General features: G+C 72.4%; 107 protein-coding genes and 2 pseudogenes (1 of these 109 cut by a window edge). 54 read left to right on the top strand and 55 right to left on the bottom strand.

Going from position 1 to position 111694, the window contains the following annotated elements; all coding sequences use genetic code 11:
- A protein-coding gene (locus IE311_RS18735) for a L,D-transpeptidase family protein (RefSeq protein WP_189832861.1) crosses the window boundary here: on the bottom strand, positions 1 to 98 show its 5' portion. 775 nt of this gene lie to the left of the window's left edge; 98 of the gene's 873 nt are visible here — the first part of the coding sequence; its start codon is at positions 96 to 98; its stop codon lies beyond the left edge, outside the window.
- A 217-nt stretch (positions 99 to 315) separates the two neighbouring features.
- Here IE311_RS18735 and IE311_RS18730 point away from each other — a divergent pair, with 217 nt between their 5' ends.
- From IE311_RS18730 to IE311_RS18720, 3 genes are read left to right on the top strand one after another with little or no spacing between them, the layout of a single operon-like run.
- The gene (locus IE311_RS18730) at positions 316 to 1896 is read left to right on the top strand and encodes an acyl-CoA mutase large subunit family protein (protein ID WP_189832860.1); all 1581 of its coding nucleotides are present in this window, start codon (positions 316 to 318) and stop codon (positions 1894 to 1896) included.
- 59 nt (positions 1897 to 1955) lie between these two features.
- Positions 1956 to 2618, top strand: coding sequence for a leucine efflux protein LeuE (leuE, locus tag IE311_RS18725; protein WP_189832859.1), 663 nt, complete (start codon positions 1956 to 1958; stop codon positions 2616 to 2618).
- A 37-nt stretch (positions 2619 to 2655) separates the two neighbouring features.
- Positions 2656 to 3477 (top strand): MerR family transcriptional regulator, encoded by an 822-nt coding sequence (locus tag IE311_RS18720; protein WP_189832858.1) that lies wholly within the window; start codon positions 2656 to 2658, stop codon positions 3475 to 3477.
- Positions 3478 to 3485: 8 nt separating this feature from the next.
- Here IE311_RS18720 and IE311_RS18715 read toward each other — a convergent pair whose 3' ends face one another.
- Together IE311_RS18715 and IE311_RS18710 are read right to left on the bottom strand one after the other, a co-directional pair.
- Positions 3486 to 4835: an alpha-2,8-polysialyltransferase family protein gene (locus IE311_RS18715; RefSeq protein ID WP_189832857.1), complete on the bottom strand. Its 1350-nt coding sequence runs from the start codon at positions 4833 to 4835 to the stop codon at positions 3486 to 3488.
- Entirely contained in the window at positions 4832 to 5887 is a 1056-nt protein-coding gene (locus IE311_RS18710; protein WP_189832856.1) for a glycosyltransferase family 2 protein, read from the bottom strand. The genes IE311_RS18715 and IE311_RS18710 overlap by 4 nt, the downstream gene beginning before the upstream one ends.
- 219 nt (positions 5888 to 6106) lie before the next feature.
- On the opposite strand from IE311_RS18710, the gene IE311_RS18705 reads away from it, so the two are divergent.
- From IE311_RS18705 to IE311_RS18655, 11 genes are all read left to right on the top strand, one after another.
- Positions 6107 to 7396, top strand: coding sequence for a DUF6716 putative glycosyltransferase (locus tag IE311_RS18705; protein WP_189832855.1), 1290 nt, complete (start codon positions 6107 to 6109; stop codon positions 7394 to 7396).
- A complete protein-coding gene (locus tag IE311_RS18700; RefSeq protein WP_189832854.1) occupies positions 7396 to 8580 on the top strand; it encodes an acylneuraminate cytidylyltransferase in 1185 nt (394 codons plus the stop codon). The genes IE311_RS18705 and IE311_RS18700 overlap by 1 nt, the downstream gene beginning before the upstream one ends.
- Positions 8581 to 8591: 11 nt before the next feature.
- Positions 8592 to 9485, top strand: coding sequence for an N-acetylneuraminate synthase family protein (locus IE311_RS18695; RefSeq protein ID WP_189832853.1), 894 nt, complete (start codon positions 8592 to 8594; stop codon positions 9483 to 9485).
- On the top strand, positions 9482 to 10654 hold the full coding sequence (locus IE311_RS18690) for a hypothetical protein (protein WP_189832852.1): 1173 nt from the start codon (positions 9482 to 9484) through the stop codon (positions 10652 to 10654). The genes IE311_RS18695 and IE311_RS18690 overlap by 4 nt, the downstream gene beginning before the upstream one ends.
- Positions 10655 to 10770: 116 nt before the next feature.
- Complete coding sequence (locus IE311_RS18685) at positions 10771 to 11991, top strand: amidohydrolase (protein WP_189832851.1); 1221 nt, start codon at positions 10771 to 10773, stop codon at positions 11989 to 11991.
- A gap of 374 nt (positions 11992 to 12365) precedes the next feature.
- Positions 12366 to 13424, top strand: coding sequence for a BMP family lipoprotein (locus IE311_RS18680; RefSeq protein WP_189832850.1), 1059 nt, complete (start codon positions 12366 to 12368; stop codon positions 13422 to 13424).
- Between the two features lie 223 nt (positions 13425 to 13647).
- On the top strand, positions 13648 to 15255 hold the full coding sequence (locus IE311_RS18675; RefSeq protein ID WP_189832939.1) for an ABC transporter ATP-binding protein: 1608 nt from the start codon (positions 13648 to 13650) through the stop codon (positions 15253 to 15255).
- Complete coding sequence (locus IE311_RS18670; RefSeq protein ID WP_189832849.1) at positions 15252 to 16370, top strand: ABC transporter permease; 1119 nt, start codon at positions 15252 to 15254, stop codon at positions 16368 to 16370. The genes IE311_RS18675 and IE311_RS18670 overlap by 4 nt, the downstream gene beginning before the upstream one ends.
- Positions 16367 to 17629 carry an ABC transporter permease gene (locus IE311_RS18665; protein ID WP_189832848.1) on the top strand — a complete coding sequence of 421 codons (1263 nt, stop codon included), beginning with the start codon at positions 16367 to 16369 and terminating at the stop codon, positions 17627 to 17629. The genes IE311_RS18670 and IE311_RS18665 overlap by 4 nt, the downstream gene beginning before the upstream one ends.
- Entirely contained in the window at positions 17626 to 18030 is a 405-nt protein-coding gene (locus tag IE311_RS18660) for a cytidine deaminase (RefSeq protein ID WP_189832847.1), read from the top strand. Before IE311_RS18665 ends, IE311_RS18660 begins: the two co-directional genes overlap by 4 nt.
- An 80-nt stretch (positions 18031 to 18110) precedes the next feature.
- Positions 18111 to 19388 (top strand): thymidine phosphorylase, encoded by a 1278-nt coding sequence (locus IE311_RS18655; protein ID WP_189832846.1) that lies wholly within the window; start codon positions 18111 to 18113, stop codon positions 19386 to 19388.
- Between the two features lie 74 nt (positions 19389 to 19462).
- Here the strand turns inward: IE311_RS18655 and IE311_RS18650 are convergent, their stop codons facing one another.
- Positions 19463 to 20122: an HAD family hydrolase gene (locus IE311_RS18650; protein WP_189832845.1), complete on the bottom strand. Its 660-nt coding sequence runs from the start codon at positions 20120 to 20122 to the stop codon at positions 19463 to 19465.
- A 65-nt stretch (positions 20123 to 20187) separates the two neighbouring features.
- Here IE311_RS18650 and IE311_RS18645 point away from each other — a divergent pair, with 65 nt between their 5' ends.
- On the top strand, positions 20188 to 20463 hold the full coding sequence (locus tag IE311_RS18645; protein WP_189832844.1) for an STAS domain-containing protein: 276 nt from the start codon (positions 20188 to 20190) through the stop codon (positions 20461 to 20463).
- Positions 20464 to 20527: 64 nt separating this feature from the next.
- Here IE311_RS18645 and IE311_RS18640 read toward each other — a convergent pair whose 3' ends face one another.
- From IE311_RS18640 to IE311_RS18630, 3 genes are all read right to left on the bottom strand, one after another.
- Positions 20528 to 21499, bottom strand: coding sequence for a sigma-70 family RNA polymerase sigma factor (locus IE311_RS18640; RefSeq protein WP_189832843.1), 972 nt, complete (start codon positions 21497 to 21499; stop codon positions 20528 to 20530).
- Positions 21500 to 21582: 83 nt separating this feature from the next.
- Complete coding sequence (locus tag IE311_RS18635) at positions 21583 to 22290, bottom strand: L,D-transpeptidase family protein (RefSeq protein WP_189832842.1); 708 nt, start codon at positions 22288 to 22290, stop codon at positions 21583 to 21585.
- 77 nt (positions 22291 to 22367) lie between these two features.
- Positions 22368 to 23651, bottom strand: a complete 1284-nt coding sequence (locus IE311_RS18630) for an MFS transporter (RefSeq protein WP_189832841.1) — start codon at positions 23649 to 23651, stop codon at positions 22368 to 22370.
- A gap of 62 nt (positions 23652 to 23713) precedes the next feature.
- Here IE311_RS18630 and IE311_RS18625 point away from each other — a divergent pair, with 62 nt between their 5' ends.
- Positions 23714 to 24685 carry a LysR family transcriptional regulator gene (locus tag IE311_RS18625; RefSeq protein ID WP_189832840.1) on the top strand — a complete coding sequence of 324 codons (972 nt, stop codon included), beginning with the start codon at positions 23714 to 23716 and terminating at the stop codon, positions 24683 to 24685.
- A gap of 76 nt (positions 24686 to 24761) precedes the next feature.
- On the opposite strand, the gene IE311_RS18620 is transcribed toward IE311_RS18625, so the two are convergent.
- The 3 genes from IE311_RS18620 to IE311_RS18610 all read right to left on the bottom strand — a co-directional run bounded on the left by IE311_RS18620 (position 24762) and on the right by IE311_RS18610 (position 27451).
- Positions 24762 to 25538 (bottom strand): alpha/beta hydrolase, encoded by a 777-nt coding sequence (locus IE311_RS18620; protein WP_189832839.1) that lies wholly within the window; start codon positions 25536 to 25538, stop codon positions 24762 to 24764.
- Between the two features lie 93 nt (positions 25539 to 25631).
- Entirely contained in the window at positions 25632 to 26675 is a 1044-nt protein-coding gene (locus IE311_RS18615) for a S66 family peptidase (RefSeq protein ID WP_189832838.1), read from the bottom strand.
- A gap of 5 nt (positions 26676 to 26680) precedes the next feature.
- On the bottom strand, positions 26681 to 27451 hold the full coding sequence (locus IE311_RS18610; protein WP_189832837.1) for a GNAT family N-acetyltransferase: 771 nt from the start codon (positions 27449 to 27451) through the stop codon (positions 26681 to 26683).
- A gap of 105 nt (positions 27452 to 27556) precedes the next feature.
- Between IE311_RS18610 and IE311_RS18605 the strand changes: the two genes are divergently transcribed.
- Complete coding sequence (locus IE311_RS18605) at positions 27557 to 28711, top strand: adenosine deaminase (RefSeq protein ID WP_189832836.1); 1155 nt, start codon at positions 27557 to 27559, stop codon at positions 28709 to 28711.
- A gap of 172 nt (positions 28712 to 28883) precedes the next feature.
- Positions 28884 to 29249 carry a hypothetical protein gene (locus tag IE311_RS18600; RefSeq protein ID WP_189832835.1) on the top strand — a complete coding sequence of 122 codons (366 nt, stop codon included), beginning with the start codon at positions 28884 to 28886 and terminating at the stop codon, positions 29247 to 29249.
- Positions 29250 to 29342: 93 nt separating this feature from the next.
- Here IE311_RS18600 and IE311_RS18595 read toward each other — a convergent pair whose 3' ends face one another.
- The 5 genes from IE311_RS18595 to afsQ1 all read right to left on the bottom strand — a co-directional run bounded on the left by IE311_RS18595 (position 29343) and on the right by afsQ1 (position 33147).
- The gene (locus tag IE311_RS18595) at positions 29343 to 29543 is read right to left on the bottom strand and encodes a PspC domain-containing protein (RefSeq protein ID WP_189832834.1); all 201 of its coding nucleotides are present in this window, start codon (positions 29541 to 29543) and stop codon (positions 29343 to 29345) included.
- Positions 29544 to 29633: 90 nt separating this feature from the next.
- The gene (locus IE311_RS18590; protein ID WP_189832833.1) at positions 29634 to 30215 is read right to left on the bottom strand and encodes a VanZ family protein; all 582 of its coding nucleotides are present in this window, start codon (positions 30213 to 30215) and stop codon (positions 29634 to 29636) included.
- A 93-nt stretch (positions 30216 to 30308) separates the two neighbouring features.
- Positions 30309 to 30947 (bottom strand): hypothetical protein, encoded by a 639-nt coding sequence (locus IE311_RS18585; RefSeq protein ID WP_189832832.1) that lies wholly within the window; start codon positions 30945 to 30947, stop codon positions 30309 to 30311.
- The gene (locus tag IE311_RS18580; RefSeq protein WP_189832831.1) at positions 30944 to 32473 is read right to left on the bottom strand and encodes a sensor histidine kinase; all 1530 of its coding nucleotides are present in this window, start codon (positions 32471 to 32473) and stop codon (positions 30944 to 30946) included. Before IE311_RS18580 ends, IE311_RS18585 begins: the two co-directional genes overlap by 4 nt.
- Entirely contained in the window at positions 32470 to 33147 is a 678-nt protein-coding gene (gene afsQ1 / locus IE311_RS18575; protein WP_017239746.1) for a two-component system response regulator AfsQ1, read from the bottom strand. The genes IE311_RS18580 and afsQ1 overlap by 4 nt, the downstream gene beginning before the upstream one ends.
- A gap of 170 nt (positions 33148 to 33317) precedes the next feature.
- Here afsQ1 and IE311_RS18570 point away from each other — a divergent pair, with 170 nt between their 5' ends.
- Entirely contained in the window at positions 33318 to 34037 is a 720-nt protein-coding gene (locus tag IE311_RS18570) for a SigE family RNA polymerase sigma factor (protein WP_030318346.1), read from the top strand.
- 147 nt (positions 34038 to 34184) lie between these two features.
- Here IE311_RS18570 and IE311_RS18565 read toward each other — a convergent pair whose 3' ends face one another.
- Positions 34185 to 34880 carry a uridine kinase family protein gene (locus IE311_RS18565; RefSeq protein ID WP_189832830.1) on the bottom strand — a complete coding sequence of 232 codons (696 nt, stop codon included), beginning with the start codon at positions 34878 to 34880 and terminating at the stop codon, positions 34185 to 34187.
- Between the two features lie 61 nt (positions 34881 to 34941).
- Here IE311_RS18565 and IE311_RS18560 point away from each other — a divergent pair, with 61 nt between their 5' ends.
- Positions 34942 to 35340 carry a hypothetical protein gene (locus IE311_RS18560; RefSeq protein WP_189832829.1) on the top strand — a complete coding sequence of 133 codons (399 nt, stop codon included), beginning with the start codon at positions 34942 to 34944 and terminating at the stop codon, positions 35338 to 35340.
- Here IE311_RS18560 and IE311_RS18555 read toward each other — a convergent pair.
- Together IE311_RS18555 and IE311_RS18550 are read right to left on the bottom strand one after the other, a co-directional pair.
- Positions 35273 to 36805: an MDR family MFS transporter gene (locus tag IE311_RS18555; protein WP_229902007.1), complete on the bottom strand. Its 1533-nt coding sequence runs from the start codon at positions 36803 to 36805 to the stop codon at positions 35273 to 35275. The genes IE311_RS18560 and IE311_RS18555 overlap by 68 nt on opposite strands.
- A 3-nt stretch (positions 36806 to 36808) precedes the next feature.
- Positions 36809 to 37399: an NADPH-dependent FMN reductase gene (locus IE311_RS18550; RefSeq protein WP_189832828.1), complete on the bottom strand. Its 591-nt coding sequence runs from the start codon at positions 37397 to 37399 to the stop codon at positions 36809 to 36811.
- 114 nt (positions 37400 to 37513) lie between these two features.
- Between IE311_RS18550 and IE311_RS18545 the strand changes: the two genes are divergently transcribed.
- Positions 37514 to 38248 carry a TetR/AcrR family transcriptional regulator gene (locus IE311_RS18545; RefSeq protein WP_189832827.1) on the top strand — a complete coding sequence of 245 codons (735 nt, stop codon included), beginning with the start codon at positions 37514 to 37516 and terminating at the stop codon, positions 38246 to 38248.
- Positions 38249 to 38289: 41 nt separating this feature from the next.
- On the opposite strand, the gene IE311_RS18540 is transcribed toward IE311_RS18545, so the two are convergent.
- Genes IE311_RS18540 through deoC form a run of 3 tightly spaced genes read right to left on the bottom strand, consistent with a single transcriptional unit; the run spans position 38290 to position 41580 of the window.
- Positions 38290 to 39186, bottom strand: a complete 897-nt coding sequence (locus tag IE311_RS18540; RefSeq protein WP_189832826.1) for an aldehyde dehydrogenase family protein — start codon at positions 39184 to 39186, stop codon at positions 38290 to 38292.
- The gene (locus IE311_RS18535) at positions 39179 to 40615 is read right to left on the bottom strand and encodes an aldehyde dehydrogenase family protein (RefSeq protein WP_189832825.1); all 1437 of its coding nucleotides are present in this window, start codon (positions 40613 to 40615) and stop codon (positions 39179 to 39181) included. Before IE311_RS18535 ends, IE311_RS18540 begins: the two co-directional genes overlap by 8 nt.
- A gap of 5 nt (positions 40616 to 40620) precedes the next feature.
- Positions 40621 to 41580: a deoxyribose-phosphate aldolase gene (gene deoC / locus IE311_RS18530; protein WP_189832824.1), complete on the bottom strand. Its 960-nt coding sequence runs from the start codon at positions 41578 to 41580 to the stop codon at positions 40621 to 40623.
- Between the two features lie 459 nt (positions 41581 to 42039).
- On the opposite strand from deoC, the gene IE311_RS18525 reads away from it, so the two are divergent.
- Together IE311_RS18525 and IE311_RS18520 are read left to right on the top strand one after the other, a co-directional pair.
- Positions 42040 to 42687, top strand: coding sequence for a class F sortase (locus tag IE311_RS18525; RefSeq protein WP_189832823.1), 648 nt, complete (start codon positions 42040 to 42042; stop codon positions 42685 to 42687).
- A 34-nt stretch (positions 42688 to 42721) separates the two neighbouring features.
- Positions 42722 to 43408 (top strand): PH domain-containing protein, encoded by a 687-nt coding sequence (locus IE311_RS18520; RefSeq protein WP_189832822.1) that lies wholly within the window; start codon positions 42722 to 42724, stop codon positions 43406 to 43408.
- 62 nt (positions 43409 to 43470) lie between these two features.
- Here the strand turns inward: IE311_RS18520 and IE311_RS18515 are convergent, their stop codons facing one another.
- The 3 genes from IE311_RS18515 to IE311_RS18505 all read right to left on the bottom strand — a co-directional run bounded on the left by IE311_RS18515 (position 43471) and on the right by IE311_RS18505 (position 47281).
- Complete coding sequence (locus tag IE311_RS18515) at positions 43471 to 45123, bottom strand: phospho-sugar mutase (protein ID WP_189832821.1); 1653 nt, start codon at positions 45121 to 45123, stop codon at positions 43471 to 43473.
- A gap of 714 nt (positions 45124 to 45837) precedes the next feature.
- Complete coding sequence (locus tag IE311_RS18510; RefSeq protein ID WP_189832820.1) at positions 45838 to 46641, bottom strand: purine-nucleoside phosphorylase; 804 nt, start codon at positions 46639 to 46641, stop codon at positions 45838 to 45840.
- Between the two features lie 202 nt (positions 46642 to 46843).
- Positions 46844 to 47281: a gamma-glutamylcyclotransferase gene (locus IE311_RS18505; protein ID WP_189832819.1), complete on the bottom strand. Its 438-nt coding sequence runs from the start codon at positions 47279 to 47281 to the stop codon at positions 46844 to 46846.
- Between the two features lie 238 nt (positions 47282 to 47519).
- Here IE311_RS18505 and IE311_RS18500 point away from each other — a divergent pair, with 238 nt between their 5' ends.
- Both IE311_RS18500 and IE311_RS18495 read left to right on the top strand, forming a co-directional pair.
- Positions 47520 to 48959, top strand: coding sequence for an NAD(P)H-quinone dehydrogenase (locus tag IE311_RS18500; protein ID WP_189832818.1), 1440 nt, complete (start codon positions 47520 to 47522; stop codon positions 48957 to 48959).
- A gap of 237 nt (positions 48960 to 49196) precedes the next feature.
- Positions 49197 to 50123, top strand: coding sequence for a DeoR/GlpR family DNA-binding transcription regulator (locus IE311_RS18495; protein WP_189832937.1), 927 nt, complete (start codon positions 49197 to 49199; stop codon positions 50121 to 50123).
- A 270-nt stretch (positions 50124 to 50393) separates the two neighbouring features.
- Here the strand turns inward: IE311_RS18495 and IE311_RS18490 are convergent, their stop codons facing one another.
- Entirely contained in the window at positions 50394 to 50939 is a 546-nt protein-coding gene (locus IE311_RS18490) for a TetR/AcrR family transcriptional regulator (RefSeq protein WP_189832817.1), read from the bottom strand.
- An 80-nt stretch (positions 50940 to 51019) separates the two neighbouring features.
- Complete coding sequence (locus IE311_RS18485; RefSeq protein WP_189832816.1) at positions 51020 to 52774, bottom strand: acetyl/propionyl/methylcrotonyl-CoA carboxylase subunit alpha; 1755 nt, start codon at positions 52772 to 52774, stop codon at positions 51020 to 51022.
- A 355-nt stretch (positions 52775 to 53129) separates the two neighbouring features.
- Here IE311_RS18485 and IE311_RS18480 point away from each other — a divergent pair, with 355 nt between their 5' ends.
- Positions 53130 to 53585, top strand: coding sequence for a hypothetical protein (locus IE311_RS18480; RefSeq protein ID WP_189832815.1), 456 nt, complete (start codon positions 53130 to 53132; stop codon positions 53583 to 53585).
- 88 nt (positions 53586 to 53673) lie between these two features.
- Here the strand turns inward: IE311_RS18480 and IE311_RS18475 are convergent, their stop codons facing one another.
- From IE311_RS18475 to IE311_RS18470, 3 genes are all read right to left on the bottom strand, one after another.
- Positions 53674 to 54279: a nucleoside triphosphate pyrophosphatase gene (locus IE311_RS18475; RefSeq protein WP_189832814.1), complete on the bottom strand. Its 606-nt coding sequence runs from the start codon at positions 54277 to 54279 to the stop codon at positions 53674 to 53676.
- A gap of 89 nt (positions 54280 to 54368) precedes the next feature.
- Positions 54369 to 54497, bottom strand: coding sequence for a morphogenic membrane protein MmpB (gene mmpB, locus IE311_RS37095; RefSeq protein ID WP_268257194.1), 129 nt, complete (start codon positions 54495 to 54497; stop codon positions 54369 to 54371).
- Positions 54498 to 54601: 104 nt separating this feature from the next.
- Positions 54602 to 55270: a TetR/AcrR family transcriptional regulator gene (locus IE311_RS18470; protein ID WP_189832813.1), complete on the bottom strand. Its 669-nt coding sequence runs from the start codon at positions 55268 to 55270 to the stop codon at positions 54602 to 54604.
- Between the two features lie 37 nt (positions 55271 to 55307).
- On the opposite strand from IE311_RS18470, the gene IE311_RS18465 reads away from it, so the two are divergent.
- Positions 55308 to 56747 carry an MFS transporter gene (locus IE311_RS18465; RefSeq protein ID WP_457853425.1) on the top strand — a complete coding sequence of 480 codons (1440 nt, stop codon included), beginning with the start codon at positions 55308 to 55310 and terminating at the stop codon, positions 56745 to 56747.
- Positions 56748 to 56831: 84 nt separating this feature from the next.
- On the opposite strand, the gene IE311_RS18460 is transcribed toward IE311_RS18465, so the two are convergent.
- On the bottom strand, positions 56832 to 57041 hold the full coding sequence (locus tag IE311_RS18460) for an acyl-CoA carboxylase subunit epsilon (protein ID WP_189832812.1): 210 nt from the start codon (positions 57039 to 57041) through the stop codon (positions 56832 to 56834).
- 33 nt (positions 57042 to 57074) lie between these two features.
- Positions 57075 to 58667: an acyl-CoA carboxylase subunit beta gene (locus IE311_RS18455; protein WP_189832811.1), complete on the bottom strand. Its 1593-nt coding sequence runs from the start codon at positions 58665 to 58667 to the stop codon at positions 57075 to 57077.
- A gap of 134 nt (positions 58668 to 58801) precedes the next feature.
- Between IE311_RS18455 and IE311_RS18450 the strand changes: the two genes are divergently transcribed.
- From IE311_RS18450 to IE311_RS18435, 4 genes are all read left to right on the top strand, one after another.
- Positions 58802 to 59653 (top strand): biotin--[acetyl-CoA-carboxylase] ligase, encoded by an 852-nt coding sequence (locus IE311_RS18450; protein WP_189832810.1) that lies wholly within the window; start codon positions 58802 to 58804, stop codon positions 59651 to 59653.
- A 215-nt stretch (positions 59654 to 59868) separates the two neighbouring features.
- Positions 59869 to 61011: an adenylate/guanylate cyclase domain-containing protein gene (locus IE311_RS18445; protein WP_189832809.1), complete on the top strand. Its 1143-nt coding sequence runs from the start codon at positions 59869 to 59871 to the stop codon at positions 61009 to 61011.
- A gap of 257 nt (positions 61012 to 61268) precedes the next feature.
- A complete protein-coding gene (locus IE311_RS18440) occupies positions 61269 to 62057 on the top strand; it encodes an enoyl-CoA hydratase/isomerase family protein (RefSeq protein WP_189832808.1) in 789 nt (262 codons plus the stop codon).
- A gap of 81 nt (positions 62058 to 62138) precedes the next feature.
- Positions 62139 to 63326, top strand: a complete 1188-nt coding sequence (locus IE311_RS18435; RefSeq protein ID WP_229902005.1) for a GGDEF domain-containing protein — start codon at positions 62139 to 62141, stop codon at positions 63324 to 63326.
- 1044 nt (positions 63327 to 64370) lie between these two features.
- On the opposite strand, the gene IE311_RS18430 is transcribed toward IE311_RS18435, so the two are convergent.
- On the bottom strand, positions 64371 to 65612 hold the full coding sequence (locus IE311_RS18430; protein WP_189832807.1) for a hypothetical protein: 1242 nt from the start codon (positions 65610 to 65612) through the stop codon (positions 64371 to 64373).
- A gap of 229 nt (positions 65613 to 65841) precedes the next feature.
- Between IE311_RS18430 and IE311_RS18425 the strand changes: the two genes are divergently transcribed.
- The gene (locus tag IE311_RS18425) at positions 65842 to 66375 is read left to right on the top strand and encodes an AAA family ATPase (RefSeq protein ID WP_189832806.1); all 534 of its coding nucleotides are present in this window, start codon (positions 65842 to 65844) and stop codon (positions 66373 to 66375) included.
- 30 nt (positions 66376 to 66405) lie between these two features.
- Here the strand turns inward: IE311_RS18425 and IE311_RS18420 are convergent, their stop codons facing one another.
- Positions 66406 to 66615 (bottom strand): hypothetical protein, encoded by a 210-nt coding sequence (locus tag IE311_RS18420; RefSeq protein ID WP_189832805.1) that lies wholly within the window; start codon positions 66613 to 66615, stop codon positions 66406 to 66408.
- A 20-nt stretch (positions 66616 to 66635) separates the two neighbouring features.
- Complete coding sequence (locus IE311_RS18415) at positions 66636 to 66875, bottom strand: hypothetical protein (RefSeq protein ID WP_189832804.1); 240 nt, start codon at positions 66873 to 66875, stop codon at positions 66636 to 66638.
- A gap of 110 nt (positions 66876 to 66985) precedes the next feature.
- Between IE311_RS18415 and IE311_RS18410 the strand changes: the two genes are divergently transcribed.
- Together IE311_RS18410 and IE311_RS18405 are read left to right on the top strand one after the other, a co-directional pair.
- Positions 66986 to 67807 (top strand): helix-turn-helix domain-containing protein, encoded by an 822-nt coding sequence (locus IE311_RS18410; protein WP_189832803.1) that lies wholly within the window; start codon positions 66986 to 66988, stop codon positions 67805 to 67807.
- Positions 67800 to 67994: a DUF397 domain-containing protein gene (locus IE311_RS18405; protein WP_189832802.1), complete on the top strand. Its 195-nt coding sequence runs from the start codon at positions 67800 to 67802 to the stop codon at positions 67992 to 67994. The genes IE311_RS18410 and IE311_RS18405 overlap by 8 nt, the downstream gene beginning before the upstream one ends.
- 1 nt (position 67995) lies before the next feature.
- On the opposite strand, the gene IE311_RS18400 is transcribed toward IE311_RS18405, so the two are convergent.
- Entirely contained in the window at positions 67996 to 69018 is a 1023-nt protein-coding gene (locus IE311_RS18400) for a hypothetical protein (protein ID WP_189832801.1), read from the bottom strand.
- An 87-nt stretch (positions 69019 to 69105) separates the two neighbouring features.
- Here IE311_RS18400 and IE311_RS18395 point away from each other — a divergent pair, with 87 nt between their 5' ends.
- Positions 69106 to 69387, top strand: coding sequence for a hypothetical protein (locus IE311_RS18395; RefSeq protein ID WP_189832800.1), 282 nt, complete (start codon positions 69106 to 69108; stop codon positions 69385 to 69387).
- Between the two features lie 181 nt (positions 69388 to 69568).
- Positions 69569 to 71110 carry a histidine ammonia-lyase gene (gene hutH, locus IE311_RS18390; protein WP_189832935.1) on the top strand — a complete coding sequence of 514 codons (1542 nt, stop codon included), beginning with the start codon at positions 69569 to 69571 and terminating at the stop codon, positions 71108 to 71110.
- A gap of 80 nt (positions 71111 to 71190) precedes the next feature.
- Here hutH and IE311_RS18385 read toward each other — a convergent pair whose 3' ends face one another.
- Complete coding sequence (locus IE311_RS18385) at positions 71191 to 71460, bottom strand: hypothetical protein (RefSeq protein ID WP_189832799.1); 270 nt, start codon at positions 71458 to 71460, stop codon at positions 71191 to 71193.
- Between the two features lie 111 nt (positions 71461 to 71571).
- On the opposite strand from IE311_RS18385, the gene IE311_RS18380 reads away from it, so the two are divergent.
- Together IE311_RS18380 and IE311_RS18375 are read left to right on the top strand one after the other, a co-directional pair.
- Positions 71572 to 71913, top strand: coding sequence for a hypothetical protein (locus IE311_RS18380; protein ID WP_189832798.1), 342 nt, complete (start codon positions 71572 to 71574; stop codon positions 71911 to 71913).
- A 206-nt stretch (positions 71914 to 72119) separates the two neighbouring features.
- Complete coding sequence (locus IE311_RS18375; RefSeq protein WP_189832797.1) at positions 72120 to 73391, top strand: L,D-transpeptidase; 1272 nt, start codon at positions 72120 to 72122, stop codon at positions 73389 to 73391.
- Positions 73392 to 73453: 62 nt separating this feature from the next.
- Here IE311_RS18375 and IE311_RS18370 read toward each other — a convergent pair whose 3' ends face one another.
- On the bottom strand, positions 73454 to 74314 hold the full coding sequence (locus IE311_RS18370) for a helix-turn-helix transcriptional regulator (RefSeq protein ID WP_189832796.1): 861 nt from the start codon (positions 74312 to 74314) through the stop codon (positions 73454 to 73456).
- A gap of 128 nt (positions 74315 to 74442) precedes the next feature.
- On the opposite strand from IE311_RS18370, the gene IE311_RS18365 reads away from it, so the two are divergent.
- The 3 genes and pseudogenes from IE311_RS18365 (at position 74443) to IE311_RS18355 (ending at position 78386) form a co-directional block, all read left to right on the top strand.
- Positions 74443 to 75495 carry an NAD(P)-dependent alcohol dehydrogenase gene (locus tag IE311_RS18365; RefSeq protein WP_189832795.1) on the top strand — a complete coding sequence of 351 codons (1053 nt, stop codon included), beginning with the start codon at positions 74443 to 74445 and terminating at the stop codon, positions 75493 to 75495.
- Positions 75496 to 75569: 74 nt separating this feature from the next.
- Positions 75570 to 75794 (top strand): annotated as a pseudogene (locus IE311_RS37220) (DUF1330 domain-containing protein); the annotation flags it as partial.
- Between the two features lie 273 nt (positions 75795 to 76067).
- Entirely contained in the window at positions 76068 to 78386 is a 2319-nt protein-coding gene (locus IE311_RS18355; protein ID WP_189832794.1) for an FG-GAP repeat domain-containing protein, read from the top strand.
- 34 nt (positions 78387 to 78420) lie between these two features.
- Here IE311_RS18355 and IE311_RS18350 read toward each other — a convergent pair whose 3' ends face one another.
- The 3 genes from IE311_RS18350 to IE311_RS18340 all read right to left on the bottom strand — a co-directional run bounded on the left by IE311_RS18350 (position 78421) and on the right by IE311_RS18340 (position 81161).
- A complete protein-coding gene (locus IE311_RS18350) occupies positions 78421 to 79122 on the bottom strand; it encodes a hypothetical protein (protein ID WP_189832793.1) in 702 nt (233 codons plus the stop codon).
- 69 nt (positions 79123 to 79191) lie between these two features.
- Positions 79192 to 79854 (bottom strand): peptide-methionine (S)-S-oxide reductase MsrA, encoded by a 663-nt coding sequence (gene msrA, locus IE311_RS18345; RefSeq protein WP_189832792.1) that lies wholly within the window; start codon positions 79852 to 79854, stop codon positions 79192 to 79194.
- Between the two features lie 200 nt (positions 79855 to 80054).
- Positions 80055 to 81161 carry a hypothetical protein gene (locus IE311_RS18340; RefSeq protein WP_189832791.1) on the bottom strand — a complete coding sequence of 369 codons (1107 nt, stop codon included), beginning with the start codon at positions 81159 to 81161 and terminating at the stop codon, positions 80055 to 80057.
- A gap of 71 nt (positions 81162 to 81232) precedes the next feature.
- Between IE311_RS18340 and IE311_RS18335 the strand changes: the two genes are divergently transcribed.
- Positions 81233 to 82387, top strand: coding sequence for a cystathionine gamma-synthase (locus tag IE311_RS18335; RefSeq protein ID WP_189832790.1), 1155 nt, complete (start codon positions 81233 to 81235; stop codon positions 82385 to 82387).
- Between the two features lie 70 nt (positions 82388 to 82457).
- Here IE311_RS18335 and IE311_RS18330 read toward each other — a convergent pair whose 3' ends face one another.
- The 4 genes from IE311_RS18330 to IE311_RS18315 all read right to left on the bottom strand — a co-directional run bounded on the left by IE311_RS18330 (position 82458) and on the right by IE311_RS18315 (position 84054).
- The gene (locus IE311_RS18330) at positions 82458 to 82649 is read right to left on the bottom strand and encodes a DUF1059 domain-containing protein (RefSeq protein ID WP_189832789.1); all 192 of its coding nucleotides are present in this window, start codon (positions 82647 to 82649) and stop codon (positions 82458 to 82460) included.
- A gap of 100 nt (positions 82650 to 82749) precedes the next feature.
- A complete protein-coding gene (locus IE311_RS18325; RefSeq protein WP_189832788.1) occupies positions 82750 to 83001 on the bottom strand; it encodes a hypothetical protein in 252 nt (83 codons plus the stop codon).
- A complete protein-coding gene (locus tag IE311_RS18320; RefSeq protein WP_189832787.1) occupies positions 82998 to 83477 on the bottom strand; it encodes a sigma factor-like helix-turn-helix DNA-binding protein in 480 nt (159 codons plus the stop codon). The genes IE311_RS18325 and IE311_RS18320 overlap by 4 nt, the downstream gene beginning before the upstream one ends.
- A gap of 31 nt (positions 83478 to 83508) precedes the next feature.
- Positions 83509 to 84054, bottom strand: coding sequence for a MarR family winged helix-turn-helix transcriptional regulator (locus IE311_RS18315; protein WP_189832786.1), 546 nt, complete (start codon positions 84052 to 84054; stop codon positions 83509 to 83511).
- Positions 84055 to 84203: 149 nt separating this feature from the next.
- Here IE311_RS18315 and ilvA point away from each other — a divergent pair, with 149 nt between their 5' ends.
- Positions 84204 to 85433 carry a threonine ammonia-lyase gene (ilvA, locus tag IE311_RS18310; protein WP_189832785.1) on the top strand — a complete coding sequence of 410 codons (1230 nt, stop codon included), beginning with the start codon at positions 84204 to 84206 and terminating at the stop codon, positions 85431 to 85433.
- An 81-nt stretch (positions 85434 to 85514) separates the two neighbouring features.
- On the opposite strand, the gene IE311_RS18305 is transcribed toward ilvA, so the two are convergent.
- On the bottom strand, positions 85515 to 86084 hold the full coding sequence (locus tag IE311_RS18305; protein ID WP_189832784.1) for a helix-turn-helix domain-containing protein: 570 nt from the start codon (positions 86082 to 86084) through the stop codon (positions 85515 to 85517).
- 254 nt (positions 86085 to 86338) lie between these two features.
- On the opposite strand from IE311_RS18305, the gene IE311_RS18300 reads away from it, so the two are divergent.
- Together IE311_RS18300 and IE311_RS18295 are read left to right on the top strand one after the other, a co-directional pair.
- The gene (locus tag IE311_RS18300) at positions 86339 to 87370 is read left to right on the top strand and encodes an ATP-binding cassette domain-containing protein (protein ID WP_189832783.1); all 1032 of its coding nucleotides are present in this window, start codon (positions 86339 to 86341) and stop codon (positions 87368 to 87370) included.
- Positions 87367 to 88173, top strand: coding sequence for an ABC transporter permease (locus IE311_RS18295; RefSeq protein WP_189832782.1), 807 nt, complete (start codon positions 87367 to 87369; stop codon positions 88171 to 88173). The genes IE311_RS18300 and IE311_RS18295 overlap by 4 nt, the downstream gene beginning before the upstream one ends.
- A 25-nt stretch (positions 88174 to 88198) precedes the next feature.
- Here the strand turns inward: IE311_RS18295 and IE311_RS18290 are convergent, their stop codons facing one another.
- The 4 genes from IE311_RS18290 to IE311_RS18275 all read right to left on the bottom strand — a co-directional run bounded on the left by IE311_RS18290 (position 88199) and on the right by IE311_RS18275 (position 94258).
- Complete coding sequence (locus IE311_RS18290) at positions 88199 to 90526, bottom strand: protein kinase domain-containing protein (RefSeq protein ID WP_189832781.1); 2328 nt, start codon at positions 90524 to 90526, stop codon at positions 88199 to 88201.
- A 4-nt stretch (positions 90527 to 90530) separates the two neighbouring features.
- Positions 90531 to 93056 carry a protein kinase domain-containing protein gene (locus IE311_RS18285; protein WP_229902004.1) on the bottom strand — a complete coding sequence of 842 codons (2526 nt, stop codon included), beginning with the start codon at positions 93054 to 93056 and terminating at the stop codon, positions 90531 to 90533.
- Positions 93057 to 93168: 112 nt separating this feature from the next.
- The gene (greA, locus tag IE311_RS18280) at positions 93169 to 93666 is read right to left on the bottom strand and encodes a transcription elongation factor GreA (RefSeq protein WP_189832780.1); all 498 of its coding nucleotides are present in this window, start codon (positions 93664 to 93666) and stop codon (positions 93169 to 93171) included.
- A 190-nt stretch (positions 93667 to 93856) separates the two neighbouring features.
- Positions 93857 to 94258: a DUF4307 domain-containing protein gene (locus tag IE311_RS18275; protein ID WP_189832779.1), complete on the bottom strand. Its 402-nt coding sequence runs from the start codon at positions 94256 to 94258 to the stop codon at positions 93857 to 93859.
- A 98-nt stretch (positions 94259 to 94356) separates the two neighbouring features.
- Here IE311_RS18275 and mca point away from each other — a divergent pair, with 98 nt between their 5' ends.
- Positions 94357 to 95238: a mycothiol conjugate amidase Mca gene (gene mca / locus IE311_RS18270; protein ID WP_189832778.1), complete on the top strand. Its 882-nt coding sequence runs from the start codon at positions 94357 to 94359 to the stop codon at positions 95236 to 95238.
- Positions 95231 to 95476 (top strand): hypothetical protein, encoded by a 246-nt coding sequence (locus tag IE311_RS18265; RefSeq protein WP_189832777.1) that lies wholly within the window; start codon positions 95231 to 95233, stop codon positions 95474 to 95476. The genes mca and IE311_RS18265 overlap by 8 nt, the downstream gene beginning before the upstream one ends.
- 100 nt (positions 95477 to 95576) lie before the next feature.
- On the opposite strand, the gene IE311_RS37090 is transcribed toward IE311_RS18265, so the two are convergent.
- The gene (locus IE311_RS37090; protein ID WP_189832776.1) at positions 95577 to 99017 is read right to left on the bottom strand and encodes a tetratricopeptide repeat protein; all 3441 of its coding nucleotides are present in this window, start codon (positions 99015 to 99017) and stop codon (positions 95577 to 95579) included.
- 325 nt (positions 99018 to 99342) lie between these two features.
- On the opposite strand from IE311_RS37090, the gene IE311_RS18255 reads away from it, so the two are divergent.
- The 3 genes from IE311_RS18255 to IE311_RS18245 all read left to right on the top strand — a co-directional run bounded on the left by IE311_RS18255 (position 99343) and on the right by IE311_RS18245 (position 103623).
- Positions 99343 to 99975, top strand: a complete 633-nt coding sequence (locus IE311_RS18255; protein ID WP_189832775.1) for an ABC transporter ATP-binding protein — start codon at positions 99343 to 99345, stop codon at positions 99973 to 99975.
- Positions 99972 to 101519 (top strand): hypothetical protein, encoded by a 1548-nt coding sequence (locus tag IE311_RS18250; RefSeq protein WP_189832774.1) that lies wholly within the window; start codon positions 99972 to 99974, stop codon positions 101517 to 101519. The genes IE311_RS18255 and IE311_RS18250 overlap by 4 nt, the downstream gene beginning before the upstream one ends.
- Before the next feature lie 82 nt (positions 101520 to 101601).
- On the top strand, positions 101602 to 103623 hold the full coding sequence (locus IE311_RS18245; protein ID WP_189832773.1) for a thioredoxin domain-containing protein: 2022 nt from the start codon (positions 101602 to 101604) through the stop codon (positions 103621 to 103623).
- A 76-nt stretch (positions 103624 to 103699) separates the two neighbouring features.
- On the opposite strand, the gene IE311_RS18240 is transcribed toward IE311_RS18245, so the two are convergent.
- Together IE311_RS18240 and IE311_RS18235 are read right to left on the bottom strand one after the other, a co-directional pair.
- Positions 103700 to 104107, bottom strand: a complete 408-nt coding sequence (locus tag IE311_RS18240; RefSeq protein WP_056551757.1) for a rodlin — start codon at positions 104105 to 104107, stop codon at positions 103700 to 103702.
- A 94-nt stretch (positions 104108 to 104201) separates the two neighbouring features.
- A complete protein-coding gene (locus IE311_RS18235; protein ID WP_189832772.1) occupies positions 104202 to 105242 on the bottom strand; it encodes an LCP family protein in 1041 nt (346 codons plus the stop codon).
- 118 nt (positions 105243 to 105360) lie between these two features.
- Here IE311_RS18235 and IE311_RS18230 point away from each other — a divergent pair, with 118 nt between their 5' ends.
- Complete coding sequence (locus IE311_RS18230) at positions 105361 to 105567, top strand: hypothetical protein (RefSeq protein ID WP_189832771.1); 207 nt, start codon at positions 105361 to 105363, stop codon at positions 105565 to 105567.
- 65 nt (positions 105568 to 105632) lie between these two features.
- Here the strand turns inward: IE311_RS18230 and IE311_RS18225 are convergent, their stop codons facing one another.
- Positions 105633 to 106043, bottom strand: coding sequence for a rodlin (locus tag IE311_RS18225; RefSeq protein WP_189832770.1), 411 nt, complete (start codon positions 106041 to 106043; stop codon positions 105633 to 105635).
- A 218-nt stretch (positions 106044 to 106261) separates the two neighbouring features.
- On the opposite strand from IE311_RS18225, the gene IE311_RS18220 reads away from it, so the two are divergent.
- Together IE311_RS18220 and IE311_RS18215 are read left to right on the top strand one after the other, a co-directional pair.
- Positions 106262 to 106675, top strand: a complete 414-nt coding sequence (locus tag IE311_RS18220; RefSeq protein WP_268257193.1) for a rodlin — start codon at positions 106262 to 106264, stop codon at positions 106673 to 106675.
- 171 nt (positions 106676 to 106846) lie between these two features.
- Positions 106847 to 107080 carry a chaplin gene (locus tag IE311_RS18215; protein ID WP_189832769.1) on the top strand — a complete coding sequence of 78 codons (234 nt, stop codon included), beginning with the start codon at positions 106847 to 106849 and terminating at the stop codon, positions 107078 to 107080.
- An 81-nt stretch (positions 107081 to 107161) separates the two neighbouring features.
- Here IE311_RS18215 and IE311_RS18210 read toward each other — a convergent pair whose 3' ends face one another.
- Both IE311_RS18210 and IE311_RS18205 read right to left on the bottom strand, forming a co-directional pair.
- Positions 107162 to 108418: an FAD-dependent oxidoreductase gene (locus tag IE311_RS18210; protein ID WP_189832932.1), complete on the bottom strand. Its 1257-nt coding sequence runs from the start codon at positions 108416 to 108418 to the stop codon at positions 107162 to 107164.
- A gap of 26 nt (positions 108419 to 108444) precedes the next feature.
- Positions 108445 to 109770, bottom strand: a complete 1326-nt coding sequence (locus tag IE311_RS18205; RefSeq protein ID WP_189832768.1) for a carboxylate--amine ligase — start codon at positions 109768 to 109770, stop codon at positions 108445 to 108447.
- A gap of 161 nt (positions 109771 to 109931) precedes the next feature.
- Between IE311_RS18205 and IE311_RS18200 the strand changes: the two are divergent.
- Positions 109932 to 111104: pseudogene (locus tag IE311_RS18200) on the top strand (glycosyl hydrolase); the annotation flags it as partial.
- Positions 111105 to 111694: the final 590 nt, after the last annotated feature.

Genomic DNA, 111694 nt, shown 5'->3' with positions numbered 1-111694 from the left:
CCGGGGCCACCGGCCGCCTGGGCCGTACAGCCGGTGGCGAGGGCCACCGAGGCCGCTGCCAGTACCGCTCTGCGTATGACGGAAGAAGACCGCTTCATCGTTGCCCCCCGGGACGTGTCGTGTGTACGTAGGGATGCTCCCCGCGCGTGTGCGGTTGCGCGCGAAGGTCACGATCCGCGCATGCTGTGAGGAAGGTCCCAGCGTGCTGCTCTCCATCGTCAGGACACCCGCCGCTACAGTCCGTCGCGAGGGCCGGTACCGGCGAGTAACGAAGGGCCGGTACCGCTGGGAAAGAGCTATCGGGAGGCACAACCAATGGCGCGCGAGTCGGAGTCGGGGCTGCCCATCGAGCCGGTCTACGGACCGGACGCCCTGGACGGGTGGGACCCCGCCGAGAAGCTGGGCGAGCCGGGTGCGTACCCCTTCACCCGTGGCGTGTACCCGTCGATGTACACCGGCCGGCCCTGGACCATGCGCCAGTACGCGGGCTTCGGCACCGCCGTCGAGTCCAACGCCCGTTACAAGCAGCTCATCGCCAACGGCACCATGGGCCTCTCCGTCGCCTTCGACCTGCCCACGCAGATGGGCCACGACTCGGACGCGCCGATCTCCTCGGGCGAGGTCGGCAAGGTCGGCGTCGCCATCGACTCGATCGACGACATGCGGATCCTCTTCGACGGCATTCCGCTGGACAAGGTCTCCACGTCGATGACCATCAACGCCCCCGGCGCCCTGCTGCTCCTGCTCTACCAGCTCGTCGGCGAGGAGCAGGGCGTCCCGGCCGACAAGCTGACCGGCACGATCCAGAACGACGTGCTGAAGGAGTACATCGCCCGCGGCACGTACATCTTCCCGCCCAAGCCCTCGCTGCGGCTGATCGCGGACATCTTCAAGTACTGCCGGGCCGAGATCCCGAAGTGGAACACCATCTCGATCTCCGGCTACCACATGGCCGAGGCGGGTGCCTCGCCCGCGCAGGAGATCGCGTTCACCCTCGCCGACGGCATCGAGTACGTGCGGACCGCCGTCGCCGCCGGCATGGACGTGGACGACTTCGCGCCCCGGCTCTCCTTCTTCTTCGTGGCCCGGACGACGATCCTGGAGGAGGTCGCCAAGTTCCGGGCGGCCCGCCGGATCTGGGCGCGGGTCATGAAGGAGGAGTTCGGCGCGAAGAACCCCAAGTCGCTGATGCTCCGCTTCCACACCCAGACCGCGGGGGTGCAGCTCACCGCCCAGCAGCCCGAGGTCAACCTGGTCCGCGTCGCCGTCCAGGGCCTCGCCGCCGTCCTCGGCGGCACGCAGTCGCTGCACACCAACTCCTTCGACGAGGCCATCGCCCTGCCGACGGACAAGTCCGCCCGCCTCGCCCTGCGCACCCAGCAGGTCCTCGCCTACGAGACCGACGTCACCGCCACCGTCGACCCCTTCGCCGGCTCCTACGTCGTCGAGCGGATGACCGACGACGTCGAGGCCGCCGCCCTGGAGCTGATGAGCCGCGTCGAGGACATGGGCGGCGCGGTCAGCGCGATCGAGAGCGGCTTCCAGAAGGGCGAGATCGAGCGCTCCGCCTACCGGATCGCCCAGGAGACCGACAGCGGCGAGCGGGTCGTCGTCGGCGTCAACCGCTACACGATCGACGTCGAGGAGCCCTACGAGCCGCTGCGCGTCGACCCGGCGATCGAGGCCCAGCAGGCCGAACGCCTGGCGAAGCTGAGGGCCGAGCGCGACCGGCCGGCGGTCGACGCGGCGCTGGCCGCGCTGAAGAAGGCCGCGGAGGGCACGGACAACGTCCTGTACCCCATGAAGGACGCGCTCAAGGCCCGGGCCACGGTCGGCGAGGTCTGCGACGCGCTCCGGGAGGTCTGGGGCACGTACGTCCCGACCGACGCGTTCTGATCTTCCGCGATACGAAACACGCAGGCGGAGTGTCGTACTGACATGCGACACTCCGCTTCATGCTGGGTGTCACCGATCTTCCGACCTACCTCGTGGGCCTCGTCCTCATCATCCTCCTGCCGGGGCCGAACTCGCTGTACGTCCTGTCCGTCGCCGCCCGCAAGGGCACCCGGACCGGCTACAAGGCCGCCGCCGGCGTCTTCACCGGCGACGCGGTCCTGATGACGCTGGCCGCGCTCGGCGCGGCCTCGCTGCTCCAGACCACCCCCCTGCTCTTCATGATCGTGAAGTACGCGGGCGCGGGCTATCTGGCCTGGATGGCGTACGGGATGCTGCGCTCGGCCTGGGCGATGTGGCGCTCACGCGGAGAGACGGCGGCCGAGCCGGCCGACGAGGCCGCACAGGCTCCGGCCGCGGGGGAGCACCCCTACCGCCGGGCGCTGATCATCAGCCTGTTCAACCCCAAGGCGATCCTCTTCCTCATCTCGTTCTTCGTGCAGTTCGTGGACCCCACGTACGCGTACCCGGCCCTCTCCTTCCTGGTGCTCGGCACGCTCCTGGAGATCGGCAGCTTCCTCTACCTCACGATGCTGATATTCGGCGGCACCCGCCTCGCCGCCGCCTTCCGGCGCCGCAGGCGGCTCTCGGCGGGGGCGACCTCCGCCGCGGGCGCGCTCTTCCTCGGCTTCGCCGCGAAGCTCTCCCTCAGCAGCGCCGCTTGACCCTCACACCGTGTGAGGCCGTTCCGTAGGGGTCGTCATGTTCAACATCGGAGACTTCGCCCGGCACGGGCGGGTGTCGGTCCGGATGCTGCGCCACTACGACGCCATCGGACTGCTGCGCCCGGCCCGGGTCGACCCGCACTCGGGCTACCGCTTCTACACGGCGGACCAGCTCGCCCTGCTCAACCGTGTCATCGCGCTCAAGGACCTCGGCTTCACCCTCGAACAGGTGGGGGCGATCCTCGACGAGAAGTTCGACGCGGACGAGCTGCGGGGCATGCTGCGTCTGCGCCAGGCCGAGCTGGAAGCGGCCCTGGCGGAGGCGCGGGCCCGGCTCGCCCAGGTCGGCGCGCGGCTCCGAGCCATCGAGAGCGAGGGACGCATGTCCACCCAGGACGTCGTCGTCAAGAAGATCCCCGCCGTCCGGATCGCCGAGCTGAGCGCGGTCGCCGCGAGCTTCGGCCCGCAGGACATCGGCCCGGTCATCGGGCCCCTGTACGACGAGCTGTGCGGCCGGCTGGAGGCCGCCGGGGTCACCGGGTTCGGCCCGGGCATCGCCTACTACGAGGACGCGGGCAGCGGCGACGGCTCGGTCCTCGTGCACGCCGCCATGACCATCCCCGAGGGGACGGCCGTGGAAGGCGTCGAGGTGCACGTGCTGCCCGGCATCGAGGAGGCGGCGACCGTCGTCCACCGGGGCTCGATGGACACCATCCTGCCGACCGCGCAGACCCTGGCCCACTGGATCGAGGCCAACGGCTACGTGGCGCAGCGGTACGCCCGCGAGCTCTACCTGGAGTGCCCGGAGGACCGCTCGCAGTGGGTCACCGAGATCCAGGAGGCGATCACCCGCGCCTGACCCCGCCGCTATCTCCGCAGTGCCTTGCGCAGCCGCAGCGCGCGGCGCGCCAGGCGGCGGACCCCGGGGTGCCGGGGGAGCGGGATACCGCCGGGCAGGTTCAGGACGGTGAGGCGGCGGCGGGTGAAGTGGTGCCGGGTGCGCCCGGCGAGCGGGCCCGACAGATGCCGTACGGCAGGCTCCCGCAGCTCGGGCCGGATCTTCGGCTGCATCGCGAAGCCGACCGCCGCCACCAGGTCGTTCAGCTCCACCGTGCCGATCGTCCCGCCATTCTCCTCCCCGTCGCCCTCCGTACCGTCCTCGGCGCCGGTCTCCAGGGGCGGGACCACCGCGTCGACGACCGTGAGGGGGATGCGGTTGCTGTTCGGGAAGGGCGTGAGCCGTTCGAGCAGGGCGCGCGTGCCGACCCGGGCGACCGGCAGTCCGTAGAAGGTCCGCGCGGTGAGCAGCGCCGTCGAGAAGCAGCCGACGACGAGGGCGGGCCGGAGCTCGCGGTAGAGCACCTCCGCGAGGACCGGCCGGTCCTCGACGGTCAGTTCCGCGCCGAGCGCCTCGGCGGCCCGCACCAGCGTCCTCGACCAGGCGTCGGGGGCCGTCGGATGCGGCTTGAAGACGAGCCGTCGGTGGCCCCGGGCCACCGCGCCCCGGACCATCCGCAGATGCAGCTCCTCCTCCTCGGCGACGGTCAGCAGGTCGAGCGCCGCCAGGTACTGGCCGAGGAGCAGCGCCGGTCCTTCCTCCGTGCCGGCGGTGGCGGCCGGACCGGCCAGCGCGTCCACGCACCGCGTGAACGCCTCGGTCGGCACGGCCTCCGCCACCGCCCCGAACTCGGCGAGCAGCAGCGGCGCGAGTCCGGGGACGAGGTCCAGGTGGAGCAGTCGGCCGACGCGTCCGCCGATCAGCGGGTCGATCTTGTTACGGGTCGGCCCGTAGCTCATCAGACCGTCCGCGTACACGGTGATCGGTGCGTCGGGCAGCAGCTGGGCGATCGCGAGCGCGGGCGTGACCTGGAGCGATTCCAGGGCGAGCTCGACCCGGTCGTCGCCGAGGTTCCAGAGTTTGCGCAGATGGCGCTGGAGGAGCGGCAGATCGCCGGGCCGGGGGGTCCAGCCGCCGGGGTGGAGCGGGGAGATCGTCTCGTTCCACGACAGGACGGAGTCGAAGCGGTCGCGCAGCCGGGCGAAGCCCTCGGCCTCGTCCAGCGGCGGGGTCGTCTCCGGCACGGCGGCGTTGTTGGTGACGAGGAGGATCCGGCGGTCGGCGGGGCCGAAGGCGCCGCTGTCGAGGGCGGCGGCGATGGTCACCGCCCCGTAGGGGGTGGAGGCGCAGAAGATCTGGGTGGTGCGGCGGGGGCTCATGCGGCCACCTCCGCCGCGGCCCGGCCGGTGGTCCCGGCGCCCGGACCCGCCCCGGGGCCCGCGCCCGGACCCGAGCCCGGCGTCGGGGGTGGTGCCGGGCGGCGGCGCCGGAGTCTGCGGAGCGTCGCCGCCCGGTCCCCGCCCATCGCGGCGAGCGCCTCGTCGAGGACGTCCTGCGGCATCCGCCGCAACGCGCCCGCGCTCATCGCCTTCAACCGGCGGGCCACCTCGGGTTCGAAGCGTTCGATCGAACCGATGTGATGGGAAATCACCGCGCAATAGGTGCGGACGGCCTTCGGAAGAAGCAGTTCCGCGTCCGCGTCCTTACCCGTCTCCTCGATCACCTGGTCGAATGCGCGAATGAAATCCAATTGCCGTACATCGCCGATCTGCGTCAGTGAGGTCGCCACTCCGCGCCGGTAGAAGACACCGAGTTCACCGATCGCGGCGAACGATTCCGCCTCACGGTGGAGTTTCCAGATCCACGGCCGGTCCTCGGCCGTCCGCAGCCCGTGCGGGAAATGCAGCAGGCCGCGGTCCAGGAGCCGGCGGTGATAGATCCCCGCCCATGCGTAGGGGTAGTCGACCGAGGTCGTCCGGTGCGCCGGCAGGATCGCCTCGCGCGGGTCGAGCACCTCGCCGCGCAGGGGGACCGGCGCGCGGCGGACGGCGCGGTTCCTGCCGGTGACGGAGACGTGGTCGGTGCGCAGGAAGTCGCAGCCGAGGTCCTCGGCCGCGGCGACCAGACGCGCGTAGTAGCCGGGGGCGAGCCAGTCGTCCCCGTCGAGGAAGGTGAGGTACTCGCCGCGGGCGGCGTCGAGCCCGGTGTTCCGGGCCGTGGCGAGGCCCTCGTTGTGCTCGTGCCTGATCAGGACGGCACCCGGGATCTCGCGCGCGGCCCGTTCGAGGAGCTCGGGAGTCCCGTCGGAGGAGCAGTCGTCGACAAGGAGGAACTCGAAGTCCTCGCGGGCGTTGGCCCGCAGGCTCGTGAGGGTGTCGGGGGCGTATGTCTGCACGTTGAAGAACGGCACGACGACGGAGAGCTTGACCACCCGGCCGACGGTAGGCGCCGCCCCGGCATTCCCACCGACCGGTGGGCAGCGGTCCGGTGAACACCAGGCGGCGGGCCGATTAACCGCCTTTACCCGCAGGGGAAATCCACCCCGGCGCGCCCGTTTCGCGCCCCGCTTCAGCGGTCGGAGAGGCTCTGTTCACCGTTTGTTGTGACCCAGTTGGGCCGAAAAGCGGAATGCCCTTCTAGCGTCCTCGGCGTGCCAGCAAGCAGCAGAGAAGCGGTACGGGTCGCCGTACTCGCGGACTCCGACACCCGGTGGAAATGGGGCGCCCTCACGGCGCGCCGCATCACCACGGCGACCGCCGAACCCGCCGGATTCGTCCTGCGGGGACGGGCCACGCCCACCGAACGCCAGCTCGCCGAGACCGGGGTGTCCACGACCACCCCGCGCGAGGTGACCGGTGCGGAGTTCCTGCGCGCGGTACGGGACGCGGAGACGCGCGGCGAGGGATACGACGTCCTCGTGCTCGCCCTCGTCGGCGGCACCGTCCGGGCCGTCCTCCAGGGCCTCGCCGACCTGGGCCTCGAACGGCGCCCCGTGGTCGTCACCGGCTATGTCGGCGTCGTCTACGAGAAGCTGACCGACGGACTGCTGCTGCGCCACGGCGCCGATGTCGTCCTCGCCAACTCCCGCCACGACGCGGAGCGGTTCCGCGCCGTGTACGAGGGAGTGGGCGCCGGAGCCGACTCGGTCGTCGAGGCCGCGCTGCCCTTCCTCGGCGGCGCCCCGTACGCCCCCGAGGCCGGCCGCGACACCCTGGTCTTCGCCGCCCAGCCGTCCGTGCCCGTCACCCGGGCCGAACGCGCCTATGTGCTGCGGCGGCTCGTCGGGCACGCCCGCCTCCACCCCGGCCGCGAGGTGCTCCTCAAGCTCCGCTCCAAGCCGGGCGAACACACCACGCACCTGGAGGAGTTCCCCTTCCAGAAGCTGGTCCGCGAGCTCGACCCGCCGGCCAACTTCCGGCTCGTGTACGGGCACATGGGCGAGGTGCTCGACCGGACCGACCTGCTGGTCACCGTCTCCTCCACGGCCGCCCTCGAAGCCCTCCACCGGCGGATCCCCACCGCGATCCTCACCGACCTCGGGGTCCGCGAGGCGCTCGGCAACCACCACTTCGTCGGCTCCGGCCTGCTGGCCTCCTTCGACCGACTCGACAAGGGGCTCGCCCCGACGCCGGACGAGACCTGGCTGGCCCGGCAGGGCGTCGCCTCCGACAGCCCGTACGAGGCCGCCTTCGACACGGCCCGCGACCGGGTCGCCGCACTCCTGGCGCTTCCCGCGCCGCCCCCGATCACCCCCTACTACACCGCGGAGACGGCCCCCGGCTACCTGCCCGGGATCCTCGCCCGCCACCGCCTGGACGTCACCGCGCCGGAGCCCCGCGAGAGCGGGCTGCGCCGCGTCGTCCGGGAGGCGGCACGGGGCGCGTACCGCCACGGCGTGCAACGCGTCGCGCCCGTCATCCGCCGCCTGGGAGAACTCTGATGACCACCACCGTGCTCGCCGTGATCCCCGCGAGGGGCGGCTCCAGGGGCGTCCCCGCCAAGAACCTCGCCCCGGTGGCCGGAGTCCCCCTGGTGGCCCGCGCCGTCCACGCCTGCCTCGGCGCCCGCCCGGTGACCCACGTCGTGGTCTCCACCGACGACGAGCGCATCGCGGCGGCCGCCCGGACGGCCGGAGCCGAGGCCGTGCGGCGCCCCGCCGGGATCGCGGGCGACACCGCCACCAGCGAGTCGGCGGTCCTGCACGCCATGGACGCCTTCGAGGCCACCCACGGCCGCCCGGCCGACGTGGTCCTCCTCGTCCAGTGCACGAGCCCCTTCCTCACCTCCGCCGAGATCGCCGAGACGGCCCTCCGCGTCACCTCCGGCGCCGCGGACACGGCCTTCACCGCGGCCCCCACGCACGGCTTCCTCTGGCGCGACACGGCCGAGGACGGGGCCACCGGCGTCAACCACGACAAGGCCCACCGCCCCCGCCGCCAGGACCGCGAGCCCGAGTACCTGGAGACCGGCGCCGTCTACGCCATGGACGCGGCCGGCTTCCGCACCCACGAGCACCGCTTCTTCGGCCGCACCGCGCTCGTCGTCACCGACCCGGCACGGGTCCTGGAGATCGACGACCCGCACGACCTGGCCCGCGCCCGCGCCCTGGCGCCGCTCCTCGACACCCCGGCCACCCCCGGCTTCGCGGACATCGACGCCGTCGTCCTCGACTTCGACGGCACCCAGACCGACGACCGGGTCCACCTCGACGCCGAGGGACGCGAGTTCGTCTCCGCGCACCGCGGCGACGGCCTCGGCATCGCCGCCCTGCGCCGCGCCGGACTCCCGGTCCTCATCCTCTCCACCGAGCAGAACGCCGTCGTCGCCGCCCGCGCCCGCAAGCTCAAGATCCCCGTCCTGCACGGCATCGACCGCAAGGACCGGGCCCTCAAGGAGTGGTGCGAGGCCGAGGGCATCGACCCCCAGCGCGTGCTCTACGCCGGAAACGACGTCAACGACCTGCCCTGCTTCCACCTCGTCGGCTGGCCCGTCGCGGTGAGCAGCGCCCACGACTCCGTACGGGCCGCGGCCCGCGCGGTCACCGTCACCCCGGGTGGCTCCGGAGCGATCCGCGAGATCGCCGCCTGGCTCCTCGGACCCGAGCTCGACACCCCCGACTCCTAAGGAACAGCACCATGAACACGCGACTTCGCACCCTCGGCGACAAGACCGCGGGCCCGGGCCGGTCCGTCTACATCACCGGCGAGATCGGCATCAACCACAACGGCGACCTCGACAACGCCCTCGCCCTCATCGACGTGGCCGCCGAGGCCGGCTGTGACGCCGTCAAGTTCCAGAAGCGCACCCCCGAGATCTGCACCCCCCGCGACCAGTGGGACATCGAGCGCGACACCCCCTGGGGCCGGATGACGTACATCGACTACCGCCACCGCGTCGAGTTCGACGAGGCCCAGTACCGCGCCATCGACGAGCACTGCAAGGAGCGCGGCATCGACTGGTTCGCCTCCCCGTGGGACACCGAGGCCGTCGCCTTCCTGGAGAAGTTCGACGTCCCCGCCCACAAGGTCGCCTCCGCCTCCCTCACCGACGACGAGCTGCTGCGCGAGCTGCGCGCCACCGGCCGTACGGTCATCCTCTCCACCGGCATGTCGACGCCGAAGCAGATCCGGCACGCCGTCGAGGTCCTCGGCAGCGAGAACATCCTGCTCTGCCACGCCACCTCGACCTACCCGGCCAAGGCCGAGGAGCTCAACCTGCGCGTCATCCAGACGCTCCAGGAGGAGTACCCGAACGTCCCGATCGGCTACTCCGGCCACGAGACCGGCCTCCAGACCACCCTGGCCGCCGTCGCCCTCGGCGCCACCTTCGTCGAGCGCCACATCACCCTCGACCGCGCCATGTGGGGCTCCGACCAGGCCGCCTCCGTCGAGCCGCAGGGCCTGCAGCGGCTGGTCCGCGACATCCGCGCCATCGAGGCCGCCCTCGGTGACGGCGTCAAGAAGGTCTACGAGTCGGAGCTCGGCCCGATGAAGAAGCTCCGCCGGGTCCAGGGGCTCGTCGCCGCATGACCGGGCAGCTGGCGTTCGTCGAGAGCCCGGTCCAGCTCCTCAACGTCCTGGAATGGGCGCACACCCGGGCCACGGCCCCGGAAGCTCCCTCCGCCGCGCCCCCGGGCGCGTCCGGCCCCGCGGACGCCGGCGCGTCCGCGAGGGCGCTGTCCTCGACGGACGCCACCCCGGGTGCGGCACCCGCCGCGCCCGACCTGACGGTCGTCGTCCTCTCGCCGACCGACCCCATGTCGCGCGGCCAGCTGCGCCGGATGGCCCAGCTGGCCCGCGACGAGGGCTTCACCGTCCGCTGGCAGGAGGCCCGCCGCGGCCGGGGCGCGCTCGTCCGCACCCTGCGGGAGCTGGCCCGGCCGCTGCGGTCGGCGGAGCGGGTGATCATCGGGGATCCGTTCTCCCGGTACGTCCAGCTGCTCCTGACCCTCTTCGGCCCCCGGCACCTCACCGTCGTCGACGACGGCACCGCGACGATGGAGTTCGCCGCCCAGCTCGGCCGGGGCGAACGTCTGGTGCGATGGCACCGCAAGGGCAGCCTGGGTCCGCGCGAGCTGGTCCTCGCCCCGGTGACCTCCCTCGCCAAGCGGCGGCTCGCCCCGGCCCGTGGCCGAACGGTCGAGATCTTCACCTCGCTGCCCGTGCAGGCCCCCGAGGGCGTCACGGTCACCGAGAACTCCTTCGCCTGGACCCGGACCCGCTTCGGCCCGCCGCTGCTCACGGGCGGCGCGGACCTGGTCGGCACCTCGCTGGTCGAGACGGGGGTGGTCGACGCCGCGCACTACGACCGGGTGGTGGGCGAACTCGCCAGGACCCACGGCGCGACCCGCTACTTCGCGCACCGCAGGGAGAGTGCGGAGAAGCTGCACCGGATCGCGGTCGAGACGGGCCTCCAGGTGGTCCGGCCCGAGCTGCCCCTGGAGCTGATCGCCCGGCGCGGCCCCATCGGCCGTACGGTCGTCAGCTTCCCTTCCACGGTGGTGCACACCCTGCCGCTGGCCCTCGCCGGGACCGGGGTGAAGGTCGCGGTCTGCGAGATCGCGCCGGAGTGGCTGCGGGCGAGCGCCTCACCGCGTGCGCAGGGCTTCCTGTCCGGGGTGGCGGGTACGGCGGCCCACGAGGTCGACCGGCTCACCGCTCGGGTGACGAATCCGACGGACCGGCTCGAATTCGGCTGAGCGTACCCACATGGAGTGGCCTTCATGCCTGCCAAACCGAGATTCTTTCCCCTAACGGGCTGAACTTTTTGTGATCAACGGGCAGTTGACCTCTCCGGAGGCCTACCCTTCAAAGGGTGAACCAGTTGAAGTCCCGTGAGCCAGGCTCCGTCACCCTGCCCGGAACGCTGTCCGAACCCCTGCGCGTCGAACTGATCGCCTTCCGCAGGGACTTGCACATGCACCCGGAGCTGGGGAACCAGGAGTTCCGTACGACCGCCGCGCTCAAGGCCCGCCTTGAGGCGGCCGGCCTCGCGCCGAAGGTCCTGCCGGGCGGCACCGGACTCATCTGTGACATCGGCACCCGGGACGGCGGAAGGCCCATGCTCGCCCTCCGCGCCGACCTCGACGCGCTCCCCATCCCCGACGTCAAGACCGTCACCTACCGCTCCACCGTGGCCAACCGCGCCCACGCCTGCGGACACGACGTCCACACCACCACCGTCCTCGGCGCCGGACTCGTCCTCGCCGAGCTCGACCGGCAGGGTCTCCTCCCGAACGCCGTGCGGCTGATCTTCCAGCCCGCCGAGGAAGTCCTTCCCGGCGGCGCCGCCGACGCCGTCGAGGCCGGCGTCCTGGACGGCGTCGGCCGGATCATCGCCGTCCACTGCGACCCCCGGGTGGACGCGGGGAAGATCGGGCTCCGCACCGGCCCCATCACCTCCGCCTGCGACCGGCTCGAAGTCACCCTGGACGGACCCGGCGGCCACACCGCCCGCCCGCACCTCACCACCGACCTCGTCACCGCCGCCGCCCGGGTCGCCACCGACGTCCCCGCCGTCCTCGCCCGCCGTGTCGACGCCCGTTCCGGGCTCTCGGTCACCTGGGGCCGTATCGAGTCCGGCCACGCCTGCAACGTCATCCCGCAGCACGCCGAGCTCTCCGGCACCGTCCGCTGCCTCGACCTGCCCACCTGGCGCGACGCGCCCGACCTGGTGCACGCCGCCATCGACGAGATCGCGACCCTGCACCGTGCCAAGTCGACGGTCACCTACGTCCGGGGCGTCCCCCCGGTCGTCAACGACCCCGCCGTCACCGAGCTGCTCCAGGCCGCGATGACCGCCCGCCGCGGACCGTACGCGATCGAGGACACCGAGCAGAGCCTCGGCGGCGAGGACTTCTCCTGGTACCTGGAGCACGTCCCCGGCGCGATGGCCCGCCTCGGCGTCCGTACCCCCGGCGACACCCGGGTCCGCGACCTGCACGCCGGCGACTTCGACGTGGACGAGCGCTGCATCGAGGCCGGGGTGGAGCTCTTCACGGCCGCGGCCCTGCTCGACGCGACGCCGCAGAACTGACCTCTTACGTGGTGGCGGCGCCGGTCCGTCCGAGGCCGCGCCCCTGATCCACACCGTGCCGCGGCGCCGATCCACCCGGCGCCGCGGCACCGGTTCCCGGCCGGACGGAGCCCTCATCCGTCCGGCCGACGACTGTCCCCCGATCGGCCCAGCGCCCGGCGTGGCGCGCGCCCGCCCCCTGTCCCGCCGCCCTTTCCCGGCGATATAACCGGCGGTACCGGGCCGAACGCCCCCGGTCGCCTCGGCTGGCCGGTTCGCGACGATCCGATAACGACTCATGAACGGGTCTTTAACTGACATCTACGCGCGTTACGATCGCCGCGAAACCAGCGCCGGAAGAGGCGCTTTCGGTCAGTCTTGAAGGGACCCTCCTCTTGCGCCGGATCACCAGGATCACGACCGTGGGCATCGCCTCCGCGGCGCTCGCCCTCTCCGCCACCGCGTGTGGCAAGTCTTCGACGGACTCCGGCTCCAGCCCGAGCTCGAGCGCGAAGGCCACGAAGGCCGCCATCGCGTACGACATCGGCGGCCGCGGCGACCAGTCGTTCAACGACGCCGCCTACGCGGGCCTCAAGAAGGCCGAGGACGAGCTCGGCGTCAAGGGCGCCGAGGCCGAGCCCTCCGAGGGTGAGGGCGACGCCGACAAGGTGCAGCGCCTGACCGCTCTCGCCCGCGCCGGGAACAACCCGGTCATCGGCGTCGGCTTCGCCTACGCCCCGGCCATCGAGAAGGTCGCCAAGGCCTACCCGAAGACCACCTTCGGCCTCATCGACGACACGTCGAAGACCGGCCCGAACATCGCCAACCTCGTCTTCAACGAGGAGCAGGGCTCCTACCTGGCCGGCGTCGCCGCCGCCAAGACGTCCAAGACCGGCACGGTCGGCTTCATCGGCGGTGTCGAGGTTCCGCTGATCAAGAAGTTCGAGGCGGGCTTCGCGCAGGGCGTCAAGGACACCAACCCCAAGGCGAAGGTGCTCGTCCAGTACCTGACCCAGCCGCCGAACTTCGACGGCTTCTCGAAGCCCGACCTCGGCAAGGCCGCCGCGGAGGGCCAGATCGCCAACGGTGCCGACGTGATCTACGCCGCCGCCGGTCTCGCCGGCTCCGGCGCGATCGAGGCTGCCGCGAGCGCCGGCAAGTGGGCGATCGGTGTCGACTCCGACCAGTACAACCAGGCGGGTCTGGCCTCGTACAAGGACCACATCCTGACCTCGGTCACCAAGGACGTCTCGGACTCCGTCTTCAACGTGATCAAGTCGGTCCAGGACGGCAAGCCGCAGTCCGGCGAGATCCGCTACGGCCTCGCCACGGACGGTGTCGGCCTGGCCGACTCCAACCCGGCGTACGTCAAGATGACCGAAGTCACCGCCGCTGTGGCGAAGGCGAAGCAGGACATCATCGACGGCAAGATCACGGTCAAGACCGCTCCGTAAGGACAAGCAGGTCATGACCTGAGCCCGCGGGCCCGGAGCGGTGGCACCCGCCATCGCACCGGGCCCCGGGCCCATTCCCGTACGGGTTTTCATTTTTCGGCAGCGCTACGCGTGTAGATGTCTCCCTGGCACGATAACTTCGCCCCGCCCTGCCCTCCCCGCTCCCACTCCTTCCGGCCAAGGAGAGTGCGTCATCAACGCGTCCAGCCCCCCTGCCGTAGAACTGCACGGCATCACCAAGCGATTCCCCGGCGTCGTCGCCAACAAGGACATCGCCATCACGGTCCGCAAGGGCACCGTGCACGCCCTCATCGGCGAGAACGGTGCCGGCAAGTCGACCCTCATGAAGATCCTCTACGGCATGCAGAAGCCGGACGAGGGCACCATCGCCGTCGACGGCGAGCAGGTCACCTTCTCCAGCCCCGGTGACGCCATCGCGCGCGGCATCGGCATGGTGCACCAGCACTTCATGCTCGCCGACAACCTCACCGTCCTGGAGAACGTCGTCCTCGGCGGCGAGAAGCTCTACGGCATCGGCGCCAAGGCGCGGAAGAAGATCCTGGAGATCTCCGACGCGTACGGCCTCGGCGTCCGACCCGACGCTCTGGTCGAGGACCTCGGCGTCGCCGACCGTCAGCGGGTGGAGATCCTCAAGGTCCTCTTCCGCGGTGCCAAGATCCTCATCCTCGACGAGCCGACCGCCGTGCTCGTCCCGCAGGAGGTCGACGCGCTCTTCGACAACCTGCGCGAGCTCAAGGCCGAGGGCCTGACCGTCATCTTCATCTCCCACAAGCTGGGCGAGGTCCTGAAGGTCGCGGACGACATCACGGTCATCCGCCGGGGCACCACGGTCGGCACCGCCGACCCGAAGACCGCCACCACCAAGCAGCTCGCCGAGCTGATGGTCGGCAGCGAGCTGCCCTCCCCGGAGACCCGCGAGTCCACGGTCACCGAGGTCCCGATGCTGACGGTCGAGAACCTGACGCTGAGCGAGAGCGGAGTCGCGGCCGCGCCGCTGACCACCGCCGCCCCGGCCGACCCGTCGAGCGCGGCGACCGTCCACGAGGAGGCCGCCGCCGGCCGCAAGCTCCTCGACGACATCTCCCTCACGATCCACAAGGGCGAGATCCTCGGGATCGCCGGTGTCGAGGGCAACGGCCAGACCGAGCTCATCGAGGCCCTGATGGGCATGTCCACCCCCGACGCGGGCGTGATCTCGCTCGACGGCGAGGACATCTCCAAGGTCTCCGTACGCAAGCGCCGCGAGGGCGGCATCGGCTACATCCCCGAGGACCGGCACCGCCACGGCCTGCTCCTGGAGGCCCCGCTCTGGGAGAACCGCATCCTCGGTCACGTCACCGAGGCGCCCAACTCCAAGCGCGGCGTCCTCGACCCGAAGGCGGCCCGCAAGGACACCGAGCGGATCGTGCGCGAGTACGACGTGCGCACCCCCGGCATCGACGTCACCGCGGCCTCCCTCTCCGGCGGCAACCAGCAGAAGCTGATCGTCGGCCGCGAGATGAGCCACAGCCCCAAGTTCCTGATCGCCGCCCACCCCACCCGCGGTGTGGACGTCGGCGCGCAGGCGCAGATCTGGGACGCGATCCGCGACGCCCGTCGTGAGGGCCTGGCGGTGCTGCTGATCTCCGCCGACCTCGACGAGCTGATCGGTCTCTCCGACACCCTCCGGGTCATGTACCGCGGCAAGCTCGTCGCGGACGCCGACCCCGCCACCATCACGCCCGAGCAGCTGGGCTCCGCCATGACCGGCGCGGCCGGCAGCCAGCTCGACGGCGACGCAGAGCAGCCCGAAGACGGTGACGCCCGATGATGAAGTTCGACAAGGACAAGCTGATCCTGGGCGCGGCGGGACCCGTGCTCGCCCTGGTCACCTCGTTCGTGCTCACCGTGCTGGTGCTGCTCGCGACGGGCCTCGACCCGATCGAGCCGATCCGGCTGATGATCGACAACGCCGGCTTCGCCGACATCCAGGTCCTGATCGTCAACCAGACCGGGATCTACTACCTGGCAGCCCTGGCCGTCGCCATCGGCTTCCGGATGAACCTGTTCAACATCGGTGTCGACGGCCAGTACCGGCTCGCGGCGATGGTCTCGGCCCTCGTCGGTGCCTCGATCGAGCTGCCCGGCCCGCTGCACATCCTGGTGATCGTGGTCGTCGCGATGCTCACCGGTGCCTTCTGGGCCGGCATCGCCGGCATCCTGAAGACCACCCGTGGTGTCTCCGAGGTCGTCTCGACGATCATGCTGAACGCCATCGCGACCTCGCTGGTGGCCTGGCTGATCCTGCCGAAGAACTTCGGCGTCCAGCCCGAGGGCTCGAACAACCTCACCACCGGTGAGATCTCCGAGTCCGGCTGGTTCCCGGGCATCGACATGGGCGAGGGCAACGGAGTCATCTACGGCTTCACCTTCGTCGCGCTCGCCCTCGGCGTCGTCTACTGGTTCGTCCTCAACCGCACCCGGTTCGGCTTCGACCTGCGCGCCACCGGCGCCAGCGAGTCCGCCGCCCAGGCCAGCGGCGTCGACGCCAAGAAGATGGTCCTCACCGCGATGCTGCTCTCGGGCGCGCTGGCCGGTCTCGCCGGCATGCCGACGCTGCTCGGCGAGTCCCACACGTACAGCCTCGACTTCCCCGTCGGTGTCGGCTTCACCGCCATCACCATCGCCCTGCTCGGCCGGAACCACCCGGTCGGCATCCTCTTCGCGTCCCTGCTCTTCGCGTTCCTGGACAAGGCGTCCAGCAACCTCGACGTGTACGGGTACCCGAAGGAGATCACCAAGATCATGCAGGGCATCATCGTGATCGCGGTCGTCGTCTCGTACGAGCTCGTCCGCCGTTACGGCCTCCGCCGCCAGCAGCAGAAGGTCGGCGAGGAACTCGCCGCCGGCGGCGCCATCAAGACCGACAAGGAGGTGGCGGCGTGACCACCAGCACCGTTTCCAAGCCGAGCGCCGCGCCCAAGGGCGGCGGACGCCGCAAGCTCACCTGGCCGTGGATCATGCTGATCGTCGCGGCCGGTCTCCTGCTCTTCTCCCTCGTCCGGGCCGTCTCCGGGGCCGACGACCTCACCTCCGTGGGTCAGGTCTCGGGTGCGCTCCAGCTCGCCGTGCCGATCGGCCTCGCCGGTCTCGGCGGTCTGTGGGCCGAGCGTGCGGGCGTCGTCAACATCGGCCTCGAAGGCATGATGGTGCTCGGCACCTGGTTCGGCGCCTGGGCCGGATACCAGTGGGGCCCCTGGGTGGGTGTCCTCTTCGGTCTCCTCGGCGGCGCGCTCGGCGGTCTGCTGCACGCGATCATCACCGTCACGTTCAACGTGAACCACATCGTCTCCGGTGTGGCGATCAACATCCTCGCGGTCGGCTTCACCCAGTACCTGTCGAACTTCACGTTCGCCGAGGCCGAGGGCGGCTCCTCCAAGCAGTCCCCGCGCATCGACGCGATCACCAGGATCACGATTCCAGGGTTGTCCGACTGGCTGGCGGACCTCCAGGCCAAGCACTGGTTCTTCATCTCGGACCTGGCGGGCATCCTCGGCGGCCTGGTCACGAACCTGTCGCTGCTGACGCTCGTCGCCGTGCTGCTGATCCCGGCCACCTGGTGGGTGCTGTGGCGTACGGCCTTCGGCCTGCGGCTGCGCTCCTGCGGTGAGAACCCGGTCGCGGCCGAGTCCCTCGGCGTGAACGTCTACAAGTACAAGTACATCGCCGTCACCGTCTCCGGCGCCCTCGCGGGCCTCGGCGGCGCGTTCCTCGCGATCGTCGCCACCGGCATCTACCAGGAGGGCCAGACCGGCGGCCGCGGCTACATCGGTCTCGCCGCGATGATCTTCGGCAACTGGATGCCCGGCGGCATGGCGCTCGGCGCCGGCCTCTTCGGCTTCACCGACAGCCTCAAGCTCCGCGGCGGCGCCGAGAACGTCCACGCGCTGCTGCTGCTCGTCGCCCTGCTCCTCGTGGTCGCCGCCCTGTGGCAGCTGTACAAGAAGAAGTACGTGCCCGGAGTGATCTCCGCGGCCTTCGCCGTCGGCTTCTTCCTCTGGTACGTGCTCACCGACGAGGTCCCGAGCCAGTTCGTCGACGCTGCCCCGTACATCACCACCCTGCTCGTGCTGGCCCTGTCGGCACAGCGCCTGCGGATGCCGAAGGCCGACGGTCTGCCGTACCGGAAGGGCCAGGGCAAGTGACGACGGCCCCGACCGAGGCCGAGTGGGAGGCCCTGCGGGTCACGGCGCGCGAGGCGATGTCCCACGCGTACGCCCCGTACTCGGGCTACCCGGTCGGCGCGGCGGCCCTCGTCGACGACGGGCGGGTGGTCTCCGGCTGCAACGTGGAGAACGCCTCGTTCGGCCTCGGCCTCTGCGCCGAGTGCGGCCTCGTCTCGGAGCTCCAGGCGACCGGCGGCGGCCGGCTGACCCACTTCGTCTGCGTGGACGGCCGGGGCGAGTGCCTGGTGCCCTGCGGCCGGTGCCGGCAGCTGCTGTACGAGTTCGGCGGCCCCGAGCTCGTCCTGGAGACGCCCGCCGGCTTCCTGACCCTGGCCGAGATGCTGCCGCAGGCATTCGGCCCGGACCACCTGTCGAAGTAGTACTTCGGAGCGGCCCTTCCGGCACGATGGGAGGGCCGCTCCTCCTTTCCCCCTCTATGCGCGTAGAAAGAGGCACCACCATGGACGTCATCTCCGTCATCCGCACGAAGCGGGACAAGGGCGAGCTGAGCCCGGAGCAGATCGACTGGGTCATCGACGCCTACACCCGCGGTGCGGTCGCCGACGAGCAGATGTCCGCCCTGGCCATGGCCATCCTGCTCAACGGCATGAACCGCACGGAGATCGCCCGCTGGACGGCGGCCATGATCGCCTCCGGCGAGCGCATGAACTTCGACTCGCTCTCCCGCCCCACCGCCGACAAGCACTCCACCGGCGGCGTCGGCGACAAGATCACCCTCCCGCTCGCCCCGCTCGTCGCGGCCTGCGGCGCGGCCGTGCCGCAGCTCTCCGGCCGGGGCCTCGGCCACACCGGCGGCACGCTCGACAAGCTGGAGTCCATCCCCGGCTGGCGGGCGCTGCTCTCCAACGAGGAGATGCTGCACGTCCTCGACACCACCGGCGCGGTCATCTGCGCGGCCGGCGACGGCCTGGCCCCCGCCGACAAGAAGCTGTACGCCCTCCGGGACGTCACCGGCACCGTCGAGGCCATCCCGCTGATCGCCTCCTCGATCATGTCGAAGAAGATCGCCGAGGGTACCGGCTCCCTGGTCCTCGACGTGAAGGTCGGCACCGGCGCCTTCATGAAGAACATCGAGGACGCCCGCGAGCTCGCCTCGACGATGGTCGGCCTCGGCACCGACAGCGGCGTGCGGACGGTGGCCCTGCTCACCGACATGTCCACCCCGCTCGGCCTCACCGCGGGCAACGCCCTGGAGGTCCGCGAGTCGGTCGAGGTCCTCGCGGGCGGCGGCCCGGCGGACGTCGTCGAGCTGACGATCGCGCTGGCCCGCGAGATGCTCGAAGCGGCCGGCATCAAGGACGCGGACCCGGCGAAGGCACTGGCCGACGGTTCGGCGATGGACCACTGGCGCCGGATGATCGCGGCCCAGGGCGGCGACCCGGACGCGGCCCTCCCGGTCGCCCGCGAGCAGCACGTCGTCACGGCCCCCTCCTCCGGTGTCCTGACCCGTCTGGACGCCTACGACATCGGCATCGCCGCCTGGCGCCTGGGCGCGGGCCGTGCCCGCAAGGAGGACCCGGTGCAGGCGGGCGCCGGCGTGGAGCTCCACGCCAAGCCGGGTGACACGGTGACGGCGGGCCAGCCCCTGGTCACCCTCCACACGGACACCCCGGAGAAGTTCGACTACGCGCTGCAGTCCCTGGGCTCGGCCTGGGACATCGCGGCGCCGGGCACGGAGTTCACCCCGAACCCGATCGTCCTGGACCGCATCGCCTGAGGTCGGCCCCTGGGCGTATGCCCATGACACCTTCGGGTGAACGGGACCGGTGGCCCCCCGCCGGTCCCGTTCGGTCAGCCGATCGCCGCTCCCAGCAGCCCCGGCAGCGTCCGCATGTCCTCGAAGACCACCGTTCCCGGGCACGCCAGCCGTTCCGCCCTCGTCAGCCCTCCGCTGTAGCCGAAGGCGCGCATGCCGGCCGCGCGGGCCGCCCGGACGCCGTACGGGCTGTCCTCGACGACCGCGCAGCGCTCCGGCGGGACACCCATCGTGGCCGCCGCGTGCAGGAAGAGGTCCGGGGCGGGCTTGCCCCGGGCGACGTCGCGGGCGCTGAACATCCGGCCCTCGAAGCGGTCGAGCAGCCCCGTGCGGCCGAGGTTCTTCCGGATGGAGGCATGGCTGCCGTTGGAGGCGAGGCAGTACGGGACGGCCAGCGCGTCCAGGAGGTCCGTGACGCCCTCCACGGCCGTCAGTTCCGCGTCCAGGGCGTCCTCGTACCGCTGCTTGAAGGGCGCCTGCCAGTCGGGCCCCAGCGGGCGGCCCCGGCGCTCCTCCACGATCGCGGTGAGCACGTCGTGCGAGGAGCCGACGAAGTACTCGACCACCTCCGCCTCGGTGAACTCCGCTCCGAGGGACGCGAACACCTCCCGGTCCACCCGGCAGTAGATCCGCTCGCTGTCCACCAGGACACCGTCGCAGTCGAAGATCACCAGTTCGGCGGGCTCAAGAGTCATGGTCCCGACCCTAAGGGCGAAGTGATCACCGATGAGTTCCGGTCCGAGGGCCGGTCTCAAGCCGTGTGGACACCAGCCGACCGCTCGTCGTGATCCTGACCGCCCGCCCCTCCGGGGACGAGGTGGCGCGTCTCTGTGCCGAGCTCGCCGCCGCCCCGCCCGGCGAGGTCGTCTGTGAGGTCGGCGCCCTCGCGTGCGCCGACCTCGCCGCCGTCGACGCCCTCGCCCGGCTGAAACTGGCCGCCGGCCGGCGGGGGCATCGGATCCGGTTCCACGGGGCGGGGCCCGACCTGCGGGCCCTGCTCCTGCTCACCGGCCTCGACGGGACGCTGCCGATCTAGCTGCCGCCCTTGCTGCCGATCTGGCCGGCGACTTGGCTGCCGACCTGGGCGGTGCCGCGGCCGGTCAGCCCTCCAGCCGGGCCGGCAGGTCGAAGAGCGGGAACCAGCGCTCGGTGTCCAGGAAGAAGTCCATCCCGGCGACCTTGCCCTCGCGGAGCTCCAGGACGATGAGCGCCCACGGGCTGAAGCCGCCCGCCGGGTCCGGGTGGTACTGGGCGAAGGCGGGGGAGCCGTTCGCCACGGTCGGCACCAGCTTCGAGCCGGCGCACACCTCGCCGACACCCAGCATCCAGCCGACGATGTCGTCGTGACCCTGGAGCCAGAGGTCGTACGGGGGCATGGACATGGTCGCGTCCTCGTGGAGGAGCGCGGTGAGCGCCTTCATGTCGTAGCCCTCGAAGGCGGCGACATAGCGCTCCAGGAGCGCCTTCTGCTCCTCGTCGAGCGGGTTCGCCGTGTCGGAGGCGGCCGGCGCCTGCTCGGCCAGGGTCGCGCGGGCCCGCTGGAGGGCGCTGTTGACCGAGGCGACGGAGGTGTCGAGGAGTTCGGCGACCTCGCTCGCCTTCCAGGCGAGGACCTCGCGGAGGATGAGGACCGCCCGCTGCTTGGGCGGCAGGTGCTGGAGCGCGGCCACGAAGGCGAGCCGTACGGTCTCCCGGGAGACGGCCGTCTCCGCCGGGTCGGCGACCGAGGGCAGGACCCGCCCGTCGGGGATCGGCTCCAGCCAGGTGATCTCGGGCTGCTTGACGAGCTGTGCCCGGGCCACGGGCGTGGCTGAGGTCAGGTCCATGGGCCGTGCCCTCCGGTTGCCCGCGTTCAGCGCGTCCAGGCAGACGTTGGTGGCGATGCGGTAGAGCCAGGACCGCAGTGAGGAGCGGCCCTCGAAGGAGTCGATGGCCTTCCAGGCCCTGACCATCGTGTCCTGCACCGCGTCCTCGGCCTCGAAGGAGGATCCGAGCATCCGGTAGCAGTAACCGGTCAGCTCCCTGCGGTACTTGTCGAGTTCCTCGGTCGTCGCGGCCGCGGCGTCGCTCATCGGGTCCACACCCCACTCACCCTCACCGGCACCCGTTCGGTGCCGGTGAGAGGGAAGCTACCGCAGCCGACTGACAGCCGGGGTCAGGTTCCCGGCTTGCGCCCGTAGATGAAGACGTCGTCGCCGTTCCGGAGCAGACCCCAGTACGCCTTCGCGTCCTTCGACGTCATGTTGACGCAGCCGCCCGAGCCCGGCGGGTTCCACATGGACTTGGTGGTCGAGTGGAAGGCCTGGCCGCCGTCGAAGAACTGCGAGTACGGCATGGAGACGTGGTAGAGCGTCGACCAGTGGTTGATGTTCCGCCAGTAGATCTTCTTCGCGCCCGTACGGGTCTCGGTGCCGTCCTTGCCCGTGCGCACCGGCACGGGGCCGTACTTGAGACGGGCGCCGTCCTGGATCCAGGTCAGCTGACGGGTCAGGTCCACGCAGGCGATCCGGCCCTTGTTGGTCGGACACCTGCGGTCCTTGTTGGGGTTGGACCCCGCCGCCTTCTGCTGGAGCATCGTGTTCATCGTGCGCCAGGTGATCGTCCCGGCGTACCCCGCGGACGGGGTGATGCCGTGCTTCTTCTGGAAGGCCTGGATGGCCTTGCAGTCGGCGGACGACTGGCGTCCGTCGACCGGCCGCCCGAGGAACTTCTCCACCTGCTTCTGGTACGGGCCCGTCGTCACGTTGCAGGACGCGGCCTGCGCCGGGGCCGCCCCCAGCGCGATCGTCATCGGTACGAGCAGTGAGGTGAGGCCGGCCGTGATGCCCGCTCTTCTGCCTATGCGACCCGCGATTCTCGTCATGATCGTCAACTCCCCCTTGAGTCCTATGAATCAGGACGTCCGGGGGAGCGACTCAGTTGCAGCGGATTCGGGCCGAATCAGCAGGACGCGGCGAGCTGGATCCGCCGTGCCTCGGTGCGGGCGCTGTGGCTGCCGTACAGGGTGACCGAGACGACGCCGAGGACCGCGACGAGTCCGATCAGGACCGTGCCCGCCCAGCCGCCGGCGTGGAAGGCGATCGCGCCGAGCGTGCCGCCCGCGCTGCTGCCCAGGTAGTAGGCGGACTGGTAGAGCGCCGAGGCCTGCGCGCGGCCCGTCTTCGCCGTGCGGCTGACCGAGGAGGAGGCGACCGCGTGGCCGGCGAAGAAGCCGGCGGTGATCAGGACGAGCCCGGCGAGGACCGCCGGCAGCGCGTCGGAGAGCGAGAGCAGCAGGCCCGCGGCGGTGGTGGAGACCGCCAGGTAGAGCGCCCCGCGCCGGCCGAGCCGGCCGACGAGCCGGCCCGCGGCGGCGGAGGAGACCGTACCGACCAGGTAGATGAGGAAGATCGAGCCGATCACGCCCTGCGGCAGCGAGAACGGGGCCTCGACCAGGCGGTAGCCGATCACGGTGTACACCGCGCCGAACACCGTCATGAACAGGGCGCCGATCGCGTAGAGCCGCATCAGCAGCGGGTCCGCGAGGTGGGTCCGCACGGTCCGGGCGAGCGCCTTCGGGTTGAGCGTGCCGGGCGTGAAGTGCCGTGCCTTCGGCAGCAGCGCCCGGAAGGCCAGCGCGCACAGCAGGGAGGTCAGACCGACGGCGGCCAGACCCGCGCGCCAGCCCCACATCTGGGCCACCCAGCCGGTCACCAGGCGGCCGCTCATGCCGCCGACGGAGTTGCCCGCCACGAACAGGCCGATCGCGGCGACCAGCGCCTTGGGCCGGACCTCCTCGGCGAGGAACGCCATCGCGGAGGCCGGGAGCCCGGCGAGCGCCGCGCCCTGGATCGCGCGGAGGGCGATCAGGGTCTCCAGGTTCGGGGCGAGCGGCACGAGGAGCGCGATGCCGACCGCGACCGACAGGGAGGTGATCATCATCGTGCGCCGGCCGAAGCGCTCCGAGAGGGCGCTGAGCGGCAGGACACACAGGGCGAGGGCGGCGGTCGCGGCCGAGACCGTCCAGGAGGCGGCGGAGGCGGTGGCGCCGAACTCGGCCGAGATGGCCGGGAGGAGGGCCTGTGTGGAGTAGAGGAGGGCGAAGGCGGCGAGGCCGGCGGCGAAGAGCGCGAGGCTCGTGCGGCGGTAGCCGGGGACGCCGGGGGCGAGGCGGGTGTCGGCAGGGGCGGGGCGGGTGTCGGCGGACGCGTGGGTGGCGACCGCCTCGGTACTGGCGGGAGGCATGTCTCGAACGTAGGACGCTCCGGTTCATGCGTCCAATGCACGGAACTGCTGTAATCGTTCCCATGGTGCATGAGTACAGGTCACAGCCTCGGCTGTCACCGAACAGTAACGAAGAAGACATGGGACCGCTGCTCGCGCCGCGGCTCGCCTACTTCGCGGCGGTCGCCCGCCACGAGCATGTGACCAGGGCCGCGGCCGAGATGGGCGTTCCGCAGTCCACGCTCTCCCGGGCGATGGTCCGGCTCGAACAGGACCTGGGTGTCACCCTCTTCGCCCGCCGCGGTCGCACGGTCTCCCTCACCCCGGCCGGGCGGCGTTTCCTCACCGCGGCCGAGCGGGCGCTCGCCGAGGTGGAACGGGCCGCCGACACCGTACGCGCCGACGCCGACGCCACCGCGGGCCGCGTCGCCTTCGGCTTCCTCCACACCATGGGTTCCGAGACCGTCCCCGGTCTCATCCGGGCCTTCCGTGTCGACCATCCCCGGATCCGCTTCACCCTCGTCCAGAACTACGGCGAGGCGATGATCGAGCGGCTGCGGGCGGGCGACCTCGACCTCTGTCTGACCTCCCCGGTGCCCGACGCCCCCGACCTGGTCGCCCGGCGCCTCGACGAGCAGCGGCTCCGGCTGGTCGTCCCCGACGACCACCGGCTCGCGGGCCGCAAGCGCGTCCGCCTCGCCGAGGCCGCGGAGGAGACCTTCGTGACCCTGGAGCCGGGGTACGGGCTCCGCCGCATCACCGACGACCTGTGCGCGGAGGCCGGCTTCAGACCCAGGATCGCCTTCGAGGGCGAGGAGGCCGAGACCCTGCGCGGCCTGGTCGCGGCCGGTCTCGGCGTCGCCCTGCTGCCCCCGCCGGCCGTCCCGCGCCCCGGCGTCGTCGAACTCACCGTCACCGCACCGCGCGCGGTCCGCGAGATCGGTGTCGCCTGGCTGGACGGCCACCCGGACACGGCACCGGTGGCCGCCTTCAAGAAGTTCCTGCTGAGCCGCAGGGGCCACCTGCTGCCGAAGGACCCCTCACCGGCCCCGTGATCCCCGCGGGCCGTGCCCGCCCCGGCGGACCTCCGCGGGCCGTGCCCGCCCGGCTCCCCGTGGTGACCCCGGACCGTCACCGGCGGGACGAGCTCCCGAAGCCCGCCGCGAGCGGCATCCGCAGGCCCAGCGGCGGGGGAGCGGCCATCGCGTCGGTCACGGGGCGCGCGACCGGGCGGGCGAAGAGCGCGCCGAGGACGAAGTCGGCGGCGAGGGCCTGGACCTCGTCCGCGTACTGGCGCAGCGCGTGGCCGTCCGAGTGGACCTCGAAACGGCAGGTGTCCCGGTTGGCCTTCTTGGCCCGCTCGGCGAACCGGAACGACAGTTCGGGGTCCGTCCGGGCGTCGTTCGTCCCGTGGACGAGCAGCACCCGGCGCCCCACCAGCTGCCGTACGGCCTCCGGCTCCGCCGCCATGTCGTGCTCGGGCAGCCAGGGGGCGAGCGCCAGGACGGCGCTCACCGCGCCGTGCCCGGCCGCCCGCAGCGCCGCCCGGCCGCCGAGCCCGTGGCCGACGAGACAGACGGGGACGTCGCCGTAGCGGCGTACGGCCTCGGCGATCGCCCAGGAGGCGTCCTCGGCGAGGTTGGCGTCGGCCCCGTTCCAGCCGCGCCCCCGGTAGCGCACCACATGGGTGACGAGGCCGTCGGACCGTCCGGCCCTGGCGAGGGAGCGCCCGAGCGGCAGCATCGCGGCGTGGGCCCGCGCGGAGGCGCGCCGCCCCGACACCGGCTCGCCGTCCGGGAGGAGCAGCACCACGCCGCCCACCGTCACCGATGTGCGTGAACCTCCAACGGGCCGACCGAGCCGGGGTCTCCGGGCGTCGGCGGGCCCCACGAGTGCGAAGTGCGCCATGACAGAACAGTCTCAGAATCGGAGGTGTACGCCAGTCGTACGCGCGGTCTCTGTTACGTATCGCCCGGCGTGGCACGGCCGTTCGGCCGGATCTCAGTAGGTGACGGTGATGCGGCGGGCGGGGCCGTCGACCCGGATCGGGCCGCCGCAGGGGAGCACCTGCTGCGGGTCGGTGTGCCCGAAGTCGACGTCGAAGACCGCCAGGGACTGGGGCGCGTACTCGCTCAACGCCTTGAGCACCGCCTCGCGTTGGTCCTTCCGGTACGCGGCCCTGGCCGGTCCCTCCAGCGGCTGTCCGAAGCTCCAGCTCTTGGCCCGGGCCATCAGAACGGCCGGGAACTGCCGCAGCAGCCCGCGCTCCCCCATGTTCCGCAGGATCCGGTACACCTCGTCGGCGCTCGGCATCTCCTCGGAGGTCTCCAGGAAGAGCACCTGCCCGGCGTACTCCTCGACCGGCCGGATCTCCCGGTCGGCCATCAGCATCCAGGCCAGGATCTCCAGGCAGCCGCCCCAGCCGGTGCCGGTGACGACCCGGTCGGCGTTGTGCCAGAACCAGCCGTCGGCCGGCTCCGTCTCCGGTTCGCGCGCGAAGGTCTCCGGCGCGTCCCACGGCCCGTTGACGTCGCCGACGTCCGCCGACGGCGTGAGTTCGTACGGGCCGGAGCCGAGCAGCGCGGCCCGCAGCGAGCGGGCCGTCAGCGGGTGGAGCGCCCCGGGCCTGCCGAGTTCCACCATCACCGAGCCGCCGTGATAGCTCACGACACCGAGGTTGAGCAGGAGGAGCAGGAGGTTGGTGTTGTCGCTGTACCCGAAGAACGGCTTCGGGTGGGCACGGATCAACTCCCGGTCCAGATGGGGCAGCACGGTGATCTGGTCCTCGCCGCCGATGGTCGCGAGGACGGCCTTGATCTCCGGGTCGGCGAACGCGGCGTTCAGGTCGGCCGCGCGCTCCCGGGGCGTGGAGCCCCACGCGCGGGTGGTCGGGTACTCGACCGGGATCAGACCGAACTCCTCGCGCAGCCGGGCGAGCCCCAGTTCGTAGGGCCGCGGGAAGAGACCGGGCAGGCCGCCCGAGGGGGAGACGATCGCGACCTTGTCGCCGGGCCGGGGCTTGGGCGGGTGCACGGGGTGGGGCATTTGGCTCACACCTTCTCGTAGCAGTGGACGGTGTCGACGACGGCGAAGCCCTTCCGCCCGTACCAGCGGTGCGGCCAGTTCGCCCTTTTCGCGCTGAGGAAGCGGAGATCGCAGCCGGCCTCGGCCGCCAGGTGCAGCGCCGTGTCGAGGACCCGCCCGGCATGGCCCCGCCCGAGGTGCTTCTCGGCGGTGACCAGGTCCTCGACGCGGGCGACCCCGGTCGACGGGTCGAGGTACAGATCGACCCACGACGCCACCTCGCCGTCCTCGGTGCGGGCGGCGAGGAACCGCACCTCCTCGGCGGCCCGGAGCCGGGCCGCGCGCCGTTCCACCAGGTGGTGCACCTCCTCGTCGCTCACCCCGGGCGCGAACCGGCGCCAGGCCTCCGCGGCCGGCGCCCGCAGCTCCTCCATGTCCACCGGCCGGGCCCCGCCGTGCGCCGGCACCGGGCCGGTGTGCCGCATGAGGTCGATGGCCGTGTGGACGTATCCGGCCCGTTCCAGCGGGCCCCGGCAGGCGGCCGCGACCTCGTCGACGACGAACAGGAGCCGGTACGGGAGATGCCCGAGCAGCTCCTCGGCCCGCGCGGGCAGTGCCTCGGGGTCGGTCTCGCCGTCGACCAGCAGGTGGTTGTTGCCCCGGGAATGCGTGTACAGGTCGTCGAGCGCGGCGAATCCGCCGGGGAAGTCGACGGTCCGGCCCGCCTGGCGACGGTGGAAGGCGGACAGGGACGTACGGATACGCCGCAGCCCGGCGTCGGTCGGGGTGGAAGTCATGGGCCCACGCTAGGTGTTCGGGATTCCGGACCGCACCTGAAAAAGGCCGTGACGGACACCGTGCCACAAGGCGCGCTCTACGCGCGTAGGGGCTAGAGTGCGGAGATGACGAGCCAGACCCCCAGCGTCCCCACCGCGGATCAGATCCGCCGTGCCCCGAAGGTGCTGCTCCACGACCACCTCGACGGCGGACTGCGCCCCGGCACGATCATCGAACTCGCCCGGGAGCAGGGCTATCGGCAGCTCCCCGAGGCGGAGCCCGACAAGCTCGGCATCTGGTTCCGCGAAGCCGCCGACTCCGGGTCCCTGGAGCGCTATCTGGAGACCTTCGCGCACACCTGCGCCGTCATGCAGACCCGCGACGCCCTCTTCCGCGTCGCCGCCGAGTGCGCCGTCGACCTCGCCGAGGACGGCGTCGTCTACGCGGAGGTGCGCTACGCCCCCGAGCAGCACCTGGAGAGCGGCCTCACCCTCGAAGAAGTGGTGGAGGCCGTCAACGAGGGCTTCCGGGAGGGCGAGCGCCAGGCCAGGGCGAACGGCCACCGCATCCGGGTCGGCGCCCTGCTCACCGCCATGCGGCACGCGGCCCGCGCCCTGGAGATCGCCGAACTCGCCAACCGCTACCGCGACTCCGGCGTCGTCGGCTTCGACATCGCGGGCGCCGAGGCCGGCTACCCGCCCACCCGCCACCTCGACGCCTTCGAGTACCTCAAGCGGGAGAACAACCACTTCACGATCCACGCGGGCGAGGCCTTCGGGCTGCCCTCCATCTGGCAGGCGCTCCAGTGGTGCGGCGCCGACCGGCTGGGGCACGGCGTCCGGATCATCGACGACATCGAGGTCGCCGACGACGGTTCGGTGACCCTCGGCCGGCTCGCCGCCTACGTCCGCGACAAGCGGATCCCGCTGGAGATGTGTCCCTCCTCCAACCTCCAGACCGGCGCGGCGCCCTCGTTCGCCGAGCACCCCATCGGTCTGCTCCGCACGCTGCACTTCCGGGCCACGGTCAACACCGACAACCGGCTCATGAGCGGCACGAGCATGAGCCGGGAATTCGAGCTCCTGACCGAGGCATTCGATTACACGCTCGACGACATGCAGTGGTTCACGGTCAATGCGATGAAATCAGCGTTCATTCCTTTCGATGAACGCCTGGCCATGATCAATGAGGTCATCAAGCCCGGATACGCCGAACTGAAGTCCGAATGGCTGTTCCAGCAGACCGCCACGACCAGCGAGTCTTCCCGCACGGCGGGCTGAACAGCACCCCGTCACGGGGAACGGAGCGGCCGGGAAAGCGCGACACCCGGCCGCTTTCCGGTGTTTGCGGAGGGATCGTTCACTGGTTAGGTTGCAGAGCCGCTCTGCATTCCCAGGATTTCCCCTCCCGGCTTTCCCGGAAGCCCCCGGATTCCCCAAGGAAGATTTTCAGATGAAGCAGTCTGCCGCCAAGAAGCTCGGTGTCGCCGCTCTCGGTGCCGCTTTCGCCGCTGCCGCCGCCGGCACGGCCTCCGCCGCCCCGGTCGTGCCCGCCACCCCCGACGCGCTCGGCCTGGTCACCCAGACCGTGCCGGTGGGTGACGACCTCACCAAGCTCCCCGACGGCGCCGCCGAGTCCCTCGGTGCCGGCCAGGGCGCCCTCGGCCAGGGCCTCGACCAGGGTGTGAAGACCCTCCCGGCCGCCGCCGGCCAGGCCACCCAGAGCCTCCCGCTCGACGCCGCCGCCGGCGGCCTCGGCGCCACCCCGCTCGGCGGCCTCCTCGGCGGCCTGCCGCTGCAGGGCCTGCCGCTCGGCTGAACCGTGCCGTAGGGCTCGACGTATCGACGCCGAAGGGGCGCGCACCCGGTCTCCCGGGTACGCGCCCCTTCGGCGCACGTCGATCCTCCGCGGCTACCAGGCCGTGGTGCTCTTCCGCTCGTCCGGCAGGAAGATCCACAGGCCGAGGTAGATCAGGAACTGCGGGCCGGGCAGCAGACACGAGACCAGGAAGATCAGGCGCATCGTGTTGGAGGAGATGCCGAAGCGCCGGGCCAGGCCCGCGCACACTCCGCCGATCACGCGTCCGTCACGGGGGCGGGTCAGTGCGGCCATGGTGGGCTCCTTCGGAGTCGGTCCGGGAGCCGCTCCGTCGGGCTCCCGATGACTCCATACTGCCGCCGGAAGGGGGTCCGGGGCGTCGGTCTACCGGGCGATCGGGACCCTGGTAATCCTCGGGGTCGCACCCTGAGAGCCCTCGTTCCGCAGCAGGGGGGAACCCCGGCCCGGCCCGGTACCCACGGAGGAGTCCGCGCTTCCCGCGTCCGACCTGCGGCGCAGCCAGGTCCGTCCGGCAGGGACGAGGAGGAGATGCGCGAGCGCCACCCCGGCGGTGTTCAGGAGGACCGAGTCCACGTCCACCACCTGACCGGGTACGGCGGTCTGCAGAAGTTCCACCGCGAGCGACACGAGGGCACCGGCGGCGGTCGTCCGGGTCAGCGAGGCCCACCCGGACACCCGGAGCCGCCCGTCGGCCATCGGCAGCAGCACCCCGAGCGGGGCGAGGAGCAGCAGCCCCTCGCCGATCAGCCGGGCGGCCTCGGCGGTGCCGAGGGCGAGGTCGGCGCGGAGGCCGTCGAGGGGGACGATGTTCGGCGCGGTCACCCAGGCCACGTCCCGTGGGCGCAGGCTGATCCAGGCGACGAGCAGCAGATGCGCGAGGACGAGGACGAACCCCGCCACGCGGACGACCACGGCGGCACTGCCGCCCGAACCTTGACGCTGCACGCCCCCCAAGACGCCCGGAACGGCGGAATCGGTTCCGCCGGGTCGGCCCCGGGCTCGCGAGGACACCGCCCCGACCTCCCCGAGGGGGTCCGGTCAGCCCGTGGCGGTGACCGACGGGGCCGGTGCGGGCGCCGTCGGCGGAGCGGACTCCGGGCGCTCGCGCAGCTCCGTCGTACAGCGGTAGCGCTTCGGGGCGTACGCGCCGGGGCCGCCGAGCAGCACCGTGCGGTCGCCCGCGCCCGCCGAGCTCGCCGCGAAGGTGCAGACCAGCTGCGACAGGGCCGTCGGGGCCAGGTCCTCGGGCTGGCGGCTCAGCCGCAGCGTGCCCGCCGGGTCGATCCGGCGGCCGCCGCTCACCACCAGCGGGCCGAGCACCGCCGTCGTGAACCCGGCCTTCTTCTCGCTCTCCGAGGGCTCGGCGAGCAGCTGCGCGAGCAGCTCGTTCGCCGTGAGCACCGGGTCGCCGCCGGCCTTCTCCTCCGGCAGCGGCGACCGCCGGTCCACCGCCTCCAGCTGGGACCCGCAGACCAGGTACACCCGGACCGGGACGCCCTGCACCGCCGCCCCCGTCGTCCCCTCCTCGGTGACGCTGCACGGGACCCGGGACGGCGCCGCGCCCGCGTCGACCGGGACCGAGGTGGTCCTGATCCCGCAGCCGGTGACCAGCGCGGTGAGCGCGGCGGCCACCAGGGCTCCCGTACCGGCCGTACGCCCGAAGGTGCGGCGCCTCACGCTTCCTCCACCTCGCCCTGGCTGCTGCGGGTCTGCACCTCGCGCGTGATCCCCGACGCGTCCAGCGGCAGCCGCAGCACGAACACCGCGCCGTCCACCGCCCCGTCCTCGCCGACCGAGTTGGACGCGGTGATCGAACCGCCGTGGATCAGCGCGTTCTCCATGGCGATCGACAGACCGAGCCCGCTGCCCTCGGACCGCGGCCGTGACGCGCTCGCCTTGTAGAAGCGGTCGAAGACGTGCGGCAGCACCTCTTCGGGGATGCCGGGGCCGTGGTCCCGCACCGCGATGACCAGTTCGTCCTCCTCGGTGCGCACCGAGACCCGGACCGGCGAACCGCCGTGCTTCAGCGCGTTCCCGATCAGGTTCGCGAGGATGACGTCGAGCCGGCGCGGGTCGAGCGGCGCCACGATCCCGCGCTCGGCGTCCAGGTCGACGGCGTCCAGCCAGGCCCGCGCGTCGATGCACGCGGTGATCTGGTCGGCGATGTCCACCTCGTCGAGGACGAGCCGTGCGGTGCCCGCGTCGAAGCGGGTCACCTCCATCAGGTTCTCCACCAGGTCGTTGAGTCGCCGGGTCTCGCTGACCACCAGCGCCACCGCGGGGGCGATCATCGGGTCGAGGGAGTCCTGCTCGTCCTCCAGGACCTCGGTGACGGCGGTGAGCGCGGTCAGCGGGGTGCGCAGCTCGTGCGACATGTCGGCCACGAAACGCCGGGAGGACTCCTCCCGGGCGCTCATGTCGGCGACCTTCTTCTGCAGGGACTCGGCCGCGCTGTTGAACGTGCGGGTGAGATCGGCCAGTTCGTCGGCGCCGGTGACCCGGAGCCGGGTGTCGAGCTTGCCCTCGCCGAGCTGCTTGGCCGCCTCGCCGAGCCGGTGCACCGGACGCAGCACGGTCGTCGCCGCGACCTGCGCCAGCAGCACGGATCCGGCCACCGCGAGCGCGGTGGCGATCCCCAGCGACCAGGCGAGCGAGTTCAGGTCGGCCTTCTCCGCGGCCAGCGACTTGAACATGTAGCCGGCGGGCCCGCCGCCGTCGATCCGCGTCCCGCCGACCAGGTACGGCGTCCCGTTCCGCTCCGTACGCTGCCAGAACAGGTGGTACGGGTACGGGTTCCCCTCCGTCACCGGCCGTTCCGTGTCCACCGCGACCATCAGCGAGCGCGGCACGTCGGCCAGGGTGAAGTCGTCCGGGTCGGAGGCGCCGACGATCGGCTTCCCCGCCGCCCGCTCACCCAGCAGCAGCACCTGGTAGTTGGCGCTGCCGGTCGCCATCTGCTCGGCGGTCCGCCGCAGATCGTCCTGGGTGGGACGCAGGGGCAGCGTCGCCGCCCGGTTCTGCATCTCCTGCCGGAAGTCGTTGAGCGCCCCGTCCTGGGTGCGCGTCAGCACCGCCTCGCGGTTCAGCCAGTAGGCGATGCCGGAGGCGGAGACGGCCGCGGTGAGCGCGACGAGGGCGAAGACGACGACAAGACGCAGCCGCAGGCTCGAGAGGCGCAGCCGCGTGAGGATCCCTTTGCTCACGCAGGGACGTCCAGCCGGTAGCCGACCCCGCGCACGGTACGGATGAGCGTCGGCGAGGACGGCACGTCCTCCACCTTGGCGCGCAGCCGTTGCACACAGGCGTCGACGAGCCGCGAGTCGCCCAGGTAGTCGTGCTCCCACACGAGTCGCAGCAACTGCTGCCGGGAGAGCGCCTGTCCGGGCCGGCGGCTCAGCTCCAGGAGCAGCCGCAGCTCGGTGGGGGTGAGCTGGAGGTCCTCGCCGTTCTTGGTGACGGTCATCGCGGAACGGTCGATCACGAGGGAGCCGTAGGTCGCCGAGTCCGTCGACTCCCGCTCGCCGCGCCGCAGTACGGCCCGGATCCGGGCGTCGAGGACGCGGCCCTGGACCGGCTTGACGACATAGTCGTCCGCTCCGGACTCCAGGCCCACGACCACGTCGATGTCGTCGCTGCGCGCGGTCAGCAGGATGATCGGCAACTGGTCCGTGCGGCGGATGCGCCGGCAGACCTCGAAGCCGTCGATGCCGGGCAGCATGACGTCGAGCACGACCAGGTCCGGCCGCTGCTCGCGCAGCAGCTGGAGGCCGTCCTCTCCGGTCGCGGCGGTGGCCACCCGGTGGCCCTGCCGTGACAGGGAGAGTTCGAGGGCCGTGCGGATGGCGTCGTCGTCCTCGATCAGCAACAGAAAAGGCACGGGCAACATTCTGTCGCATTCGGCCGTCCGAGTTCGACCGCTGGGAGGCTCGCTTCTGAAGGGGGGCCTGTGACACGCCTGTGACAGTCGGCGGACAACGCCATGAAGTCCGATGGGCAAGCTTCTTGGCACACGGACCGAAACACACTCCAACCGACGGGGGGCGCGAGATGAACGCACTGCACAGCACCACCTCAAGCGCAGTAGTCACGCGTCTCCACGACGTCGTACGGAGCACGGAGAAGTCCGGCGCGGTGAACGGGCGGGGGTGCGTTCGCAGCGTCGGGCGTCAGCGCAAGGCGCCGTACATGGTCGCCATTGCTGACGGGGGAGCGGCGTACGGGGAGGTCACGGGGGAGCGCAACTGCTCGGAGGCCGAGTTCACGGCCTACGTCCAGGAGCGTCGTGCCTCCCTGTACGCCACCGCCTACCACCTCACCGGTGACCGTTTCGAGGCCGAGGACCTCCTCCAGAGCGCGCTGTTCTCCACGTACCGCGCCTGGGAGCGGATCAGTGACAAGGCCGCGGTCGGCGGATACCTCCGCCGCACCATGACCAACCTGCACATCAGCGCCTGGCGCCGGCGCAAGCTCAACGAGTACCCGACCGAGGAGCTCCCGGAGACGGTGGGCGAGACGGACGCGATGCGCGGCACGGAGCTGCGCGCGGTGCTGTGGCAGGCCCTCGCCCGGCTGCCCGAGCTCCAGCGGACGATGCTGGTGCTGCGCTACTACGAGGGCCGGACCGATCCGGAGATCGCGGAGATCCTGGACATCAGTGTCGGCACGGTGAAGTCGAGCATCTGGCGGTCGCTGCGGCGGCTGCGCGAGGACGAGGTGCTCAGCTTCGGCCGTGACGAGGAGGAGTCCTTCGGCGAGCTGGTGGCCTGAAGGCGGGGGGAAAGGCCCACGAGGACCCACGGGGGAAACGGGGTCCGCGGGGGAGCACGGGGGAAATCGGGGGGACCGTACGGGGGTACGGGGGAAAACGGCGCGGGTCGCACAAGCCGGGGGGCTTGTACGACCCGCGTCGTGTTTTCAGTTCGTGGCCGGAGTGCGGTGCCGGCCCGCGGCCGCGGCGGCCAGGCGGCCCAGGGCCTCCGGCTTCGCGCAGGGATGGGCGCCCAGTTCGGTCTGCCGGGCCACGATCGCCCGCTCGGCGCGCATCAGCCGCCAGCCGCGGCGCAGCAGGAACGGCACCGACTTGCGGCCCTCGCGGAGGTCGCGGGCGAGACGGCGGCGGAACGTCGTCGAGGGACGGCCCCGCAGACAGATCGCGTCGGCGAGGACGTCCAGCTCACGGCAGCGGTTCACGATCTCCGCCGCGAAGATCCCCTCCGCCACGAAGAGCGGCGTCCGCCCGATGTCGAGCCGCTCACGGTCGACCCGGGAGCTGGTGGCGAGGTCGTACACGGGGATGTCGGTCCGTCCCGTACGGCACAGCTCGGCGACGGCGGCGACGGCGGCGTCCGCGTCCCAGGACAGCGGGGAGTCCCAGTCGATGTCCGCACTGCCCTCCACCAGGGGGAGGGACGGATCGCCGGCCTCCTTGTAGAAGTCGTCGAGGCGCAGGACCGGCAGGCCGGCGACGGCGGCGAGGGACGACTTGCCGGAGCCGGAGGGGCCCGCGAGCAGGACGACACGGGTCGGAATCGGTTGGGAACTCACGGGACACCAGTGTGAACCATTCCCCCGTGCAGGGGACCCCCGAGGAAGGCCGTTGGTATCGAGCATCACACCTCAACTACTGTCGGTGTCCGATCGATTACCTCGTGAAAAGCTCGGAAGGACCACCATGGCGCGTCACGCAGAACCCCGGAACCCCCGCCGCAGCGCCCTGCTCAAGGCCGGGCTCACCGTCACGGCGGCGGGTGTGGCGGTACTCGGCGCGGGCGCCGCGGCCCAGGCCGCCGCCCCGGTGCCGCTGCCCGTCGACTCGCTGAGCCGGACGGACGCCGCCGCGGCCGGGGCGGGCGCGCTGAGCGGCGTCACCCACGGTCTGGGGCCGCTGACCCGGCTCCAGCTGGACCCGCTGGCCAATACCGGCGTCGACCCGCTGGACAACGGCCTCGGCACCCAGGTCGCCGACTTCAAGCCGGTGGGCACCGGCCTGGTGACCGACCACCTCACGAAGGGCGGGGCAGTGGCCGATCTGCCGGTGGCCGGTCCGCTGACGCAGGGGCTGCTTCCGTGACGGAGCCGGGTCCGGTCCGCAGCGGGGTGTCCCGTACGAGCCAGGCCACGGCGAAGCCCAGGGCGGCGAGCAGTGCCGTGCCGAGCAGCACCCCGTGCACCCCGTGGGTCACCGCCGCCGCCAGGTCCTCCCGCGCCCGCTCCGGCAGCCGCAGGGCCTGCGCCGGGGTCAGGTGGGTGTCGGCCCCGTCGAGGCGTGCGGTGAACACCGCGCCGAGGACGGCCACGCCGAGCGAGCCGCCGAGCGTCCGCACGAGGGTGACGGTGCCACTGGCCGCGCCCATGTCGCGCGGCTCGGCGCCGTACATCGTGACGAGCAGGGTGGCCTGCATGAGGAAGCCCATGCCCGCGCCGACGATCACGGTGAGCCCGGAGGCGACGGCGACGGGGGTGTCCACGTCGAGCAGCAGCAGCACGAGCGCGCCCGCCGTCATCAGCGCACCGCCGAGGATCGGGTACATCCGGTAGCGGCCGGTACGGGCGATGATCCGGCCCGAGGCCAGCTGCGCGGCGACCATGGCGAGCATCAGCGGGAGCAGCAGCAGTCCGCCGGCCGTGGACGACTGTCCGCGGGCGAACTGCAGGTACTGCGGCAGGTAGTTCAGGGCGGCGATCATGGCCGCGCCGACCAGGAGACTCAGGATCTGCGCCAGGGTGAAGTTGCGGGTGCGGAAGAGCCGCGGCGGGATCACGGGTTCCTCCGCCCGCCGCTCGACCCGGACGAACCAGGCGAGGGCCACGGCCGCGATCGCGCCCAGGGCCAGGATCCGGGGTGAGGTCCAGGCGTGGGCGGTGCCGGCCCAGCCGGCGAGCAGGGTGAGTGCGAGGACTCCGGTGGTCAGCAGCAGGGCTCCCGCCCAGTCGACGCGGGCCCGGACGCGCGGGGTCCGGACGCGCAGGGCGAGCGAGACGATCAGCAGGGCGGCGAGGCCGACGGGCAGGTTGACGTAGAAGGCCCAGCGCCAGTTCAGGTGGTCGGTGAGGAGGCCGCCGACGAGTGGGCCGCCGGCGAAGGCCACCGGCAGCATCGTCCCGGTGACCGCCTGGACCCTGGCGCTGTCCTTCGGTGCCACGAGGGTGCCGATGAGCGCGAAGGCGCCGACCATCAGGCCGCCGGCTCCGATGCCCTGGAGGGCGCGGAAGGCGATGAGCTGCCCCATGCTCTGCGCGAGGCCGGAGAGGACCGATCCGGCGAGGAAGACTCCGACGGCGGAGAGGTAGCCGCCCTTGCGGCCGTAGAGGTCGCCCAGTTTGCCCCAGAGCGGGGTGGCGACGGCGGCGGTGAGGAGATAGGCGGTGACGACCCAGGAGAGCCGGTCGAGGCCGCCGAGTTCGCCCGCGATGGTGGGGAGGGCGGTGCCGACGATCGTGCCGTCGAGGGTCGCGAGGACGATGCCGAGCATGAGGCCGGTGACGCCCAGGTAGGGAATGCGGGTGTCCGGTGGATCCGTCTGGCCGGTCGTCATGGCTCAGACCTCGTAGGGCGTGCGGGCGCGGGCGGCTCGAAGTGCTTCGCCCCACCAGGTGAGTCGGTCGAGCATCGTCTTGGCGGCGGCGTCGATCGAGGGGTCGACGGCCTCGCCGTGCTCGTCGAACCGGCCCCGGACGCCCTGGAGTCCGACCGCGTCGCGCACGGTGACGGCGTGCAGCTCGGCGAAGACGCCCCGGAGGTGCTCGACGGCGCGCAGGCCGGCGGAGAAGCCGCCGTAGGAGACGAAGCCGACGGGCTTGGCGTGCCATTCCCTGTGGTGCCAGTCGATCGCGTTCTTCAGGGAGGCCGGGTAGCTGTGGTTGTACTCGGGGGTCACCACGACGAAGGCGTCGGCGGCGGCCAGCCGCGGTGAGACGGCGGCGAGCAGGGCGCGGTCCTCGGCGCGCTCGGGGGCCTGGCCGAGCTGCGGGAAGACGGTCGGCAGCGGGGTCTCGGCGAGGTCGACGAGGTCGGTGGTCAGCTCCGGGCGGGCGGCGGCGTGGGTGAGCAGCCAGTTCGCGACGGTGGGGCCGAGGCGGCCGTCGCGGGTCGAGCCCTGGATCACGGCGAGGTGGAGCGGAGCGGTCATGGGTTCCCCCTGGAGCGTCGATGTGTACGTCGTATACCCAGCGGTGTACAACGTACACGCAGGTGTGTACGACGTCCACACGGCATACGCTGTACGCGAGAGAAGGAGGCCTCAGTGGCGAAGAAGGAAGAGACGGACGACGTCTCGCTGTGGGAGCGCCTGGAGCGGCCCGCTGCCGCACCGCGGGCGTCCCTCACCCCGGGGCGGATCGCCGAGGTCGCGACCGGCATCGCGGACCGCGAGGGCTTCGCCGCCGTGACGATGCGGAAGGTCGCCACCGAACTGGGCGTCGCGCCCATGGCCGCCTATCGGCACGTCAACGGCAAGGACGAGCTGTGGGCGCTCATGATCGACCGGGTGTCCGGCGAGCTGGCGCCGGTGGACGAGATCTCCGGCTGGAGGGAGACGCTCCGCGCGTACGCCCTGCGCACCCGGGAGATGATGCTGCGCCACCCCTGGCTGGCCCATATGCCGGCGCCGCTCTTCGCCCTCACACCCCACCGGATGGCGGCCGCCGAACGTCAGCTGGCCTCGCTCGACGGGCTCGGGCTCGACGTCGACACGATGATGGCCGCGTTCCGGGCGGTCAACGCGTACGTCCACGGGGCCACCCAGTCGGAGGCCGCGCTGCGCCAGTACATGCAGGACCAGGGCTGGCAGAGCGCCGACGAGACCCGACGGGGGCTCGCCCCGCAGATGTCGTACCTGATGGAGACCGGGCGCTACCCGACCTACCGGCGCTACACCCACGGCGCGGCCCGCAAGGACGACGCGACCTGGCAGTTCGAGACGGGCCTCGACTGCGTCCTCGACGGGGTGGCGGGGATGGTCGAGCGCGGGCACGCATGAGAACGGGCCCCCGGGATCACCCGGGGGCCCGTCTCGGCGGATCAGTACGAGGAGCCCGAGGCGCCCAGCGAACCCGTCGGGTGCCAGACCGTCTTCGTCTCCAGGAAGGCGGTCATGCGGTGCGTGCCCGGGGACTCCGCGAAGTCCTCGGCGTGCGGGCGCAGGACGCGCTTCAGGTTGTCCGCCGCCGCGATCTCCAGGTCGCGGGCGAGGTCGCCCTCGGTCGCGCCCGTCAGGTCGATCGCGTTGACGTCCTGGTGGGCCGCCAGGTGCGGGCCCATCTCGGAGGCCTTGCCCGAGAGGATGTTCACGACACCGCCCGGCAGGTCGGAGGTCGCGAGCACCTCGCCCAGGGAGAGGGCGGGGAGCGGGGACTTCTCCGAGGCGATCACGACCGCCGTGTTGCCCGTCGCGATGACCGGGGCGATCACGGAGATCAGCCCGAGGAAGGACGAGTCCTGCGGGGCCACGACCGTGACGACACCGGTCGGCTCGGGCGTGGAGAGGTTGAAGTACGGGCCCGCCACCGGGTTGGCACCGCCCACGACCTGGGCGATCTTGTCCGTCCAGCCCGCGTACCAGACCCAGCGGTCGATCGCCGCGTCGACGACGGCGGCAGCCTTCGACTTCGACAGGCCCTCCGACTCGGCGACCTCGCGGACGAACTGGTCCCGGCGGCCCTCCAGCATCTCGGCCACACGGTAGAGGACCTGGCCGCGGTTGTACGCGGTGGCGCCGGCCCAGCCGCCGAAGGCCTTGCGGGCGGCGACGACCGCGTCACGGGCATCCTTGCGGGAGGACAGCGGTACGTTCGCCAGCCACTTGCCCTTGGAGTCCGTCACCTCGTACACCCGGCCGCTCTCGGAGCGGGGGAACTTGCCCCCGACGTACAGCTTGTAGGTCTTGAAGACGCTCAGCCGCGTCGCCGACTCAGACATCGAGGTAGGCCTCCAGACCGTGACGGCCGCCCTCGCGGCCGAAGCCCGACTCCTTGTATCCGCCGAACGGCGAGGTCGGGTCGAACTTGTTGAACGTGTTGGCCCAGACGACACCCGCGCGGAGCTTGTTGGCGACCGCGAGGATGCGGGAACCCTTCTCCGACCAGATGCCGGCGGACAGGCCGTACTGGCTGTTGTTGGCCTTCGCGACCGCCTCGTCGGGCGTACGGAAGGTCAGCACCGACAGGACCGGGCCGAAGATCTCGTCGCGGGCGACCGTGTGCGCCTGAGTGACGTTCGTGAAGAGCGTCGGGGCGAACCAGTAGCCGGCCTCGGGGATGTCGCAGGCGGCGGTCCAGCGCTCGGCGCCCTCCGCCTCGCCCTGCTCCACCAGCGAGGTGATCCGCGCCAGCTGCTCCGAGGAGTTGATGGCGCCGATGTCGGTGTTCTTGTCCAGCGGGTCGCCGAGGCGCAGGGTGCTCAGACGGCGCTTGAGCGAGTCGAGCAGCTCGTCCTGGATCGACTCCTGGACGAGGAGGCGCGAGCCCGCGCAGCAGACCTGGCCCTGGTTGAAGAAGATGCCGTTGACGATGCCCTCGACGGCCTGGTCGATGGGGGCGTCGTCGAAGACGATGTTCGCGCCCTTGCCGCCCAGCTCCAGGGTGGCCTTCTTGTCCGTGCCCGCGATCGACCGGGCGATGGCCTTGCCGACGGCGGTCGAACCGGTGAAGGCGACCTTGTTCACGTCCGGGTGCGCGACCAGCGCGGCGCCCGTCTCCCCGTACCCGGGAAGAATGTTGACGACGCCCTTCGGCAGCCCGGCCTGACGGCAGATGTCCGCGAAGAACAGGGCGGTCAGCGGGGTCGTCTCGGCCGGCTTCAGGACGACCGTGTTGCCGGTCGCGAGCGCCGGGGCGATCTTCCACGCCAGCATGAGCAGCGGGAAGTTCCACGGGATGACCTGACCGGCCACGCCCAGCGGCTTCGGGTTCGCCCCGTAGCCCGCGTGGTCGAGCTTGTCGGCCCAGCCCGCGTAGTAGAAGAAGTGGGCGGCGACCAGGGGGAGGTCCGCGTCGCGGGTCTCCTTGATCGGCTTGCCGTTGTCCAGGGTCTCCAGGACGGCCAGCTCACGGCTGCGCTCCTGGATGATCCGGGCGATGCGGAAGAGGTACTTGGCGCGCTCGGAGCCGGGCAGCGCCGACCACTTCTCGAAGGCCTTGCGGGCCGCCTTCACCGCGCGGTCGACGTCCTCGGCGCCCGCCTGGGCGATCTCGGCGAGGACCTCCTCGGAGGAGGGGGAGACGGTCTTGAAGACCTTGCCGTCGGCCGCCTCGACGAACTCGCCGTCGATGAACAGGCCGTAGCTGGGGGCGATGTCGACGACGGACCGGGACTCGGGAGCCGGTGCGTACTCGAATGCAGATGCCATGTTGATCAGTCCACCGTCACGTAATCGGGGCCGGAGTAACGGCCGGTCGCCAGCTTCTGGCGCTGCATCAGCAGGTCGTTGAGCAGGCTGGAAGCGCCGAAGCGGAACCAGTGGTTGTCCAGCCAGTCCTCGCCCACGGTCTCGTTGACGAGGACCAGGAACTTGATGGCTTCCTTGGTGTTGCGGATGCCGCCGGCCGGCTTCACGCCGATCTGCACGCCGGTCTGGGCGCGGAAGTCGCGCACGGCCTCCAGCATGAGCAGGGTGTTGGCCGGGGTGGCGTTGACCGCGACCTTGCCGGTCGAGGTCTTGATGAAGTCCGCGCCCGCCATCATGCCGAGCCAGGAGGCACGGCGGATGTTGTCGTACGTGGACAGCTCGCCGGTCTCGAAGATCACCTTGAGGCGGGCGCGGTCGCCGCACTCCGCCTTGATCGCGGCGATCTGCTCGAAGACCTGGAGGTAGTGGCCGGCGAGGAAGGCGCCACGGTCGATGACCATGTCGATCTCGTCGGCGCCCGCGGCGATGGCGTCCGCGGTGTCGGCGAGCTTCACCGGGAGCGCGGCGCGGCCGGCCGGGAAGGCGGTCGCGACCGAGGCGACCTTGACGCCGGAGCCCGCGAGGGTGGCCTTGGCGGTGGCCACCATGTCGGGATAGACGCAGACGGCGGCGGTCGTCGGGGTCGTGCGGTCGGTCGGATCGGGACGGACGGCCTTGGCGGCGAGCGCCCGGACCTTGCCCGGGGTGTCCGCGCCTTCGAGCGTCGTCAGGTCGATCATGGAAATGGCCAGGTCGATGGCGTACGCCTTGGACGTGGTCTTGATCGAGCGGGTGCCGAGGGACGCGGCGCGCGCCTCCAGGCCGACGGCGTCGACGCCGGGCAGCCCGTGGAGGAAGCGGCGCAGCGCACCGTCGGACGCGGTCACGTCGGCGAATGCGGATGCTGCGGATGCAGTGGTGGGCATGGTCACCAGTCGAGCATATCTACGCGCGTAGCGACCTGTACAGGGGACGGGCTTCGCAGAGCCCGAGGTCACAGCCCGCCGGTCGGCGTGGTGCCCCGTCCCCGCGGCCCCGCCCGACGCTCCGGTGACCCCTGTCACAGGGTCGTGACATGGACCGGACGAGTCCTGAATACAAGATCAATAGATTTCTTCCCGCAGCCGGCCAGACCTCACCGGACACAGAGACGGACCGAGAAAAAGCCCTCCGTCGTCCCGAGCGTCTGACCCGCACCCGCGCCACCCGCACCCGCAGCACCCGCACCCGCACCACCCACACCCCGCACCACACCGACTCCCTGCCCCTTGACCCGAGCGGGAGCGACACCCCACCCCCGGCCGGTCGCCGCGTCCCGCGCGGCGGCCGGCCGCACCCGTCCGCCGTCCGCCGTCCGCCGCGTCCCGTCCGCCCGGAGCCCGCCCGTGAACCGCCGCCCCACCCGTACCCGTACCGCCTCCGTCCTGCTTCTGGTGGCCCTCGCCGCGCTCACCGGCTGTTCGGCCGGGTCCGGGGACGGGCCCGCCACCCCGCCCGCCCGGATCACCGAGGCCACCGCCGCGCCCGCGCCGACCGCGAGCGCCGCGCCCGTGAAGCCGCTCGCCCGCGCGCTGCCCGTCCGCGTCAGGGTGCCCGCCGCCGGGGTCGACACCGGGCCGACCGGGCCCGTCCTGGAGCTCGGCCTCGCCCCGGACGGCACCGTCGAGGTGCCCTCGGTCGAGGACGCCGAACGCATCGGCTGGTACGACAAGGGCGTCACGCCCGGCCAGACCGGCCCGGCCGTCCTCATCGGACACTTCGACACCGCACGCGGTCCCGCCGTGCTGAAGAACGTCTCCAAGGTCCGGGTCGGCGACGAGATCACCGTCACCCGCGCCGACGGCACGACCGCGGTCTTCCGGGTCAGGGAACTGGAGCAGGTCGACAAGGACACCTTCCCGACCGCCAAGGTGTACGGCGACACCGAGGGCCCCGAGCTGCGTCTCATCACCTGCGGCGGCGAACTGGTCGACGGCCACCGGCCCGACAACATCATTCTGTACGCGGACCTGGTGGCCACGCGGGGCGCCTGAGCCTCCCCCGGCCCCCTGAGGCACAATCGGCCCCATGACGACCCCCGAGCCGACCCCCGAGCCCAGCCACGAGCCGAGCCGCGAGTCGACCCCCGAGCAGCCGTCCGCAGGGAAGCAGTCCCCCGACCGGGTCTTCCGGTCGCCGCTCGGGATCGCCAGCGGGGTGTTCCTGCTGATCCTCGCGGCGCTGTTCGCCGGTGACGTGATGATCCGCGGCGAGGGCCGGTCGCCCTGGCTCGCGCTCGCGGGTCTCGTCCTCGCCGTGCCGCTGATCGTGGCCTTCACCATCCGGCCCGCCGTCTACGCCAACGACGACCGGCTCCGGATCCGCAACCCGTTCCGGTCGGTCACGCTGCCCTGGTCGACGGTCGCCGACGTCCGGGCCGGCTACTCCAGCGAGGTCTTCACCCAGGACGGCGCCAAGTACCAGCTGTGGGCCGTGCCCGTCTCGCTGCGCCAGCGCAAGAAGGCCGCCCGCAAGGCCGCCCGAGCCTCCCAGGACGACCCGCACGGCCGCACCTCGGTGACCGCCAACGTCCGCGACAGCGCCGCCCGGACCGCGCCCAGCGACCAGACCGTCGCCGATCTGCGCGAGCTGGCCGAGCGCCGCGGGGGCACCCCGGGCGCGCAGGGCGAGGTGCGGGTGCGCTGGGCGTACGAGATCGTCGGCCCCGCGGCGGCCGGGCTGCTGCTCCTCGTGATCCTTATGGCGACGGGCTGACGCACGCACACGGAAGGGCCGGTACGGAGGATTCCGTACCGGCCCTTCCGTGTGCCCGGGACTCAGAGCCCCGCGGCCGCCGACAGGTCCCGCTTGATCGCGACGAGCACGTCCGAGGCCGTCGCACGGGCCGGAGCCAGGTCGTCCGCCGCGGCGACCGGCACCACGACCTCCAGGTAGCACTTGAGCTTGGGCTCCGTGCCGCTCGGGCGGACGATCACCCGGGCCTTGTAGGTGCCCTCCAGGTGGTAGCGCAGCCCGTCCGTCGGGGGCAGCGACTCCGTGCCCTTCGTCAGGTCCTCGGCCGTCACCACCGTCAGACCGGCCAGGGAGACCGGCGGGCGCTCGCGCAGCGCCGTCATGGCGTTCGCGATGACGCTCAGGTCCTCGACCCGCACCGACAGCTGGTCCGTGGCGTGCAGCCCGTGCTCGATCGCCAGGTCGTCGAGCAGGTCGGTCAGCGTCCGGCCCTGCTCCTTGAGCACCGACGCCAGCTCGGTCACGAGCAGCGCGGCCGTGATGCCGTCCTTGTCGCGGACCCCCTCGGGGTCGACGCAGTAGCCGAGCGCCTCCTCGTAGCCGTACCGCAGGCCGTCGACGCGGGCGATCCACTTGAAGCCGGTCAGCGTCTCCTCGTACCCGACGCCCGCGGCCTCCGCGATCCGGCCCAGCAGCGAGGACGACACGATCGACTCGGCGAACACGCCCGTCGCGCCCTTGTGCACCAGGTGCGCGGCGAGCAGCGCGCCCACCTCGTCGCCGCGGAGCATCCGCCAGCCGCCCACGACCGCCGGGTCGGGCACGGCCACCGCGCAGCGGTCGGCGTCAGGGTCGTTGGCGATGATCAGGTCGGGGTCCACGGCGCGGGCCGCCTCGAAGGCGAGGTCCATGGCGCCCGGCTCCTCCGGGTTCGGGAAGGCGACCGTCGGGAAGGCCGGGTCCGGCTCGGCCTGCGCGGCGACAAGCGCCGGCGGCGGGAAGCCGGCGCGCGCGAACGCGGCCGTCAGGACGTCCTTGCCGACGCCGTGCATGGCCGTGTAGACGGTCCGCGCGGTGCGGGGGGAACCGGGGGTCAGCACGGCGTCCGTGCGCTCCAGGTAGGCGTCCAGGACCTCGTCGCCGAGGGTCTCCCAGCCGGTCTCGGGGCGGGGCACGTCGTGCAGCGAGCGGATCGCGTCGATCTCGGCGGCGATCTCCGCGTCGGCGGGCGGCACGATCTGCGAGCCGTCGCCCAGGTAGACCTTGTAGCCGTTGTCGCGCGGCGGGTTGTGACTGGCGGTCACCTCGACACCGGCGACGGCGCCCAGATGCCTTATGGCGTACGCGAGGACGGGCGTCGGCAGCGGGCGGGGGAGGAGCGCGGCGCGCAGCCCGGCGCCGGTCATCACGGCGGCGGTGTCACGGGCGAAGTCCGCGGACTTGTAGCGGGCGTCGTAGCCGACGACGACCAGGCCGCCCTCCTGGCCCTTGGCCCTGAGGTACGCGGCGAGGCCGGCGGCGGCCCGGATGACGACCGAGCGGTTCATGCGCATGGGCCCGGCGCCCAGCTCGCCACGGAGTCCGGCGGTGCCGAACTGGAGGGTGCCGGCGAAACGGGCGGCGAGCTCGTCGCCCGCGCCGCGGTCGAGGAGCGCGGCCAGCTCCTCCCGGGTCTCCGGGTCGGGGTCCTCGGCGAGCCATGCCTGGGCCTGGGCGAGGAGATCGTCCTGCGTCACGGTGTGCCTTTCGGGGAGTCGGCGGGGTCGGGTTCGGGGTGGGCGGGAGTGCGGGGTGCCGCTGCGCGGAGCCTTCCCCCGCCCCGCCCCTTCCCGAAACCGGGGGCGGGCCCCCGGACCCCGTACGGCCTTCGGCCGGGTCCTCGGACGCCGGGCGGGCCGGGATGCCCACCCGGCGTCCGAGGAACCGGCCCGCCCGGGTCGTCCCCCACCCCCGCGCGGGCGTGGGGGACGACCGAGGCGCGGGGGCTGAGCCCCCGGTCACGGGAAGGGGGCGGGGTGAAGAAGAAACCCCACGCGGCGGCCCCGACCGCAGGGCGGTCAGGACCGCCCGGTGGTCGGGCCACCTGGTGGTCGGGACCGCCCGGCGGTCGCAACCACGTGGTGATCGGAACGCCCGGTGATTGGGACAACCTGGCAATCGGGACCCCCTGGCGGTCGGAGTCACCTGGTGGTCGGAACCGCCCGGTGGTCGGGACCCCCTGGCGGTCGGGACCCCCTGGCGGTCGGAACCGCCCGGCGGTTGGGACCACCCGGCGATCGGGCCACCCGGTGGTCGGAACCACCTGGCGATCGGGACACCCGGCGGTCGAGACCACCTGGCCGTCGGAACCGCCCGGTGGTCGGAGGCCGCCGCAGCGCCCCGGAGTCCGGTCGGCCCCGGAGTCCGGTCGGCTCCCGAGGACCGGGCGGTGCCAGGGGTGCGACGGGGGATCAGATCCGGTCGAGGACCCGGGTCAGGAGCTCACCCATCCGCGCCGCCGAGTCGCGGCCCGCCTGGAGGACCTCCTCGTGGTTCAGCGGCTCGCCCGAGAGCCCCGCCGCCAGGTTGGTGACCAGGGAGATGCCGAGGACCTCGGCGCCGGCCTCGCGTGCCGCGATGGCCTCGAGGACGGTGGACATGCCGACGAGGTCGCCGCCGAGCACGCGGACCATGTTGATCTCGGCCGGGGTCTCGTAGTGCGGCCCGGGGAACTGCACGTAGACGCCCTCTTCGAGGGTCTCGTCGACCTCCTTGCACAGCGCGCGCAGCCGCGGCGAGTACAGGTCGGTGAGGTCGACGAAGTTCGCGCCGACGATCGGGGAGGCGGCCGTCAGGTTGAGGTGGTCGCTGATGAGGACCGGCTGGCCGGGGCGCATGCCCTCGCGCAGGCCGCCGCAGCCGTTGGTCAGGATGATCGTCTTGCAGCCGGCGGCGACGGCGGTGCGGACGCCGTGGGCGACGGAGGCGACACCGCGGCCCTCGTAGAAGTGGGTGCGGCCGAGGAAGACCAGGGCGCGCTTCTCGCCGATCTTGTACGAGCGGACCTTTCCGCCGTGGCCCTCGACGGCGGGCGGCGGGAAGCCGGGGAGGTCGGTGACCGGGAACTCGGCCTCGGGGGCGCCGAGGGCGTCGACGGCGGGCGCCCAGCCCGAGCCCATGACCAGGGCGACGTCGTGGTTCTCGACGCCGGTCAGCTCGCGAAGACGGGCGGCAGCGGCCTCGGCGGCCTCGTACGGGGTGGCAGTTGCGTTCACTGACTCTCTCGCCTCGGGGAGGGGAGTCCGAGGCTTGCCCCGGACGGATTTGATACGCGCAGAAGCGTAGCCGGAGTTTGCCTACGCGCGTAGATGACGATGCCGACGGACATGCGATCGTTGTCTTGTCGTTTCCGACGAATGGCGCACGCTCACCCCCGTCCCCGCGCGTCGGCGGTTCGTACACCCCCGGCGGACACCGTCAGCAGGGGCGCTTGCGCAACTCCATCACGTAGTCGTGCGGCGCGCCCGCCGACTCGGCCGCGTCGGCGACCTCGCCCAGATAACGGGCGGAGGGCAGCCCGCCCTCGTAGGCGTTGAGGACGTAGACCCAGGCCGGCTCCTCGCCGTCCAGGGTGTGCACCCGGACCCGCATCCGGCGGTAGATGTCCAGCCCCACGCCCTCCCAGCGGTCCATGGAGTCCTCGTCCATCGGCGCGATGTCGTACAGCGCCACGAAGACCTGGGAGCGCGGGGCCTCCACGATGGTGGCGAGCGCGCCGTCCCAGCCCATCTGCTCGCCGCCGAAGGTGAGCCGCCAGCCGTTCAGCCAGCCGGTGCCGCGCAGCGGGGAATGCGGTGCGCGGCGGCTCATCAGCCGCGCGTCGAGGTTGCCGGCGAAAGCGGCGTAGAGCGACATGGGACCGAGGGTACGGGAGGGGGCGGGGTGTCCGGCGAACTCCGAGGTGGGGACCGCGCGGTACGTCCCGCGGGGGGCCGGAGCGCCGGACCGCCCCCTTCGGAGGCCCCGGCGTGAGACCGCGCCGGGCGTGCGGGAGAATGGGGTACGCACTTGAAGCGTGCGGGACAATGGCGTACGCACTGCATCCCAGCGGGGGGACCCCCCGGCAGAACGAGAGCGCGAGGCGTAGATCCCAGTGACCCGGATCGTGATCATCGGCGGCGGACCCGGCGGATACGAGGCGGCCCTGGTGGGCGCCCAACTCGGCGCGGAGGTGACCGTCGTCGACTGCGACGGCCTCGGCGGCGCGTCCGTCCTGACCGACTGCGTTCCCTCCAAGACCCTGATCGCCACCGCCGAGGTGATGACCACCTTCGACTCCTCCTACGAGGAGCTGGGCATCATCGTCGCGGACGACACCCCGCACGTGGAGCAGGCCGCCCGCGTCGTGGGCGTGGACCTCGGCAAGGTCAACCGACGGGTGAAGCGCCTGGCGCTCGCCCAGTCGCACGACATCACCGCCTCCGTCACCCGGGCCGGCGCCCGGGTGCTGCGCGGCCGCGGCCGGCTCTCCGGCCGGCAGGCGATGGACGGCTCCCGTCAGGTGGTCGTCACCGCCGCGGACGGCACGGAGGAGACGCTGACCGCGGACGCCGTGCTGATCGCGACCGGCGGCCACCCGCGCGAGGTGCCGGACGCCAAGCCGGACGGCGAGCGCATCCTGAACTGGACCCAGGTCTACGACCTCAAGGAGCTCCCGGAGGAGCTCATCGTGGTCGGTTCCGGTGTGACCGGCGCCGAGTTCGCCGGTGCCTACCAGGCCCTCGGCTCCCGGGTCACCCTGGTCTCCTCCCGGGACCGGGTGCTGCCGGGCGAGGACCCGGACGCCGCCGCCGTCCTGGAGGACGTCTTCCGCCGCCGCGGCATGAACGTCATGGCCCGCTCCCGCGCCGAGTCCGCCAAGCGGGTCGGCGACCGGGTCGAGGTCACCCTCGCGGACGGCCGGGTCATCTCCGGCACCCACTGTCTGATGGCGGTCGGCGCGATCCCGAACTCGGCCGGAATGGGTCTGGAGGAGGCGGGGGTCAAGCTGAAGGACTCCGGTCACATCTGGACCGACAAGGTCTCCCGTACGAGCGCCCCCGGCGTGTACGCGGCCGGTGACGTCACCGGTGTCTTCGCGCTCGCCTCGGTGGCCGCCATGCAGGGCCGTATCGCGATGTACCACTTCCTCGGCGACGCGGTGGCCCCGCTCAACCTGAAGACGGTCTCGTCGAACGTCTTCACCGACCCCGAGATCGCCACCGTCGGGTACACGCAGGCCGATGTGGACGCGGGCAAGATCGACGCCAAGGTCGTCAAGCTGCCGCTGCTGCGCAACCCGCGCGCGAAGATGCAGGGCATCCGGGACGGCTTCGTCAAGATCTTCTGCCGCCCGGGCACCGGCATCGTGGTCGGCGGCTGTGTCGTCGCCCCGAAGGCGAGCGAGCTGATCCATCCGATCTCGATCGCGGTCGACAACAATCTGACGGTTGAACAGATCGCAAATGCTTTCACCGTGTACCCCTCCCTGTCGGGTTCGATCGCGGAAGTGGCACGGCAGTTGCACACCCGGAAGTCCGCGGGCGAGGCGTAGTCCCCGGCCGGTGCGCGGCTCCCGCCTGCGGGAACGGTTCACCGACTCGGACAACCCCCGGCAAGGCAGGGCATAGCCCTGGCGCGGGACGGATCAACGGCGGGGCCTCCTATATCACTTGGAGGTCCCGTCTGTGTGCATCTTCTGCAATTCGGCGCATACTGCTGAAAACTATCGGCCGGTCACGTTACTGTCAGTTTCGTGTTCGCTGCAGAACGTCGCCAGTTGATCCTCGAAATGGTGCGAGCCAATGGGGCCGTGTCGCTCCGCGAGCTCGCCCGCGTCGTCCAGACCTCTGAAGTGACCGTACGGAGAGACGTACGGGCCCTCGAGGCAGAAGGACTCCTCGACCGCCGGCACGGCGGTGCGGTGTTGCCGGGCGGATTCACGCGAGAATCCGGCTTCCCGCAGAAATCCCATCTCGCGACCGCGGAGAAGACGGCCATCGCCGACGTCGCCGCGAGCCTCGTCGAAGAAGGCGAGGCCATCGTCGTCGGCGCCGGGACGACCACGCAGGAGCTGGCTCGCCGGCTCGCCCGCGTGCCCGGTCTGACCGTGGTCACCAACTCACTCCTGGTCGCCCAGGCCCTCGCCCATGCCAACCGGGTGGAGGTCGTCATGACCGGGGGCACCCTCCGCGGCTCCAACTACGCCCTGGTGGGCAGCGGGGCCGAGCAGTCCCTCCAGGGCCTCCGGGTCTCCCGCGCCTTCCTCTCCGGGAGCGGGCTGACCGCCGAGCGGGGCCTGTCCACGTCCAACATGCTCTCCGCGAGCGTGGACCGGGCACTCGTCCAGGCGGCCGCGGAGGTCGTGGTCCTCGCCGACCACACCAAGCTCGGCTCCGACACCATGTTCCAGACGGTGCCCACGGACGTCATCACCCGCCTGGTGACCGACGAACCGCCCGCCCACGACGACCGGGCGGCCACCGAGCTCCAGGCCCTCGCCGACCAGGGCGTTCAGATCGCCGTCGCCGGTACGGGCGCCGCCACCGGCCCTACGGGCGGCGACCAGGTCCACCCGGGGGCCCGGGCCCGCCGTGACATGCCGCTCCCGGTCCAGCGCGGCCGGATGGCGGCCGGTCAGTTCCGGGGCCCGGGCGGAGGGATGGCCGCCGAGACGATGGAGCGCACGGCGCGGGTCGCGGACATGCGCCGCCGCTGAGGCCGGCCGTCGGCGCGGTTCGTGGTCGCCGACGTCCGTGGTCGCCCGGGAGCGTGGCCTTCAGGCTCGTGGTCACCCGAACCCCCGGGTCGCCCAGGCTCGTGGTCATCCGAACCCCCGGGTCGCCCAGGCCCGTGGTCGCTCGAACCCGCGGTCACCCAGGCCCGTGGACGTCCAGGCCCCTGTGGACGTCCCGGCACGAGGGACCCTCCCCCAGGGGTCCCGTGCGCCGCCCCGGACTCCTGTCGCCGTGGGGCGGTGCCTTCCCGCTCAGTCCTTGATTCCCCGGAGCGTCAGCGCGAGCAGACGATCCGCCAGCGCGGTGTCCTCCGGGCACTGTTCCGCCGCCAGCGCGATCGCGTTGGTCAGCTGCATCAGATCGCCGATCGACACGTCGGCGCGCACCTGGCCCGCCTCCCTCGCGCGCCCGAGCAGCCGCTCGCCCGCCGCGCGCAGTGGCTCGCTGCACTGGGCGAGCGCCGAACTCCGGTCGTACGAGGCGGACATCAGCGCGTGTGCGAGTCCCCGGTACTCGCCCGCGTGGGCGATCAGGGCCCGCAGCCACTCCACCAGCGCCCGGCACGGCTCCTCGGCCTCGGCGAGCTCCCCCGAGCGGTGCAGGAGCTCCGCCAGGGCCTCCTGGAAGACGGCGCTCAGCAGCTCGGCCCGGGTGGGGAAGTGGCGGTAGAGGGTGCCGATTCCCACGCCCGCGCGGCGGGCGATCTCCTCAAGAGGTGCGTCGGCGCCCTGTTCGGCGAAGGTGACACGGGCTTCGGTGAGCAGTCGCTCGTGGTTGCGGCGTGCGTCGGCTCGCATGGCTGGTGAGTCCCTCCCTTCGACGAAGGGCCCGCAGGCGGCTGCCTGCGGGCCCTTCCGTACCGTACTCGGTGCGACGGTCAGTCCTTGATGTCGCAGATGGCGGCGCCGGAGGTGACGGACGCGCCGACCTCGGCGGTGAGGCCCTTGACGGTGCCGGAGCGGTGGGCGTTGAGAGGCTGCTCCATCTTCATGGCCTCCAGGACGACGATCAGATCGCCTTCCTTGACCTCCTGGCCCTCCTCGACCGCGATCTTCACGATCGTGCCCTGCATCGGCGAGGCGAGCGTGTCGCCCGAGGCGGCGGGGCCGGACTTCTTGGCCGCGCGGCGCTTGGGCTTCGCGCCGGCCGCGAGGCCGGTGCGGGCCAGCGTCATGCCGAGCGAGGAAGGCAGCGAGACCTCCAGGCGCTTCCCGCCGACCTCGACCACGATCGTCTCTCGGCCGGACTCGTCCTCGTCGGCGTCGGCGCCGGCGGGGGCGAAGGGCTTGATCTCGTTGACGAACTCGGTCTCGATCCACCGGGTGTGGACCTGGAACGGGTCGGACGTGAACGCGGGGTCGACGACGACGGCCTGGTGGAAGGGGATGGCGGTGGCCATGCCCTCCACCTTGAACTCGGCGAGCGCCCGCGCGGCGCGCTGGAGGGCCTGTTCGCGGGTGGCGCCGGTGACGATCAGCTTGGCCAGGAGCGAGTCCCAGGCCGGGCCGATCACCGAGCCGGTCTCCACGCCGGCGTCCAGGCGGACGCCGGGGCCGGTCGGCGCGTCGAAGAGGGTGACGGTGCCGGGGGCGGGCAGGAAGCCTCGGCCCGGGTCCTCGCCGTTGATGCGGAACTCGAAGGAGTGACCCCTTATGGCCGGGTCGTCGTAGCCGAGTTCCTCGCCGTCGGCGATGCGGAACATCTCCCGTACGAGGTCGATGCCCGCGACCTCTTCGGTGACCGGGTGCTCGACCTGGAGGCGGGTGTTGACCTCCAGGAAGGAGATCGTGCCGTCGGCGGCGACGAGGAACTCCACCGTGCCGGCGCCGACGTAGCCGGCCTCCTTCAGGATGGCCTTCGACGCCGCGTACAGCTCGGCGTTCTGCGCCTCGGTGAGGAACGGGGCGGGGGCTTCCTCGACGAGCTTCTGGTGGCGGCGCTGCAGCGAGCAGTCGCGGGTGGAGACGACGACCACGTTGCCGTGGGTGTCGGCCAGGCACTGGGTCTCGACGTGCCGGGGCTTGTCGAGGTAGCGCTCGACGAAGCACTCGCCGCGGCCGAAGGCGGCGACGGCCTCGCGGACGGCGGAGTCGTAGAGCTCGGGGACCTCTTCCAGGGTCCGGGCGACCTTCAGACCGCGGCCGCCGCCGCCGAAGGCGGCCTTGATCGCGATGGGCAGCCCGTGCCGCTTCGCGAACTCCACGACCTCGTCGGCGCCGGAGACCGGGTCGGGGGTGCCGGCGACGAGCGGGGCACCGGCACGCTGCGCGATGTGACGCGCCGCCACCTTGTCACCCAGGTCGCGGATCGCCTGCGGCGGCGGGCCGATCCACGTCAGACCGGCGTCCAGCACGGCCTGCGCGAACTCGGCGTTCTCCGACAGGAAGCCGTAGCCGGGGTGGACGGCGTCCGCACCGGCGTCCTTCGCCGCCTGGAGGACCTTGCCCATGTCCAGGTAGCTGGTCGCCGGAGTGTCACCGCCCAGAGCGAACGCCTCGTCGGCCGCCCGGACGTGCAGAGCGTCCCGGTCCGGCTCGGCGTACACGGCCACGCTGCCGATACCCGCGTCCCGGCACGCCCGGGCCACACGGACAGCGATTTCGCCACGGTTGGCGATGAGCACCTTGCGCACGATGGCTCCCTCCTTGAAACAAGCTGAGTTTAGGGACTGCCGACACGGCCTTTCGACCCGTCCCCAGTGGTGAGCTTGCCCACACGGAGCGTGACCCCGGGCCTGCTCGGGTCGTGAATTCCCTTGTCGCACCACGGTACGCAGGGTTCCTTTACGGCACAGTAGCTCCGAGGTGTGGCGCAGGTCTCTGTTCATGCGGCCAGTCGCCATTCGGGTTTCTTTGTGGAGTCCCTACGAATGGCCCAACGATTCTTTGCGCTGCCGTCCGCCGTCGCCGGTCGTGCGCACACTCTTGTCCAGGGGTTTACCGGCCAGTAGCCTTCGCGCTGTCGATCGTACTGTCGGTAACAGGCGAATGCAGGGGGTGGCCGAGGTGGCCCGCAGACCGATAGCTCTCGTGACGGCGGCGGTGCTGTTCCTCGAAGCGCCCGGGATCGTCGCGATCAACGCCGTGATGGCACGGTTCGTGAAGGCCCAGACGATGTCACTCGACGGGATGGATCCCGACGCGATGTACACCGGCACCTGGGCGCTCGGGATCGCCTCCGGCGTGGCGCTGGCCCTCTGCGGCCTCGTCGCCCTCGTCGCGGGCATCCGCGACCGCCGGCCCGGGCGCGCCGGGCGGGGTCTGCTCATCGGCTGCGCGGTCGTGCACGGCATCCTGGGCGCGGTCACCGTCGGTCTGATCGGCTGGGGCGCCTTCGCGTTCATGATGCTCGTGCTCGGCCTGATCGTGCTCACCCTGGTGGCGTACGGCAAGGGGAGCGAGAAGGGCGCGGGGGCGCGCGAAGAGGCGCCGGCGCCCGCGTAACTCCGCGGCCCGCGGCGCCCGGCCCGCCCCCGCGGCCCGGGTCGCTCCACGGCCCGCGGCGCCCCGGCCGACGGCCCGCGGACCCGGCTCAGACCCAGAGGTCCGTGATCCGCACGTCCAGCTTCGCGAGGAGCGTGCGCAGCAGCGGCAGCGACAGGCCGATGACATTGCCCGGGTCGCCGTCGATGCCGTCGATGAACGGCGCCGAGCGCCCGTCCAGGGTGAAGGCGCCCGCCACGTGCAGCGGTTCGCCGCTCGCCACGTACGCCGCGATCTCCTCGTCCGTCGGCTCGCCGAAGCGGACCACGGTGGAGGCCGTCGCCGACTCGTAGCGCTTGGCGGCCGTGTCGTACACGCAGTGACCGGTCTGGAGGATGCCCACGCGGCCGCGCATCGCCTTCCAGCGGGCGGTGGCCTCCTCGGCGTCGGCCGGCTTGCCGAGGGCCTGCTTGTCGAGCTCCAGGACCGAGTCGCAGCCGATGACCAGGGCGCCGAACACCTCGGGCCGGGCGGCCACATGGGCGGCCTTCGCCTCCGCGAGGGCGAGCGCGAGCTCGGCGGGGGTCGGGGCGTGCGTCTTGTCCTCGTCGACCCCGCTCACGATCACCTCCGGGGCGAGCCCGGCCTGCCGGAGCAGGTTGAGGCGGGCGGGGGAGGCGGAGGCGAGCACCACACGGCGCGGTTCGGCAGTCATGGGGGCAGCGTAGTCAGTGACGGGGTGCCGTTCCCGTCGAGCCGTGGCACGCGCGGGCGCGCCCGGGTCGGCGGGTGTCCAGCGGGTGTCTAGCGCGCGCTGACGACGAACATCGCCACCACCATCGCCAGGGCCAGCAGCACGCCCGCGCGACGGAGCATCGCCTGCATGTCGCGCATGAACTTCGGCGGCTGATTCTTCGGGTCCGACCACAGCATGTCTTCGATCCTGCGGGCGGGACGGGCGGGGCGCCTGAGTACGGATACTCAGGCGCCCCGGTGCCGAAGGACTATTCGCGGACGAACGGACGGGCAACCGGCCGTTACGGGCGGGCGAACACTCCGTCCTTCGCCGCCGCGAGCGCGGCCGTGACCGCCCGTTCCGCCACGTCCGCGGTGACCTCCTCGTGGGTGACCGTGAAGCGGTAGTAGAGCGGCGCGGAGACGGCGCGGAGCAGTTCGGTCGGGTCCGTCCCCGCCGGGATCTCGCCGCGGGCCGCGCCCTTGGCGACGACGGGGGTCCATTCGTCCAGCCGGGTCCGGTAGAAGCCGGCGAGTGCGCGGGCGCACTCCTCGTCGCAGCCCGCCGCGGAGATGACGGCTCGGAAGACGGCTCCCATCCGGGTGTCGGTGAGGGTGGCGCGGACGAGTTCGGCGTTGGCCCGCAGGTCGCCCGCGAGGCTGCCGGTGTCGGAGGCGGGCAGGGACTGCTCGGCCATGTCGTGCAGGAGGTCGGTGACCAGGCCGACGGGGGAGCCCCAGCGGCGGTACACGGTGGTCTTGCCGACGCCCGCGCTCGCGGCGATCCGGTCCATGTTCAGGGCGTGGAAGCCGCTCTCGGCGAGGGCGTCCCGGGCGGCGTCGAGGACGGCCCTGCGGACCTTCGCGGTGCGGCCGCCGGGACGCAGGGTGCCGGGCGAGGCCGGCTGGCTCTCAGTCAAATGGGTCTCCTGTTCCATTAACGCCATCGACTCTGCTACGGTACGGGACATCTTAACGGAACCAGTCTCCCATTAAGGGGTCGTACGCATGGTTGCCCTGGATCACCCCAAGCCCGCCGGCCACCCTCGGGCGGCCGATCACCCGCAGTCCGTCGAACAGTCCACGGCCGATCGGTCCACCGCCCCGACCGCCGCGCCGACGGACGCACGCATGACCGGCCGGATGCGGCTCGTCCTCGTCGTCCTCCTCCTCGCCCAGTTCATGCTGGCCGTGGACTTCTCGATCCTGAACGTCGCCCTGCCGGTCATCGGCCAGGGACTCGGCTTCACCCTCGGCGGCCTCCAGTGGATCGCCACCGCCTTCGCCCTCGCGGCCGCCGGATTCACCCTGCTCTTCGGGCGCGTCGCCGACCTCGTCGGCCGCCGCCGCCTCTTCCTCGGCGGCATGGCTCTCCTCGGGATCTCCTCCCTCGTCGGCGGCCTCGCCACCGGCCCCGAGATGCTGATGGCCGCCCGTGTCGCCCAGGGCCTCGCCACCGCCGCCGTCACCCCCGCCGGGCTCTCGCTGCTCACCTCCTCCTTCCCCGAAGGCCCGCTGCGGGCCCGCGCGCTCGGTCTCAACGGCGCCCTCATGTCCGCGGGCTTCACCACCGGCGCGATCCTCGGCGGCGTCCTCACCGACCTGCTCTCCTGGCGCTGGGCCTTCCTCGTCAACGTCCCGGTGGCCCTCGCCGTCCTCGTCGTCGCCCCGATCGTCCTCACGGAGAGCCGCCCCGCCGTCCGCCCCAGGCTCGACGTGCCCGGCGCGATCACCGTCACCGGCGGACTCCTCGCCCTGGTCTACGGCCTGACGACCGAACCCCTGGCCCTCGTCCTCGGCGTCGCCCTGCTCGTCGCCTTCTGGTTCGTCGAGCGGCGGGCGGCCTCGCCCCTGGTGCCCGTACGCATCCTCACGCGCCGCACCGTCGTCTGGGGCAACCTCGCCGGGCTCGTCGCCTTCGTCACCGAGACCTCACTGGTCTTCCTGATGACGCTGTACCTCCAGGACGTCCTCGGCTTCTCCCCGCTCGCCGCCGGCCTCTCCTTCGGCGTCCTCGGCGCGGGCACGGTCATCGGCGGGGTGTTCGCCTCCCGCTTCATCGGCCGCTTCGGCGCCCGTACCGCCCTGGTCTCCGGCGGTCTCCTCCAGGCCGTCGCGACCCTCGCCCTCTACGGACTCGGCGACGACCGGGGCAGCCTCTGGCTGCTGCTCGCCGCGACCTTCGTCGGCGGCGTCGGCAACATGCTCGCCATCGTCGGCTTCATGGTCACCGCCACGTCGGGGATCCCCGACCACGAGCAGGGCACGGCGACCGGCCTCGCGACCATGACCCAGCAGATCGGCATCACCATGGGCACCCCGATCATGAGCGCCGTCGTCGTCACCTCGCCCGTCCTCCTCGACGGCATCGGCCTCGCGGTCCTGGTGAACGCGGCGATCGTGGTGGCCGGAGCCGTCCTTGCCGGCGTCTTCCTGCGCCGTACGTGACGGATGCCCCGGCGAGTGACGGAGAACGCGAAAGGCCGGACCCCCCGCACACGGGGCCCGGCCTTTCTCCGTGACTGCTCGCGATCACACGGGCCAGTACGACCTCGCCCAGGCCCGCGGGCCCGGACGGTGCCGGACCGCACGCGCGATCCGGGAGGGGTCCGACCAGCCCTCCGGCACCGCGGGGCCGCCGCTCTCGGCGGACGCCGCCGTCGCCGCGGCCCGCGCCTGAACCACCGCCAGTGCGGCGGCCAACTCCTCCGGGGTCGGGTTTCCTCGTACGACCTTGATCATGTCGACTCCTTGAAGGGTCAGGTCCGGGGAGGCCTAGAGCGGGATGTTGCCGTGCTTCTTCGGAGGCAGGGATTCCCGCTTCGTACGCAGCTGACGCAGCCCCTTCACGATCTGCGGGCGGGTGTCCGACGGCATGACCACACCGTCGATGTAACCGCGCTCGGCCGCGATGTACGGGTTGAGCAGGGCGTCCTCGTACTCCCGCATCAGCCGCGCCCGCTCCGCCTCCTGATCGTCCGCCTCGGCGATCGTCCTGCGGTGCAGGATGTTGACCGCGCCCTGCGCGCCCATCACCGCGATCTGCGCCGTCGGCCACGCCAGGTTCAGGTCCGCGCCCAGGTGCTTGGAGCCCATGACGTCGTAGGCGCCGCCGAAGGCCTTCCGCGTGATCACCGTGATCAGCGGGACCGTCGCCTCCGCGTACGCGTAGATCAGCTTCGCGCCGCGCCGGATGATGCCGCCGTACTCCTGGTCCACGCCCGGCAGGAAGCCCGGCACGTCCACGAAGGTGAGGACCGGGATGTTGAAGGCGTCACAGGTGCGGACGAACCGCGCGGCCTTCTCGCTCGCGTCGATGTCGAGGCAACCCGCGAACTGCATCGGCTGGTTGGCGACCACGCCCACCGGGAAGCCCTCGACACGGCCGAAGCCGGTCAGGATGTTCGGCGCGAACAGCGACTGCGTCTCCAGGAACTCGCCGTCGTCGAGGACGTGCTCGATGACCTTGTGCATGTCGTACGGCTGGTTCGCCGAGTCCGGGATCAGCGCGTCCAGCTCGCGGTCCTCGTCCGTCACCTCGGTCTCCGCGACCTCCGGGAAGGCCGGCGCCTCCGAGAGGTTGTTCGACGGAAGGTAGGACAGCAGGGACTTCACGTACTCGATGGCGTCCTTCTCGTCACCCGCCATGTGGTGCGCCACGCCCGAGGTCGCGTTGTGCGTCCGGGCACCGCCCAGCTCCTCGAAGCCCACGTCCTCGCCGGTCACCGTCTTGATGACGTCGGGACCCGTGATGAACATGTGCGAGGTCTGGTCCACCATCACCGTGAAGTCGGTGATCGCGGGGGAGTAGACCGCACCGCCCGCGCACGGACCGACGACCAGGGAGATCTGCGGGATCACCCCGGAGGCGTGGGTGTTGCGGCGGAAGATCTCGCCGTACATGCCGAGCGCGCTCACACCCTCCTGGATGCGGGCGCCGCCGGAGTCGTTGATGCCGATGACCGGGCAGCCCGTCTTGAGGGCGAAGTCCATCACCTTGATGATCTTCTGGCCGTACGTCTCGCCCAGCGCACCGCCGAAGACCGTGAAGTCCTGCGAGAAGACGGCGACCGGGCGCCCGTCCACCGTGCCGTAGCCGGTGACGACACCGTCTCCGTACGGGCGGTTCTTCTCCAGGCCGAAGTTGGTCGACCGGTGGCGGGCCAGTTCGTCCAGCTCGACGAAGGACCCCTCGTCGAGCAGCAGGGCGATCCGTTCGCGTGCGGTCAGCTTGCCCTTCGCGTGCTGCTTCTCCACCGCACGCTCCGAGCCGGCATGGGTGGCCTCGTCGATACGGCGCTTGAGGTCCGCGATCTTGCCTGCGGTCGTGTGAATGTCGATCTCGTACTGCTCTGCCGGCTCGGACATCGGGATGCGGCTCCCTGCCTGGTCACGGGGGGTTCGTTGACTACGAATGGGCTACTGCTCAGCTACTGAGCCGTAGCGTATCGACGCCGATACGGTTCGGCACTGCGGTCTTTGCCACACCTAGTCTGGCTTGCATGACGTCCTCTCAAGGCTCCGGCGGACCCTGGTCCGACCTCGACCGGCCCCCGCTGAACGCTCCCGCACTGCGCCGCGCCCTCGTCCTCCCCGACGGCCTGTGGACCTCCCTCGACGTGGTCACCACCACCGGATCCACCAACAGCGACCTCGCCGCCCGCGCCGACGAGCTGCCCGAAGGCGCCGTACTCGTCGCCGAGGAGCAGACCTCCGGCCGCGGCCGGCTCGACCGCTCGTGGACGGCTCCGGCCCGCTCCGGCCTCTTCCTCTCCGTCCTCCTCAAGCCGCAGGTGCCGGTCCAGCGCTGGGGCTGGCTCCCGCTGCTCACCGGTGTGGCCGCGGCGACCGGCCTCGCGAAGGCCGCCGGGGTCGACATGTCCCTCAAGTGGCCCAACGACCTGCTGATTTCCGTCGAGGGCGAAGAACGCAAGACCGGCGGCATCCTCGCCGAGCGGGCCGGCGCCGACGGCATCGTCGTCGGCCTCGGCATCAACGTCAGCCTCCGCGAGGACGAACTCCCCGTCCCGGCGGCGGGCTCCCTCCTCCTCGCCGGAGCGGTCTCCACCGACCGCGACACGCTCGTCCGGGCCGTCCTGCGCTCCCTCGCCCAGTGGTACGGGGACTGGGTGCGGGCCGACGGCGACCCCGAGGCCTCCGGGCTCCAGGCGGCGTACGCGGCCGGCTGCGCCACCCTCGGCCGCCGGGTCCGCGCCGAGCTGCCCGGCGAGCGGATGCTGGAGGGCGAGGCGGTCGCCCTCGACGGCGACGGACGCCTGGTGGTGGCCACGGAGGGCGGCGGCACGGAAGCGGTCGGCGCGGGCGACATCGTCCACCTGCGATCGGCCGGCTGACCCGCCGGGTCCGGGCGCACCCCCGACGCGCCCCGCGCCCCCGTGGCCGTGCGCCCCGGGGGCCGCGCACTCCGCGTCCGGCGCAATCAGGGGGCCCGAAACATGGGCGACGGCCGTAAGCGCGTGAGCCAAGCCACACCTGTCGTATCGTGGACCGCGATCCAGGGCTACAGATCGGCAGGGCAAGTGGGCAGGGAACGGGCAGGAGGCGGCCGGTGACCGTCGACGACGAGAGCGAGGGCGGCGCGCCCGAGCCTCCCACGTACCCCACCCCCCATCACGAGGTCGACCACACGGCCGAGCCGAGCGACGACCCCCTCGCCATCCGCCTCGAACAGCTCATCCTCGGCGCGGACCGCCGCTACACCCCGTTCCAGGCCGCCCGCACCGCCGGCGTCTCCATGGAGCTCGCCTCCCGGTTCTGGCGCGCCATGGGCTTCGCCGACATCGGCCAGGCCAAGGCGCTCACCGAGGCCGACGTCCTCGCCCTGCGCCGGCTCGCCGGTCTCGTCGAGGCCGGGCTGCTCAGCGAGCCGATGGCCGTGCAGGTCGCCCGGTCCACCGGACAGACCACCGCCCGGCTCGCCGAGTGGCAGATCGACTCCTTCCTGGAGGGCCTCACCGAGCCTCCGGAGCCCGGCATGACCCGCACCGAGGTCACGTACCCCCTGGTCGAGCTGCTCCTGCCCGAGCTGGAGGAGTTCCTCATCTACGTGTGGCGCCGGCAGCTCGCCGCCGCCACCGGCCGGGTGCTCGTGCAGGCGGCCGACGACGAGGAGATGGTCGACCGGCGGCTCGCCGTCGGTTTCGCCGACCTGGTCGGCTTCACCCGGCTCACCCGCCGCCTGGAGGAGGAGGAGCTCGGCGAGCTGGTCGAGGCCTTCGAGACGACCTGCGCCGACCTGGTCGCCGCGCACGGCGGCCGGCTCATCAAGACCCTCGGCGACGAGGTGCTGTACGCCGCCGACGACGCCGGTACGGCCGCCGAGATCGCCCTGCGCCTGATCGAGACCCTCAGCCACGACGAGACGATGCCCGCGCTGCGCGTCGGCATCGCCTTCGGCACCGTGACGACCCGGATGGGCGATGTCTTCGGCACCACCGTGAACCTGGCCAGCCGCCTCACCTCGATAGCGCCGAAGGACGCCGTCCTGGTCGACGGCGCGCTCGCGGAGGAGCTGTCCAGGACGGGTGAGGCGCCCGTCTCGGAGGCGGAGGCCGCCGAGGCGGCGGTCCGCGCCGAGAAGGAGGGCCGGCAGTCCGCCACGTACCGCTTCGCGCTCCAGCCGATGTGGCAGCGCCCGGTCCGTGGCCTCGGCGTCGTCGAACCCTGGCTCCTGACCCGCCGTCCCACCTGAGGGCCTGGCGGCCGGATCAGGCAGGGCTCGCGGCTCCCGGCACGCACATCCGCCGCGTTGTCGTCGGTCGTCATGGTCCCCCGTAGCCCTTCGGGCACGGGAGGTGCCCCCACCGCCATGCCTCCCTCCTCCGTCCTGCGGCTGCACGCACCGGGAGCCGCTCCCTGCCCCTGCCTGATCCGGCCGCCAGGCCCTAGGATCTCCGGTGAACGTCTGTTAACAGCCGTTAACAGACCTTGATCGGGAGGGTGTGCGGCATGTCCGAGCAGCGTTTTGGTGAGTTCGTCGTGGTCCGGCGGGACGGGCACGTCGCCGAGCTGGTCCTCGACCGGCCCAAGGCGATGAACGCCGTCTCCTCCGAGATGGCCCGCTCCCTCGGTGCCGCCTGCGACGCGCTCGCCGCCGACGCCTCCGTCCGCGTCACCGTGCTCACCTCGTCGAACGACCGGGCCTTCTGCGTCGGCGCCGACCTCAAGGAGCGCAACTCCTTCACCGACGCCGAACTCGTCCGCCAGCGGCCGACCGCCCGCGCCGCCTACACCGGCGTCCTGGAGCTGCCGATGCCGACCGTCGCCGCCGTGCACGGCTTCGCCCTCGGCGGCGGCTTCGAGCTGGCGCTCGCCTGCGATGTGATCGTGGCCGACGCGACCGCCGTGGTCGGCCTCCCCGAGGTCTCCGTGGGCGTCATCCCGGGCGGCGGCGGTACGCAGCTGCTGCCGCGCCGGGTGGGCGCGGCACGCGCGGCGGAGCTGGTCTTCACGGCCCGCCGGGTGGAGGCGGCGGAGGCCCGCGAGCTGGGCCTCGTCGACCTTCTGGAGGACGACGCGCGGACGGCGGCCCTGGAGCTGGCCGGGCGGATCGCGGTCAACTCGCCGGTCGGGCTGCGCGCGGCGAAGAAGGCGATGCGGCTCGGTCAGGGGCTCGACCTGCGGGCGGGCCTGGAGGTCGAGGACGCGGCCTGGCGCTCGGTGGCCTTCTCGGGGGACCGGGCGGAGGGTGTCGCGGCCTTCAACGAGAAGCGGAAGCCGAACTGGCCGGGCGAGTAGTTTTTACCCACTTTGTACCGAATGTCACTTACGGTGACGCCCTGAAAGGGAAAACGTCTCAAACCTCCCTAAGCTGGAGGAATGGGTGAGGACGGACGGCTGCGGGCCGTAGTGGCGCTGGCGCAGGGGATGGCCGCGGCGCACACCCCGCGTGAGTTCTGGCGGGCGGCGGCGCTCGGGGCCTGTGAGGGGCTCGACGGGACCTTCGCCGCCCTGTCGGTCTGGCAGCGGGACCACGGCCGCCTCAAGGTCCTGGTGAACGCGGGGCAGCGGGCCGTCGGCGAGGAGGAGTTCCCGGACTCGGAGACGTATCCGGTGCACCAGTTCCCCGAGATCACCGAGTTCCTCCACGAGCGGTGGGCGGGTGGCGGTGAGCCGGACGCCTGGGTGGAGACCGTCGACGATCCCGTGCGGACGGGCCGGGTCGAGGGTCTGCGCCGCCGGGGGCGGGGGTGCTGTGTGGTGGCCCCGATCGTGCTGCACGGGCGTGCGTGGGGCGAGCTGTATGTGGCCCGCCCCACGCAGGCGAAACCTTTCACCCGCGCGGACGCGGACTTCGCGACCGTGCTCGCGGCGGTCGTCGCGGCCGGCATCGCCCAGGCCGAACGCCTGGAGGAGGTCCGCAAACTCGCCTTCACCGACCCGCTGACCGGCCTCGCCAACCGGCGGGCCGTCGACACCCGGCTCGACGAGGCCATCGAGCGCTACCGCGTCGACGGCTCCGTCGTCAGCCTCGTGGTCTGCGACCTCAACGGCCTCAAGCGGGTCAACGACACCCATGGCCACGCCGTCGGCGACCGGCTCCTCGAACGCTTCGGCTCCGTCCTCTCCCGCTGCGGAGCCAGGCTCACCGGCGCCCTCGCGGCCCGCCTCGGCGGCGACGAGTTCTGCCTCCTGACCGTCGGCCCGACGGCGGACGAGGTCGTCGCGGTCGCCGAGGAGCTCTGCGTACGGGCGGCGGAGCTGGAGCTCGGCGAGGGCGTGGCCTGCGGGGTGGCGTCCACCGGTGACCCCATCGGCCCGCTCAGGTCGGCCCGCCGCCTCTTCCGTCTCGCGGACGCGGCCCAGTACCAGGCCAAGGCGGCCCGCTCGGCGAAGCCGGTGGTGGCGGGCCGCGACGGCACGGTCGTCCGCCTGGCCGACGCGCCTCCCGGGGCCCGCGACCGCCGCCGCTTCCGTGACGCGCCACCGGTGGGGCCGGTGGGACCGGGGGTGGGGGAGCCGGGGGTGGGGGAGCCGGGTGGACGGGAGGGGGCTGACGGGGGCTGAGGGGGGTGTGCGGGTGCGGGTTTTGAGGTTCTAGTGGCGAACCGGCAACGGGAGTGCGGGTGCGGCCGCCCTCTTTCCGAGCGTGGCGGTCTCCGTCGCCGCGTCAAGGGCGCTCCTGCGTCGCGTCGCAAGCGATGGCCTACGGCCACCCTTGACCCGGTGCCGGAGACCGCCTTTTCACACTCGGAGGGCGGCCGGGGGCGAGGCCTGCGCGGACCTCCGTCTGTTGGTGCTCGCCGTGGGCGTGTGTCTGTGGGTGGGTGAGGGCGAGGCCGGGCATGGGTTGCGGAGGGAGTCGGCTGTGCTGCGGGGTGGGTGGGGGCTTGGTCAGTGGTGGGGGCCGGTGGGTGTAGTCCTGTGGGTCGGGGGTGCGCAGCAGTTCGATGGGGTGGCCCGGCTGGGCTCGGCGGGTCGCGGCGACGGGGCGGCGGGGCTTCAGGCCCCGCTGGTCGCTGTTGGTGGGTGGTGGGGAGGCGCTGCGCGGAGTTTCTTGCAGTAACTCGGTCCGAATGCTCCGATTCGCCCCATCTCTGCAGTATTCCCAAGGGTGTTACTCGGAGTAGAGCAGGGTTACTCGCGTTCCCACCCACCAAGACGGACCAGCGGGGCCTGAAGCCCCGCCGTGCACGACCGTCCGCCGCTCGGCACGGCCCGGCCGCCCCATTCGACGACCGCGCACCCCGGCCGCCCGGGGATCGGGCCCCACCCGCCTCCGCCGCGAACCGAGCCCCCACCCACTCGGCGGCACAGCCGACTCCCTCCGCGACCGATGCCCGGCCTCGCCCCCACCCACCGGCCGGCACCCGCCCGTGACGCGTCACCGCTGCCGGGGCTCGGCGGGGACCCCGGCCCCTGGACCGCCCTCCGAGAGTGTTTTCGCTCCTGGAGGTGGTGGGTCAAGGGTGGCCGTAGGCCATCGCTTGCGACGCGACGCAGGAGCGCCCTTGACGCACCGCCTCCAGGAGCGACTCTCGGAAAGAGGGCGGTCCCGCGTGAAGGTCTCCGGACACGCTCACCCCGAGGACCTTGAAGACCCGCACCACCTCAGGCGCGGCAGTCGGCGCAGAGTGCCTCGTCGGCGACGGGCCGGAAGAGCATGGGCTGGGTGTGCGCGCCGCTCGCGCATTCCCGCGCGCCTTCGAGGCGCGACGAGAGCCGGGGAGCGGACGAGGGCTGGGACGGTTCGGGTCGGGGGAGGGTGCGGGGAGGGACCTCGCGGAGCAGATACCGCACGAGGCCGCCGGGCCGCTGTACGGGAGTACCGGCGCCGGGCAGGCCGCGCAGGACGTGCTCGTGCACGTCGGCGGAGGTGTGTCCGGCGGCGAGCCAGCGGGCCGCGAGCCGGGTGAGTTCGTCGCGCATGCCGGGCGGGATGTGCCGGAGGGCGGGCGAGAGGAGAGGCAGGGCGCCGACGAGCGCGCGGGCTTCGTCTAGCTGGGCGGCGAGCCGGGCGGCGAGCCGTGCTTCGGGCTCGCCGTCGGGTTCGCCGTCGGGCTTGCCGTCGGGCCGAGTGTCGGCCACGGTGTCGTCGTCGTCGTCGTCGTCGTCGTCGTCGGCGGCGGCGGCGGGCTCGGGCGGGTGTGCTTGCCGCTCGTCCCTGGGCTTCCGCTCCGGCGTCGGCCAGGGCTCGGGGTTCGGCCCCGCCTCCGCCTCCGGCACCGGCTCGCACCTCGGCTCCGGCTCGGACCCCGGCACGGGCTTCGACGCCGACGCCAGCCCCAACCCCAGCCCCAACCCCGACCCCATGTCCGACCCCATGTCCATCCCCATCCCCGTCTCCGTTTCCGGCGTCGGGACCGGCTCCCCGCCGGCCTCCGGCGGAAGGTTGGAGGTGTTTTCCCTACGGTCTTTCTCTGGATAACCGTCGGCCGACGGATGCGTCGGTCGACCGACGGTCGGTCCCGCGTCACTCGGTCCCACCTGCGGATACACCCGCTCGGTGCGGCTGTGGACCGGCATACCGCCGAAGATCCTCGCGGCTTCCTCGGGGCGCAACGCCGTGCTGGAGACGAGTTGTTGGGTCATCCAGCGCCCGCCGCCCACCTGGATCCGCCGCTCGTGCACGTACCCCTCGGCCTTGAGCTGCCGCTTGGCCGTGATGAAGGAAGTCGCCCCGATCCGGGCGCGCTTGGCGGATTCCGACAGGGATTCGCATGCGTGCGCGGGGAGGGAGAGTTGCCAGGTGAGGAGTCGCGTGGCGTGGGAGTCGAGGCGCGGATGCCGGATGATCTCGTGCGAGAACTGGCTGAAGGCGCGAGGGGGCGCGATAAAGTTGCGGTAGATCATGGGTGGACTGCTTCCACTGGTGGTTCAGGCCCTCGCGATGGTTCCCGCCGTCGTCGGGGGCCGCTTTATTCGCGAACGTAGCGCAGGGGCATATGCCCGTAACGACACACAGAGTGAAGATCGCCCGTACGAGTGACGCGCGGTTCTCGGGGGGCGAGTTGCTCGCCGTTGGCCTCTTTCGGGGAGAAAGCCGTGGCCGTTCGACCGGCCTCGCTGACACGATCCCGGTGTGACCACTCTGTTCCTGATGGTCGGCCTCCCCGGGGCCGGAAAGACCACGAGGGCCCGGCAGCTCGCCGAGGAGCACGGCGCGCTGCGCCTGACGCCCGACGACTGGATGATCCCCCTGTTCGGCGAGGCGGAGCCGGACGGCAAACGCGACGTGCTGGAGGGCCGGATGCTCTGGCTCGCCGTGGAGGCGATCAGGCTCGGAACCGACGTGGTGGTGGACTACGGCTGCTGGTCCCGGGACGAACGGTCCGCGATCCGCCGGCTGGCGGAGGCCGAGAAGGCGCGTTTCCGCATGATCTACCTGCCGGTGGACGAAGAGACGCAACGCGCCCGGATCGCCCGCCGCCGGGCCACCGCTCCTCGGGAGACGCTCCCGATCACCGAGGCCGACATCCTGGACGGACGGGCGCAGTTCGAGGAGCCCGACGCCGCGGAGCTCGCGGGCCGAGGGAGTCATGAGCCGCCCCCCGGCTGGTCGGACTGGCGGGCGTGGGCGGCCCATCGGTGGCCGTCGTTCGCACCGGCCCCATGACCGGCGGCCTCACCGCTTCCGGCTCGCCCCTCACCCGTAGTCGCCGCTTCGCGCCGGTGCGGAGGTGCTGATGACGCGGATCGCTCCGCGCGGGGTCAGGCTCGCGCGTTCCTGCGGGCTGGCCGTCCAGCACTCGTCCACGGCCGCCTCCCAGAGGTAGCCGCCGGGGCGGACCAGGGTCAGCAGATTCCCGTGCACGTGCCGCACCTGCCCGGTGAGCGCGCGCTGCGCGTCGGTCACGACGTCCCCGACGCGGTACCTCACGGCGTGGCCCGTCGTGCGTCGCGGAGGAGGGCGGTGAGCCGCTTGGCGCCGCTCACGCCGACGACCCCGAGTCCGTACCGGTGGATGTCACCGCCGGGCGAGCGCGTCACGTCCCGGTAGAGGCCGCTGGTGGAGAGCCCGGCCGTGTCCATGGCGGCCTTGAGGTCCCGGAAGACCTGCGCCGCCTCGGGTTCGGAGACGGGGCGGACGGGGGGCGGGGTGGGGGGTGTGCGCATGGAGGGCTCTCTTTCTGATGGATCTCCTCCGGACCGCCTCCACGATGGCGCGTACCGCCCTACGCTCACCAGGAGTTGAGCTCCCGACGTGCAGGTGAGGAACGAGGCATATGCCAGGAGCGAAGGACCTCGACCCGGGGGACAGCGTCGAGCAGTACCTCGGAAACGTGGTGCGCGAGGCGCGGCTCGCCCTGGGGCGCGAGTGGACGCAGGCGTACGTCGGGGGAAAGGTCTTCAGCAGCGGGAGCCGGCTCTCCGCGATCGAGCTGGGTGAGGACCCGCCGGACCGCGACCTCGCCAGGAAGCTGGAGGTGGTCCTCCGGCTTCCGGCCGGAACCCTCGTGAACCTCGTCAAGATTCTGACCGAGCAGAACGTGCGCGACTACGCGAAGACGTACATGCGGCGGCAGCTCGAAGCCACCGCCATGCACGAGTTCTCGATCGTCGTGCCGGGTCTGCTCCAGACCGACGGCTACGCCCGGGCGGTGATGGGCGCGGGCCTCGCGGGCGACCCGGCCCAGATCGGCGACTACGCGCGCCGGAGGCTGGAGCGCCAGGCCGTCCTCGACCGGCCCGACCCGCCCTGGATGATGATCGTGCTCGACGAGGCCTGCCTGCGCCGCGACATGGGAGGCGGCCAGGTGATGCGCGAGCAGATCGAGCACCTCCTCGCCATGTGCGAACGCCCCCACGTGAACGTCCAGGTGCTCCCCATGAAGGGGGAGCCAGTGCCGGGTTCGCTCGCGCTCCTCACCCTTCCCAAGGGGGAGCGGGGGGCCTATACGGAGGGGTTCAGTACGGGCAACTACACAGAGGAGCCAAGGGAGGTGATGCGTTTCCAGCGTGTCTATGATCTGCTGCAACAGGGTGCCCTGGGCGTCCGGGCATCCCTTGATCTGATGCGCGCGATCGCGAAGGAACACGATGACTGAGACCTCGCCGAACTGGCACACCAGCACGTACAGCGGCGCCGACAACGACGCCTGCATCGAGGTCGCCGACAACGCCCCCAGCGTCATCCGCGTCCGTGACACCAAGGACCACGCCAAGGGTGAGCTCACCGCCGCCCCCGCCGCCTGGGCCGCCTTCACCGCCTTCGCGCGGAACCACGCCGTCTGACCTACTGCACGCTCCAGCGCGGCGGGTGTCCCGGATCGGCGGGGCAGCCGAAGACGTTCAGCTCGCCGTGGTTGCCGACGACGACCCCGGTGGGCACGGCCGCCGGATTGTGCCGGAGGCCCCGGTCCTCCACCGGGATCCAGCTGCCGCTGCCGCCGTCCCACTCGGACGTGTCGACGGTCAGCAGCAGGTGCATGGGCGTCGCGCACGTCGCGCAGTCCATCGGATACGGGTCGGTCAGGTGCCAGGAGGCGTGTCCGCCGGCCCGCCAGCCCGGCGGGATCGACAGGTCGTACTGGTATCCCACGGGGGCTGCCTCGTCCTCCCGCTCCTCCGCCTCTTCCAGGGCCTCCTCCCACGCGTCGATCCGGGCGCGCAGCTCCTCGGGCAGCAGCCCGGCGAAGGGGTAGGTGACCACCCGCTCCGGGTGCAGCTCGCAGGGCTCGGGGACGTACCCCTCGTAGCCCACGACCCGCGGACGCGGTGGTGACGCCAGTAGGTCCACCACCTCCGCCGCCCTGCGCCATCGCAGGTAGAGCAGCATGCTGTAGCCCGTGGGGCGGTGGGCGTCGAAGGGGCACCAGAAGACCTGGAGCAGGTCGGTGCCGTCGGGGCCCGGGGGGAGGTCCGGGGCATCCCGCGCGTACAGCTGCGCGAGGCCGATCAGGGGCAGCGGGTCGTTCTCGCTCGCCCCGGGCACGACGTGATCGCGTCTCAACTCCTCGACGAGCCGCTTTTCCGCCTCCGTCAGACCGCTGTAGGGCTTCCGCGCGTACGCGGCCGTCAGGACATCGCGCTCGCGGCGGACGTCCTCGGGGCGCCGTCCGCGCCCGCGGCCGTGGACCTCCGGGCACACCGGCCACGGCTCGTCCGCGGGCCACAGCATCGGCCCGCCGACCGAGCTCCGCGACGCATCGGGGCGCCCCGGGCGCGGATGCAGCCGGGTGGTCGTCCCCCGGTGGGCGGCCAGCTCCGGGAAGAGGGACTCGATGTCGAGCGGACGCGGGGGAGTGGTTCTCTGCATGGGGCGACCCTAGGACTTGTCGTCACAGGGGGTGTCCGTTCACCTTCCCGTCCACCGCGTCGCCGCACACAGCCCTACATTCCGGGGATGGACCTTCCTGAGATACCCGGCGTGTTCCGCTGGGTGGCGCTCGCCGTCGTCGCTCTCCATCTCGTCTCCCTCGTCCCCCTGTTGCGGAGGGTGCGCCGGTCCGAGCCCGGAGCGCGGGCCGAGCGGGTGCTGGACCTCGTGGACTCCGCCTCGGGCGTGACGCTGCTCGTCGGGCTTCTGCTCGGCAGCGGTGTGCTCCTGCTCGTCGGCCTGGCCGTCATGGGGGTGGTCATCCTGGCGAAGGGGGCCCGCCTGCTGCGGGGCCGGCGGCAGGCCTGATCCCGGCCCCCGGCCGGGCTCACCGGCGGGGGTCCGGACAGGGCTCCCCGGCGGTGCCGGGCGGCGGAGCGGGGCCCGACCGGCGATCATCGGAACGGTAAGGGTCCGTGCCCCGCCCGGACAGTGACGAAGTCACCTAGTGACATGGCGGTCTTCAATCCGTAGGGTGCTGAATATGGATATGCAGACAGTCGTCCTCGGCACGTCCGGCACGACCCCGCAGGACGTCATCGACGTCGCCCGCCACGGCGCCCGCGTCGAGCTGTCGCCCGAGGCCGTCGAGGCCCTGGCCGCCGCCCGGAGCATCGTCGACGCGCTCGCCGCCAAGCCCGAGCCCGTCTACGGGGTCTCCACCGGCTTCGGCGCGCTCGCCACCCGGCACATCGGCCCGGAGCTCCGCGCCCAGCTCCAGCGCAACATCGTCCGCTCGCACGCCGCCGGCATGGGCCCGCGCGTCGAGCGCGAGGTCGTCCGCGCCCTGATGTTCCTGCGGCTGAAGACCGTCGCCTCCGGTCACACCGGCGTCCGCCCCGAGGTCGCGCAGACCATGGCGGACGTCCTCAACGCCGGCATCACCCCGGTCGTCCACGAGTACGGCTCCCTCGGCTGCTCCGGCGACCTCGCCCCGCTCTCCCACTGCGCCCTCGCGCTCATGGGCGAGGGCGACGCCGAAGGCCCCGACGGTGAGCTGAAGCCCGCCGGCGAGCTGCTCGCCGCGCACGGCATCACGCCCGTCGAGCTCAAGGAGAAGGAGGGCCTCGCCCTCCTCAACGGCACCGACGGCATGCTCGGCATGCTGGTCATGGCCCTCGCCGACCTCGACACCCTCTACAAGTCGGCCGACATCACCGCCGCGCTCTCCCTCGAAGCCCTCCTCGGCACCGAGAAGGTCCTCGAACCCGAGCTGCACGCCATCCGCCCGCACCCGGGCCAGGCCGCCTCGGCCGCCAACATGCTCGCCGTCCTCAAGGGCTCCGGCCTCACCGGCCACGCCCAGGCGGGCGAGGCCCCCCGCGTCCAGGACGCCTACTCGGTGCGCTGCGCCCCCCAGGTCGCCGGCGCCGGCCGCGACACCATGGCCCACGCCCGGCTCGTCGCCGAGCGCGAGCTCGCCGCCGCCGTCGACAACCCCGTCGTCCTGCCCGACGGCCGGGTCGCCTCCAACGGCAACTTCCACGGCGCCCCCGTCGCGTACGTCCTCGACTTCCTCGCGATCGCCGCCGCCGACCTCGGCTCCATCGCCGAGCGCCGCACCGACCGGCTCCTCGACAAGAACCGCTCGCACGGCCTGCCGCCCTTCCTCGCCGAGGACGCCGGTGTCGACTCGGGCCTGATGATCGCCCAGTACACGCAGGCCGCCCTGGTCAGCGAGATGAAGCGGCTCGCCGTCCCGGCCTCCGCCGACTCCATCCCGTCCTCCGCCATGCAGGAGGACCACGTCTCCATGGGCTGGTCCGCCGCCCGCAAGCTGCGCACCGCGATCGGCAACCTCAACCGGATCATCGCGGTCGAGCTGTACGCCGCCACCCGCGGCATCGAGCTCCGCGAGGGCCTGACCCCGGCCCCCGCCTCGCAGGCCGCCATCGACGCCCTGCGCGCGGCCGGTGTCGAGGGCCCCGGCCCGGACCGCTTCCTCGCCCCCGACCTGGCGGCCGCCGACACCTTCGTGCGCGAAGGCGGGCTGCTCGCCGCGGTCGAGCCGGTCACCGGCCCGCTGGCGTAGGCACGGACGCACGACAGGAGGGCCCGCCCCGGGAGACCGGGGCGGGCCCTCACGTCATGGTCCCGAGGTCCTGCGGGAGTTCAGGAGGCCCGGCCGCGCCGTCGCATCGCCAGCGCCACGAAGCCCGCCCCGACTCCCAGGAAACCCGTCCCGCCGAGCAGATACGGGGTCGTGCCGAGACCCCCGGTCTCCGCCAGGCGGCCGTCGCCCGAGGCGGGGCCGTCCTGGGTCACCCCGATGCGTACTCCACCCTGTTCGTCGGTGGCGTTCGCGGACGGTACGAACCACAGGGCACACAGCAGCGTCCCGGCGGCGGTCGCTGTCAGCAGTGGGCGTCGGGCGGCGGACACGGAAATTTCGATCCCCCTTGCGGAAACCGCGAATTGGTCGGTGGGTCGATGCTAATGAACACAGCGGGTCGTGGGAAAGCCGAGGGCCCCTCGACGCCTACGCTCCGACCCATGAGTACTTCTGACACCGCACGCTATGTACGTCTTCGCGTCGATGTGGTCCTGGAGATCGACGGACCGGCCGAGCTGACCGAGGCCGCCGAGGCCCGGATCGCCGCCGACGAGTTCATGCCCGAGGAGGAGCGGGTGCCCGCCCGCGCCTCCGTGCGGGAGGACAGCGCCGAGGCCCTGGCCTACCTGGTCGAGCCCTTCGACCTGATCCGCGGCGTCCCCGGCATCGAGATGGTCCAGGCCTCCTGGAGCAGCGAGGAGGTCGAGTACGACCCCGATGCACTGGAATGGGACCTGGGCGAGGAAGATGAGGCGGAGGAAGACGACGACGACCGGTCGTAAGACCGGTATCCGCCCTGTTCGCAGGCCCCGGGACGGCGTCCCGGGGCCTTTCGCGCGATTGGCGGCGGGACGTGCCGGGTAGCCGGGAACCGGAACGGCCGCACAAGCGTGTGGATCAGTGGTATTGCCCACAAACTCTCCGCTTCCGGAACCGGACGGGGTGTCATGGGCGTTCTCAACAAGTAGTTGGCAGGGGATCGGCGACGATGGAGAAGCGTGTGATGACGGACGGCAAGCGCCGCCGCAGGAGCCTGGCCGCCGCGGCCGCCGTGCTCGGCGGCGTGCTGGTGCTTTCGGCGTGCAGCGACGGGGACAAGGGCGGCAGCGCCTCGGGATCCGCGACGCCACAGTCACAGGCTCAGGTCGACGAGGCGGCCGCGCAGAAGACGTCCAAGGCGAAGATCACGATCTCGCCGAAGAACGGCACGCAGAACGCCTCGATCAACAAGGACGCCAAGGTCTCCGTCGCCGACGGCAAGCTCACCGAGGTCGTCATGACCACCGCCGAGGGCGAGGCCGTCGAGGGCGAGATAGCCGCCGACGGCCTGAGCTGGAAGCCGACCGGCCAGCTCGAGCGCGCCACGGTCTACAAGATCGCCGCCACCGCCACGGACGCGGGCGGTCTGGAGGCCCACGAGAACTCCTCGTTCACCACCGTCTCCAAGGCCAACAGCTTCATCGGCAACTTCACGCCCGAGGACGGTTCGACCGTCGGCGTCGGCATGCCGGTCTCGATCAACTTCAACAAGGCGATCACTGACAAGAAGGCCGTCCAGGGCGGCGTCACGGTCACCTCCAGCAGCGGCCAGGAGGTCGTCGGGCACTGGTTCAACTCCCAGCGTCTCGACTTCCGCCCGGACGACTACTGGACCGAGGGCTCGACCGTCACCCTCAAGCTCGACCTCGACGGCGTCGAGGGCGCCGAGGGTGTCTTCGGCGTCCAGCAGAAGACCGTCACCTTCAAGATCGGCCGCAACCAGGTCTCCACCGTCGACGTCGCCACCAGGACCATGACGGTCACCCAGGACGGCAAGACGATCAAGACGATCCCGATCTCCGCCGGCTCCCCGGAGAACCCGACCTACAACGGTCAGATGGTGATCTCCGAGAAGTTCAAGGAGACCCGGATGAACGGCGCGACCGTCGGCTTCACCGACGACGACGGCAAGGGCGAGTACGACATCAAGGACGTGCCGCACGCCATGCGCCTGTCCACGTCGGGCACGTTCATCCACGGCAACTACTGGGGCCCCGACTCGATCTTCGGCTCGGCCAACACCAGCCACGGCTGCGTCGGCCTGAACGACGTCAAGGGCGCCGGCGACCCGAACCAGCAGGCCGCCTGGCTCTTCGACCACTCGATCGTCGGTGACGTCGTGATCGTCAAGAACTCCAAGGACAAGACGATCGCCCCCGACAACGGCCTCAACGGCTGGAACCTGAGCTGGGCCGACTGGAAGGCCGGCTCGGCGGTCTGACGACCGGCACGCGCGGACGAGAACGGCGGCCCCCTCCACACGGAGGGGGCCGCCGTTCCGCGTCACCGTACGACTTCCTCCACGCCCCACTGGGCGAGCAGCCGCAGGGCGTCCGCCGAGGCCGTCCCCGGCTCCGCCTGGTACGTCACCAGCATCAGATCCGGATCCCCGCCCGCCACCTGCATGCTCTCGTACGACAGCGTCATGTCGCCGACCAGCGGATGCCGCAGCCGCTTCGTCCCGTGCCCCTTGTCGGTGACGGTGTGCGCCGCCCACAGCGAACGGAACTCCTCGCTCTTCACCGACAGCTCACCCACCAGCGCGAGCAGCGCCGGATCGTCCGGATAGCAGCCCGCGTACAGCCGCAGCACGCTGACCACCTCGGTCGCCTTGCACTCCCAGTCCAGGTAGAGATCGCGCGCGTGGTCCCCGAGGAAGATCATCCGGGCCATGTTGCGCTCCTCCGGCTCCATCGCCGCGAAATCGCCCATCAGGGCCCTCGCCAGCCGGTTCCACGCGAGGATGTCGCCCCGGCGGCCGATCAGGAAGGCCGGAACGTCGTCCATCGCGTCCAGGAGGTGCTGCAGACCGGGCCGCACCTGCTGGGGACGGGTGATCGCCGCCCGGTGCTGCTTCTTCTTCGCCGTCGGCTTCGCCAGATGCGTCAGATGGGCCCGCTCGGTGTCGCTCAGCCGCAGGGCGCGCGCGATGGCGTCGAGCACCTCCGTGGACACATTGCGGCCGTTGCCCTGCTCGAGACGCGTGTAGTACGCCACCGAGACCCCGGCCAGCTGGGCCAGCTCCTCCCGGCGCAGCCCCGGCACCCTGCGATGGCGCCCGAACTCCGGCAGACCCACGTCCTGCGGCTTCAGCCTGGCCCGGCGCGAGCGCAGGAATTCGCTGAGTTCGGCACTGAGATCCATGCGTCCCGATTATCCCAGGTCGCGCGTTCCGGCGGACGGGTGTTCCTGTCCCTGCCAGTGGTAGGCACGCCGGACGTACGCAGAACAGGTGGCTGGGTGACTTCGCCTTCCTCCCGCAGGCTGGAGCCATGACCACGAACGTCAGCACCGTCCCCGCCTACGCCGCACCCGCCGCCAACGCCCCGCTGGAGCGCACCACCGTTCCGCGTCGACCCGTCGGCGAGCACGACGTCCTCATCGACATCAAGTACGCCGGCATCTGCCACTCCGACATCCACCAGGCGCGCGACGGCTGGGGCGAGGGCATCTTCCCGATGGTCCCGGGCCACGAGATCGCCGGAATCGTCGCCGAGGTCGGCCCCGGGGTGACCAGGTTCCAGGTCGGCGACCGGGTCGGCGTCGGCTGCTTCGTCGACTCCTGCCGGGAGTGCGAGTACTGCGCGCAGGGCCTGGAGCAGTACTGCACGCGCGGCATGACCGGCACGTACAACGCCCTCGACGAGAACGGCGAGCCCACCTACGGCGGCTACTCCAGCCACATCGTCGTCGACGAGAACTACACCCTCCGCATCCCCGAGGGCATCGACCTCGACGAGGCCGCCCCGCTGCTCTGCGCCGGCATCACCCTCTACTCCCCGCTCGCCCACTGGGGGGCCGGCCCCGGCAAGAAGGTCGCGATCGTCGGCCTCGGCGGCCTCGGCCACATGGGCGTCAAGATCGCCCACGCGATGGGCGCCGAGGTGACCGTCCTCAGCCAGTCGCTGAAGAAGCAGGAGGACGGCCTGAAGCTCGGCGCCGACCACTACTACGCCACCAGCGACCCGGCGACCTTCACCGAGCTCGCCGGCACCTTCGACCTGGTGGTCTCCACCGTCTCGGCGCCGCTGGACTTCAACGCGTACCTGGGCCTGGTCAGGACGGGCGGCGCGCTGGTCAACGTCGGCGCCCCCGAGGAGCCCGTCTCCCTGAGCCTCTTCTCCCTCATCGGCGGCCGCAAGACCCTCGCGGGCTCCATGATCGGCGGCATCGCCGAGACCCAGGAGATGCTCGACTTCTGCGCGGCCCACGGGCTGGGCGCGGAGATCGAGGTGATCCGCGGCGAGCAGATCAACGAGGCGTACGAGCGGGTGCTCGCCAGCGACGTGCGGTACCGCTTCGTGATCGACGCGTCGACGATCTGACGCCCGCGCACGAGGCCGGGGCACGGCCGGGCACGGCCGGGGCATGACCCGCGGGGTAATCGACCCCGTGGGTCATGCCCCGGCACTCTTGCGTCATGACCGCATACGCCATCGGAAACCTGCACCCGAAGCCCGTCCTCGACGAGGAGGTCTTCGTCTACATGGAGCGCATCCAGGCCACCCTGGACCCCTTCGGCGGCCGCTTCCTCGTCCACGGCGCACCCGCCCGTGAGGTCCCCGAGGGAGACTGGCCGGGCGCCGTCGTGATCATCGGCTTCCCGTCGTACGAGAACGCCCGCGCCTGGTACGACTCCGCCGACTACCAGGCCCTGATCCCGCTCCGCACCCGGCAACATGTCCGGCGACGTCCTCCTGATCGACGGCGTCGCCCCCGGCTACGACCCGGCCGCGACCGCCGCCGTGCTGCGCGCCGCGTCGGGCGGCGGCGCGGCCTGAGCCGGGCCCCCGGGAGACGTCACGGGCGGAGGCGTACAACCCTCCGGGCCGCCCGCGGGTCTCATCGAACGGCGAGCGCAGGATCGCACGCCGTTTCGATTCCCAGGGGGGAAGTCTTGAACTCCGCACGTCCGACCCGCCGCCGTGTCTCCGCCGCGGTCACCACCGTCCTCGCCGTCACCCTCGGCGCGGGCGGTCTCGCCCTCCCGGCCAACGCCGCCCCCGTGCCGACCGCCGGCACACCGGCCGCCGTCGCGGCGGATGCCGTGGCGAACACGCCGCTGCCCCTCCCGAAGGACGTGGGTATCGCGGCGGCCGGGAAGACCGGCTTCCTGACCTCATCCTCGTGGTGGGGGTCGGGGGAGTACCGGTGGATCCGGTACGCGGACGGCTCGACGACCGCCTTCGACGCCACGCGGGTCGACTCCACCGGGTCGGACGTGGTCGTGTCCGGGGACGGGGAGTACGAGATGAGCGCTTCCAAGATCGTGAAGCTCCACGACATGGCCACCGGCGGCACGACCGTCGCGATCGACCTCGGTGCGCTGAAGCTCGCCTATGCGAAGGGCGTGTCCCGGGACTCGGTCCTGGCCACGGCGACACGCGAGGACCGCACCGAGGAGGTGCGGCTCGTCACCCGTACCGGTGCCGCCGTCACGCAGAAGACGATCACCGGCATCCCCGCCGGGGCCCGGGGCGTGCAGTCCAGCGCCGCGCGCGACGGATCCGTCCTCGTCTCCTACTACGTGTGGGGCGAGGGAGACGAATCGTCCAAGGCCCATCTCTCGCTGGTGGACCTCGCCACCGCCTCGGTGACCTCCACCCACGAGACCGACTGGGGGGCCTACCGGCACCAGACATGGGGGTTCAGCGCGTTCTCCGACACCCACCTGGCCTGGACGACGTGGAAGGACGAAAGCCGGCAGGGAGTCGTCGTCGCGGACCGCGCCACCGGAGCGGAGACGCGGCTGGACCTGGGCCAGACGGAGTCGCCGCTCACGGGCGGCCTGCTGGGCTCGTGGGTGATGTACGCCAAGGCATCGAACCTCGAAGGGGACGGAATGGGCGGCAGCGGGGGGCCGCTGATCCCGCTCATGGCGAAGTCCCCGACCTCGGACGGAACGCTCAAGGTCCTCGACTACGCGCAGCGGGTCGTGCCCGGCCCCGACGGCACCCTGCTCGCGCGCGGCGGCACCCTCGACAGGGGCGAGGGCCTCTACCGGATCGCCCTCGGGGCGGACGGCAGGCCGGCGGCCGAACTGATCGCCTCCACCGGCGAGCCGACGAAACTCGTCTACCTCGGTACGAAGTTCCCGGGGACGCTCGACCTGGACACCGACCCGTTGCTCACGTGGCAGCTGTCCCGGAACAACGCCGACATCGACCTCACGCTCACCCATCGCCGGACCGGCAAGACCTTCACCACGTCGTTCGGGCTCTACACCGAGTCCGCGGGCAGTCCGTACCTCTGCCGGGACAACGTCGTTTGCATCTCCTGGTCCGAGATCGCCGCCGAGTCCCAGCTGGGCAAGGACGCCCACGTCGGCGACTACGACTGGTCCTTCAAGGCCACCCCGCAGAACGGCGTCGGCCCGGCCGTGGAGGCCACCGGATCGTTCTACGCCGTCAAGACCTCCGCCCCCCACGACATCAAGGACAACGGCACCCCCGACCTGCTGGCCCGCGACACCCAGGGCGTGCTGTGGCGGACCGACACCAGGTACGACACCGCGGGGAAGAGCCTCGTCGCGGACGGCGAGCGCATCCGGGTCGGGGGCGGCTGGCAGGCCTACGACCGGATCGAGGCCGTCGGCGACATCGTCTCCAAGGGCTCCGCCGACTTCGTCGCCCGCGACCGGGACGGCGTGCTCTGGATGTACGACGGGGCCGGTGTCGGCTTCAACGTGACGTTCCCGCCCCGGACGCGGATCGGCGGCGGCTGGAACACGTACACCCGGTTCACCGGCGGCAGCGACCTCACCGGCGACGGCCGCGCCGACCTCGTCGCCACCGACAAGGCCGGCGCCCTGTGGCTCTACAAGAGCACCGGAAGCCTCGACGCCCCCTTCGCCGCGCGGAAGAGGATCGGTCACGGCTGGGGCATCTACCACCAGATCACCGCCACCGGCAACATCGGCGGCGGCCCCGCCGGAGACCTCGTCGCCCGCGACAAGGCCGGCGTGCTCTGGCTCTACCTGGGCAAGGGCGACGGCACCTTCGCACCCCGCACCAGGATCGGCGGAGGCTGGAACGCCTACACCGACACCATCGGCGTCGGCGACGCGAACAAGGACGGCCGCCCCGACCTGCTCGCGTACGGCCCCGGCAACAGCGCGTACCTCTACACCGGTACGGGCGACTACAAGGCCCCGTTCGCGGGCCGCACGGCCACCGGGGTCCTGGGCGGGGGCACCCCGTACAACAACGTCTTCTGAGCGCGACCCGGTGGCCCCGTGCGCTCGCACGGGGCTACCGGGCGGGTGACACCTCCGCGGCGTAGCCGAGGAGGTCCGCGAAGCCCAGCCACTGGAAGAGGCGGTGGTTCAGCGCGGCGTGGCCCGGACGGACCTCGCCGCGGATGCCGGTGACGGTGTCGGACAGCTCGGCGCGTGCCGCCGCGTCGGGCAGCCCGAGCGCGGTGAGATAGGCCGTCCCACAGGCCTCCAGACGGCCGTGCAACTCCGTGAGCCGCGCGGCAGGACCCTCGGTCGCGAGGCCGTCGGTCGCGGGACCGCCGGTCAGGGGGATGCCGTCGGGCCGGGGGAGCCGCCCGAACGCCCGGTGGCGGTCCGCCACCGCGGCGACGAGCCCCAGCCGGGAGGGCGCCGTCCCGGTCGCGGTGGGCCAGTGGGGCCGCCACACCTGGGTGACGGGCGCGCCCCGGGGAGTCCGCAGACCGGCCGCCTTCTCCACGCGGCGGCGCGCCGCGAAGGACGCCCCCTCCGCGATCCGGACCGCACGGCTCGCCTCCAGGATGCCGAGCGCGCGCAGCAGGGCCCTGGAGTCCCTCCGGAGGTCCGGCGAGGGCAGTGCCGTCGCGGAGACATAGGCCCAGGTCGCGTGGAAGCCGAGCGGGCAGTACTCCGAGACGGCACAGCGCAGCGCGACGTGCCGACGGGCGGCGGGCGTCCCCTCGTCACGCACCCGTCGCGCGTACGTTCCGAAACTCACCTGCGGCCCACCCCACCACTCCCGCTGCCCCTCACTCCGTCACTCACCCGGCGACGTCCGGGCCCCGCGTCAGCCGTCGGCCTTCGCGACGCCGATCGGGCAGGAGACCCCCGTGCCGCCGATGCCGCAGTAGCCGCCCGGGTTCTTGTCCAGGTACTGCTGGTGGTACCCCTCGGCCGGATAGAAGGTGCGGCCCTCCGCCGGGAGGACCTCGGTGCTGATCGTGCCGTAGCCGGAGCCCGTCAGGACCTTCTGGTACGCCTCGCGGGAGGCGTCGACGGTCGCCGCCTGCGCGGGGGAGTGGGTGTAGACCGCCGAACGGTACTGGGTGCCCACGTCATTGCCCTGGCGGAAGCCCTGGGTCGGGTCGTGGGACTCCCAGAAGAGCTTCAGGAGGGACTCGTAAGAGACCTTCGACGGGTCGAACACGACCCGGACGGCCTCGGTGTGCCCGGTCAGGCCCGAGCAGACCTCCTCGTACGCCGGGTTCGGCGTGTAGCCGCCCTGGTAGCCGACGAGAGTGGTCCAGACGCCGTCGGTCTGCCAGAACTTGCGCTCGGCGCCCCAGAAACAGCCGAGGGCGAAGTCGGCGACCTCCAGGCCCTCCGGGTACGGGCCGAGGAGCGGGTTGCCCAGGACCGTGTGACGCTCGGGAACGGCGAACTCCGGCTCGGGACGGCCGCGCAGGGCCTGCTCGGGGGTGGGGAGGACGGGGGTGCGGGACAGGAACATGCTGCATCTCTCCTCGACGGTCGGCAGTGGTCACAACGCCGACGGGCGGGGAGGGATTCCCCGAAGGAAACCTTCGGGGTCCCTCCCCGCCCGCCGGGGAAGCCGTGCGCACCGGAGAGGCCCGCGCGCGGGAGCGACCTCGTGCGTGGGAGCGCCCCCGTGCGTGGGAGCGACGCGCACCGCGGCCGTCCGCCGCGCCGTCAGTGCGGCAGCGTCGCCGGGTTGCCGCCGTTCGCCTCGTACCCCGCCACCGCCAGGTTCCGGAAGACCGTGAACTCCGCCGCGGGGTCCCCGCTCAGCGTCCACGGCACCGCGCCCACGTGCCCGTCGACCTTCACCAGCTGGTGCATGGCCTCCGCCCAGCGCTCACCCCGCACCAGGAACCAGACGAGCAGATGGCGGACGTGCGCCAGCATCGGATCGTCGGCACGGGCCGAGTGCACCGAGTACAGCGCGCCGTCCATCGCCTTGGACACCACCGCCGTGCGGAAGAAGTCCTGCACGAGCACCACGTCCGGCACGTGCTCGTACACCGCGAACAGCGGCAGCGCCGCCAGCAGCGAACCCCGCGGGGCGCGCGCCGCGGCCGTCGTCGCGAAGTGGTCGGCCTCCTCGCGCGAACCGTGCCACTTCTCGCACCAGTAGTGCAGGGCCGCCAGATGCGCACCCATGTGCTGCGGCGCCCGGTCGATGACCCGCGCCCAGACCTGGTCGAACTCCTCGTGGCTGTACCCCAGACCGCGGGCCACGGCCAGCTGCGTGATGTACGGGACCGGGTCGCCGGGGGCGAGCAGCGCCGCCTCCTCGGTGACCTTCCGCGCCTCCTCCAGGATGATCCGGAAGTCCTCGGTCCCCGCCGCCGAGGAGCGCCAGGCCTGCTGCACCAGGAACTCGGCGTGCACGGCCGCGCCGCCCGCGTCCTTCGGAGCCTCCGCACGCCAGGTCCGCAGCCACGCGCCGCCGACACCCGGCCGCTCCTGGAGTTCCAGCGACGCGGCACCCGCGAAGGCCTGGACGCGCTGCCAGCGCACCTCGCCCTCCTTGTCGGTGGCGGCCAGCAGCCGGGAGGCCGCCCGCCAGTCCTGGGTGGCCTGGACGACGTCGAGGACGTGGAGAAGCTCGTCGTCCGAGCCCGGGAGCCGTACGTCCTGGTCCTCCTGGCGGACGAATCCGTACGCCTCCGGATCCGCCGCGTCCGGAGCGCCGGGCGCGACCTGACGGATCCCGCCGCCGCGGCGGCGCAGCAGATAGGGGCCGAGGACACCGAACAACAGCCCCAGCGCGATGAGGAACCAGAGAATCTCCATGCGTCCATTGTCCAGGACGGCGCGTGAGACGATCGAGGCGCCGGCGGGTGGTCGGGACTACGCTCCTGACCATGAGCGACCAGCACTCCCATCAGAACTTCGAGACCCGCGCGATCCATGCGGGCAACACCGCCGACCCGCTGACCGGCGCGGTCGTCCCGCCCATCTACCAGGTGTCCACCTACAAGCAGGACGGCGTGGGCGGGCTGCGCGGCGGTTACGAGTACAGCCGCAGCGCCAACCCCACCCGAACGGCGCTCGAGGAGAACCTGGCGGCCCTGGAGGGCGGCCGGCGCGGCCTGGCCTTCGCCTCCGGCCTGGCCGCCGAGGACTGCCTGCTGCGCACCCTCCTCTCGCCCGGCGACCACGTGGTCATCCCGAACGACGCCTACGGCGGCACCTTCCGGCTCTTCGCCAAGGTCGTGCAGCGCTGGGGCGTGGACTTCTCGGTGGCGAACACCTCCGACATCGCCGCGGTGCGGGCCGCCGTCAACGACCGCACCAAGCTGATCTGGGTCGAGACCCCGTCGAACCCGCTCCTCGGCATCACCGACATCGAGGCGATCGCGGGCGTCGCCCGCCACGCCGGCGTCAAGCTCGTCGTCGACAACACCTTCGCCTCGCCGTACCTCCAGCAGCCGCTGGCGCTCGGCGCGGACGTCGTCGTGCACTCGCTCACCAAGTACATGGGCGGCCACTCCGACGTCGTCGGCGGCGCCCTGGTGACGGCCGACGAGGCGCTCGGCGAGGAGCTCGCCTACCACCAGAACGCGATGGGCGCGATCGCCGGTCCCTTCGACTCGTGGATCGTGCTGCGGGGCATCAAGACCCTCGCCGTCCGCATGGACCGCCACAGCGAGAACGCCGAGAAGATCGTCGAGATGCTGACCCAGCACCCGAAGGTCACCCAGGTCCTCTACCCGGGTCTCCCGGAGCACCCGGGCCACGAGATCGCGGCCAAGCAGATGCGTTCCTTCGGCGGCATGATCTCCTTCCGCGTGCAGGGCGGCGAGGAGGCGGCCGTCGAGGTCTGCAACCGCGCGCAGCTCTTCACCCTCGGTGAGTCGCTGGGCGGCGTCGAGTCCCTCATCGAGCACCCGGGCCGGATGACCCACGCGAGCGTCGCGGGCTCCGCCCTGGAGGTCCCGGCCGACCTCGTCCGTCTCTCGGTGGGCATCGAGAACGTCGACGACCTGCTCGCGGACCTGCGCCAGGCGCTGGGCTAGTCGTGGATACGGCCTGCCGGGTGCCCCGTCGGGGGCGCCCGGCGGCCGATTCCTGACGCGCGTACCCGCGTCAGGCGGGGACCTTCTCGTCCTCCAGGCTCGCGCGGACCTCCGCCCGCAGCTCCGGGGTGTCCTCGTGGCCGTGGACCGAGACCGCGTGCTCGGTCGCGGCCAGCACCACTTCCTCCTCCTCACCGCTGATGGTGAGGGTGCAGTTCATGACGCTCGGCGTGTTGCGGCAGTCTGCGACTTTCCTGGTCATCACAGCCTCAGCCTCCTCGGCACGGTAGACGTGCCGTCCCTTCCAGGCTAGGCCCGTCCCCGCGGGCCTTCGAGTCGTGCGTCACCGGCCGAGCCCCGCGTCACCAGCCATCGAGCGGCGGTGTCGTCTCCGCCGGCGGGACCTCCCAGGGCCGGGCCACGGACGCCCAGGCGAAGAAGACGGCCACGGCGATCACGCCGAGGACCCACAGCGCCCGCCGCACCCGCCGGGCACGGTGCAGCCGCCGGGACCCGCGCTCGGCCGCCCGCCGCGCGAGATCGCCGGGGACCGGCGGGTGCGGGGTGTCGAGCAGCCGCCGGACCGCCGCCTCCTTGTCCTCGTGCCGGGTCACGCGGCCCGCCCCCGTGCCGTGCCGTCGCTCCGCGCGGCGGCCCTGAGCGCGGCGACCGACCGGGCGCAGACGGCGCGGACGCGCGCCACCGGCAGTCCGAGCAGTGCCGCGGCCTGCTCCTCGGCGACTCCCTCGTACAGCCGGAGGACGAGGACGAGCCGTTCCTGCGGGTGGAGCGCGGAGAGCACCCCGCCCCGGCCGCCGTGGTGCCGCCAGGCGGTGCGGGCGAAACGGCCGACGAGCTCGCGCCGGGCGAGCTCGTACGGATCCTCGTCGGGCGACCGGCCCCAGAGCGCGTAGGTGTGGGCGAGGGCGGCGGTCAGCAGGGCCTGGGCGTGCGGATTGCGGGTGCGGGTCTCGGCGGTGAGCAGGGTCGCGGTGTGCAGCAGCCGACCCGCCGCCCCGGCCACGAACGCGTCGAACTCCCGGGCGCGGTAGGTGCGTTCGGCTCCGTGTCCGCTCCGCTGCTCTCCCACGTCCTCATATGAGGACAGCGGGGGAGCGGGGTCAAGAGGTCGGAGCGGACTCGGTTCCCGTCGCGGTCCCGGACTCCGGCGCCGCACCCGGCTGACCCGTGTGCGCCGACTGCCGTACGGACAGGGCGGTGTTGAAGCGGGTCAGCAGGGTGCAGAAGGACTCCCGCTCGTCCGGTGTCCAGCCCTCCGTGACCTCCACCATCAGCTGGCGGCGCGAGGAACGGACCTCCTCCAGGCGGGCCAGGCCGCGCGGCGACAGCTGGAGGACGACCGCGCGCCCGTCCTCCGGGTGCGAGGTGCGCTTCACCAGGCCGGTGTCGACGAGCGGCGCGACCTGCCGGGTGACGGTCGACGAGTCGATGCCCATGCCCGCCGCGAGCGCCTTGACGCCCATCGGACCTTCCTGGTCAAGGCGGTTGAGCAGGAGGTAGGCGGCCCGGTCCATCGAGTTGCGGAGCTGGCCCGTGCCGCCGAGGCGCGTCTGCTCGGCCCGGCGGGCGAAGACGGCCACCTGGTGCTGGAGGGCATCGAGGAGACCGGGGTCGAACTCAGTCGTCATGTCCTGAGATGTGGGCATGGCTGTGGGTCTCTCTCGTGCGGGGGTGGTCGGTTGGTGGGGGACAGAGTACGCGGCCCCGGGTGGGTCCGTACCGGGGCTGCGCAAAGACGCTGGGACACCTCTCCGCCGGGCGGCCACCAGGGCCGTGAGCTGGGAGACTTGCTGTCATGAGCTTCCGTACGCCAGACCCCTTGCACCGGCTGATGCTCGACGATGTGCGCGGGGCGCAGAAGATGCTGTCGGGGGTGGCCCGGATGACGGCGATGGAGGGCAGCCGCCATCTGTCCTCGCTGGTGGGGGCGCCGGTGCACCTCAAATGCGAGAACCTCCAGCGGACCGGTTCCTTCAAGCTGCGCGGGGCGTACGTGCGGATCGCGGGGCTGCGGCCCGAGGAGCGGGCCGCCGGGGTCGTCGCGGCCTCCGCGGGCAACCACGCGCAGGGCGTCGCGCTCGCCTCGAAACTCCTCGGAGTGCGCGCGACCGTCTTCATGCCCGTCGGGGCCCCGCTGCCGAAGGTCGCGGCGACCCGGGAGTACGGCGCCGACGTCCGGATGCACGGCCATGTCGTGGACGAGACGCTGGCGGCGGCCGAGCGGTACGCGCGGGAGACCGGGGCCGTGTTCATCCACCCCTTCGACCACCCCGACATCATCGTCGGGCAGGGCACGGTGGGCCTGGAGATCCTGGAGCAGTGCCCGGAGGTCCGGACGATCCTCGTCGGCGTCGGCGGCGGCGGTCTCGCGGCCGGCATCGGACTCGCGGTGAAGTCGGTGCGCCCCGACGTGAAGGTGATCGGCGTGCAGGCCGAGGGCGCGGCCGCCTACCCGCCGTCGCTGGCCGCCGGGCATCCCGTGGTGGTGGAGTCGCCGGTGACGATGGCGGACGGCATCAAGGTGGGACGGCCGGGCGACGTCCCGTTCGCCCTGATCCAGGAGTACGTCGACGAGGTCCGTACGGTCTCCGAGGACGCGCTCTCCTCGGCGCTGCTGCTCTGCCTCGAACGCGCGAAGCTGGTCGTCGAACCGGCGGGCGCCAGCCCGGTCGCGGCCCTGCTCAGCGACCCCGAGGCCTTCCGGGGGCCGGTGGTGGCGGTCCTCTCCGGCGGGAACGTCGACCCGCTGCTGCTCCAGCGCATCCTGCGGCACGGCATGGCCGCCGGGGGCCGCTATCTGAGCCTGCGGCTGCGGGTCACGGACCGGCCGGGGGCCCTCGCGACCCTGCTCGCGGTGCTCACGGTGGCCGACGCGAACGTCCTCGACGTGAGCCATGTGCGGACCGACCCGAGGCTCGGCCTGACCGAGGCGGAGGTCGAACTGCACCTGGAGACGAAGGGCCCGGAGCACTGCCGCGAGGTGGCGGACGCGCTGCGGGACGCCGGGTACACCGTCCTCGGCTGACGTGCCCCGGCCGGCCGGCGGGCCGGTCCGCGGTCCCGGCCGGCGGCCCGCGGTCGAGCCCCGAGCCGCCCCCAGGTCGTCTCAGAGGCCGTGACGGAGCCGGGATTCGCGGGCGAGCAGGGTCACCAGGCCGCCGGCGAGCGCACCGGCCGTGAGGAGCGCGAGGGACCGGACGACGGGCCGGGCGACGGGCCCGGCGCCGGTGGGCCCGGCGCCGGTGGGCCCGGCGCCGGTGGGGGCGGCGCCGGTGGGGGCGGCGCCGGTGGGGGCGGCGCCGGTGGGGGCGGCTCCGACGGGCCCGCCCCCCGGCCGCGCGGCGGGCGCGCCTCCCGTCCGCCCGGCCGACTCATGGGCGAGGGACCGCTCAAGACGGATCAGGAGCGGCCGCGGGTCCTGCCCGGAGGCCGCCGCGAACTGCTCGACCGCGATCCTGGTCGGCAGCTGCTTCTGGTTCAGGAACCGCTCCCAGGAGGAGCGGCTGTAATGGGTGCGCTGGGCGAGCTGACCGTAACTGAGCTCCATGACGTCCTTGATCCGCCGCATCTCGGCGGCGAGCTCCGCCGAGGGTGTCGCCCCCCGGCTCCCGTGACCGGCGCAGCCCTCGCCCGTCCCGCCCGCTCCACCCCTCGTCCCGACCCCGTCGATCGCCATCCCCGGTTCCCCCGATTCCGTCGTGCTCCGTGCCGGGTCACCAGCCTCGCCCGCCGCACCAACGGTCTTCCAACGTCCCGCCAACGTCGTCCCGCCCCGTCCCGGGAACGCCCCGGAGACGACCGGGGCGATGAACACCCACGGCTGCGACCGGGCCAAGATCATGTGGCGCAGCTCACACATTCACTGGGCGGGGACCGCCCCGCAAACCTAGGATCGGTGGGAAACGCCCGAATCTCCCCGGGAGAACCCACATGCCAGGCGCGATCTATGCCGAAGGTCTGGTGAAGACCTTCGGCGACGTACGAGCTCTGGACGGCGTGGACCTCGACGTGCCCGAGGGCACGGTCCTGGGTCTGCTCGGACCGAACGGCGCGGGGAAGACGACCGCCGTGCGCGTGCTGACCACCCTCCTCCAACCCGACAGCGGCCGGGCCGTCGTCGCCGGGATCGACGTCCTCAAGGACCCCGACGAGGTGCGCCGCAGGATCGGACTCTCCGGCCAGTTCGCCGCCGTCGACGAGTACCTCACCGGCCGCGAGAACCTGCAGATGGTCGGGCAGCTCTACCAGATGAGGGCGAAGGACGCGAAGGTGCGGGCCGACGAGCTCCTGGAGCGCTTCAACCTCGCCGACGCCGCCGACCGCACGGCGAAGACGTACTCCGGAGGCATGCGCCGCCGCCTCGACCTCGCGGCCGCCCTCGTCGTGTCCCCGCCGGTCATGTTCATGGACGAGCCGACCACCGGCCTCGACCCCCGCAACCGGCAGGGCCTGTGGGAGGTCATCAAGGAGCTCGTCGCGGGCGGTACGACCCTCCTCCTCACCACCCAGTACCTGGAGGAGGCCGACCACCTCGCCCACGACATCTGCGTCGTCGACCACGGCAAGGTCATCGCCCGCGGCACCGCCGACCAGCTCAAGGCCCAGACGGGCGGGGAGCGGGTCGAGGTCGTCGTCCACGAGGCGGGGATGATCGGCGACGCCCGTGACGTCCTCGGCCGCTACGGCATCGCGGGCATCGGTCACGGCGAGGTCTCCGTCGAACAGCACACCCGCAAGCTCACCGTCCCCGTCGCCGGTGGCGCCAAGCTGCTCGCCGAGGTCATCCGCGACCTGGACGCGGTCGGCGTCGAGATCGACGACATCGGACTGCGCCGCCCCACTCTCGACGACGTGTTCATCTCCCTCACCGGCCACGCGGCCGAGCGGGCGGAGGAGGAGAACGGGGAGTCGGCGGTGAAGGGCGACCGGGACCGCAAGCGCGCGAAGGAGGCGGCGAAGTGAGCAACACCAGCGACTCCCTGGTCATCGCCCGGCGGAATTTGATCCGTATGACCCGAATTCCCGAAATGATCCTTTTCGGGTTGATCCAGCCGGTGATGTTCGTGATCCTCTTCACGTACGTCTTCGGCGGCTCGATGAGCGTCGACGGCAGCACCTCCCCGGACGTCTACAAGAACTTCCTGATGGCCGGCATCTTCGCGCAGACCGTCACCTTCGCCACGGCGGGCGCGGGCGCGGGCATCGCCGACGACATGCACAAGGGCCTCATCGACCGGTTCCGGTCCCTGCCCATGGCCCGGGGCGCGGTCCTCACGGGCCGAACCCTGGCCGACCTCGTGCAGACCGCGCTGACGCTGACCGTGCTCGCTGTGGTCGCGCTGATCATCGGCTGGCGGCCCGGTTACGCGGCGCCGACCAACTTCGGGAAGGTCATGGCCGGCTTCGCCCTGCTCCTCCTCCTCGGCTATGCCTTCACCTGGATCGGCGCCCTGATCGGCCTCTCGGTCCGCACCCCGGAGGCCGCGACGTCGGGCGGCCTGATCTGGCTCTTCCCGGTGACCTTCATCTCGAACGCCTTCGTGGACACCAGCAACCTGCCGGGCTGGCTCCAGCCCGTCGCGGAGTGGAACCCGTTCAGCGCCACCGTCCAGGCCTGCCGCAAACTCTTCGGCGATCCGGGCCTGTCCCCGTCCGACGCCTGGCCGATGCAGTACCCGGTGTGGGCGTCGCTGATCTACTCCGTCCTGATCGTCGCCATCTTCCGGACCCTGTCCGTCCGCAAGTACCGGCGGGCGAACGGCTGACCATCGCTCCGCGCACCCGGAGCCGTCAGGGCAGATACCCGGAGACGACGAGGCCGTCGGGGAGGGCGAGGAAGACCGCCCCTCCGGCGGCCAGCGCGTCTCCGGTGGCCTGCGCGTCGAAGTCGTCCGGGAGGTTGGCCTCGAAGCGCTCCTCGCCGGAGGGTTCGGCCGCGGCGACGGAGACCACTTCTCCCTTCCCCACCGTGATCACCCGGTCGCCCGCGAAGTAGATCCGCTGCGGGTCGCCCTCGGTCATCATCGGCGTCATCGACCAGTCCTCCTTGCCGGTCCGCAGGTCGTAGGTGGTCACGGTCTGCCCGTTCGTCACCGCCACCAGACCGTCCGCGTTCACGGCGGGGCCCGCCGTCACCCCCGCGCCGAGGGACCGCCGCAGCTTCAGCGTCCCCGCGTCGAGCACGGCCACCGAGCCGTCCGGGGTGCCCGAGCAGAGCACGCTGCCGCTCTTCTCGTGCACGGTGACCTCCTGGCAGCCCTCCGCCCCGCGCACCGCCGTCTTCCCGGTCCGCGCGTCGAGCGCCACCGGCACGGTCCCGACGGGGACGTACACCCGGCCGCCCGCCGCCACCGGCTGCTCGGGGAAGCCGTCGAGCGGTGCCTTCCACAGCACGCTGCCCACGTCCTTCCCGCTCCCGCCGAGCTTCACCGCCGTCACGAGGCCTCCGCCCGCCCCGCCGTCGCCCTCGGTGGACGCCGTGTTCACGTACGCGGTGTGGAGGACGCCGTCGGCCAGGTCGGAGCCCTTCACCGCCCACGCGGCGCCGGGACCCGGGAGGGTGCCCTCCTTCCGGCCGTCCTGAAGGCCGTACGCGACGGTCCCCGAGGCCTCCGCGACGTACACCCGGTCGCCGACGACCGCCGGGTACTGCGGTGTGGACCGCAGCCCCTCGGCGTTGGTGCGCGCCCGGACCGACCACAGCACGTGGCCGTCCGCCGCGCTCAGCCCCACCAGCGCGCCGCCGGAGCCCGCGCAGACCAGCACCTTCGGGGAGAGGGAGCAGGCGCCGTCGGTGGCCTCCGTCCGCACCATCCAGGGCGACCAGCCCGCCGGGCGGTGCCCCCGGTCCGTCGCCGCCGCGCCGAAGTCGTTGGTACGGCCCTTCCCGCCGTACGGCAGGACGACCTGGCTCAGGGTCGCCGGGCCGGTGTTCCCGGTACCGGTCGCACCGGGGGAGGAGCTGTTCGAGACCGAGGGTCCCGCCGTCCCGCCGCCGTCCCCGCCGTCCCGGTTCACCAGGACCACGCCGGCCGTGGCCGCGACGGCGACGGCCACCGCACCGGCCACGACCGCGCCCCAGCGGCGCCGACGCGGCTCCACGGGGTCCGCCGGCGGTGTCACCGGACGGTTCGGGACGGCCGTCGGGGAGTACGGCACCACCGGGCCGAGGGTCGGCAGGTCCGCCACGCCCGCGCCCGAGGCGGCCGCCTCACCGGCCGTCCGCGCCGCCTCCCCGTACTCGGCGAGCAGCGACAGCACCCCGCCGGGCCAGGGGAAGACCTCGGGGGCCGCCCCGGCACCGAGGAGCGCCACCACCTCCGCCGCCGTCGGCCGCTCGGCCGGGTCGAGCCGCAGGCAGCGCTCCACCACCGGCCGCAGCTCCTCCGCCACGCCGGTCAGGTCGGCGTCCGCCCGGATGATCCGGTAGACCACCGCGGCCATCTCGTCGTCCTGGAAGGGCCCCCGGCCGCTCGCCGCGAACGCGAGGACCGCGCCCAGGCAGAACACGTCCGACGCGGGCACCACCGCGCGGCTGCCCGCCAGGTGCTCCGGCGACATGAACCCCGGGGAGCCCACGACCAGACCGGTCGAGGTGAGCGCCGTCGCCTCGAAGGCCTGCGCGATGCCGAAGTCGATCAGCTTGGGCCCGGCGGCGCCCAGGAGAACGTTCGCGGGCTTGAGGTCCCGGTGCAGCACCTCCACCCGGTGGACGTCCGCGAGCGCCCGCGCGAGCGCGACCCCCAGGGCCCGTACCGTCGCGGCGGGCAGCGCCCCGGACCGTACGACGGCCTCGGCGAGCGAGGGGCCCGGCACGTACTCCGTCGCCAGCCACGGCGAGGCCGCGTCGGCGTCCGCGTCCACGAGCCGCGCCACGCCCGGCCCGTCGACCGTCCGGGCCGCCGCGATCTCCCGCCGGAACCGGGTCCGGAAGTCCCCGTCGACCTCCAGATCGCTCCGTACGGTCTTCACCGCGACCATCCGGTACGGATCGGCCGTCGGCGCGTCCGCCCGGCAGGCGAGATGGACCTCGCCCATGCCGCCGGCGCCGAGCCGGGCGAGCAGCCGGTAGGGGCCGACGAGCTGCGGGGGCCGGCCCGGGGGCAGGGCTTCCAGCACGGGACTACTCCTTCTCGCCGGGCAGGGCGACGGAGACGACCGCGCCCTTGTCGAAGACGACGTACGCGATGCCGCCCACCGGCAGCACCTCCGGCTCCCGGATCTGCCGGGAGACGATGTTGCCGTAGTTCGGGTCGTACTCCTCCTCCTCGGCGCGCGGACCGGGGGCGCCCGGCACCGGCGTGACCTTCAGGCCTCCTCCCGGCCTGCCGTCGGCGCCGAGCCGCACCGTGTAGAGCGCGGAGTAGTCGGCGTACACGACCTGCTCGCCGGCGAGCAGAGGCGACGACCATTTCTGGGCCAGACCGGACGGAGCCCGCTCGGCCGGGAACGAGGCGAGGGTCCCACCGGTGCGTGGGTCGAGGATCCGCAGGCCCCCGTCGAAGGCCACGACGGTCCGCGGTCCGACCGCCGAGGGTGCCGCCGTGCCGAGGTCGCCGGGCAGCGACGCCTTCGAGGCGAGAGTGCGGGCGTCGAGCAGGTGCAGGGCCGTGTCGGTGTCGCTGCCCGACCCGGCTCCGGCGCAGTACGCCGACGCACCGAGCACCTTGATGTCCCAGCAGTCCTTGGCGTCGGCTTCGACCTGCCCGAGCTGGGTGCCGTTCCTGCCGTCGTACGCCACGAGACCGCCCTGGCTGAGGGCGTAGACGACGCCCTTGGCGTAGGCGACGGGCTCGTACGCCCGGCGCTCGGCGAGGGAGGTCTCGCCGTTGGTGAGCTCCTCCGACCACAGCTCGCGTCCGTCGGCCAGGGAGAACGCCGTCAGCGCGGCCCGCACGTTCAGGGCGTCCTCCGCCACGTTCGTCGCCGCGAAGACGATCCCGTCGGCGACGACGGGCCGGGTGGCCCAGAGGCCCTGCGGGCCCACGGCCGGCTTCTGCCAGCGGACGGCCCCTGTACGCGCGTCCCGGACCTGGAGGGAGCCGTCGGCGACGAGGACCGCGCTGCCGTCGTGGACCGTGGGAGCCGTGGCGCTCCCGGCCGTGAAGGGGAACCCCGTGCCGCTGACGTAGGTCTCGTCGGGGGTGTCCTTGGCGGCCGGGATGTCCCACAGCTGCTTGCCGCTCGCCGGGTCCAGCGCCTCGTAGCGCCCGTTCGTGGTCCGGCAGACCAGCACCTTCTCGCCGGCCGAGCAGCCGAGCGCCGGGGCTTTGAGCTTCGCCTGCCAGGGCTTCCAGCCGGCCGGCCGCTGGGCCGCGTTCTGCGGGACGACACCGGAGGAGTCGGCGAGGCCCCGGCTGTCGACGCCCGGGATCCGGGGTGCCACCGGCGCGGCGGGCGGCGCGGCCTTCGGGGGCTGCGGCTTCCCCGGCCCGCCCTCCGGCCACAGCAGATACGTGCCGACTCCACCGGCGACGACCGCCGACGCCACGAGGGCCGCGACCAGCCGTCGCCTGCGGGCGCGCGGGGGAGCGACGGGCGCCTCCGGGGCCGACACCGGTGCCTGCGTCGGTACGGAGTGCAGCCCGGGCACCGCCGGGTTCACCACGGGCCCCCGGGGGTCGTCCGCCGGCGCGGCCTCCAGGAGCGGCCCGCCGGAGGCGACGAGCTGGGCGAGGGCCGTGCCGTACTCGCCGATGTGGTCCCGTACCGGCCCGGGCCACGGGAAGACCTTCGGCGTGCCGCCGCCGAGAAGTTCCGCGAGCTCCTCCGGCGTCGGCCGGTCCGCCGGGTCCAGGGCCAGACAGGCGGCGACGGTGTCGCGCAGCTCCGCCGGGACCCGGGCGAGGTCCGCCTCCGCCTGGGAGACCCGGTACAGGACGGCGGCGAGCGGCCCGTCGCCGAAGGGGTCCTCGCCGGTCGCCGCGTAGCAGAGCAGCGAGCCGAGGCAGAAGACGTCGGACGCGGCGGTCACCCGCCGGGCGCCGGCGACGTGCTCGGGGGACATGAAGGAGGGCGTGCCGACCATCAGACCGGTGGCGGTCATGGTGGTGGCCGTGTTGCTGCGGGCGATGCCGAAGTCGATGAGGCGGGGCCCGTCGACGGAGAGCATGACGTTGCCCGGCTTGAGGTCCCGGTGCAGGACCCCGGCCCGGTGCAGGTCGGCGAGGGCGCGGGCGACGGCGGTGCCGAGCGCGCGGACGCCGGCGACGGGCAGGGCGCCGCCGCGCCGCACGGCCTGGGAGAGGCTGGGCCCGGGGACGTACGCGGTGGCCAGCCAGGGCACCTCGGCGTCGGCGTCGCCGCCGAGCGGGGCGGCGGCGTACGCGCTGTCGACGAGCGCGGCGACCCGTATCTCCCGGCGGAAGCGGTCCCGGAAGGCGGGGTCTCCGGCGACGTCCCGCCGCACGGTCTTCACGGCGACGAAGGTTCCGGGCGGGGGAGCACCGGAGGAGCCGACGTCCCCGGCCGCGGGGCCGCCGGCCGCCGAGCCGTCCGCCGCCGCGGAGCCGTCCCCGGACACGGAGCCGGCCGCGGCCCGCCCGAGGAACACCTCGCCCATCCCGCCCGCCCCGAGCCGGGCGAGCACCTCGTACGGTCCTATCCGGCGCGGCGCGCCCTCGCGCAGTGGTCCCAGCACTTCGCCCATCCCCCTTGTGACGCGGTGTCAGGCGGCATCATGCCTCATCACCCCAGGACATGTGCATGCAGCATGAAGGGCCGGCCCCGACGGGGCCGGCCCTTCATGGAAAACAGGTGCCTCAGGCGGTGTACGGCTTCGCGCTGAGGATCTTCACCGTGGCCTTCTTGCCGTTCGGCAGCTCGTACTGCGCGTCGTCACCGGCCTTCTTGCCGTTGACGCCGACGCCGAGCGGCGACTGCGGCGAGTAGGTCTCGATGTCTCCGCTCGCGTACTCGCGGGAGGCGAGCAGGAAGGTCATCGTGTCGTTCTCGTCGCCGTCGAAGGCGATCGTGACGACCATGCCGGGCTCGACGACACCGTCGTCCGCCGGGGCCTCGCCGACCTTGGCGTGCTCGAGGAGCTGGGTCAGCTGCCGGATGCGGAGCTCCTGCTTGCCCTGCTCCTCCTTGGCCGCGTGGTACCCGCCGTTCTCGCGCAGGTCCCCCTCTTCACGGGCGGCGGCGATCTTGATGGTGATCTCCGTGCGCGCGGGACCAGACAGGTACTCAAGCTCGTCCTTGAGCTTGTTGTACGCCTCCTGGGTGAGCCAGGTGACGTTGTCGCTGGTCTGGGTCACAGGTGCTCCTCGTAGGTACTGGGAATACAAAGCATCGCCCTACACGGGAAAGCTCTGCTGTCCCGGGTGGGCGAAACCACGAGCCTAACAATGAGTGGCGAAAAGCGGGAGGACATAACCGATCGGGATGGCGTCACCCCAGGTCACCGCAGTGACTCGCCGGGACTCGTCACCCCGTCCCTACCCACCGCTACCGCGCCGTACACCCCATGAGCTCGGCACTGGTCGCGTGGGCGGTCGTGCGGAGCGTGAAGACGCGGTCGATCCTCGTACCGGGGTCGTCGATCCGCACATCCTTGCGGGCCACCTCGACGCCGTCCTCGGAGCGGGAGCGCAGGGTGCAGACGCCCTGGACGCCCTCGTCCTTGCGGATCTCCAGGTGGACCTGGACCTCGGTGGCACTCACCACGTCGAACTTGATCATCTCGGCGCTGATCTTGTTGTCGACGACGTAGTGCCAGCCGAACCAGCCCAGCAGACCGAGGAAGAGGACACCGAGCACCGCGCCCGTGATCCTGAGCTTGCGGTCGGCCGCCTCGTCCGCGGAGCGTCCGTAGCGCCCCTCGGGCAGCTGCTCTCGCACCGCGCTCATGACCGATCCTCTCGAAGCCGGGGGTGGCGGAATTTTCACTCCCCCGATTCCGTCACTATAGAGACCACCCTCCGCGTCGAATCACTGAGGATCGAGTCTTGACTGAGCAGCTGCGACTGATGGCCGTTCACGCCCACCCCGACGACGAGTCGAGCAAGGGTGCGGCCACGATGGCCAAGTACGTGTCCGAGGGGGTGGACGTCATGGTGGTGACGTGCACGGGCGGCGAGCGCGGCTCGGTACTCAACCCCCAGCTTCAGGGCGACCCCTACATCGAGGCGAACATCCACGAGGTGCGCCGCAAGGAGATGGACGAGGCCCGCGAGATCCTGGGCGTCTCCCAGGAATGGCTGGGCTTCGTCGACTCGGGCCTGCCCGAGGGCGACCCGCTGCCCCCGCTTCCCGAGGGCTGCTTCGCCCTGGAGGACGTGGACACCGCGGCCGGTGCGCTGGTCCGCAAGATCCGCTCCTTCCGTCCGCAGGTCGTGACGACCTACGACGAGAACGGCGGATACCCGCACCCCGACCACATCATGACCCACAAGATCACGATGGTGGCCTTCGACGGCGCGACCGACACCGAGAAGTTCCCCGAGGCCGAGTTCGGCCCGTCCTGGCGGCCCCTGAAGCTCTACTACAACCAGGGCTTCAACCGTCCCCGCACGACCGCGCTGCACGAGGCGCTGCTCGCCCGCGGGATGGAGTCGCCGTACGGCGAGTGGCTGGAGCGCTGGAAGGAGTTCCAGCGCAAGGAGCGGACGCTGACCACCTTCGTCCCCTGCGCCGAGTTCTTCGAGGTCCGCGACAAGGCCCTGATCGCCCACCGCACCCAGATCGACCCCGACGGCGGCTGGTTCCGGGTCCCGATGGAGATCCAGAAGGAGGTCTGGCCGACGGAGGAGTACGAGCTCAGCAAGGCGCTGGTGCCGACCTCCCTCCCCGAGGAAGATCTCTTCGCGGGCATCCGCGACAATGCCTGACATGAGCGCACACCTGGCACTGACCCAGCTTGTCCCCTTCGCCGCCGAAGAGCTGGACAAGAACAAGGTGACCCCCGGCGTCCTCGGCTTCGTCGTCTTCGCGGTCCTGGCCCTCGCGGTCTGGCAGCTGATGAAGTCGATGAACCGCCACATGGGCAAGGTCTCCTTCGAGGAGGCCCCGGACCCGGACGCGGCCCCGGACACCCCGGCCGCGAAGGCCGGCACCCCGGGCAAGTAGCGACGACGCCCCCGGCCCGTACCTCGGCGGTACGGGCCGGGGGCGTTCCCGCGCGGCCCCGCGGCCGGGCGGTACGGGCCCGGGCCGTTCCCGCACGCGGCTACTCCACCGGCACCCCCAGCACCTCCCGGGCGTGCCGGTTCGGCACCATGCCCAGGTCCCAGGCCTGCCAGGCGGTCGACGGGTGGACGCCCCGGTCCAGCAGCACCGCGTACGCCTCCGCGCAGTCGTCGAGGCGCGGGTCACGGGCCGGATGCCGGTCCGCGACCAGCGCGGCGAGCTCCTCGCGGGCCGTCGCCGTGCCCGGCTCCGGGGCCCCCGGCACCGCGTGCGGCAGCAGGGTGCAGCGCAGGAAACGGGCCCAGTCGGCGCCCCGCCGGTCGCCGTACCCGCCGAACAGGGCCCGCGCCTCGTCGCACAGCCCGAGCGCCTGCGGCACCCGGGCGTTGCCCGCGTCGATGATCGCCAGCTCCAGGCAGGTCCATGCCTCGCCGTGGGCCACCCCGATCCGGTGGAAGTCCGCCCGCGCGTCCACCAGCAGCTGCCGGGCGAAGCCCGAGTTGCGCAGCCCGCCGGTACGGGCGGCCAGCTGGTCGCGGGTGACCCGGCCCGAGTGGTGCCGGGCGCCGGCCAGCCCCTGCACGTCCCGCATCCGCGAGAACATCGTCCGGGCCCTGCCCAGCTCCCGTACCGCCTCGTCCCGGTCGCCGCGCTCCTCCAGCGCGTGCCCCAGGTGGTACAGCGTCCACGCCTCCCCGCGCGCGTCGCCCCGCTCGCGATGCCGGGCGAGCGCACCGCGCAGCCCCTCGACGGCCGGCTCCGCGTCCCCGGCGGCCAGCCGCGCGCGGGCCAGCTGGGTCAGCGCCCAGGCCTCGCCGCGCCCGTCGTGGATCCGCCCGTACCCGTCGAGGGCGGCCCGCAGATCCGCCTCGGCGCCCGCCACATCGCCGCGCAGCAGCAGCACCTGGCCCCGGTGGAAATGCGCCCAGGCCTCCCCGTGCGGGGACTCGTGCTCCCGGTGCAGGGCGAGGGACCGGTCGAGCAGCGCCGCCGCCTCCGCCAGGTTCGCCCGGTCCCGCTCCACGGCCGCGAGCGCGTGCAGCGTCCACCCCCGGTCGGCGGCCAGCGCCTCCGGTTCCTGGAGGGCGAGCGCCTCCCGCAGCCGGGCCGCCGCCTCCGCCGGCCGGCCCTGGTGGTGCAGGGTGATGCCGAGGGAGCAGAGCGCGAGCGCCGCGCCCGCGTCCTGGTGGGCCTCCTGGTAGAGGGAGACGACGGAGGTCAGCGTCGTCCGCGCCTTGTCGAGCTCGCCGATCTGCCGGGCCGCGATACCGGTCCGCCACTGGACCGAGCGGGACAGCCGGCCCTGCCCGACGGACTCGGCGAGTTCGTTGATCTCGCCGAGCCGGTACAGGTCGCCGCGCAGCAGGCAGTAGTCGCAGAGCGCGCCGAGCAGGTCGAGCACCGTCTGCTGGTCGACGCCGGCCACGTGCCGCAGGGCGGCGGTGATGAAGCTGGACTCCTCGTCGAGCCAGCTCAGGGCTGCTTCCAGGGAGCCGAAGCCGTGCCCGTCGAAGCGGTCGGCGCGGGTCGACATCTTGCCGTCGACCATCCGGATCACGGCGTCCGCGAGCTCCGCGTAGTTCCGGATCAGCCGCTCCTGCGCCGCCGTGATCTCCGCCGCGTCCTCCTCGTCGAGGAGCCGGGCGGCGGCGAAGCCGCGGACGGCGTCGTGCAGCCGGTACCGTTCCCCGCGCACATGGTCGAGCAGCCCCGCGCCGGCCAGCCGCCGCAGCAGCACGGCGCTGTAGGGGCCGTCCCCGCCGAACTCGTCCTCGCCGAACTCGTCCCCGCCGGGCCCGTCCTCTCCGAGCGGCGCGTTCCGGCCGAGCAGCGCGGTGGCGGCCGCGGCGCCGAGCGAGGCCCGGCCGGCGAGCGAGAGCCGCCGGAACAGCCGCCGGGAGTCCTCGTCGAGATCGGTGAAGTACCGCAGGGACAGAGCCCGTTCGACGGGACCGGAGCCCCGGTCGGGGCGGGCGAGCCGCTGCGCCAATTGCCCCATGGAGTGCGAGCCCAGCAGGGAACCCGTCGCCCGAAGGGCCAGCGGAAGCCCCCCGCACAGCTCCCGGATCCGGTCGAAGGCCTCCGCGTCGTACGGGTCGGGGCCGGACACCCCCGAGGCCGGCCCCGAAGCCGCCCGCAGCAGCTCCTCCGCCCCGGCCGCGTCGAGCGCCGCCACCGGGAGCGCGTGCACATCGGCCGGCAGGTCCGCCCCCAGATCCAGCGGCTCCCGGCAGGTCACCAGGACCAGACTGTCGGAGCGCTCCGGCAGCAGGGCCCGCACCTGGGCCGGATCCACGGCGTCGTCCAGGATCACCGTCACCGGCACCCCGGTCAGCTGCCGCTGGTACAACTCCATCAGCCGGCGCACCTGCTGATCCGCCGTGGAGCCCTCCCGGAACAACAGCCGCTCACGAGGGGCGCCCAGCCGGTTGAGCAGATGGAGCAGCGCCTCCCGGGTCGCGAGCGGCCGTTCGCCGTCCGTCCCCGGCCCGGCCGTGACGTCTCCCCGCAGGTCCACCACGCACGCGCCGCGGAACTGGTCGCGCAGCGCGTGCGCGGCCCGCACCGCGAGCGCCGTCCGCCCGGACCCCGGCCCGCCGTGCAGCAGGACCACCGTCGGCCGGGTCGCCGCCGACGCCCGGCCCGTCTGCACCCACCGGGTGATCCTGGCCAGTTCCTCCCGTCGTCCCGCGAAGTTCCCGCCGGGGTGCGGAAGCTGGCCGAAGGACCGCTCCAGTACGGCCCGGCGCCGTGCCTCCGCACTGCGATCGGCGCCCCGCAGCCGCTCGGGCCGCAGGGCGGGCGCGCCGCCGAGGGTTCCGAGCGGCCCGCCGGTCCGCGCCCCCGCCCGGTCCACGCCCGGGAGCCGCGCGGGTTCCTCCCGCCCGACGCGCGCGCGTTCCTCGCCGCCGCTCCCCCCGATGACCGTCCGCTCCCGCGCCAGAAAGGGCCGCACCCCCCGTGTCTCCAGGGCGGCCAGCCACCGCAGCCGCGCCTCCTCCACCCGGGCGGCCGGACCGTCCCCACCGGGCGCGACCGCTCCCGTCCCACCGGACTCGACGGCCCCCGCCCCACCGGCCCCGGCGACCGTTCCCCGGCCCGACGTGGCCCTGAGCACGGTCACCGCCGCACCCGCCACGGCGACCACCGCGCCCGCGCCGAGCGCCGTCCCCGTCGTCGTACCGAGCGCGAGGTCCGCGCCGACCGCGGCGACGGCCGCGACCCCGGCGACGAGCGCGGGACCGCCGGTCGTCGCCCCGCCGCGGAGGCCCGCCGCGGGGCGGGTCCCGGCCTCCGCCTCCTCCACCGCCCGCAGGTACACCGCGTACTCCCCGGCAGCGCCGGCCGCCACGGAATCCAGCGAGGCCAGGCCCCGTGCGAGCAGTTCCTCCGCCCCCGCCCGGCCCCCGGAGCCGGGTGCCTCCTCCGCCGCGACCCGCTCCAACAGCCGCTCCACCTCGGCCCGGTGGCTTTCCCGCATGTGCGTCCCCCTCCGCGCGTGCCCGACGTTCCCTGTCTCCGGGACCGTGTCGGGCCCAGTGTCCTGCCCGGCGCGTGCCGGCGCGAGAGAGCGGAGAAAGGAGGACACGGCTGCGGCGGATGGGCATCGGCCGCGGCGGGACGGAAGCGGAGGGTGAGGAGGCCGTGGAGCCAACGGCCTTCAGGGGCGCCTCGGTTACGCTGGCGAGGACCCGGCCGAAGGGCTCGGGTCGGGACTCCGGGGGGTGGCGGGCGTCGACGGGTTGTACGGGGGAAGGGACCTCGGGAGTGGTCGCACGGGATTCACCGGCCACTCCGGAGCGGCGGTGAGCGGCCTGCCCGCGATCGCCGCGGAGGGCGCCGAAGTCGTCCTGGACGGGACCACGCTGCTGGCGCCGACGACGTTCTCGGTGATGCCGGGCGAGTTCCGCTGCCTCACCGGAAGCAACGGATCTGGGAAGACCACCCTGCTCCGCGCCTTCCTGGGGAGCCGGAGGCCGACCGGCGGCGCCGTCCTCGTGCGGGGCGAGCCCGCCGACATGACCAGGCCCCGGCACCGGCGCCTGCTGGCCTCGCTCGTCGAACCGGTGCCCGTCGCCCGGGACATGACGCTGCGCGAGCAGGTGACCCTGGTCGCCGCCTCCTGGTACGGCAACACCACCACGGCCGCCGGGCGCGCCGAGGAGATCGTGGGCCGGCTCGGCCTCACCGCACTGGCCGAACGCTTCCCCTCACAGCTCTCCTCCGGTCAGCTGCAGCTCTTCAACCTCGCCCTGACCCTGGTCCGCCCCGCCGACGTCGTCCTGCTCGACGAGCCCGAACGGCATCTCGACACCGAGCGCGTCGACCTCGTCGTCACCCTGCTCACCGAGCGCGCCCGGCAGGGGACCGCGTTCCTCGTCGCCACCCACGAGGCCGTCGTGGTGAAGGCCTGCGACGGCGTCGTGGAGCTGGGATGACGACGGACAGCGCCACCGCGGTCGAGGCCGACCCCGGGGCCCGCGTCCGGGCCGTGCGCCATCTGCACGCCCACCGCGGCGACCGCGCCACGGTGCGGGACCGGGCGTACACCGTCTACCTCACCGTCGTCCTCGCCGCCGTCTACGTGGTGCCGGTCGTCCTCCTGGTGAACGGCACGAAGGCGCTCGTCCCCCTGGAGTCCGCCGAGGCGGTGACCCCGGTGGCGTGCCTGGCCGCGGCGGTGGCGGTCTGGGGCGCCCAGCTCACCGGCCGGTTCTGGGGACCGCTGGTGCTCAAGCCGTTCCTGCTGCACGTGTTCATGGGTACCGACCTGTCCCCGACGCACTACCTCGGCACGATCGCCCGCCGCCGGCTGACGTACGCGGGACTCGGCACGCTCGTCGCGGTGTGCACGGCGGCGTTCCTCCTGACCGACCTGTTCGACGACCCCCGAAGCGCGCTCCTCCCGCAGGGCGTGGCCGTCGCGGCGGGCATCGGCGCCGTCGCCCCCGTGGCATGGCTGTGGGGCCAGGCCCGTACGGTCCGCGAGAACGTCCTGCTCGCCCTCGCGGCGGCCGCCGCGGCGCTCGTCCTCGCCCTGCTCGGCCGGTCCGCCCACCTCGGCGGGAACGGCCCCTGGCTCGTCGCCGCCGTCCTGGCGGTCGCTGCGGCGGCGCTCGGGCGGTCCGCCTTCCGGTCCGTCCGCACGATCGATCTCGCCCGGCTCGCCCGCGCATCGGCGCGCGCCGCCGAGGCCCAGACCTTCGCCCGGACCGGCACGCTCCATCACGCCCTCGACCTGTACCGCCCGCAGCCGCGCGGACTCGCCTCCGCCCTGACGCGTCCGGACGGGCGGCTGCGCGGCCACCTCGCCCAGGGCGCGGTCCGCGCGCTCCGCACCCGGGGGCGCGCGCTCGCGGCCGCCGTGTCCCTGGCGGCCGGCGGCGCCGTTCTGACGCTCGGCGTCGCGGAACCGGACAGCGGCCGGGCGACGCTGTACCGGCTGGCCGGCGCGGTCGCCGTGTACGCGGGGTCCGGATGGGTCGGTGAGGCCTGGCGCGGCCTGCGCGACGAGTTGACCCTGGCCCCGCTGTACGGCGGGCGCTGGGGCGGACTGCCCGCCCGCACCCTGGCCTGGCCGGTCACCGCGGTGACCGTGGCGGTGGGCTCGGCGGGCGGTGTCACGGCCGCGGCCCGGTGGCCGCTCGACGGCGGTCCGGCCGCCGCGGCGCTGCTCGTCACGGCATCGGTGGCGCTCGTGCTCGGCGCCAGGTTCCTGCGCGAGATGAAGACGGACCTGCCCGTCGAACTGCTGCTTCCCGTCGTCACGCCCCTGGGCGACCTCTCCGCCCTCCGGGTCTTCGTCTGGCAGTTCGACGGACTCGTCGTCGTCCTGGCCGGCGTCCTCGTGATGAACGGGATGCCGTCCGCGGCCGTCGCGGCCCTGACCGCGACGGCTGCGACCGTCTGGTGTGTCCGGGCGGGCCTGCGCCGTACGGGACGGCCCCTCCGGTCCCTGCTCACCGGCCCCGGCCGGGCCTGAGGACGGGCCACGGGGCGTGCTCCCGGCCCGACCGGGGCAGGGGTCCCGCGGGAGTCCGCGGCGGCAGGGCAGGATGGGCACCATGCCGAACCGACTGGCCCATGAGACCTCCCCGTACCTCCTTCAGCACGCCGACAACCCGGTCGACTGGTGGCCGTGGTCGGCCGAGGCCTTCGAGGAGGCCCGGCGCAGAAACGTCCCCGTGCTGCTCAGCGTCGGGTATTCCAGCTGTCACTGGTGCCACGTCATGGCCCACGAGTCCTTCGAGGACGACGCCGTCGCGGCCCTGGTCAACGAGCACTTCGTCGCCGTCAAGGTCGACCGCGAGGAGCGCCCCGACATCGACGCCGTCTACATGGAGGCGGTCCAGGCCGCCACCGGACAGGGCGGCTGGCCCATGACGGTCTTCCTCACCCCGGACGCCGCCCCCTTCTACTTCGGTACGTACTTCCCGCCCGAGCCCCGGCACGGGATGCCCTCCTTCCCGGAGGTACTGGTGGGCGTCAAGGACGCCTGGGCCGACCGGCGCGACGAGGTGGGCGAGGTCGCCGACCGCATCGTGAAGGACCTCGCGGGCCGCTCCCTCGCCTACGGCGGCGACGGGGTCCCCGGCGAGGAGGAACTCGCGCAGGCCCTTCTCGGCCTCACCCGCGAGTACGACGCGACCCACGGCGGCTTCGGCGGCGCCCCCAAGTTCCCGCCGTCGATGGCCCTGGAGTTCCTGCTCCGCCACCACGCCCGTACGGGCGCCGAGGGCGCCCTGCAGATGGCCGCCGACACCTGCGAGGCGATGGCCCGCGGCGGTATCTACGACCAGCTCGGCGGCGGCTTCGCCCGCTACGCCGTCGACCGCGCCTGGGTCGTGCCCCACTTCGAGAAGATGCTGTACGACAACGCCCTGCTCTGCCGGGTGTACGCGCACCTGTGGAAGGCCACCGGCAGCGACCTCGCCCGCCGTGTCGCCCTGGAGACCGCCGACTTCCTGGTCCGCGAACTGCGCACCCCCGAGGGAGGCTTCGCCTCCGCGCTCGACGCGGACAGCGACGACGGCACCGGCAAGCACGTCGAGGGCGCCTACTACGCGTGGACCCCGGCACAGCTCGCCGAGGTCCTCGGGGCGGAGGACGCCGCCCTCGCCGCCGCCCACTACGGCGTCACCGAGGCCGGCACCTTCGAGCACGGCAGCTCCGTCCTCCAGCTCCCGCGGGACGCGGGCGTCGCGGACGCCGGGCGGATCGCCCCGATCGCGGCCCGGCTCCTCGCCGCCCGCGAGGAGCGCGAGCGCCCGGGCCGCGACGACAAGGTCGTCGCGGCCTGGAACGGCCTCGCGATCGCCGCCCTCGCCGAGACCGGAGCCCTCTTCGACCGCCCCGACCTCGTCGAGCGCGCGACCGAGGCCGCCGACCTGCTCGTCCGGGTCCACATGGACGAGACCGCCCGCCTCACCCGTACGTCCAAGGACGGCCGGGCCGGCGCCAACGCCGGGGTCCTGGAGGACTACGCCGACGTCGCCGAAGGCTTCCTCGCCCTCGCCGCCGTCACCGGCGAGGGCACCTGGCTGGAGTTCGCCGGCTTCCTCCTGGACCTCGTCCTCGACCGCTTCACCGCCGAGGGCGGGGCCCTGTACGACACGGCCCACGACGCCGAGACCCTCATCCGCCGTCCGCAGGACCCCACGGACAACGCGGCCCCGTCCGGCTGGACCGCCGCCGCCGGCGCCCTGCTCTCGTACGCCGCGCAGACCGGATCCGAGGCCCACCGCGCCGCCGCCGAGGGCGCCCTCGGTGTCGTCAAGGCCCTCGGCCCGCGCGCGCCCCGCTTCATCGGCTGGGGCCTGGCCGTCTCCGAGGCCCTCCTCGACGGGCCCCGGGAGATCGCCGTGGTGGGCGCCCCCGGCGACGAGACCTTCCGGGAGCTGCGCCGTACCGCGCTCCTGGCGACCGCCCCCGGCGCGGTGCTCGCCTTCGGCGCTCCCGACAGCGAGGAGTTCCCGCTGCTGAGGGACCGCCCGCTGGTGGCCGGTGGTTCCGCCGCGTACGTGTGCCGTCACTTCACCTGTGACGCGCCGGTCACCGACCCGGACGCCCTCCGCCGGAAGCTCTGAGGCCGCCGGAAAGGGGACGGCCCCGCGACCCCTCCGAGGAGGGGCGGCGGGGCCGCGCCGTGCCGAGCGTCGTCGCTCAGCTGTTGCCGGCGCCGTTGCCGGACAGCACGGGGATGTCGCTGAGGATGTGCGACAGCGGCTCGTCACCCTTGGCCTGGGTGGAGTTCTCGGTGCACTGCTGGTTCTGCGGGGAGGACAGGACGTTGACGTCCTGGACCGCGATCGGGATGAGACCGATGAGCGAACCGGCGTTGACCTTGGCCGGCAGGCCGACGCACGGCTTGTTCAGGGAGCCCTGGACGAGCGCGAACTGCGGGCTCATGTCGCCGTGGGTGGCCGAGTTGCCGAACTCCTGGTGGGCACCGTTGCCGCTGAGCGAGGTGGTGCCACCGTCGTCGGCGATCGCGAGAGCCTGCCCGGCACCCGCCGCCGTCGCGCCGAGGACCGACGCGGCCACAGCAGCCGTAGCCAACAGCTTCTTCATTGTTCAGGCCTTTCGGATTGTGGCTCGCTGAGTGCCGAGCCGCACTGATCAACTGGTCGGCGGTACGGAGGTTCCGCGAAGTCCACCGGACGGACTACGGGCAGATGAGCGAAGCCCCGGAGGCGGGCCGGTAGGTGGCGGCGGAAACCTCGCTGGGCGCGATCTCGTCGGCGGCGGGCAGCGGAAGGTCCTCGCGGAGCCGCCCGAAGACCTTCGCCGCCCCCTCCTCGTCGAGGCCGACCGTGGACCCGATGCCCGCGACGGTCGGGTTGAAGCCGCGCACGGGCACGGTCGCGTACGACGTACGGTCCGGTCGCAGGTCGCGCAGCCGCGCGGCGAGGGTGAGCAGCTCGGTCGTGGAGATCCCCCGTTCGGCCGCGCGCTTCCCGCGCAGGGTCGCCGCGAGGCCCCTCAGCTTTCCGGGATCGTCCAGGATGTCCTCGCGGAGCCGTTCGAGGGTGTTCACCACGAACTTCTGCTGCTTCCGGATGCGACCGAAGTCCATCTGCCCGTCGGCCTTCCGCGACCGGACGTACTGGAGCGCCTCGCCGCCGCCGACCGCCTTGGTCCCGGGCCGCAGGTCGATACCGGTGGCCGGGTCGACGAGGGCCTTCTCCGTACAGATGGGGACCCCGCCGTCGACGCGGTCCACGGTGTCCATGAAGCGGCGGAAGTCGATCTCCAGGTAGCGGTGGACGGGCAGTCCCGTCATCGACTCGACGATCTCCACCGCGTAGGCGGAACCACCCTCCGTCCAGGCGCCGTTGACCTTCGCCGGGTGCCCGGCGTGCAGCTTCCCGGTGCGCCGGTCGCGGTGCTTGTACGGGAAGCTGGTGAGCGTGTCGCGGGGCAGGCCCACGACATCGACCCGGTCGTTCTCCGCCGACACGTGGACGAGCATCATCACGTCGGTGCAGTCGCACTCCTTCCCGCCGAGCCGGAAGCGCTCCTTCTCCTCCGCGGTGACCCCCTTGCGGGTGTCGATGCCGACCACCAGCAGGTTCAGGCCCCGTCCGGGGGAGGGGAGACCGTCCGGGGCGGCGGCGAGGGCGCCGGGGGCGAGGGCGGCGAGGGCGGCGAGCGCCGCCGGGACGAGCAGCCGACGTCGGGGCCGCCGTGCACGCGGGAATTTCATGCCCGCACGGTAATTCGATCACCCTCGCACATAGATCCGCGACGCGACATGAACAGGTCGAATCACTCTCCTGCGGTGCCTGTGGAATGATGCGGGAATCGCAGCGGAGGGAGCGAAGATGGCGCCGGATCCCGGTAAATGGGAACGGATGGCCTTCATTCCGAAGAGCCGATATGTGAGTGACCCGGCCCCGGTCGACCGCACACCATTCCCGGTCTATTCCGCACTGGTCGCCCAGTGGGTGCAGGCGGGGCGGACCGTGCCGGGGATGCCGGACCGTGAATGGGAACGTCTGATGGCGACCCCGGTCTGGCCGACCTGGTGAAACGAGAGGGGCCGCCCCGGAGGGCGGCCCCTGACGTGTGAACGTCGTCGCGCGAAGGCGGAACGTCAGTTGTTGCCGACGCCGTTGCCCGACAGGACCGGGATGTCGTCCAGGATGTGCGAGAGCGCCTCGTCACCCTTGGCCTGGGTGGAGTTCTCGGTGCACTGCTGGTTCTGCGGGGAGGACAGGACGTTGATGTCCTGAACGGCGATCGGGATCGCACCGATCAGCGAACCGGCGTTGACCTTGGCCGGCAGGCCGATGCACGGCTTGTTCAGGGAGCCCTGGACGAGCGCGAACTGCGGGCTCATGTTGCCGTACGTGGCGGAGTTGCCGTACTCCTGGTGCGCGCCGTTGCCGCTGAGCGACGTGGTGCCGCCGTCGTTTCCGATGGCGAGCGCGGGGGAGGCCACGGCGGCGGTGGCGCCGACGATGGAGACGGCCGCGGCCGCGGTGGCCATAACCTTCTTGATCACGGGAGTTCCCTTCTAGAACCTGCTCCGTGCAGGGAGCGCCCTGATCAACTGGCCCCGGACCCAGGGGTTCCGCTGTGTCACCCCCTTGGCGGAGCGCACTCGGCAGCGCGAAACGAGGTCCCAGTCGAACGGGTGAAGCGCCGGAACCAAAGCCCCCGCGGGCAGTTGATCCGGTCGCATCAATCAGGTCGATTGGTGGGAACAGGAACGGAATCACCGTGATCAAGAAGATTATGGCGGCTGCGGCTGTTACGGCCTCTGTTGTCGGCGCTTCTGCTGCGGCGGCCTCCCCGGCGCTCGCCATCGCCGACGACGGCGGCACGACCTCGCTCAGCGGCAACGGCGCGTCCCAGTCGTTCGGCAACTCCAAGACCGTCGGTGACGCGAGCCCCCAGTTCTCGGCCGTCCAGGGCTCGCTGAACAAGCTCTGCCTGGGTGCCCCGGTCAAGGGCAACGTCGGCTCGCTCGTCGGCATCCTCGTCCCGGTCGCGGTCCAGGACATCAACGTCCTGTCCTCCCCGCAGAACCAGCAGTGCGCGGAGAACTCCACCCAGGCCAAGGGTGACGAGCCGCTGTCGCACGTCCTGGAGGACATCCCGGTCCTCTCCGGGAACGGCGCCTACAACGGCTGATCCGCATCGCGCGCGACAGGGCCGGAAGGAACGAAACTGTTCCTTCCGGCCCTGTTCTGTGCGCGCGATGGAGTGAAAGAGCGAATGTCGTCGACGCTTCGGTTTCCTTTGTGCGGCATGTTCGTTGTGGTTCCTGAAATGTCTTCCGTCACAGAAAGGATCCAGACGAAAATGAACTGCAAGAAGGTCGCGGCCGTTGTCGCCGGAATCGTCATGGCCATGGGTGCGGCGTCTCCCGCCTTCGCGGACGCGGACGCCTACGGTGCCGCGATCGGCTCGCCGGGTGTCCTCTCCGGCAACGTCGTCCAGATCCCGGTCCACGTGCCGATCAACGTCTGCGGCAACAGCGTGAACGTCATCGGCCTGCTCAACCCGGCCGCGTTCAACACCTGCGTCAACGCCTGAGTCGACGCCTGAGTCCCCAGCGACACACGGGCAAAGGGCCGGCCCCCGGGAAGCATCCGCTCCCCGGGGGCCGGCCCTCCGTCACGCCGCGGCCGGTGCCTTCCCGCCCGCACGGGGCCGCCCCACCGCCCCGCCCCGGGCACCCGCCCGCAGCCGCTGCCGCACCCCGCGCACCAGCCGCCCCGCCGTGTACTCGGCGCCGAGGACGAACCGCATCGACGGACCGTACGACGGAGCGGTGAGCAGCCCCGCGAGGAACAGCCCCGGCCACGAGGACTCGAAGAGACCGCCGACCTCCGGAGCGCCGCCCCCGCCGACCGTGCGCAGAGAGGCGCGCAGCACGGGCGAGAGCACGGTCGCCCGGTCCACGCCCGGGGTGAAGCCGGTGGCAGCCACCACGTGGTCCGTCTCCAGGACCGTCGACCCCTCCGGCCCGGCCACGTCGAGCCGGAGCCGCTCGTCCGGGGTCACGGTCGCCGAGGTGATCCGCTGCCCCAGACGTACCTCCCCGACCGCCGCGAAGCGCTCGCGGAGCCACCAGGCACCCGCCGGGCCCAGCGCCGAGTCGAAGATCCGCGCGCGGGTGGCGGCCGGCAGACGCCGGAAGACCCCGGGGGCGTCCGCGTACAGCTTGTTCCGCCAGCCGCAGCCGAGCCCCGTGTGCGGGGCGCGCACCGCGGGCCACGGACCGCGGTCCAGGGCCGGGGGCGGCGTGTTCCAGTGCAGCCGGTCCGCGCGGGCGAGGATCCGTACGGTCGCGGCCCCCTGCTCGACGAGGAGCGCGGCCGTCTCCAGGGCGGCCTGACCGGCCCCGACGACGGTGACGTCCCGCCCGGCGAAGCGGTCGAGCCCGCCGTGGTGGCTGGAGTGGGTGACGAACCGCCGGGGCAGCTCCCGCAGCGGCCCCGGGACCTCCATGAAGGGCAGGACGCCCACGGCCAGCGCCACCGTTCGGGCCCGCAGGGCCTCGCCGTCCTCGGTGAGCAGCTCGAAGCCGTCGGCGGCGGGCGCCACCGTGCCGATCAGCCGCTCGTCGAGCGCGGGCACGGCCTGCCGGGCGAACCAGTCGCCGTACGAGGCGAAGAAGTCGACCGGCAGCGGCACCCCGTGCGCGGCGCGCACGCCCCGCACGGCGGCGTAGGCGTCGAGCCCGTACGCGCCCTCCGGGTCGGAGAGATGGGAGGCCCAGGGTTCCGACTTCAGGAACATTCCGGAGGGCATGGCGTGCCAGGACTCCATCGAGCGGCCGAAGGTCCGCAGGCGCAGCCCGTGGGCCGCCGCGTGCGCGGCCACGGACAGGCCGTACGGTCCGGCCCCCACGACCACCAGGTCGTACATCGACTTCGACATCGTGGCTTCCACCTTCATCGTGGGGTGAGCTGGTCGGAGGAACTGCGGGCCGCCGGCGTCGTCGGGGGCACCTGCGGGCGCGCCCGCAGGGACGCGAGGCGTCTCCGGAGCGAGGTCAGGGCCTTGCGCAGCAGGTGACCGAGCCAGGCGCACCCCATCGCGAGCGCGGGGGCCGGGTCGTCGGCCGCCCACCAGGCGTACTCGGTCCGGTGCGGCGCCGTCCGCGGCTCGGCCGCGTACCGGCGGCGCGGGGAGGAGAGGAGCGAGAGCGCCGCGTAGTTCTCGACGACGAACCTGCGGCCGTACGCGGGGGAGTGCGGCGGCACGGGCCTCCCGGTCAGGTCCAGATGGAGCGCCCGCACCACGTCCAGGCCTTCCGGATCGGCGAAGAGCCGGAACTGCGCGCCGGGCCGTGGGTTGAAGTCGAGCAGGTGGTACGCGCCGGTCGACCGGTCGAGCCGGAAGTCCAGGTCGCACACGCCCCGGTAGCCCAGCGCGGCGAACAGCTCGCGGGCCGCACGGTCCACGGCCGGGTTCACCGTCCAGCGGCCCGCGGCGGTCAGACCGGCCCCGTCGGGCCACGACCGCTCCTTGCGGCCGGTCGCCCCCGTCGTGCAGCCGCCCCGCGTGTCCACGTACCCGTGGAAGAACCAGTCCAGGTCCCGGCCCGCCGGAAGCAGTCTCTGGAGCAGCAGCCGGCTGCCGGCCTCCGGGGTGCGGGCGTACAGCTCCCGCACCTCGGCGAGCGACCGCACGATCGAGGTGCTGCGCAGCCCGCCCCCTGCCGGGAGCAGCCAGGGACGGCTCCACTTGGCGACCACCGGCAGCCCCAGCGACCAGGCCATGGCGGCGGCCTCGTCGGCACCGGTGGGGAGTTCGGTACGGGGATGGGGCAGGCCGAGGTCCCCGCAGGTCTCGGCGAGCTCCGCCTTGTCCGCGACCCGCAGCAACTGTTCCTCGGTCTGCTCGGGGAGCAGGAAGCGCGGGGAGAGCTCGGCGCGGTGACGGGCCAGGGCGAGCGCGCTGACATCGTCCAGGGGGAGCACGAGAAGGGGAGCCGACGGGCCGCCGGAGGTCTCCGGCGACGCCGTCTCGTCCGCGATCCGGTGGAGGAGCGCCGCCAGCTCGGTGGAGGAGGTCGTCCCCGGGCTCGCGCGGGCCGATCGGAGATAGCGGGAGCGGGCGACCGGGCTGGTGCTCGATTCGACGACGGCATGGACGGGAATTCCCGCCCGGCCCAGTGAGCGCGCCGCTCCGAGAGTGCCGTGGTGGAAGGGATTCCGGTCGAGCCGTACAAGGACGGTGGGAACGCTGGTGTCGAAACTCTGACGGCGCAGCACGGCATGCCCCTTCATCTCGGGTGCCCCAACCGGGCGATGAAATCCTCTAATGGACTACTGATCAGAGGGAAGTCGAGTTCACGGTCGGCTCATTAGGAATACTTTCGGAGTATCAGATTGACGAACCATCAAAAAAAGGCGCACGACGCGAAGGAGCGGCCATGGCGACTACCCACCGGAGAACATCGAGAGTGTGGCTGGGGGTGTTCACCGCCGGTCTCCTCGCCTCGGGCTCAGTCGTGCTGTCGTCCCCCGCGCACGCCACCGAATCCGTGACGACGAAAGACCCCGGACCGACTCTCTCCAGCGCCATGGGGGCCTTCCTCGACTCGGGTGCGCTCGGGGTCGCCCGTATCGAGCAACTGCAGCAGTGGCTCGGCGGACGCGAACTCCGCGTCGGCCACACCTACCTCCCCGGCGACCTGTGGAAGAACATCGAGGGCCCGCCCGGCTTCCTCGACGCCTGGGCGGACTGGCGCAACGAGAAGGCCGACCGGCTGTTCGTCCTCAACGTGCCCATGCTGGAACGCAACGAGGCCGGCGTCTCCGACGCGGAGGTCCGCCGCCAGCTCCGGCTCGGCGCGGCCGGGTACTACGACCACCACTTCAAGGCCCTCGCCGAACGGCTCGTCAGGCTCCGAGCCACCGACACCGTCGTCGTCCTCGGCTGGGAGATGAACGGGACGACGTACACCCACCGCTGCGCGCCCGACCCGACCTCGTGGAAGAAGTACTGGAACCGGATCGTCACCGCGATGCGTTCCGTTCCCGGCCAGGAGTTCCGCTTCGACTTCAACCCGAGCCGCGGCCGCGACGCCGTCCCGTGGACCGAGTGCTATCCGGGTGACGACGTCGTCGACATCATCGGGATGGATTCGTACGACCAGCCGCCGGGTTCACGATTCGACCAGCACGTGAGCGAGCCGTACGGGCTCCAGAAGCAGGTCGATTTCGCGGCCGAGCACGGAAAGCAGATCTCCTATCCCGAATGGGGTCTGTTCCGGAACGGGGACAACCCCGAATACATGCGGCGCATGCTCGAATGGATGAAGCAGCACAAGCCGCTATACCACACGATCACCGACTACTGTCCGCACGGCGTCTGGCAGTGCGACGACAATCCGCGGTCGTCGCTGATGTTCCGCCAGATGATGTACGGCACGGAGCCGGAGGTCCCGACGCAGCCGACGGATCCCACGGACCCGACGGACCCGACGGACCCGACGTGGCCTACGGACCCGGTCGATCCGGTGGACCCGACGGACCCGACGGACCCGGTCGACCCGACGGACCCGGTGGACCCGACGGACCCGGTGGACCCGACGGTTCCGGAGCCGAAGCCGGAACCCAAGCCGGAACCCAAGCCTGAGCCCAAGCCGGAACCGAAGCCGGAACCCAAGCCTGAGCCCAAGCCTGAGCCGAAGCCTGAGCCCAAGCCTGAGCCGAAGCCTGAGCCCAAGCCGGAACCGAAGCCGGAACCCAAGCCCGAGCCCAAGCCGGAACCCAAGCCTGAGCCGAAGCCCGAGCCCAAGCCGGAACCCAAGCCCGAGCCCAAGCCCGAGCCGAAGCCCGAGCCCAAGCCGGAACCCAAGCCCGAGCCCAAGCCGGAACCCAAGCCTGAGCCCAAGCCGGAACCCAAGCCGGAACCGAAGCCCGAGCCCGAGCCGACGCCTCAGCCCGCCTGCTGGACCGTGAACCTCGGTTCATGGGTCGAGAGTTGGATCGGTGGGCCCGTCTGTGTCCCGAAGGACTCCTGGAAGGACGAGGTCGACCTCGACTGGAAGGACGCGCTGAAGGGCGTCTGGCCCTTCTGACCCTCCCGGCGGCGGCGGAGATCATCCGCCGCCGCCGGGCCGCGCGCGGCCGGGGCGCCGGCCGCGCGCCCGCCCCCCCCCCGGGCGGTCCCCCCCCAGCCGGGCCGCCC

This window comes from Streptomyces zaomyceticus (assembly GCF_014656215.1).
In the GTDB taxonomy this organism is placed as follows: Bacteria; Actinomycetota; Actinomycetes; order Streptomycetales; family Streptomycetaceae; genus Streptomyces; species Streptomyces zaomyceticus.
Note: the sequence above shows the minus strand (reverse complement) of the source record. Positions and strands in the feature narration are given on the sequence as shown.

What these genes read in the sequence shown, in the direction of transcription:
- IE311_RS18230 (WP_189832771.1), top strand. Translation starts at nt 105,361, where the DNA reads ATGGCGCCGGATCCCGGTAAATGGGAACGGATGGCCTTCATTCCGAAG.
- IE311_RS18610 (WP_189832837.1), bottom strand. Translation starts at nt 27,451, where the DNA reads ATGACTTCCACCCCGACCGACGCCGGGCTGCGGCGTATCCGTACGTCC.
- IE311_RS18630 (WP_189832841.1), bottom strand. Translation starts at nt 23,651, where the DNA reads ATGCCTCCCGCCAGTACCGAGGCGGTCGCCACCCACGCGTCCGCCGAC.
- IE311_RS18240 (WP_056551757.1), bottom strand. Translation starts at nt 104,107, where the DNA reads ATGAAGAAGCTGTTGGCTACGGCTGCTGTGGCCGCGTCGGTCCTCGGC.
- IE311_RS18635 (WP_189832842.1), bottom strand. Translation starts at nt 22,290, where the DNA reads ATGACGAGAATCGCGGGTCGCATAGGCAGAAGAGCGGGCATCACGGCC.
- IE311_RS18305 (WP_189832784.1), bottom strand. Translation starts at nt 86,084, where the DNA reads ATGGCGATCGACGGGGTCGGGACGAGGGGTGGAGCGGGCGGGACGGGC.
- IE311_RS18730 (WP_189832860.1), top strand. Translation starts at nt 316, where the DNA reads ATGGCGCGCGAGTCGGAGTCGGGGCTGCCCATCGAGCCGGTCTACGGA.
- IE311_RS18555 (WP_229902007.1), bottom strand. Translation starts at nt 36,805, where the DNA reads ATGACGACCGGCCAGACGGATCCACCGGACACCCGCATTCCCTACCTG.
- IE311_RS18605 (WP_189832836.1), top strand. Translation starts at nt 27,557, where the DNA reads ATGACGAGCCAGACCCCCAGCGTCCCCACCGCGGATCAGATCCGCCGT.
- IE311_RS18235 (WP_189832772.1), bottom strand. Translation starts at nt 105,242, where the DNA reads ATGAAATTCCCGCGTGCACGGCGGCCCCGACGTCGGCTGCTCGTCCCG.
- IE311_RS18315 (WP_189832786.1), bottom strand. Translation starts at nt 84,054, where the DNA reads ATGCCCACATCTCAGGACATGACGACTGAGTTCGACCCCGGTCTCCTC.
- IE311_RS18650 (WP_189832845.1), bottom strand. Translation starts at nt 20,122, where the DNA reads ATGACTCTTGAGCCCGCCGAACTGGTGATCTTCGACTGCGACGGTGTC.
- ilvA (WP_189832785.1), top strand. Translation starts at nt 84,204, where the DNA reads ATGAGCTTCCGTACGCCAGACCCCTTGCACCGGCTGATGCTCGACGAT.
- IE311_RS18505 (WP_189832819.1), bottom strand. Translation starts at nt 47,281, where the DNA reads ATGTCGCTCTACGCCGCTTTCGCCGGCAACCTCGACGCGCGGCTGATG.
- IE311_RS18695 (WP_189832853.1), top strand. Translation starts at nt 8,592, where the DNA reads ATGAACACGCGACTTCGCACCCTCGGCGACAAGACCGCGGGCCCGGGC.
- IE311_RS18495 (WP_189832937.1), top strand. Translation starts at nt 49,197, where the DNA reads ATGGTGCGAGCCAATGGGGCCGTGTCGCTCCGCGAGCTCGCCCGCGTC.
- IE311_RS18475 (WP_189832814.1), bottom strand. Translation starts at nt 54,279, where the DNA reads ATGACTGCCGAACCGCGCCGTGTGGTGCTCGCCTCCGCCTCCCCCGCC.
- IE311_RS18380 (WP_189832798.1), top strand. Translation starts at nt 71,572, where the DNA reads ATGAGTACTTCTGACACCGCACGCTATGTACGTCTTCGCGTCGATGTG.
- IE311_RS18245 (WP_189832773.1), top strand. Translation starts at nt 101,602, where the DNA reads ATGCCGAACCGACTGGCCCATGAGACCTCCCCGTACCTCCTTCAGCAC.
- IE311_RS18565 (WP_189832830.1), bottom strand. Translation starts at nt 34,880, where the DNA reads ATGCTCGATACCAACGGCCTTCCTCGGGGGTCCCCTGCACGGGGGAAT.
- IE311_RS18275 (WP_189832779.1), bottom strand. Translation starts at nt 94,258, where the DNA reads ATGAGCGCGGTGCGAGAGCAGCTGCCCGAGGGGCGCTACGGACGCTCC.
- leuE (WP_189832859.1), top strand. Translation starts at nt 1,956, where the DNA reads ATGCTGGGTGTCACCGATCTTCCGACCTACCTCGTGGGCCTCGTCCTC.
- IE311_RS18625 (WP_189832840.1), top strand. Translation starts at nt 23,714, where the DNA reads ATGGTGCATGAGTACAGGTCACAGCCTCGGCTGTCACCGAACAGTAAC.
- IE311_RS18615 (WP_189832838.1), bottom strand. Translation starts at nt 26,675, where the DNA reads ATGCCCCACCCCGTGCACCCGCCCAAGCCCCGGCCCGGCGACAAGGTC.
- IE311_RS18435 (WP_229902005.1), top strand. Translation starts at nt 62,139, where the DNA reads ATGGGTGAGGACGGACGGCTGCGGGCCGTAGTGGCGCTGGCGCAGGGG.
- IE311_RS18330 (WP_189832789.1), bottom strand. Translation starts at nt 82,649, where the DNA reads ATGACCAGGAAAGTCGCAGACTGCCGCAACACGCCGAGCGTCATGAAC.
- IE311_RS18465 (WP_457853425.1), top strand. Translation starts at nt 55,308, where the DNA reads ATGGTTGCCCTGGATCACCCCAAGCCCGCCGGCCACCCTCGGGCGGCC.
- IE311_RS18370 (WP_189832796.1), bottom strand. Translation starts at nt 74,314, where the DNA reads ATGGATCTCAGTGCCGAACTCAGCGAATTCCTGCGCTCGCGCCGGGCC.
- IE311_RS18365 (WP_189832795.1), top strand. Translation starts at nt 74,443, where the DNA reads ATGACCACGAACGTCAGCACCGTCCCCGCCTACGCCGCACCCGCCGCC.
- IE311_RS18715 (WP_189832857.1), bottom strand. Translation starts at nt 4,835, where the DNA reads ATGAGCCCCCGCCGCACCACCCAGATCTTCTGCGCCTCCACCCCCTAC.
- IE311_RS18470 (WP_189832813.1), bottom strand. Translation starts at nt 55,270, where the DNA reads ATGTCCCGTACCGTAGCAGAGTCGATGGCGTTAATGGAACAGGAGACC.
- IE311_RS18375 (WP_189832797.1), top strand. Translation starts at nt 72,120, where the DNA reads ATGGAGAAGCGTGTGATGACGGACGGCAAGCGCCGCCGCAGGAGCCTG.
- IE311_RS18480 (WP_189832815.1), top strand. Translation starts at nt 53,130, where the DNA reads ATGCAGGGGGTGGCCGAGGTGGCCCGCAGACCGATAGCTCTCGTGACG.
- deoC (WP_189832824.1), bottom strand. Translation starts at nt 41,580, where the DNA reads ATGCCCACCACTGCATCCGCAGCATCCGCATTCGCCGACGTGACCGCG.
- IE311_RS18670 (WP_189832849.1), top strand. Translation starts at nt 15,252, where the DNA reads ATGATGAAGTTCGACAAGGACAAGCTGATCCTGGGCGCGGCGGGACCC.
- IE311_RS18700 (WP_189832854.1), top strand. Translation starts at nt 7,396, where the DNA reads ATGACCACCACCGTGCTCGCCGTGATCCCCGCGAGGGGCGGCTCCAGG.
- IE311_RS18340 (WP_189832791.1), bottom strand. Translation starts at nt 81,161, where the DNA reads ATGGAGATTCTCTGGTTCCTCATCGCGCTGGGGCTGTTGTTCGGTGTC.
- IE311_RS18520 (WP_189832822.1), top strand. Translation starts at nt 42,722, where the DNA reads ATGACGACCCCCGAGCCGACCCCCGAGCCCAGCCACGAGCCGAGCCGC.
- IE311_RS18400 (WP_189832801.1), bottom strand. Translation starts at nt 69,018, where the DNA reads ATGCAGAGAACCACTCCCCCGCGTCCGCTCGACATCGAGTCCCTCTTC.
- IE311_RS18450 (WP_189832810.1), top strand. Translation starts at nt 58,802, where the DNA reads ATGACGTCCTCTCAAGGCTCCGGCGGACCCTGGTCCGACCTCGACCGG.
- IE311_RS18655 (WP_189832846.1), top strand. Translation starts at nt 18,111, where the DNA reads ATGGACGTCATCTCCGTCATCCGCACGAAGCGGGACAAGGGCGAGCTG.
- mmpB (WP_268257194.1), bottom strand. Translation starts at nt 54,497, where the DNA reads ATGCTGTGGTCGGACCCGAAGAATCAGCCGCCGAAGTTCATGCGCGAC.
- IE311_RS18720 (WP_189832858.1), top strand. Translation starts at nt 2,656, where the DNA reads ATGTTCAACATCGGAGACTTCGCCCGGCACGGGCGGGTGTCGGTCCGG.
- IE311_RS18490 (WP_189832817.1), bottom strand. Translation starts at nt 50,939, where the DNA reads ATGCGAGCCGACGCACGCCGCAACCACGAGCGACTGCTCACCGAAGCC.
- IE311_RS18535 (WP_189832825.1), bottom strand. Translation starts at nt 40,615, where the DNA reads ATGGCATCTGCATTCGAGTACGCACCGGCTCCCGAGTCCCGGTCCGTC.
- IE311_RS18690 (WP_189832852.1), top strand. Translation starts at nt 9,482, where the DNA reads ATGACCGGGCAGCTGGCGTTCGTCGAGAGCCCGGTCCAGCTCCTCAAC.
- hutH (WP_189832935.1), top strand. Translation starts at nt 69,569, where the DNA reads ATGCAGACAGTCGTCCTCGGCACGTCCGGCACGACCCCGCAGGACGTC.
- IE311_RS18215 (WP_189832769.1), top strand. Translation starts at nt 106,847, where the DNA reads ATGAACTGCAAGAAGGTCGCGGCCGTTGTCGCCGGAATCGTCATGGCC.
- IE311_RS18550 (WP_189832828.1), bottom strand. Translation starts at nt 37,399, where the DNA reads ATGACCGCTCCGCTCCACCTCGCCGTGATCCAGGGCTCGACCCGCGAC.
- IE311_RS18640 (WP_189832843.1), bottom strand. Translation starts at nt 21,499, where the DNA reads ATGAGCGACGCCGCGGCCGCGACGACCGAGGAACTCGACAAGTACCGC.
- IE311_RS18430 (WP_189832807.1), bottom strand. Translation starts at nt 65,612, where the DNA reads ATGATCTACCGCAACTTTATCGCGCCCCCTCGCGCCTTCAGCCAGTTC.
- IE311_RS18440 (WP_189832808.1), top strand. Translation starts at nt 61,269, where the DNA reads ATGTCCGAGCAGCGTTTTGGTGAGTTCGTCGTGGTCCGGCGGGACGGG.
- IE311_RS18335 (WP_189832790.1), top strand. Translation starts at nt 81,233, where the DNA reads ATGAGCGACCAGCACTCCCATCAGAACTTCGAGACCCGCGCGATCCAT.
- IE311_RS18560 (WP_189832829.1), top strand. Translation starts at nt 34,942, where the DNA reads ATGGCGCGTCACGCAGAACCCCGGAACCCCCGCCGCAGCGCCCTGCTC.
- IE311_RS18285 (WP_229902004.1), bottom strand. Translation starts at nt 93,056, where the DNA reads ATGGGCGAAGTGCTGGGACCACTGCGCGAGGGCGCGCCGCGCCGGATA.
- IE311_RS18600 (WP_189832835.1), top strand. Translation starts at nt 28,884, where the DNA reads ATGAAGCAGTCTGCCGCCAAGAAGCTCGGTGTCGCCGCTCTCGGTGCC.
- IE311_RS18540 (WP_189832826.1), bottom strand. Translation starts at nt 39,186, where the DNA reads ATGTCTGAGTCGGCGACGCGGCTGAGCGTCTTCAAGACCTACAAGCTG.
- IE311_RS18595 (WP_189832834.1), bottom strand. Translation starts at nt 29,543, where the DNA reads ATGGCCGCACTGACCCGCCCCCGTGACGGACGCGTGATCGGCGGAGTG.
- msrA (WP_189832792.1), bottom strand. Translation starts at nt 79,854, where the DNA reads ATGTTCCTGTCCCGCACCCCCGTCCTCCCCACCCCCGAGCAGGCCCTG.
- IE311_RS18415 (WP_189832804.1), bottom strand. Translation starts at nt 66,875, where the DNA reads ATGCGCACACCCCCCACCCCGCCCCCCGTCCGCCCCGTCTCCGAACCC.
- IE311_RS37090 (WP_189832776.1), bottom strand. Translation starts at nt 99,017, where the DNA reads ATGCGGGAAAGCCACCGGGCCGAGGTGGAGCGGCTGTTGGAGCGGGTC.
- IE311_RS18570 (WP_030318346.1), top strand. Translation starts at nt 33,318, where the DNA reads ATGAACGCACTGCACAGCACCACCTCAAGCGCAGTAGTCACGCGTCTC.
- IE311_RS18620 (WP_189832839.1), bottom strand. Translation starts at nt 25,538, where the DNA reads ATGGCGCACTTCGCACTCGTGGGGCCCGCCGACGCCCGGAGACCCCGG.
- IE311_RS18455 (WP_189832811.1), bottom strand. Translation starts at nt 58,667, where the DNA reads ATGTCCGAGCCGGCAGAGCAGTACGAGATCGACATTCACACGACCGCA.
- IE311_RS18460 (WP_189832812.1), bottom strand. Translation starts at nt 57,041, where the DNA reads ATGATCAAGGTCGTACGAGGAAACCCGACCCCGGAGGAGTTGGCCGCC.
- IE311_RS18250 (WP_189832774.1), top strand. Translation starts at nt 99,972, where the DNA reads ATGACGACGGACAGCGCCACCGCGGTCGAGGCCGACCCCGGGGCCCGC.
- IE311_RS18395 (WP_189832800.1), top strand. Translation starts at nt 69,106, where the DNA reads ATGGACCTTCCTGAGATACCCGGCGTGTTCCGCTGGGTGGCGCTCGCC.
- IE311_RS18410 (WP_189832803.1), top strand. Translation starts at nt 66,986, where the DNA reads ATGCCAGGAGCGAAGGACCTCGACCCGGGGGACAGCGTCGAGCAGTAC.
- IE311_RS18405 (WP_189832802.1), top strand. Translation starts at nt 67,800, where the DNA reads ATGACTGAGACCTCGCCGAACTGGCACACCAGCACGTACAGCGGCGCC.
- IE311_RS18265 (WP_189832777.1), top strand. Translation starts at nt 95,231, where the DNA reads ATGCCTGACATGAGCGCACACCTGGCACTGACCCAGCTTGTCCCCTTC.
- IE311_RS18210 (WP_189832932.1), bottom strand. Translation starts at nt 108,418, where the DNA reads ATGTACGACCTGGTGGTCGTGGGGGCCGGACCGTACGGCCTGTCCGTG.
- IE311_RS18300 (WP_189832783.1), top strand. Translation starts at nt 86,339, where the DNA reads ATGCCAGGCGCGATCTATGCCGAAGGTCTGGTGAAGACCTTCGGCGAC.